Here is a 115,343-nt window from a genome sequence, read left to right on the forward strand (position 1 = left end):
CCGGATATCGACACCGTGCAGTATCTTTTTTCCGGACTGCTGAACACGGATTCCTGGTGGGGGATCCGCGGGGATTCGTTTGAAACGTTCCATGCGATGGAAAAGCTTGGATATACGGAGCTTCTGCCGCTTGGGGATCGTGACCGGGCCACAAATATTGCCCGCGCCGAGTTTTTGCGGCAGGGGATGAGTCTGACGAAGGCAACGGAGAAGATCGCGAAAGGCTATGGGATATCGGCAAAGATCCTGCCTATGTCGGATCAGGAGGTGACGAGTTATGTCGTCTGTGAAGATGGGACCCTGATGCATTATCAGGAGTACTGGGTGAAACTGCGCGGGAATGTGGAGATCACCGGAGTGGTGAGAAAAACCGCCGACAGTGAACCGCTGAAAACGACGCCCGAAGTTCTGGCAGCGATCGAAGCAAGTGACGGGGTGATCATCGGTCCGTCGAATCCGGTGACGAGTATCGGCCCGATCCTTGAGTGTGAAGGGGTCCGCGAGGCTCTGCAGAATACGTTTACGGTGGCCGTTAGTCCGTTTATCGGAAACCGGCCTGTCAGCGGACCTGCCGCCGCCCTGATGAAGGCATGGGGATATGAATCGACGTCCTACGGGACCTGGCAGGTCTACAAGGATGTGGTGGATCTATTTATTCAGGATATCAAAGATTCAGCGATCGAAGTGCCGGGAGCTCACCGTCTGGACACAATGATGACCAATGAGAAGAAGGCTGAGTCCCTGGCGTGGGATCTGCTCTCATACTTCCCGAGAAAATAAGGAGAAAGGGGGAGGCGGATTCGATTCGCAAATTCTGCGGCGCGAATCCTCCTTAAAAAAGAGGGATGTGCTGATATTGGTAAAATCTCAGCTGCATCCGCTCCATCCGCAGTGTTTGCAGATGCCCATATTACAGCCCTCGCCGAAGTCCAGAGGCTCGCCGCACTCGGGGCAGGGCGGGTTTTTCTTTTCTCCCGGCGTCACCGGGGTCAGGGACCAGTTATCGAGTGTCGTGATCGCCTGATTGGTCGCCGCAAGTTCGATGCATTTCCCAACCACATCGGCACAGGACATACCTTCCGAGTTTTTGTTTTTGATCGCGGAAACACAGTTCACTTTCGCAAACTGTTTTACGAACTTCTCATACGGCACCCCGTTCTGGAGACCCGTGCTGATACTCCGGCCGAGCGCATTGCTGCTCGCTTCGCATCCGGCTCCGACGGTCCGGATGAACACTTCCATGGGCTTTCCGTCCATCGTGTTCACCGTGATATACAGGCGGCAGCATCCCGACTGAGCAAGGAAGGTCCTTCCGACCAGTTCACGCGGGCGGGTGAAGAGTAACTGCGGGACGGTGCCGGGAGCCGGCTTCTCCGGGACGTCGGCAGGCTTTGCGGACTCCTGCTTCTCGAGAGCGAGAACAACATCCTCTCGGGACCCGGTTCGGTAGAGGGTCATGCCTTTGATCCCCTCCTTCCATGCAAGAAGGACTGCCTGTTCAACATCCTCTTTCGATGCGGAGACCGGCATGTTGATCGTCTTCGAGATCGAGGCATGGACATGTTTCTGGAATGCCGCCTGCATTAAGACATGATCCTTCCAGCCAATATCCAGAGCGGTCTTGAAAACCGCTTTGAATGAATCCGGCAGCCACTCGACATCCTGGACCGATCCGGTCTCATGGACATGGTTAATAACTTCATCGCGTTTTGCTTCCGCTTTGGCGCCGTCAAAGCCGAGCGAGGCGATGACGCGTCTGAGTTCCGCTTCGAAGTAGGGGTGGACCATCACGAATGTTTTGCCGACCGTGTTTCTCCGGGTGTAGGCAAACGAGAAGACCGGTTCGATACCGGACGAGCAGCCTGCGAGAAGTGAGATCGTTCCGGTCGGGGCGATGGTGGTGAGGGCGGCGTTTCGCATAATGACTCCCTGCTTATCCCAGACACTTCCTTCATATGCGGGGAACGTGCCCTTTTCTTTCCCGAGAATGACAGACTCTTCGACGGCGACATTGTTGACCCGCTCCATCACTTCGGTGCAGAAGTTTCTGCCTGCTTCTGAATCATACGGGATCCGAAGCATGAGCATCGCATCATGGACGCCCATCAGACCAAGACCGACCTTTCGTGTCCGGTTGGTCGCCGAACGGATCTCCGGGATCGGGAAGACGTTTTTGGTGATGACGGCATCGAGGAACCTGACACCCATTCTGGTCATGTTGTCGAGAGCTTCGTAGTTGATCCCGTCGGCTCTGACGAACTTTGCCAGGTTGATACTGCCGAGAACGCAGGATTCGAAGGGAAGAAGCGGCTGTTCGCCGCAGGGGTTGGTGGTGTCGATATCCCCAAGGCTGGGGGTGGGATTTTTCTTATTGATCGTATCGTAGAAGAGGATGCCTGGTTCGCCGTTCTTCCAGACTCCTTCGATGATGCCCTGCCAGATCTCTCCGACGGTTATTTCTGTACCGTCGGCGCCGGTCACCCAGACCTTGTCCGTTTCGCCGTTTACGACCAGGTCCATGAACGCGTCCGAGACCATGACCGAGATATTGAAGTTGCTGAAGTCACCTTCTTTGGCTTTGCTTTTGATGAACTTCATGATGTCGGCATGCCAGACGTTCAAAATACCCATGTTTGCCCCGCGGCGTCTGCCGCCCTGTTTGATGACATCGGTGGCGGCATTGAAGACCCGCATAAACGAGACCGGACCGGATGCTACGCCGTCTGTTGAACGGACCGGGGAGCCTTCGGGACGGAGATGGGAGAAGTTGTAGCCTGTGCCCCCTCCCGACTGATGAATGATCGCTCCCCAGCGGATCGCGTCAAAGATCTCCGGGAGTGAATCGCTCACCGGGAGGGTGAAACATGCCGATAACTGGCCGAGCGGAGTTCCCGCGTTCATCAGTGTCGGAGAGTTTGGAAGAAACGACAAGGTCATCATCGCGTCAAAGTATTCCTTTGTCTCTTCCGGTGTCTCACCTAATGCATCTGCAACCCGCCTGCAGACATCTTCAAACGATGCCTCACCGGTGCGGTAATATCTCGCCGCTAAAATACTGTCAACTACTGAATCCGCCATCAATTACTTCCTCGATTTACTGGTGTTCTGTTCAAAAAGCCGGTTTGGGGCAGTTCATACCCCGGCCGGGTTTTTGTACGTAACAATTAATAGGATATCACCGTATTTTAATCCACTCGCTTCAGGTCTTGGTCCTCTAACACAACCCTTAAGAGCTAGTTAATGAGACCAATTAACTACGATGGTAGTTCCTGCAAAAGTATTCTTTACGAAAGGCCGGGGTGTTCACAAAGATCAGCTCGTTTCGTTCGAGATGGCCCTCAGAAACGCAGGGATCGCCCCATTCAATCTGGTGTACGTTTCTTCGATCATGCCGCCGGACGCGGATATCGTCTCGCGCGAGGAGGGGCTCGCCTGTCTGAGACCCGGGGAGATCGTGTACTGCGTGATGGCGAAAAACGCATCGAACGAGCCGGATCAGACGATAGCGGCAGCTATCGGACTTGCCGTTCCAAAGATCCATGACAGGCAGCACGGGTATCTTTCGGAGCATCACTGTTTCGGGGTCTCGGAAGAGGCGTGCGGAGAATATGCCGAAGAGCTGGCAAGAACGATGCTTGCAACAATTCTTGAAAAAGAGGGCGGGGATATCGTGAAAACCAGCAACATCAGTATTGCAGCCGAGACGGATACAAACGGCAGCTGGACGACCGTTGTCGCGACCGCGGTCTTCGTCTGTTAAACCTATATCTGAATACAGCCAATATTTACACAACATGTGCGGCATCGCGGGCATTACCGATACGGCTGAGGTATCGGGATCATTATACTTGGCATTATATGCACTCCAGCACCGGGGTCAGGAGAGTGCAGGCATCTTCACGTATGATGGTGAGACCGTACATAAATACAAAGGCTACGGACTGGTGGCCGAAGTATTTAGCGGACCTGTGCTCGAACGTCTGACCGGAACGACCGGCATCGGGCATGTGAGATATCCGACGACCGGAGGGTCGAAACCGGAGAACATCCAGCCCTTCCATTTTATGTTCCGGGGGCATTCCCTTTCACTCGTGCACAACGGGAATCTGATCAATACGGATGAACTCAGATACGAATACGAAGGACACGGTCACATCTTTTCCACGACATCGGATACGGAGGTGATCGCGGCGATCCTTGCAAACGAGATCATCCATGATCACACGCCCGACGAAGCGATCAGTTACTGTATGCGCAAGATCAGCGGGTCGTATGCGGTGATTTTTATGCTGGACGGAACGCTGTATGCATTCCGTGATCCGCTCGGGATCAAACCGCTGTGTCTTGGGAAGACGGAGACCGGCGGACACATCCTCGCTTCGGAAAGCGTGGCGCTGGATACGCTCGGGGCAGAGTTCGTCCGGGATATCGCTCCCGGAGAGAGTGTCAGACTGCAGGGAGGGGAAGTATTTTCCCGCAGTATGATGAAATCAAAGTCCTGTGCCCACTGTATGTTTGAGTATGTGTATTTCGCGCGGGCGGATTCGATCATCGACGGCGTGTCGGTGTATGAAGTCCGCAGAAAGACCGGCGCGCTTCTCGCACAGGAAGCTCCGGCAAAAGCGGATCTGATCTCGCCGATCCCGGATTCCGGGACCGCGGCAGCTACCGGCTTTTCCCGTGAATCCGGCATTCCGTTCCGGGAAGCATTGATCAAAAACCGGTATACGGGCCGGACGTTCATTATGCCGACACAGGAAAAACGCGAGATCGCCGTTCGGATGAAGCTGAATCCTGTTCGCGGCCATATCAAAGACAAGTCGGTGGTCCTGGTTGATGACAGTATCGTCCGGGGGACGACTTCGAAAAAGATCCTGTCTCTTGTGCGCGAGTTCGGCGCAAAGGAACTGCATCTCAGGATCGCTTCGCCGCCGATCATTGCGCCCTGTTATCTCGGAACCGATTTTCCGACAAGAAATGAACTGATCGCCTCGAAAAAATCCGTTCCGGAAGTGGAGGCGGAGATCGATGCGACCAGTCTGGCCCATATTTCGCTGGACGGGCTTATTCAGGCGATCGGGATCCCCCGGGAAAACCTCTGCCTGGGATGTCTTACCGGCCGGTATCCGGTGGCGATACCCGGAGAGGAAGAGGATGACCGCGAGATCGGCATGGTGGATTCATACTCCTGTCCGTGAATCTGTCTGACCATCCTGCTTTTTTATTTTAATTCCTGTCCGCTGTTTTGACGAAAACAAAACCGCCCGCTCTGCGGAAAACAAGCGCAAAGAACAGGTCAGTGATCTGAATAGATTTCCCCTTCCGGCAAAGAAGGGAAAAACCTAAAAAAATTGGAGAGGTTTTAAGAGAGAGTGGTACGTGTCATTAACCTGAGTATTTTATGGAACAGACCCGAAAACTGTGGTGGTGTGGTGTTTTTGTGGTGTTTTGTGAGGTGTATATTCTGTGGAAAAGGCAGGTGTGTGTGTGGTGTGTCCTTGTTTCCCATTTTACAGAACTGATTTTGTTCACGGGTCTGTTTGCCGCTTGTGCTCTTCTCACAAGCTGCTACAATACTATTTGTCATTCTTATATTTAAATATATCTACCAATGCACGGCATTGATGATGGGCATAGATGCACTGCATAGTGCAAAGCATTATTATTTCCCGAACCAAATAAAGTGTAATGGCAGAGCAGACTGGCGAATTCTCTGAAATACTCACGCTTTTACGGGAGAATCCCCGGGGGATGTCAGTCACGGAGATCGCCGACGCCACGCATCTGAACCGAAACACCATAGCGCGATACATGGATAATCTTCTGGTGTCCGGCCGGGTCGAGATGCGCACCTTTGGCAAAGCCAAGGTTTTTTTCTTATCAAAACGGGTCCCCGTATCCGCGATGCTCAACCTCTCCTCTGAGATGGTGCTGCTGATCGATGCGGATCTCAGGGTCATTCAGGCAAACGAATCATTACTCTCCTTTGTTGGCGCAGAATCCGACCAGATCATCGGAAAATATGTGTATGAAAGCGCCTGCAAAACATTCTGCAGTGATGTCCTGACCGACCAGATCAGAGCGGCCCTTCAGGGAGAAATGGTCAGAAGCGAACTTCGTCTGCTGAAAAACGGTACCGAAAGTTATCTGGATCAGCGGATCTATCCCATGGTCCTCTCCGACGGACGCCCCGGCGTTACCGTTGTCTGGGACGATATCACCGAAAAAGTCAACTCGGAAGCCGCGCTTGAACAAAGCGAGGCGATGTTTCGCCGTCTCGTCGAAACGATCCATGATGTCATCTGGTCCGTCGATGAAACATTCTGCATCCAGTACATCAGCCCCCAGATAACCAGCGTGACAGGTTATCTGCCGGAGGAGCTGAACGGGCGCAAACTCTCGGCGTTCATGCCCAAAGGAGCGGCGGCCCGTTTCGACTGGGAACTTGCATCAGCGGTCTCCCGGGAAAACGGGTTCACCCTCCCGGAGTTCCCCTTCATCTGCAAAGACGGCAGAAAGATCTACTGCGAATTTTCCGGATCTCCGGTCCTTCTTGAACAGGAAGGATCCATTTTTCTCGGGTACAACGGCGCTCTGCGGGACGTTACCGACCGGAGGGATGCGGAGCTCGGGGCAAAACGGTGGAAGAGATTCCTTGACTCGGTGATGAACAATATTCCGGCGATCATCACGGTGATCGGGATGGAGTCCCGGAAATACTATTATGTGAACAAATCCGCGGAGCTGTTTCTGCAGAAATCACGCGCTGAGCTTTCCCGTATGACTTCAAAGGAGGTCCTGGCGAAGATCGGATCCGTCCGGCTGACCGAAGCACACGACACGGTTGCTTTGACCGGCGATGAAGTCCGGGTATCCGAGGACCGGATCGTCGTCAACGGAGAGACCAGATACATCTCCGCGCGGGTCATTCCGATGAAGCTCTCGGTCGACCGCCGGTATCTGCTGACGATCGTCAACGATATCACCGAAGAGGACGCTGACCGGCAGCGGCAGATGATGAGCCGGGAACTCGCATTTATTCTCGAAGGCGTTTCGACGACCCAGGAGATGTGGGATCCCCTTCTTGAGATGCTCCCGAAGATATCCGGATACGAATCGGTGGCGATCTACCAGCGCAGTATTTTTGATGATTACACCCTGTTCCGGGCAAAAGACGGAAGATTTGCTCCGGCGATCCATACCGATTCGATCATTCACCGGATCATCAGGAAAGGTGAGCCGGTGATATTCGATAAACACCGGATGAAGCTTCTGCCGGAATCAGCAGCATCTCCGATGGATCAGGCGAAATCACTGGTTCTGATGCCGGTGATATTCGACGGAAGGGCAGTCGCCTGCGTGATCCTGGGGTCAAAAACGCCCCTCTCCCCGGATACGGTCAGAAGGACCCTGCTTTTATCGACGGCGTTTCAGATAAGCACGGTCGCCTCACGGTGTCTGGTGCAGGAGAAACTTCAGCGGGAACGCGACCGGACGAGAAGCTATCTTGATGTTGCCGGCGTTGTGCTGGTGATGGTGAACCGGGACGGGAATGTCGAGATGCTGAACAGATACGGCACGAAGATCCTCGGCTATACCGAAGCGGAGCTGATGGGCAGGAACTGGTTTATGACTGCGGTCCCTGAACAGGTCAGAAAACAGCGGATGGACGGATTCCAGAAGATCATTGCCGGAAAGGTCCGTGACGATGATTATGCGTATGTGGGAGCTGTCTTATGTAAAGACGGGGCCGAGAAGACGCTCCGGTGGAGAAATGCCCCGCTTTATGAAGAGTGCGGGAGCATCTCCGGTGTCGTTTCCTCCGGGGAACTAATTTAGATCTTTTTCTCGAGAGCTTTTTCCACGATCTTTATCGCGCAAAGGTCCCCGCACATCGAACAGGTCTCACATGCCCCGTCCCGGTCATGGATCTTTTTTGCATGTTCGCCAAACAGCGAAAGATCATACTGCGCCTGCCAGTCGAGATTTTTGCGTGCCTCGGCCATTTTTGCCTGGCGGGGAAGCTCGCCCTCTCTCCGGCGGGAAAGGTCTCCGACATGGGCTGCGACTTTGCAGACCCGGGTACCCTCGATGATGTCATCGACATCGGGAAGAGCGAGATGCTCTGAAGGCGAGACCATACACAGGAAATCCGCTCCGGCACAGGCTGCAGCTGCCCCGCCGATCGCCCCCGTGATATGGTCATACCCCGGAGCGATGTCCGTGACCAGCGGACCTAAAAGATACAGCGGCGCGAAGTCCGTGATTTCCTTGATCATTTTTACATTGTAGGAGATCTCGTTGTAGTCCATGTGCCCCGGCCCTTCGATCATCCGCTGGATCCCTTTGTCTTTGGCGCGTCTGGCAAGTTTTCCAAGCGTCAGATACTCCTGGGATTTGGCAAGTTTCGTTGAATCGACGTAAGCTCCGGGCCGCATCCCGTCGCCAAGCGACAGGGAAATTTCGTATTCGTCCAGGATCTCGAGAAGATAATCATACTCTTTATAGAGCGGATTCTCCTCGCCGCTTGAAATCATCATCGCCGTATGGAACGATCCTCCCCGGGAAACGACTCCCATCACCCGCGGATCAAGGGTCAGGGCGTCGAGAACCTCCAGATTCACACCGCAGTGAAGCGTCATGAAATCCACGCCCTGTTTTGCCTGATCAAGGATCACGGAAAACAGGATGTCGGACGTCAGGTCAACGACGTTGCCCGCCCGGCGGACCGCTTCATAAATCGGAACGGTCCCGACCGGGATGCTGAGTTTGAGGATCTCTTTTCTCATCGCCGCAAGATCGCCGCCTGTGGAAAGATCCATTATCGCATCGGCGCCGTTATCGATTGCAGCCTGAGCTTTTTTCATCTCTTTTGCCGGATCGCAGGTGACGCCGGATGTCCCGATATTCACATTGATCTTGACGGTCGCTCCTTCCCCGATCACACACGGCTTATATTCACGTGCCTCATTTTTCAGAAGAATGGTCCGGCCGGCGATGATATTTCTGGAAAGGGCCTCCGGCGTCATTCCCTCGGATTTTGCAGCCTCGACAACTCCGGATAAATCTCCGTGAAGGCAGCTCTGGATTATAGAGTGCATAGGTACGTACCTATTTGGTTTCCTTTCGCATTATAGGTTATACAAAGAAAGTTAAACCAGGGAAGCAGAAGATATCAGAAGTATGAACGAGTCAATAATCTGGCTTTCGGGCACCGGGTGGCGGGCGAACTCTTATGTTGCCGGCAATATATTAGTTGACGCGGCTGTATCGGCGGACGCCGTATATCCTTACAGAGAGCAGATCGATACGATCGTTTTGACACACGGACACTTTGATCACACGGCAAATCTTTTGGAGCTTGCAGAACTCTGCAGTGCAGAGGTCATGATCGGGGAGTATGATCTGCCGTTTTTATCCGATCCGCGGATCAGCCTCTCGCATCAGTTTGGTCAAAGACCGACGGCGTATCCGGCAAAGATCTTAAAAGACGGCGATACGGTCGGCGGGTTCAGGGTGTACCACACGCCGGGACATACCCGCGGAAGCATCAGCCTGTTTCGGGAATCAGACGGAGCGCTCATCGCCGGGGACACGATCTTTCCGGAAGGGTCGTTTGGTCGGTTCGATCTGCCGACCGGCAGCCGGGGGGATCTGGTCGGTTCGATCTCCAAACTCGCGGAACTTCCGGTCAACTCGCTTTGGCCCGGACATGACATGCCGGTCGTAACTGACGCAAAACGCCATGTCCTTTTGTCGAAACAGTTTCTGGAACGATATGGATAAAGGCATTTACTGTCTGATCCTTTCCTGCGCTGAGCAGTGCACGATAACGATCGGCGCACTCGGGCCGACAGCGTTCAAAAAAGGCTGGTATCTGTATGCAGGCTCGGCTCTTGGTTCGGGAGGACTCTCAAGGGTCAGCCGGCACATCAGATTCTTTCATGAACAGTACAGAAAACCAAAATGGCACATCGACTACCTGATGGCAGCCGGTGAAATCACGCTTAAGGGCGTCTTCTGTGCAAAAACACCAGAGCGGCTGGAGTGCGTGCTTGCACAGAATATCGGAGGGGACAGAGTGGAAAAGTTCGGCTGCTCCGACTGTTTTTGCGACTCGCACCTTTTCTACCGAAAAGATTCGCCGGAGACGGAGGTCGTCCGCGCTTTTGAAAAGACCGGCCTTTCACCCGTATATCATCTGATCCGGTAAGGCGAAAGGAGACTTATTTTTAAAATGATCCTGGCGATCTCTTCGGGAGACTCGCGTTCATGATCCGTTTTCTGGATCCAGGTCAGAAACACATTGAAATGCGATGCGTTGACGTAGGCAAGAAGATACTCGAGCGGGACGGCAAAACTGTCCTGCAATGCCACGGTAACCAGTTTTTCCGCAAAAACATCATGCCAGAGACGTTCTTTGAGCCGTGTCTGAAACGAGCAGGATCCCTTCTCGCCGAAAAGCGCCCGCATAACCCGGATGTTTTCTTCAAAATAGGCAAACAGCGCCACAACGGTTTTGGTCAGCGTCCGGCCCTCCGTCAGGGGAAACACCTCTCCTCTGATGATCTCCCGGAGATCGTTGCCGATCTGGGTCTCAAATGACTCCAGAAGATCATACTTGTCTTTGTAATGCAGATAAAAGGTCCCCCGGCCGATATCAGCGGCATCGACGATATCCTTCACCGACAGTTCATCGAATCCTTTCTCCGCGACGAGATCGATGAAAGCGCAGCGGATGGCCCGTTCCGTTTTCAAAAACCTCCGGTCTCTCGGGCCGGAATCCGGTGTAAGGATATCGTTTTGCAGATTTTGCGTCATGTTCGGATCGGTTCTGCCGGATGGCCGGGCGGTATCGGCCCGGTTCTCCGGCGGGGAAATCATCGTTACTTAAAGTATACGCCGACGTCTTTGAGCCCGTTTCTCATGGCAAGGGTAATGACAAGAGGCGTGATGCTTTCGATCGTCGCCGCACAGGCAAGCGGACCGGCATCCAGGGGGACGAGTTTTGAAACGCTCGCGACAAGATCCATCACGATCCGTTTTGCCTCCTCGTCATCTCCGCAGACACAGACCGAGTAGTCAAGCTCCTCATCAAGCTCCATCCATTTGCCGGAGGCAACATTGTTGAAGGCAGTGGTGAGTTTTGCAGATGCAGGAAGCATCTTTTTGATCGCGAGAGCTGCCGAGCCTTCCGCCGGACGGTCAGGCAGGAAGTACTTCTCTTTTGGGAAGCGGAGCATCGGATTGATCAGCGAGACCACGATCTTGTTTTCGAACGCGGACTTTCCGATCGTCTCGATCGTCGACTCGACCTTGTCGAACGGCACTGACAAGATAATAATGTCGGCATCACAGACGCTCGCATTCGATCCGCCGCTGCATGTCGCCCCGATCTCGCATTTGCGCTCGGCAAGACAGCAGGTCACTCCGTCAGCCGCGGTTTCGGCTTTTGCCGGGTCGCGTGATCCAAGTGAGACATCATACTTCCCGCCGATACATATACGGCGGGCAAGACCCTCACCGATATTACCGGTTCCGCCGATTATTCCAACTCTGTACCGGATCGTTTTTTGTACCGTTTCACTCATAAATATCACCACACAAATTTCGCGCCAGTCATTCTGACATGATGTTCATTAGTCTCACATGGATATATTAGCTTTCCGGCATGAACGCCGGACGGCATTTCAAAACCCGCTAAAGCGCGAAAGAGGATTTTTTTGGAAATAACGAAGTATTATTCTGAAAAATCCCTATCCACTGACAGATGAGAAAAAGACATGGAAACTATTTATCCCCCCGCCCACAATTTATTAAGAACAAAAATAGCTAAAGGTCTTTCATGAACAGAAATAATCTTCGACGTATACTTATCGCAGCATGCATCGTCTGCGCTTTGATCCTCTCCGGCACAGGGGCAGTATCGGCTGCAAACCAGTCAACCTTTGTCATTACCGATTTCTCCATGTATCCGCAGTCCCTGATGCCCGGCGACTCGGGAATCATTACCGTAACGCTTAGAAACACCGGCAGCACGTTCGTTCCGGTCAATCAGATCTTTATCAAAGACTCTGACGGAATCAAATCGACCGTGACCCCGTATCAGAACCCGATCGGGGGAGTCGGCGCGGGAGATACGTTCACGTTATCCCTGCCGGTCATCTCGACGGGAAAAACCGGGACCTTCTATCCGGTCCTGTACGTCGATTTTGACGGAAACAGCGGCAATTATCTGAAATACCCCTTCGCAGTCATCGTTGATGATAAGAGCATCGTGATCTCGGTCACGGGACGCCCGGATGTCTTCGAGCCTGACACTACGCAAACTGTCGCTCTCACGATCGGAAACCTCAGAATGAACGCGATCGAGGCAGTTGAGATCAGCGCTTCGGGAACCGGTGTCACCTCCAAACAGACCTCCCTTTTCCTTGGAACGATCGACGCGAACAAAGCGGCAAACGGGACCCTGAGCGTCTCCACCGCTGAAGAAACAAAAGAGGTCACTTTTGATGTCAGATATAGAAACGGGCCTGCCTGGCATACCGAGAGCATCACCATCCCTCTTGAGTCCGGCGTCTCCAAAACCGGTGCCGAACTCATCGTCAACAACATCGAAGTGAAAAACACCGGCAGCTCCTACACGGTCATCGGCGATGTGAACAATGCAGGCCTTACGACCGCAAAGGCGTTGGTCGTCACCACCGAAGGCGTCACGAAAACCGGTCTTTACCCCTCCTATGTCGTCGGATCACTGGATGAAGACGGACTTTCCGAGTTCGAAGTGACCTTCAGCAACCCGGCCGACAACAAAGTGACCCTGGTCTTTACCTATAAAGATGTGAACGGAAACACCTACACGCAAAAGCAGGAAGTGCCGACCACTTCAGCAGTCACGGAATCACAAACCAGCGGCGGATCGAACCCGGTCGCGGCCGTTCTGATCGTTATTGTGATCCTGGTCATTCTTGCCGGCGGATTTGCCGCCTGGAAGAAAGGGAAAATATTTGCGCGGAAGTAAGCCATGAATCCGATCCCGGTGGTCGAACTGCATGACGTCTCCAAAATATATCCGATGCCGGCCGGCGACGTCCATGCATTAAACCACGTAGACTTCTCCATTCAGAAAGGGGAATTTGTGGCCATCATGGGACCGTCAGGTTCAGGCAAATCCACACTGATGAACATGATCGGATGCCTGGATGTGCCTACATCCGGGGAGATAAAGATCAACGGAAAGTCGACGTCTGAGATGACGGACGATGAGCTGACCCTGCACCGGAGAGAGACGATCGGATTCATCTTTCAGAAGTTCAACCTGATCAGCCTCTTGACCGCATATGAAAACGTGGAGTATCCGCTGATCTTAAAATACGGACACAAGGACACGACGACGCGGACCAGAGATCTTCTTACGATGGTCGGACTGACCGAAGGCCAGATGCAGCATACGCCGTATGAACTTTCCGGCGGTCAGCAGCAGAGAGTATCCATTGCCCGCGCTCTTGCAAACGATCCGACGTTTCTTCTGTGCGATGAACCGACCGGAAATCTCGATTCGAAGATGAGTACGCAGATCATGGAGATCCTCACAGATCTGCATGCCCAGGGAAGAACGGTCGTCATGGTCACCCATGATCCGAAAACGGCTGAATATGCCGAGCGCATAGTGATCATTAAGGATGGTGAGATCGTCAATGAGTGAAGAGAATAAATCGATCTGGCAGAAGATCTACTCGCCGATGATCCTTTCACTGGCGGTCAGGAATCTGAAACTGAATAAGTTTCGGACGATCCTTTCGATGATCGGTATCGTGATCGGCGTGTTTGCCATCTGCGGGATGGGAATGATCAGCGCCGGTTTTACCGAGGAGATGAACTCGATGATCTCCGATACGGCAGATACCTTGACGATCTCGCCGGTCGGTGAAAAGGTGATCGACGGAACGACGACGACAGGTTTCTCCGCTAAAGATCTCAGAGACATCGAGTCGGCGGTAAAATCCGTAACCAAAGAGTATGAGTTCATTCCGATGTACTCGTCGACGAAGTACGTCTATATCGGGAAAGAAACGGCGATGGCCTCGGTATCCGGTATGGATGCAAATGATCTCGAGAAGATCGCCACCCTTATCCAGGGAACCCTTCCGCGCGGTTCGACCAATGTGGTCGTGGGCGAGACCTTTGCCGAGGACAATGATCTCCGGATCGGAAGCCGGATGATCATGCTGAACTCGGGCGGCCAGGAGGTCACGTCCAGGGTCGTCGGGATCTTAGAGGATACCGGGATGATGACCCTTGGATTCTCCACAAGCAGCGCGGTCGTCGGCTCGATCGAGTGGTACACCGGACTTGTCGGCGATAATCACGGGCTGTATGACAAGGTCATCGTCAAGGCCTATGACCCGACAGAGCTGACCCCGATCGATGACGCGATCGAGAAGAAGATGAACGGCAAGGAGGATAAAGACTCGGATGATACGGTCTATATCCTGAACTCCTATGAGATCATGGAGGTCTTCGATGAGATCATGTCCATGTCCAGCATCTTTACGACGATCATCAGCGGTATCTCGCTTCTGGTGGCAGCAGTGGCCATCACAAATGTGATGCTGATGAGCGTGAAGGAGCGGACGAGGGAAGTCGGTATTCTCCGGAGTATCGGGACCTATCGGAGTCAGATCCTGCAGATGTTCCTGTACGAAGCAGGACTGATCGGACTGATCGGCGCCGTTGCCGGAACGCTGCTCGCGCTGATCGCAGCGCCGGTGATGCTGCTTGGGATGATCGGCTCGGTCGAAGCGATGCTGAGTCCGGCCGTTCTTGTGTATGTGCCGATCGGTATTCTTATCGGGCTGATCGTCTGCCTGATTTCAGGTCTCTATCCTGCATGGAAAGCAGCGAACCTCAACCCGGTCGAAGCGATGTCGACCGACTGAGCACCCCCTTCTCTTTTTTAATAGGACTTACGCGGTGTTAATCACAATCCAATTCGGGAAGGGTAAGGCCTGGTCTATATGTATGAGAATTCCACCGCGAATAAGCCCAAGCGGGCAAAGCCCGCTTGAGGCGGCACGCAAGCCTTCGGCTTGCACGCAATCGCGAATCTGCGCGAATCGCACACCGTCTGGAAAAATTCTATTGGAAAAACCGGCGTGCCGGTTTTTCTCTCCGTAACCTTCTCATTTGATGTAATCGAAAAAGAATGAATCAACAGAAAAACCCGCACGCGGGTTTTTCCTCAGCATTTTTCAAGAGAGGGTGCGATTCCTGCGGAGGCGATCAGCCGAAGCAGAGCACCCGAACGTAAGGAAAATGCGATTCGCGTTAATTCGCGGAGATTCGCGGTTGGTTTTATCTCATGCATCCACCCCTGACCATACACGAAATCGAAGTACGTCCCAAACGACTTCAGTTGTTTTTTCATTTGAGATCGCCCCGCGTAACGCCTTGTTTAATCTCCAAAAAAAGAGCAGGATCAGAGCCGGTCGCCGACGTTCAGATAATGCCCGTTCACGATCTCAAAGCCCGGCATCTCGCGTTTTCCTTCCGGTTTTGCAGAAAGAATGCACACAGCGCCGTCTCCCGTCATCACGACAGGTCCCTTCTTTTTTATCAGACCGACGATCTCTCCCGGCTCTCCGGCATACTCTCCGGAGACCTTTTCTGAGCGGTAGATCTTCAGGAGTTTTCCATCCGGAAGCCTGGTGTTTGCTCCCGGGATCGGGGAAAGCCCGCGGATCCTGTTATGCACCGTGGCCGCCGGAAGGGTCCAGTCGATCACACACTCCTCTTTCGAGATGGAGGGGGCAAAGGTCACCTTCGCTTCATCCTGGGGAGTCCGGGTGACCTCTCCCGACACGATCAGGGTCAGCGCCTCGGTCAGCGCCTGTGCCCCGAGATCGGCCAGAAGGTCATGTACCTCGCCGTAGGTTTCGTTTTCCCCCAGGGGAACCGATTTGGAAAGGATCACATCACCGGCATCCAGACGCGAAGCCACGTACATGATCGAGACCCCGGTCTCACAATCCCCGTTCAGCACAGAATACTGCATCGGAGCTGCTCCCCGGTACTTCGGCAGAAGCGAGCCGTGCAGATTGATCGTGTTGTATTTCGGGAGATCGATGATCGCATCCGGGATCATCATCCCGAATGCCACAACGACCGAAATATCCGGGGAAAGAGCCTTTAACTGCTCAAAGAGAGCCGGATCCTTCATATCCTCCGGCTGAAAAACCGGGATCCCGTGTTCGAGAGCGAACACCTTCACCGGCGAAAACTCGACCTTGTTTCCCCGCCGGTTTGGTTTATCGGCCCGGGTCAGGATCCCCACGATCTCGTGCTCTGCAGAAACCGCACGAAGAGAGGAAAGGGCATACTCCGGCGTTCCCATGAAAAGGACACGCACGTTACGCCTCCTTTCGGGTCAGATCCTCGAGCTGCTTTGCGATCATCTTTTTTGCGATCGGCGATACCTTATCGACAAATAAGATCCCCTCGAGGTGATCATACTCGTGCATGAAAACCCGGGCAGGATAATCCTTCAGCTCCTCTTCGATCAGCTCACCCGCTTCATTCGTGTATCTGACCGTGATGCGCCGTGGACGGCGGACTTTTTTATGGATGCCGGGAACAGAAAGACAGCCCTCCTCCATCTCGGCAAAGGCGCTGCCGGTTTTCAGGATCTCCGGGTTGATGACTTTTCTGAGTTTGTCTCCCGGATCCATCACAAAGAATCGTTTCCCGATCCCGATCTGCGGAGCTGCAAGACCGACTCCGCGGTGTTCTTTGAGCATCGGGACCATCTCATCAAGAATGGCTAAAAGTTCAGGGGTTATCGTATCAACCGGTTCGGCGCGTCTGGCCAACACCGCTTTTCCGTATATCTGAATCTCCATTATTTATCATGTTGGATTTTTTGACAGATGAATCTGACTGATGAAGGGACAAAGCGGGCAAAGGATACAAAAAGCTGCCAAAAGAACAGACTAAAAAAATGATGTGTTTAGACAGAGTGTCTAAACAGTATTAGAACCGGTTCCGTGGGGTCCGGTGTTTTGGAAGGCATTCCTGACAGTAGACTGGTCTGCCTTCTGTTGGCTTGAACGGTACCTCACATTCTTTTCCACAGTCTGAGCAGACTGTTTTGGTCATTTCGCGTGGGCCGTCATTAAACTGGCGTGGTGCGCCAAAATTATTTCTTCTTTCCATGATAGGATTTCCTTGGAGCATAAATGCTCACGAAAAAAACAATGAGACAAAAAAGTCTTACTGATATTTCCCACAGATAACTGCGACTCTTTATACGTCTCCCTGGGATATATAGTTGTGTATACCAGCAGAGAACGCCGCCGGACGGTTTGACGGAAGATCCGGAGTGATTTTTAAATCCGGGCCGGGGAACGGATCCGGGGAATACAGAGGAGAGATACCGTGATCACGTTTCGGCAAAGAGACACCTTACCCGCCGGCTGCCGGAGGGAACAGGGCGATCAGGTCGCCTTCGTCGAGAGGGGTGTCAAGACCGGCAATAAAATGGATGTTCCGGCCGTTTTTGAGGATATTGACAAAGTCACGCAGCGTATCCGGCGCAGCAAACATCAGCGCATCCAATCCAGCGTATCGCGCGGTCAGGTCAGAAAGAAGCGTGCGGACGGTCCCGCCTGCCGGAACCTCAAGCTCGAGCTGTATATCCATGACCTCGCGAAACATGGCAAACGCCTTTATGGTGATCTTCATGATACGATCCTCCGGCCATCCGGCTCCCTCTCTGAAAAACCGCAGTCAGTGCAGTCGGGAGAGCTGGCGATCTCGATCGACTCAGCCTCGCCCAAAAGCCCGTCCCAGAGCAGGAGCCGGTTTTGCAGAAGCTTCCCGGTCCCGGTGAGATATTTGACCGCTTCGTTTGCCTCGATGGAGCCGATCACTCCGCAGGTCACCCCGATGATCACCTTCTTTTCCCAGGTTGGCGTTGTTGGTACAAGACAGCGCAGACACGGCGTGATTCCGGGGATCAGCGTTGTCACCTGCCCGTAGAACCCGTTCACGGCTCCATGAATGAACGGGATCTTTTCATCGAGGCCGGCACGATTTAAAACGTAGCGGGCAGCAAAGTTGTCCATCCCGTCGATGATCAGATCCATCCCGCGAACGATATCTCCCGCCGACTTCTCATCGATATGCCGGCAGACCGCCTCCACTTCGATCCCGCTGTTGAGGGAATGGATCGTTTTTTTTGCTGCTTCTACCTTGCATGCGCCGATGTCGGTTTCATGATACAGGATCTGCCGGTTGAGATTGGACCGTTCGACAACATCCTCATCGGCGATCCGGATAAACCCGACCCCGGCTGAGGCGAGGTACAAAGCGATCGCTGAACCAAGACCCCCTGCCCCGGCCAGGAGGACACGGGCGTCCTTAAGTTTCTTCTGCCCCTCTTTCCCGAAAAGAGGAATCTGTCTCAAAAACCGGGAGTCAGGAGACGCTGTAGACATATCAGATGGTCCGGGAAGATCCGACTGCTCACATCAGCCCCAGTTCTCTGAGCTTTTCCTTTGTAGGAGTCCCTTCCGGATCCCAGCCTCTAAGAGTATAATACTCGTCGAGCATTTCATGGATCCGGGAAACCTGACCGGCAGGGGCGCCTTCTTTCAGCGGCTCGGTCAGGAGCCTGGCCGGCAGAGTATCGTCTTTGCGGGAAAACCCGCGTTTGATATTATAGAGCTTCTGGAGATTCCATATCCGTTCGCCGATCTTCAAAAGTTCGCCGGCGTCGACCTTCATTCCGGTTGCTGCCGAAAGGAGATCCGCGTAATCCTCAGCTCCGAGAGCAAAGGACGTAAAGAGGCACATACCCGTTGCATCTATGGCGGCGGTCAGATCCTGGAAGGTCTTGACCCACTGGGGTTTTCCCTCGATCAGATACGGATCGATCTTTTCCGGCGATCCGAGGATCTCCGGAGAGATCATATACGCATAGACATGGTCTCCTCCGCGGACCGAGGTCGCTGCTGCAAGCCCGTATCCCTGGATGCCCCGGGGATCATACGCCGGCAGTTCCTGCATTTTCGAGCTCATGGAGTATTCCGGATGGCCGTATTTCGTCGCAAACCGGAAGGATCCTTCTGAAAGTTCATCGCCGATTCCTTCGCGCAAGGCGATCTGCTCCACGAGTTTCAGCATGCCTTTTGCATCGCCGAACCGGATCGGGTGGCTGACATACCCTTTCTCGGCCATCTCCATCAAACAGGCGATCGTTGCCGGCGCCGAGATTGCATCAAGCCCGTACTCGTTGCAGAGATTATTTGCCCGGGCGATCATTTTGAGATCGTCGACCCCGCAGTCAGCACCAAACGCCCAGTCGGGTTCATACTCCGGCCCCTCACCTGTCTCGCCGTCGAACTCATGGACCCTTCCGCACTGAACGATACAGGCATAACACCCTTTGGGTTTTTTGAGGATCGTTTTTGCCATCGTCTCGCCGGAGATCTTCTCCGCCTCCGGGAAGTGGGCGGTCTGGAAGTTCCGGGTGGGCATAAGATAGTTCTCGTTCACGATGTTGACGAGAACAGCCGTTCCGTAATCATGCAGACCTTTGGCGATACCGTTTGCCTCGATCTTCTTTTTCACGCGGTCTTTAACCGCTTTCAGTCCTGCTTCATCTGCCGTTTTGATTGCGAGATCACCTCTGGCTGCGACCGCTTTCAGATTCTTCGACCCCATCACTGCGCCGACCCCGCCGCGGCCGGCTGCCCGGGTTTTTTCATTGATGATACAGGAGATCAGCACAAGTTTTTCGCCTGCCGGGCCGATACAGGAAACGCGAACGCTTGGATCCTTCAGCTCATCCATGATCGCGTCGGTAGTCTGTCCGGTGGTCATTCCCCACAGATGTGCAGCATCCCGAAGTTCGGCCTTCCCGTTGTCGAGGAAGAGATAGACCGGTTTTGCCGATTTGCCGGAGATGACGGCCGCATCGAATCCGGCTTTTTTCAGCTTCCAGCCAAACACTCCTCCGCTGTTTGCGCTCATGGCAAGTCCCGTCAAAGGAGCGATCGTCGAGACCTCATACCTGCTCCCAAGGGGGATCCCGGTTCCGGTCAGCGGTCCTGCCGCAAAGACAAGAATGTTCTTATCGCTCAACGGCTCGATATTCGGATCAACCATGTCGGTCAGGATACGTATGCCAAAACCCCGGCCGCCAAGATAGTTCAACTTCAGTTCCGGGGGCGTTGGTTTGATCGTTACCACCCCTGCCGAGAGATCGGCATAGACCATGTTCCCTGCGTATCCGTCCATGATGATTACCAAACAGGAGTATCGTGTTTAGGGATAATAAAGATGTGTCTGCTTTCGAAACAATAAAACGCGGGCAATAACATTGCCGGCAAAAATCATCCGGAGCACAAAACCCCTTATGTATAACGACGACCAATAGTTACCCACATATTGAGTGAGGGAAAACTCGTGAAAGAAATACAAGAAAGCTATGTACCCGCCGTTGTCGAAAACGACGTCCGGGAGTACTGGAAAACAAACAATACCTATCGTGAAACACGCAAACTTCACGAATCGGGCCAGCCGTGGTTCTTTGTCGACGGCCCGCCCTATACCACAGGTTACATCCATCTCGGAACCGCCTGGAACAAGATCCTCAAAGACGCAATCATACGATACCACTCAATGACCGGCCAGCATATCATCGAACGTGCCGGTTACGATATGCACGGACTGCCGATCGAGGTCAAAGTCGAGGAGAAGCTCGGGTTCAAAAACAAGGCCGACATCGAGAAATACGGTGTCGCAAAGTTCATCGAAGAGTGCCGCGAGTTCGCTCTCACCCACAAAGATCTGATGAGCGAACAGTTCAAGGAACTCGGTACCTGGATGGACTTCGACGACCCCTATCAGACGGTCGATAAAGGATACATCGAAGCTGCGTGGTACACCCTCAAACGCTGCGAAGAAGAAAAAATGCTCGAACGCGGATCCAGGGTCGTCAACTGGTGTCCACGCTGCGGAACGGCGATCGCTGACGCAGAAGTCGAGTACTGGGACGAGACCGACCCCTCGATCTTCGTTAAGTTCCCGATCCGGGGAGCCGAGAACGAGTCCCTCGTGATCTGGACCACGACCCCCTGGACCCTTCCGGCCAACGTGGCAGTGGCCGTAGGAAAGGATTTCGTCTACGCAAAATGCCGGGCAGTAAAAGACGGAAAGACCGAAGATCTCTGGATCGCAAAAGACCTCGCTGAACAGATCCTCAAATACGGAAAATATCAGGACTACTCCGTCATTGAAACAAAGACCGGAGCTGAACTCGCCGGAACAAAATATATTTCTCCCCTCGCTTCCGCAGTTCCCATCCAGGAAAAAATCGAGCACCGTGTCGTCATCGCCGATTACGTGGCGATGGAAAACACCGGAATGGTCCATATCGCTCCGGGTCACGGCTGGGACGATTACCTTGTCGGTCTGAAAGAGGATCTCGCGATCGTCTGTCCCGTTGACGGAAACGGAAACTTCACCGAAGAAGCCGGCGTCTTTGCAGGAAAATACGTCAAGGCTCCCGAGACCAATCAGGAGGTCATCGACGTCTTAGGTGACGCCATGCTCGCTGTCCGGAAGATCACTCACCGGTACGGACACTGCTGGAGATGCAAGACCCCGATCATCTACCGGGCAACCTCCCAGTGGTTCCTGAAAGCAAAGGATGTCCGGGAGAAAATGCTCGAAGAGATCTCGAAAGAAGTCACCTGGTATCCGGAGTGGGCAGGGTCCGCCAGATTCCATGACTGGATCGAAGAGGCACGCGACTGGTGTATCTCCCGGCAGAGATACTGGGGTATCCCGATCCCGGTCTGGGTCTGCCCGGTCTGTAATAAATATCATGTCGTCGGCAGATACGCAGAGCTCGAACAGCTATCCGGTCAGAAGATGACCGACCCCCACCGGCCGTACGTCGATGACATCACGATCCCCTGCGAATGCGGCGGAACGATGAAACGTATCCCGGACATCTTCGATGTCTGGTATGATTCCGGTATCGCCTCCTGGGCGACCCTCCGGTTCCCGGAGAAGACCGAAGACTTCGGCAAGTACTGGCCGGCGGATTTCATTCTCGAAGGACAGGATCAGACCCGCGGATGGTTCTATTCGCAGCTCGCCCTCTCGACGATCGCCTTTGGCAGATCCCCGTACAAATCTGTACTCATGCACGGATTCGCGCTTGATGCGAACGGCAAAAAGATGAGTAAAAGTCTTGGAAACGTCATCGCACCCGAAGACGTCATCAAACAGTTCGGTGTGGATGTTATGCGCCAGTACATCCTTTCGGCAAATGCCCCCTGGGATGATATGCGCTTCTCTCTTGAAGGAGTCAAGACGAACCACCGGATGTTCAACGTTCTCTGGAACGTCTACAAATTCCCCCTGCCGTACATGGCGCTCGACGGCTACAAGCCGGCGGAAAAAGACGGCGTCTGGGATCCGTCCGCAGTCGAAGATCACATCAAAGAGTTCTGCAGAGAAGACCGCTGGCTGATCTCCCGCGTGAACTCTCTTGCAGAGCAGGTCACGAAAGAGATGGAGGTCTGCAGCCTTCACCGGGCGACCCGCCCGATCAGCACGTTCATTCTCGATGAACTCTCCCGCTGGTACGTCCAGCTGGTCAGACCGAGAATGTGGCTCGAAGAAGAGTCGGTCTCGAAGATGCAGGCATACGACACCATGTATTATGTTCTGCGCAGACTCGTCACCATCTTTGCTCCGTTTGCTCCCCACATCACCGAATGCATGTATCAGAACCTGAAGTGTGTTGGCGATCCGAAATCAGTCCACATGGCCGACTGGTTCAGCGGAAACGATTCACTCCGCGACCCGGTCCTCGAAGAGGAGATGGAGATCGTTCAGGAGTTCGACGAAGCGGTCTCGAACGCCCGCCAGAACGGAAAACGCAAAGGACGCTGGCCGGTTGGACAGATCGTTGTCGCGACCGATTCAGAGAAGATCGCGGCCGCCATCTCGGCAATGAACGATATGTGCTGTGACCGGGCAAATGCCCGTTCCGTTACGGTCGTAAAAGGCATCTGGGACAGACTCGACTGGACCGCAGTCCCGGTCATGAAAGTGATCGGCAAACAGTTCGGCAGAGACGGACCCAAAGTCAAGGCGTTCATCGAAGAGTCGAACGGGACCGAACTCAAAGCTCTGCTGACAGCAAACGGAAAGGTCATGATGGAAAAGGATGGCTTCGCCGCCGAACTTACCGAAGAGCACATAACCTTCGAAGAAAAGATGCCGGAAAACATCTTCTCCTCGCCGATCGAAAACGGTATGATCTATGTTGACGTGACCCTCACGCCGGAACTCGAAGCCGAAGGATACTCCCGCGAGGTCATCCGAAGGATCCAGGAGATGAGAAAACAGGCAGGTCTTGCCGTCGATGCAAAGATCAAAGCCGAAGTCGTCATCGATGATGCACGGGTAATGCCTCTTGTGGATTCTCAGCATGACGTCATCGAAAACGAGGTCAGAGCAAACTGCCTCAAGATCAGAGTGCCGGAAGGGAAATCCTGCGGATGCGGTGTTGCTGAAAAGGCAGACCTCGCAATGGACTGGGAGATCGATGATCTCAAGGTCAGGGTAAGCATCGCTAAATCAGAATAATATACACTCCTTTTTTTCGCCCGTGCGATACTAAAACACTTATCTCATCACGACCTATTCTGAATAGAGAAGGGATATTTTGTGAGTACAGTAGTCGTTTATAAATCGAAATACGGATCAGCGAAACAGTATGCCGAATGGATCGCAAAAGAGCTGGGCGCCGACCTGAAAAATGCCGACGAAACCAAGGTCGAAGACCTCCTCCCCTATGACACGGTCATTTACGGTGCAGGCATCTATATCGGCTGTATCGCAGGCATCGCCCTGATAGCGAATAACTTCAGGCAGCTGAAGGACAAATCGGTGATCGTTTTCACCGTCGGCGTCACCGATCCTGAGGAAAAACGGCGGACAGAGGATCTCCTGCTCAAAAACTTCACTCCCGAGATGATGAAAAAGGTGCGGGTCTTCCATCTCCGGGGAGCGCTCGATTACGACAAGGTCGGGCTGGTCTACAAACTGATGTTGAAAAAGGAGAAGATCGAGGAGGTGGACGGGGTAAAAAAAGAGGAGATCCTTCCCCTGCTTGCCTATCTGGCGTCGCCGAAAACAAAGTCTGCCGCTCCGGCAGAAAGCTGCACGAAGATCTACGACACCCCAAGACTCACCATCGAAACACGGCATGTCCATCTCCCGAACGGGAAGGACAGAAACTATCTCTTCGTCCAGCCGGTCCCGGCGGTCTGTATCCTCCCGACCGATGAGGAGCATGTATATCTGATCAGACAGTACCGAGCCGTGATCAATGAATACATCCTGGAAGTTCCCGCAGGCGGGATGGATCATGCCGGTGAAACCCCTCTGCAGTGTGCAAAACGCGAACTTGCAGAAGAAGCGCGATTCTCGGCAAACGAATTTGTGCCAAGAGGATATGTCTACTCGACGCCCGGATTCTGCACGGAAAAACTCTGGCTTTTTGAGGCGCGGGGACTTATCCCTTGCGAAGACTGCGCCAGAGACGAAGATGAGATCATCGACGTGGTCAGGATCAAAAAGAGCGAGATCTTTGCGATGATCGCCCGGGGAGAGATCGTCGATGCTAAAACGATCGCGCTTCTGACGAGATCCCTGGCGAAGGTTAATACTGACTGAATAGAAATATAATCCGACATCTATGGATATGAAAAATGCAATGAAATACCTGCTTTTTGATCAGAAGCAGTTCTTCGAAGAGTGCCCGAAAGGTCTTCTGATCCCTGTACTGATCACGCTTGCCTATACGCTGCTCTCGATCGTTTTCCTCATACCTGCCGATCCGTTTATGGCGGTCATGACCGTGATCGGAGGAGTGATCGGGGTATTCATCTCCTGGGCGGTCGTCGCAGGAATGTTTCTTGCCGGGGTCAAACTCATCGGGTATGCGAAATGCACATATAAACAGATGCTCGCCGTTACCGGCTATGCCTCCGCAATCCTCGCGATAGGGGCGCTTCTGACCGGACTTGTCGGCCTGATCGGGACCGTGGATCTCCTGATGAACCTCGCCGTTCAGGGAGCGCTGATGTTCTGGTGTATCCCGGTCTGGGTCTTTGGGATCGCCTCGATCACCGAACTGCCGCCGAAGAAGGTGTTCACCTGTATCCTTGTCCCGATGATCCTGATGATCGTTATGAGCGTCGTGTCGTATATTATGACTGCATCGCTGACCGAGAGCGCTGCGATCTATGCCGGATCGGAATCCGGATCGGCAGCTGAATACAAGATGAGCCGATTCTGATTCCAATCTTTTTTTTTACAGCATATCCTTCAGACTTTTCTCCTCGCCCGTCTCCGTCAGGATCTCCTGAGCCACCGGATCGAGAGCCAGCAGCAGATTGGGCATCAGCGTATATGCCGGGAACCGGTAGAAGAACTCCTGGACCATCAGTTTGTTCATGATAAACAGCAGGAACTCGCGCTTCAGCCCGGGAAGATCCTCCGGTTCTGACCGGCTCACCCGGGGCAGAAGATCCTCCTTCAAAACCGAAAGATGATGCTCATTGAGCGTATTCATCAGTTTTCTGCTCTCGACGCCCTGGAAATACCGCAGGATCAGACCCTGCGTGATCAGGATCAGAGCGAGAAGGAGCGGATACTGCCCGGGAACAAGCGAGATATCCCGCAGAAACTGACCAAGCGTCATCCCCGGGAAAAACATCGCCCCAACGATGATAAGACAGGTGAATATGCAGAAGATCCCGACATACAGCCAGGCTTTCAGATTTCTGACATCGAATATGTCCGCATCCGGAAGAGGTTTGCCGACAAAAAATCCCGGTGTTCCGGGTTTTGCCGCAGTGACCCGCGAATAAAAAAGCAGGATCACGCCGATCTGGACAACAAGCAGAAAAAACATCATCCAGTCGATGATATCGAAAAGTTTCATAACGACCGCACAGACAAGATCGATCAGATACAGGATCGTGAATCCTTTCACGAGCGGTTTGGTGTTGATGAGAAAGGCGTTCCAGAAAAACTCCACCAGGGTCAGCGGATTTCTCCGAACGGTCCGGAGAATATTGGCGAGCCGGAGAAACTCCATCACATACACCCGGAACTTTTTATCGAAGATGTTTATCTTCGCATCCGAGCCGATGGAGGGGATCATCATCAAAAAGAAGTAGAACATGTAGAGATAGAAGCTTCCTTCGATCCAGAGGATAAGGATCTGCCCGGGATTATTGGAGGATAACCCAAACGCTGCCGCTGCGATCAGAAACATTGCAAGCGGGATCAGGATCAGATACTTTGAACGGGCAAGACGGTTTCTGCCGTCCTCGAGCATCTTTGTGTACTCCTCTTCGACCCGGATCTGGTTTTCGATCCTTTCGACGAACTCATCTTTATCGTACATGGGATTTCTACTCTGTATGTCTGAAAAATTGATAATCCTATTCCTACAATAAGCTTTAACATAAAAGTACGACCAACAGATGTTCATAATGGCAGAGGGGGATGAACCGGTCTACAACGTCAGGGACAGGGTGCCTTTAGGAACGACGGTTCTCACGATCCTTCAGCATTTTTTCGTTCTCGCCGTGTATATGACGTATCCGGTGATCATCAGCAATGCGGTCGGAGGCTCGACGGATCTGACGATGTTTCTGATCAGCGCGACCCTGATCGGTTCCGGGGTCGCGACGATCCTTCAGTCTTTTTCAAAAACAGGGGCAGGATACCTTCTCCCAATGGTCCCAAACTCGTCGTATCTGCCGGCATCCCTTCTTGCGGCAACCGCCGGAGGACTCCCTCTTCTCTATGGAATGCTGATCATCTCGGGATTCTTTGAGATGGTTCTCAGCCGGTTCACGAAGTTTTTCCGGATCGTGTTCCCGGCAGAGGTGACGGGAGTCGTTTTGTTTCTTCTGGGGATCGCCATCGTTCCGTTCGCGTTCCCGCTGTTTTTCGGGAGCGTGGACGCAGGCCCCCTGGATCCGGCTTCTGCCGCGGTCGGCGTGATCACGCTTTCCGCAACGATCCTTTTGAGCGTGATCCCAAGGCGGTTTTTCAAGTTCTATGCAATTTTGATCGGTATCGTGACCGGGATGGCGGCCTCGGTGCTTCTCGGGGTGTTCAGACTTGAGACCCTGCTGGAGATCGCGGACCTTTCGGTGTTTGAGATCCCGAATCCTGTCGGGATCGTGTCGTATTCGTTCGATTTCGCTCTGCTGATCCCATTTCTGATCGCGATGATCTGCGTGATGCTGAAGTCGGTTGGAAACATTTCGCTTCTGAACGCCTACACGAGGGAGGGACGAAACGATACGCTGAAAAACGGGCTTTTGTCGGAAGGAGCAGGTATCGCGATCGCCGGAGCGCTGGGCGGGGTGGGGATCGGGTCATCTTCAGGAGCTACAGGGCTCGTTGTCGGGACCGGAATCGCAGCAAAAAGGGTGGGCCTCGGCCTTGGGGTCTTTCTGATCCTGTGCGGATTTTTGCCGGCGATCGGCTGGGTGTTTCATATTCTCCCAAAGCCGATCCTCGGGGCGACCCTTCTGTATGCGGTGACGTTTGTGATGATCAGCGGTATCCAGAGTATTTCGTCACGGATGCTGGATCCCCGCCGGAAGTTCGTGGTGATCCTGCCGATCCTGATCGGGGTGTCGTCGGCGGTCTGTCCGTATCTGTATGCTGACCTCCCAAAAACGCTGGCGCTGTTTTTCGCGTCGCCGCTGACGTCCGGGTCGATGGCGGTTTTAGTGCTGGGATTAGTGCTGAAAATCGGGATCAGGAAGCGCCGGTCGTTTGATTTTTCGAAGGATGCGAATCTGCAGAGGTTTGTGGCCGAGTGCGGAAGGGAGTGGACGCTTGACCGGAGACAGGCGGCATCGATCGCAGATCATCTGGAGGATCTGGCGAAGGCAGGCGAGCCTGAGAGGCTTGAACTTCGGTTCGAGCCGGTCGGGATGCTTCGAGCAGAGATGGTTTTCAGGGAGGCGGTTGAGGGGGTCCCGAGGATGAAAGGGAACGGGAATATCGAGGCGGAGGGCAGCGTCGTTAAAGCGAGCTATCCGCTGATGTGAGGGGGAAAATGGGAAACCCCGCCACAAATCTGTATGACTGCAAAGCTTTGCTTTGCCCTCCTGTTCGGATCTTCGCCCATCGCCTGAAGTCCAGAAAGAGTATGCTTATTCTTTATTCAGATAACTGTTAAGTTTACTCTGTCCTTTTGCATGTAATGCATGATATCTCTGTTTTCTTGATCCAATATTATCCGGGATCGTGGGGGCAATCAACCCGTTTTCAACCATTTCCCGGAGTATAGGAGTTAACCATTTCCTATTCCGGCGGATAAGGACTGCTATCTGATTTGGAGTAAATGCTTTTCCTGTGTCACATATTTTAAGAATAGCGTCTGTTGCAGATTCCCTATCAACTCTGCCGGGAATGCGTTTAATCTCATGCCGCACATGTTCCGGTAATAATGTCAATAGTTCATTATAATCAAGACTTGACTCCAATATCCTTTCCGGTGAACTCTTATCTAATCGGTTTTCTTCTGATTTCAACGGATTAGATTGGTTTAATCCAATAAATTCATCACCCGGACCTGTCTTAAAAATGTCTTTTAACTTAATATTTGGCTCATTTCCAGATTTTGAGCTGTTTAATCCATTATTTTCACGCAGCGTAATTTGAGGCGTTTTCTCTTTTAATTCATTTTTAAGCTTATTTTCTTTTTTTAACCCGACTAATCCCTTATTTCCACTCCCAAGAAAATCCCCCGTCAAATATTTGGGACTAAGTGTGTAATATGTCCAGCCTCCCCCGCCGTGCACCTCTAAAATATCCAGCTTTCTTAGACGTTGAAGAATACTGCTGACATGAAGGGTATCTAACTGGAGATGCTGACGACAATCGGCATTCTTTATCATTCCATTTTTATGTAAGAGCATTAATATTTGAACTTCAGTGGTTGACAGATTGAACTCTTTAAATTGTGCCAACCACATGATATCCTCTTCCCCTGCGAGATTGTGGACAAATACCGTAACGCTGAACTCATTGTTTTCCCGACTGGATCTGATAATGGGTAAAGATAAATTCACCTTTTGCATCTCTTCCATAATTATTGTAATGCCGATTCCTTTGTTTTCCGCATATTTAGTTTCGTGAAGGACATTTGCAATAATTGGATTTCTGAGAATTGATCCGGGATTTCCCTCTTCAGGATGTGGTTTCAATGAATGACCCGGATTTCTAAATTCGAGCCGGTCTGCATAGCGAATGACTTGTGTTGGTCCATTTACTCTGTAATCACGATGCATGACGGCATTTACCAATGCTTCACGAACTACGAGGGAAGGGATAATTGGATAATCATCTCGTGTCAGTCCTGTTTGCGGCAAACGTATTGTTCGTGGAATATCATCCATTATTGCTCCTTCAGCCCGGGGTAAAAGAGTGAACAATCCTTCATTCATTTCCTGTGTGTAGTAGGATTTGCTGGATCCGGGATTCCAGGTCGTACCCGGCATACGAATATAATCAAAACGAATCATCGGGAATTCTTTTTGGATCACATCTTTGTTGCCAAATAAAATAATGCCGGCAATCGTTGGTCTCAGAACTCCGTTGACTTTTTCAGCGCATTTTAACGATATAAGAAGATCATCATTTTCAAGTTTAAGTTCCACTGCCGTTGGATCCACCAGATTTCTCAGTCGCCTATATTCAGAAATGGCAACGGGGTTCAAATTATCTGTTGATAAGTAATCTAAAACGTGAGAATCATATGATTTCGAATCACGTGCTGCATATATTTTTGCAAAATCAGTGTCCGTGCATTTTTGATCTGTGGGACCAACCCGAACAAAAGAACCTTCATGAAGGCCCAAAGCATCAATATATACCGGTTTTTGGGAAGGGTCTGTTTCCGGAATGTAAACCCCGATTATACACACTCCATTTATTTGTTCAATTTTAATTTCCGGACGAATGGGTACATTAAAATTCGTTCTGCATTGAGTTGCCAAGTCTTTTTGTATTTTCTCAGGATGTTTTACACCGGTAAGTACATATTTATTCTTGCCTCCCTCATTCATCTCAGTTACTCCAAACAGTATTACTCCCCCTCCTAATCCGATGGTATTTGAAAAAGCACTGATCGTCTCTTTAACAGAACGACCTATTTCATTTCCGGGCTTCGCCTCCAATTCATCATGTTCCTCTTTAGTTTGAAGTTGTTCCCATAATTTTTGAATATTCATTTCTCACCTCAAAATGTTTGTATGTCGACATTTCGTAATTCATTGATAGATGCTCATATCATTAATACCCATCGTAGGATTAATAGTTATTATGCGGATATTCGAGAATTACAGTAAAAACAAAAATAGAGTTGCAGATATAGTAAGATAATAGAGGAGTCGGATTTTCAATCTCAGATAACCCTTTGACAAGTCTGCCCAAGAGGTTAGAGATGCGGTTCGAGCCGACGGGGATGCTTCGAGCAGAGATGGTTTTCAGGGAGGCGGTTGAGGGGGTCCCGAGGATGAAAGGGAACGGGAATATCGAGGCGGAAGGGAGAGTCGTTAAAGCGAGCTATCCGCTGATGTGAGGGGTCGTGATGACACCCAAAATCTCATTTTTTTGCATCGAAAAACACCCTTCCCACTCAGTGACCACCCTCTTTTTGCCAAAATCCGGGGCATTATCGCACCGCGCGGTTTGGGGTTTATATAAATCCGGATCGAAGTTTTTGTATGAATACCACGATCCCATCCGCCCTGGACAAAGCTGAATCAGCAGAAAAAATCCGTGCAGAACTCGAACTCCTCTGCGACCCTGAATTTATTCCCGACATACCCGACGATGTGGACCCGGATTACCTGGCCCTTCTTCCCTGGCGTCATCCGGGCATATCTGAATACCGGATCACATCGCTGGATACCACTGACTTCCTGGATCGGGTGGTCCTGCCTCACGGCTGGGAGCTCGTATGTCCGTTTGAGCTCGTCTATGCGAAAACCGAGACCTTTCCCCGCTATTTCGAATCCTTCTGGGCACTCACCCATAACGGATGGGTCTGCCACTCCTTTCCCTCGTTTGACTCAAGCAGAGAAGCGCTGTGGGAAGGCATCAAAGACTTCCTTTCACGGGTGGAAACAGCGGAAGTCTTTGCCGACATAAAATACCTCCTCTCTCCCGAGACGGGGTCCTGGATCGAACCGGATAAAGACGACTACTATTCCCTTGCTCACGGCTATTATCTCGAAAAAACCGCGACCCTCGACAAAGGCGAACGTCTCGAAGGCCTCAAACTTTTCGAAGCTCACGAATGGAGTCTTCGGCACAACGGATCTGAGATCGGCCGATGGGCGAAAGGACGCGACGCGGACCCGGAAGACATCTTCGAAGGCGCCCGGCCCTACATTCCTGCCGACCTCTTTTCCGCGTGCCGTCTTTCCTTCTATCTGACCCAGCCCTCAACGAGAGAACATGCCGCCGAGGTCTATGCCGGACAGATCTGGGAGAAGGGAGAGATGCTTGCCTTTCTGAGAAAGATCTGCGCAAAGATCCATGTCGGCGACACGCAGATCATACGGGCCATGCTTCTTTCCTATGCAGCGACCCGGGTCGAGAACTCGGAAGGCATCCATATCAGCATCTCCGGCAGGACAGGCACCGGAAAAAGTCATGCGGCCGTTGTCGCCTCGTCGTGTCTTCCAAAATCAGTGGTCGTGAATGCCCATCTTTCGGACAAATCACTGTATTATCATCCGATAAAGGACCGTTCGGTTCTTATCCTGGATGATCAGGAGATGTCGCCGGATTTTCAGGAGCTGTTCAAAACGGCGACGTCCGACTGGGATCATCCGGGAGAATACAAGACCGTTGCGAGAAATGCCGGCCTTACGCTTGCTCTTCCACGCCGCTGCGTGTTCTGGGTCTGTAAAGTCGATCTGAACGGGGATGATCAGGTTCTGGACCGTCAGCTGCTTTTCTGGACCGATGAGTCCGATGAACAGAGAAAGAGCGTGCATGCCGCGATCATGAAGCGGGCAGAGATGCCCCGGATGAAAGAGGGGGAGGATACGAATTTTGCGATTGCCCGTGCTCTTTGGGGTCTGGTGGAGCCAAAAGTCGTGTCGGTGCCCTTTGCGAACCGGGTCCGGTGTGATCCGATGATGGATTCACGGAATCTGAAGCTGATGTTTTGTCTGGTGGAGGCACATGCTCTTATGCATTCTCCTGTTCGCAGATCGATGATCGGCGGGGATCTTCTGGCAGAGGAGGAGGATTTTTATGCGGTGATGGAGATTTTGGAGCCGCTGTTTGCCAATCAGAAGGGCAGTCAGCATGATAAGCTGTCGAAATCCGGGGCAAAGATCCTTGCCTGGCTGTGTGAGCAGGAGTCGGGTCTTATTCCGTTTGGGGATATCCGGGTCGCGACAGGTCTTTCCCAGAGCCAGCTTTCCCATGCGTTGTACGGGAAGAATGAGCAGGGTTCGGACGGCCTCTTAGCCCAGACAGCGGCGATAGGTGTGGAGCGGTTGTCGGAGACACGGCCGGATGCCGAGGATCCGGAGCTTCGGCGGTCGGAGAATAAGAAGGTGGTCCGGTGGAACAGGGAGCTTTACCAAAAAGGCGGGATGAAAAGGAACGGGTTCTGGCTTGCCGAAAGGTGAGGGTAGTTGTCAAATGGTCCGTCAAGTGTTTGCGGGTTTATTTCAGCAATCGAAGGTATATTCCGGCTTTGATTTTGGTATTTGTCTATTTTACCAACTTGACGGGAGTGTGATAAGAGGAGAGGAGGGATGGTCAGGTATGCCGGGCGAAGAGGATCTGCGGGCCTTTCTCTCTCTTTTGGGTAAAATAGTAAAATATAATAAAATAAAATAATTATAATTATAATATAAGGTATTTTTCAATTTCAAGGAAGATATGGGGTTTGTTTTGTTGTCAAACGATTCGACAAGTAGCTGACAAGTTGACAAATACCTTTGTGCGGTGAAATCAATTAACCGGATGAAATCTCAGTCAGAGCTTTTCTGAAATATCCTCGTGTATTATGATTTCGTGTATGGTATTCGTGCAGACGGGGGAGAAAATATCCAGTACGGGAAATCGGCGTAGATGTACCCATACGTCAGTTTTTGATGGTGAACACACCGCGTATAGACTGTGAGTAAAAAAAGATGGTGGTTAGCCTCAGAGTGTGAGGTTATACCAGATTGATCGTGCCGGTGTAGATGGTCTGATTACCGTCAGAGAACTGACCTACGATGGAGATTGATCCCTGACCAGCAAGCAGGCTTGCATCCCCGAATTTAATGGGCTTACCTACAGTTGGGGATGTTGCTTCACCGATGGGGGTTGAACCGTTGTATACAGCAATTGTTTGAAGACCAGTGGTGTCGCCGCCGGTGATGGTCACAAGTAAAGATGCATGTGATGATGTGTTATCACCCGCAACTACTTTCACGCCGACTACATGGCTTGTTCCGATCCCGCCGGTCATACCCATGACGACAGCCGAGATGATGGCGACAAGGACGACCGTGATTGCCACAAGGAGGATCGTGCCGATGACCGGGGATACTCCGTCGTTTTTCTTTGTACTTACTTTCATAATATGCATGTAATAAAATGCTATAAAATAGCATAATACTATCGGACAGAGAACAGATTGTCCGACTGAATTAAATGTATTTTTGGATGAATACTCAGATCTGAGTGATAAAAAAGAGGACCCCGGGGGGTTTTGACGCATCATCAGGCGATGTTGATCGTGCCGGTGTAGATCGTCTGATTACCATCAGCAAATGTTCCGACGATTGAAATGGGGGCTGCACTTGCGTTCAAATAATATTGCGTTGGAGTTGCGTCGGAGAGATTAACGAATGTGATCGGCACCCCCACAGACGGCTTTCCGGTCGAAACATTGAAGAGATTGGACCCATTGTAGACTGTGAGTTTGCTCAGACCACTTACATCGCCGCTGGTGATGGTCACAAGTAATGTAGGGTAGCCGTCAGACGAATCGGCCCCCTGAACTACTTTCACGCCGACTACATGGCTTGTTCCGATCCCGCCGGTCATACCCATGACGACAGCCGAGATGATGGCGACAAGCACGACAGTGATTGCCACAAGGAGGATCGTGCCGATGACCGGGGAAACTCCGTCGTTTTTCTTTGTACTTACTTTCATAATATGCATTTGTTTATTGCCGATATAGAATAATAAAGCTATCTTCAAAGGCAAATTTAACTTTTTGAGATGAAATGGACACGACAGACGAGGTCAGCGTAAGGATCAAAAAATAGAGAATTTATTGGGATTCAGCTCTTTTGCAGAATCAAGCGAGGTTGATCGTGCCGGTGTAGATGGTCTGATCACCGTCAGTGAAAGTGCCGACAACGGAGATTGAGGCGGAACCGGCAGTCAGATTATCGCCATCGTAGAATTGTATTGGCACGCCAACTAACGGGGCTGCGGACGTCGATACATTTTCTATCAGCTTCGGCCCGTTGTAAACGGTAAGCTTAGTCAGACCTGTTGTATCTCCGCCGGTGATGGTTACCATTAATGCGCTGGTGTTATCACCCTGAACTACTTTCACGCCAACTACATGGCTTGTTCCGATCCCGCCGGTCATACCCATGACGACAGCCGAGATGATGGCGACAAGGACGACCGTGATTGCCACAAGGAGGATCGTACCGATGACCGGTGATACTCCGTCGTTTTTCTTTTCAGAGAATTTCATGATATATTATCATAGTAACAAGGGAGTAATAAGTGTATCTTTTCCGTCAATATCTTCCGTGCGGAGATAATACAGAAGGAAAAAATGCCGTGAAGCCGCCGGCGTATCCCGGGAAGAAAGAGGCGGCAGACCCCCGCCTCCCCTTATTTGATAGGCCTTACGCGGTGTGATCTTAACCGAAACAACAGACTTACTAATGAGGTATACTTCGATTTCGTGTACGGGGTTCATGTGGGCACATGAGATAAAACCAACCGCGAATCGGCGCGGTTGTTTTCTCTCTTGTTTACACACCCAACAAACTCCCTTCCCGAATTGGATTGACACCAACTCCGCGTAAGTCCTATTTGATAACAACAGTCCCCGAATAGAGGGTCTGATTTCCGTCCTTAAACCTGCCGACGACCGAAATATCGGCCTTCCCGGACGCCAGAGACGCCGGATTTTTAAAACTCAGCGGCGTGCCGACCGAAGAAAAAGGCGCCTCGCCGACGAACCTGGAACCGTTATACACCGTGATCGTCTTAAGATCGTCGGCATCCCCGCAGAAAACAGTAACAAGAAGCTCTCCTTCTTCTCCCGGATCAACACTCACGCCGATGATATGGCTCGTCCGAATCCCGGACGCCATCCCCAGGGCAGAGGCCGAAACGAGGGCAGCCAGCACAACGGTCAGCGCCACAAGAAGAATCGTGCCGATAACAGGAGATACGCCATCATCTGACCTTCTCTGCTGTTTCATGGTATGCAGAATATATTAACACATTCAGACGATAAACGTTTCTGAGGCGATTTGCGTCCGATAAAAAATAGGATATTGCAGATTTATCTATTTTTCCGCGGAAAAACATTCGAAATCCATCAAGAAAATATCAGCATGCACCGAAGCGGCGCCAATATCCGCCGGCGGAAAAATGAGGGGAATATCCTCGCATTTTCCGCCGCCGCGGGAGAATACCGTCAGTCGATGTAATAATAACTCGTACCAGATGGTGTTGGAACAGGATATAACTGATTAACCGAATTCCATACCGCATAATACTGATTTCCAAGACCGTTCGGTAAAGGTGCCGGGGCATCATTATTGGAAATCGACGGCCAGTTGTTTCCAAGGATCGACCCGGTGTTGTATGCACCCCCCCCGTTTCCGGTCTGTGCGATGTTTCTCTGAAGAGTGATGCCAAAGGAGGTAAACGTCCCGGAGTTGTATATGCCGCCTCCGTTTCGTATAGCTGTATTATCGGTGAAGGGTGTCGAGGCAGGGTTTATCGTGCCTGTGTTGTAAAATCCTCCCCCGTCAAGAGTTGCGGTATTGCCGGATATCGAACCGCCGAATAACGGAATGGAACCCTCGTTATAAATACCTCCTCCGTATTGTGCCTGATTACCGGTGACCGTAGATGTCCACGAAAACGTGTATGTACCTGCATTATATACCCCGCCGCCGGAGATGGAAGCAGTATTGCCGGATAGAATACCGCTAAAGTAGGCTATGGTCCCGTCATTATACACGCCGGCGCCGTACTTCGCAGAATTCTGTGTTATCGGCCCTTTGATCGAGACATAACCCGAGCCACCGCTGTAGATCCCGCCGCCTTTTTCCAAGGCGGTGTTATCTGTGATAATATTATCCGAGTAGAAGGTGAGCGAACCCAGATTGTAGATCCCTGCACCGTTCAGTGCAGTATTGCCGGATACGTTCACCGGAGAAGAAGCTGTCAGCTCGCCTTCATTGTAGATCCCGCCGCCGTTTCCGGTCGGGTTGGCACTGTTGACCGCTGTTATGGAATGGACCGCCAGGGATGATCCCTCCTGGATTTCCAGAAGAGGCGCCGAACCATGATCCATTCCGTCCAGTATAAGCTGGGTGCCTGCTTCCCAGTTAACATCCGCTCCGTTTTCGATAACTAGAAGGGGGCCGTTGTAGATCGGAGCACGGGATATGGTGACCACGGATAAACCGCCGTATCCGGTGTTTAATACGAGAACATCCAGATCGGTCGAAATCGTTATCGGCTCACGGCCAACCACGATATCCCCACGCAAGTTCAGCTGATTGCCGCTCAGATGGGCAATATCCGAGCCGTATGTTCCGTCTCCATAGTCATATGTCTTGTTTAATCCGGCCGACCATGCGTTGAGCGAATCTACAAGATCAGTTGGCGAAATATAGCCGTCACCTGAGTTATTACCCAGAATATAATATTCTCCGCCGCCGCTTGGATCCTGCGTCGGTGTCGGTGTGGGAGTCACGGTCGGCGTTGGTGTTATCGTTGGAGTAGGCGTTGTTGTGGGCGTGGTCGTCGGAGTCACGGTTGGAGTAGGCGTTGTCGGGGTCGGCAAAGGTGTCGTTGGTACGCCCGAACCCCGATAGAGCAGCTGCTCCCGGCCCAGATTATCCAGAGCGATGATCGTAAGATTGCTGACAGAATTACTTCCAGGTAACTGGACCGCCTGACCTGTACGCCACTCGACCCAGGCATCATCACCGTCGATACTCGTCAGATCGGTTATATCCACGCCATTGTTATAAAACACCAGCCGGTTTTTGTACAAAATATCCCCGCCGCTGTGATACAGCATCTGGGAACTGGCCGAAGGAGTAAAAATAACATTCGGCGTACTCTCAGCTGCGTTCTGCGTGGCCATTGACAGGGTAACGCCGATCACCGAAGCAGCGAGAACGACCAGAAGCAGCAGAAGAACAACGCCGACGACACTGGAGACACCTGATTCATTTTTCATATCAGGACCCCCTGACATCAACACGATATTCAGGCTCGGTCATGGTAAAATACAGATTCGGAGCGGTCAACTTGGTTATTTCCAGTGAGTATGACGTTGATGTAAGCATATTGACCTCGATAGATACACCTTCGACATTATCCCTTATTTTCATTTCGTTAATTTCGTTGAAAAATGCGCTCCACAATAAAGCATCCCAAGGGTCGTCATAATCAGCTTTATAGGTGATAGTTATCATCTGAATTGCGGATTCTGACCACGGATATGAGGGATTGATAAGAAGGGTATCCACCGGGATCCCTTCGGAACTGCCGACCGCAAATGACCCCTGCATCTTCGGAACGACCAAGTTGACATAGATATCATTCCCTATCTTTTTCAGGGAGAGTGAAGGCGGCGTCACCCAGGCGGCATGCCCGTAATCGTTTCTATACACCCCGCCCGCCTCGTAACCGATACGGGTGTTCGTCGTTCCAAACGTCGCATACAGCCGGCTGATCTGAGTAGTGTTGGGCGGATTATCGTCGATAGCGATACTAAGAGTGCCAACACCCTCTTGCATAAAGAGGGCACCGTCGGCATAGGCGGATGCTGCCGGAATCAGCATGCTGACACTCACCCCTTCCCATGTATTGCCACTTTGATTGAGATTATCAACGGCGATCTTATAATCCAGAAATGCATTCGTCACTTTTACCGCGTGATACTCCTCGGCATCCCTGATCTGCTCAGGAACGCCGACGACCGCCCACATGCCGATGATCATCGCGATGACCAAAAGGATCATCACAAATCCGACGGCGATAGAAAGACCGGAATCACGTTTCTCCATCATACTCACCGAAGCTCCATCCAAAACACACAGAGATGATTCGTATCAGCTGAACCGGGTGCCGGGTGGATGATCTCTTCCAGCCGGTAATTCAGCGTCACAACTCCTGCGCCGGCGACCGACATCTCAGGGACGTTTGTTTTGTTCACCACAACGACATATCTGCCTGATTCAACACCTGAACCGGGAAGAAGGATCCGGCCGTTCTGAAGAAGCGTGCCGCCTGCATAGCTGATCGCGATATCCTCGTCATACATATTGGACGACGTGTAGTTGAGACTGACGGCGGCGTACGGTCCGAATTGTTCGCCGTACGTCAGCGTTACTCTGCCAAATGACGCCGCTGATAACAGATTGGGAAAGACGGTGATCTCGGTCCGGTCGGCGGCGGGCGAGAGCGTGAACACCGCCTGACGGGTGATATTGGTTGAAGTGGACAGCCAGACGGTATCCATATCAGCTTTCATCTGACAAAACTCCAGAAGAACATCCCCGTTGTGCACCCGGTCCGCATTGGTCCCCATGACGGGAAGAGCAATGAGTGCCGTCATCGCGATCGTAATAATCAGGACCGTCAGGATAAGAGCCACGCTGACGACTTCAGAAAGACCTGGATCCGCATTTTTGTTCATTGCAGCCCCCTTACCTCAACATCATACTTAACTACGGTAACCGTACCCTGAAACGTGGCTCCGATTGAGGCATTCCAGAGATCCGCATACTCTGATGAGGAGTTGATCGTTATTGTGGAATTATAATATCGTTTTGTACTGTTCAACTTATATGTTATACTCAGTGGAATATTGCTGAGGATCTGCTGCTCTCCGCCTCCAGAAACCGCAACTATAACGACCTGTGCTTCACTCGTCGAGGGAGGAATAACAACATAGGGAGCCTCAGTTTTCTGTCCTCGAAAAACTGCACCCCCGTCATAAACGATACGTGCATCAGGAGAGTAATAATTCGCAGAATTGTAGGCAATCTTTAACGCATACACATAATTGTTTTCATTGACCGTAAAATTTGTACCCGGGGTCACGGTGACCGTACCTGTGCCAAGGGGCGGAGATAAAAACAGCAGACCGGACAGATCCGTTCCCTGGACCGGGGACGGGGAGATGACCCGGCTTGCGTTTGTACCGGTCTTGCCGTTCATCCACAGCAGATCGATCCCGTATTTGACATCAGCGATCTCTTCTGTAACCAGACGGGCGTGTTCTGTTTCGACCGCCTGCCCCTGGGCCGGGATATAAAAGAGGATCCAGACAGCTGCAACTGACACGACCAAAGCAATGATCAGTACAAAACCGATAACCTCGGCGACTCCGTCGTCAGCTGTCTTCTTCTTCATAATATCCGAAAGAATGGTTATGGTCTATTTTTGCTGTGAAGAGTATAGAATACTTCTGCACATGGAATAAAGAACAGGGACGCAATGCATATATGCAAAAACCGAGTACATAGTATCATGGATAAAACTGGACTTATCACACTGATCGTAGGTATTATTCTTCTCGCTTTAGGTATTCTTGGCATATGGTTCAACCTTGATCTGTTCATTCAGTTCGTACTGGGAGGATTTGGACTCGTTCTCGCACTCTGCGGTCTTGGCGCAGTTCTTCTGGGCATTCTGATGCTCAAAGAATAACTTTTTTTTTATGCAGACATTTGCTCTTGAAGATATCCCTTTTCAGCTGGATCTGACCGTTTCCTGCGGGCAGGCATTTCGCTGGCAAAAGCAGAACGGATTCTGGTATGCGCCGGTCAAAGACAAGGTCTGGAAGGTCCGGCAGGAAGGAGAACAGCTGCAGTACGAAGGACCCGCAGAGGAGGAACTCGTCAGATACTTCGGACTGGATGTCCCCCTGAACACTATTCTGGATGAGATCGATACGGATCCGCTGATCCATGCGGCGATTCATCAGTGCCGCGGTCTTCGCATCATCAGGCAGGATCCCTGGGAGTGTCTGATTTCGTATATTTGTGCGACGTGTGCGAATATTCCCGGGATCACGATGCGTATCGAGAATCTTTCAAAGAGTTACGGGAGAAGAGTCGAGGCGGACGGTTCCGTGTTTTACACGTTTCCAAAAGCGGAACGGCTCGCCGCCGAGGAGATCTGTTCTGTTCGGGCATGTAAAGTCGGGTACCGGGATACCTACATCTGCACTGCGGCAAAGACGGCGGCCGAAAATCCCCGCTGGGCTGAGGAGATCCGAGCGCTGCCCTACCTTTCAGCGAAAGAGAGACTGATGACTCTGCCGGGCGTCGGGCCAAAAGTTGCCGACTGTGTGCTTTTGTTTGCGTTTGAAAAGTATGAGGCGTTTCCGATCGATGTATGGATCGAGAGGATCCTTAGGACGAAGTATCTCGGCGGAGCGCAAAAACTCTCGTATAATAAGGCCGGAACATTTGCAAGAGACCATTTCGGGCAGTATGCCGGTTATGCCCAGGAATATTTATTCGGGATCAGGGAGGAGATAGCCGGAAAAGGGGAGTGATGACGGGAGAGAATAGTGTACTGACCCGGGTGTGTTTAACAAATAAATTTTCCAGGCGGACAATATATCTGGTTTAAGGAGAGATAATCTCCATCAATTGTAAGTAAACACTCATTTTTGGTACAAAAAATGACGCAAAATTTCCTTCTCCGACAGATATAAGATGCGAAAGGGCCCATTAATATAGTCATGAAACTGAGCATACTCACCCTTGCCGTCCTAGCAGCAGTACTCTGTTCGGCAGGATGTGTGATCAGCCCGCACGATATCATCGGGACCTGGACGAGTGAAGACATCTCGGGGCTGCCCGTTCCTTCGCCTGATGTGACACGGATCATCGTGGAGTTCACGCCGGACAGAAAAGGAACAGAGACCTGGGTCTACGCAAACGGGTGCAGATATGTCTCAAATATCTCCTGGATCGAAAATGACGACGGCACATTTTCCTATGCTTATGACTCCTGGCTGACGACGGTGTCAGAAAACGGAACGCTTGCCTCTGATGAAGAAGGACGGGTCTTTGTACGGGAAGGGAGCGATGCCGACAGCGGATATCCCGGAACATGGACGGCCGTCGAAGCGTATGAATATAACGGGATGCTCTATACCATAACCAACGAGATCTATCCAGACAACACCGGTGTTTCGATCTGGACGGATCAAAACGGCGTGACCGAACCGCCGTGGGAGATGGTCTGGTATCCGTACAAAGAGGATATGTATATCAATTATTACAAAGAGGCGCTGATCGGTTTTACTATACTGGATAATGGAACAGGGCTGGACAGTTATAATCTGACCTATACCAAAGCATAATTTTTTTCAATCGGAATTACGCGGTGTTGGTGTGGCTCCAATTCGGGAAGGAATTTGTTGAGTGTGGAAAGCTGAGAAAAACCAACCGCGAATCGGCGCGAATCCGCCCTTCGGGCGATATGAATCGGATTTGCTTTTCCTCACTCTCGCCCGTCGTGTCTAGTCGCAAGGCAAAGCCTTGCTCCGCTAAGGTTGTCCGCTTTCAGCGTCCAACCCGCTATCAACACGACGGCTCGTCCCTTCATCGGGACCGTTCGGGCAAATCCTGTCGGCGCCCCAGCGCCTCCCGTGAGAGGATTCTCTCTCGTCCAATCCCCAATCATTAAAAGAATCTTTGAATAGGACTTACGCGTTGTGGTCTCAAAATGAGGAAGAGATAGATCAGTTGGGAGGCGCTGGGGCGCCGACAGGATTTGCCCGAACGGTCCCGATGAAGGGACGAGCAAGACAGCGAAGCTGGATTGCGAGAGTGAGGATAAGCAAATCCGATTCTTATCGCCCGAAGGGCGGATTCGCGCCGATTCGCGGTTGGTTTTTTCTCTTGTGTCAAAAAGAATGTCGTACACGAAACCGAAGTACATCTAATACGAACTACTGTTTTTTCCAGTTAAGATCGCACCGCGTAACTACTATTCAAAAAAAGATTTTTTACATCGGACCCATAGGTCCCATGCCGCCTTTCTGCATCTGTTTCATCATTTTGCCCATCGCCATCCTGTTTCCTCTGAATCCTTTCAGGGTTTTCTGCATCATCTTATAGTATTTGATAAGATCCCTGACCTCTTCGATCGTTGAACCTGATCCTTTGGCGACCCGCATCATTCTGGACGTGTTGATCAGAGCGGGTTCATCGAGTTCCTCAGGCGTCATGGAGTCCATGATGATCCTAAACTTTTTCATCTTGTCGGCAGTTCCTTCGAGAGCGTCGGACGGCACATTCATGTTGCCCATCGGCAGCATGGATAGAACCTGTTTTAACGGACCCATCTTCTGAACCGCTTCGAGCTGTTTGTACATATCGTTCAGGGTAAACTTACCCCGAAGCATGGCATTGACGTCAACGTCCTCGGCATTGATGGACTCTTCAGCCTTTTCGACGAGGGCTTTCAGATCGCCCATCCCAAGAAGGCGGGAGATGAATCCGTTTGCATCGAACCGTTCGAGATCATCGATCGTCTCACCGTTACCGATAAAAACGATCCCCGACTGGGTCTCGGCGACGGCGGACATAGCGCCTCCTCCTTTCGCCGTTCCGTCCATCTTGGTCACGATAACGCCGTCGATCCCGATCGCTTCATGGAACCGTTTGGCCTGATCACGGGCCGCCTGACCAAGAGCCGCGTCGATGACGAGCCAGCGGTGATCGGGTTTGAGGTACGCATTGACCTCTGTGATCTCATCGATCAGATCATCTTCCAGGGCATGACGTCCGGCGGTATCGACGATGACGACATCCATGTCTTTCAGGGCGGCAAGTCCGTCTTTGACGATTTTGACAGCATCCTTCTCTTTAGGATCTCCGTAACTTGGGACATTGATCTTTTTGCAGAGCGTTTCGAGCTGGGCATATGCTCCGGGCCGGAAGTTGTCGGCGCCGATCGCCCCGACTTTCAGACCTTTTCTCTGGAAGTAGCGGCAGAGTTTTCCGGTCGTGGTGGTCTTACCCGAACCCTGCAGACCGGCCATCAGGATCTTCTGCGGTTTTAAGGAGAACTCGGCTTCTTTCCCGACGAGGTTGACCAGCTCCTGATAAACGATCCTGAGAACATGTTCGCGGGCGTTGATGCCTTTGGGGAGATTTTCGTCCAGAGAGCGGGCTTTTATCTGTTTGGACAGCTCCATCACGAGCTTAACGTTGACGTCAGAAGAGAGCAGGGCTCTCTGGAGATCGCGGACGAGTTCATCGACGGCGGCACGGTCGATGACCGTTTTGCCGGCGAGTTTCTTCATCGCGTCTTTGAGTGAGTTGGAAAGTGTGTCGAGTCCCATGTTAGTCATCTCCGAATATTTCATCAATGATCAGTGAAGGGGTGAACGGTTTCATATCATCATACCCCTGCCCGACTCCGAGAAAAACGAGCGGTTTGCCGATCGTGTAGGCGATCGAGATGGCAGCACCGCCTTTTGGATCCATGTCGACTTTGGTGAGAATGACGCCGTCTGTCGAGACGGTCTTTTCAAACTCTTCGGCACGTATAACTGCGTCGTTTCCGGCTACGGCCTCGTCCACGTAGAAGACGAGATCGGGTTTCATCACCCGTTTGATCTTTTCCAGCTGGTTCATGAGATTGACCCGGTTGTGGAACCGGCCTGCCGAATCGGCGAGGACAACATCCGTCTTGTGGGCTTTGGCATACTCAACGGTGTCGTAGAGAACGGCCGAGGGATCGGCTCCTTCCTGATGGGCGATGAGTTTGATGCCAAGTCTTTCACAGTGGACACGGATCTGTTCGATTGCCCCGGCACGGAACGTGTCGCCGGCTCCGACCACGACGGAGAGTCCCTGACTCTGAAGATAGTGGGCGATCTTGGCGACCGAAGTTGTTTTCCCGGTCCCGTTTACCCCGGTGAAGAGGATCTTGACCGGCTTTTCATGGTTTTTAATATAGGAAACCAGATCGAACCCTTCGCCGAGCACCTTTTCGATCGCATGTCTGAGAGCGTCCGTGACGACATCGTCAGCCGACTCGCGGAGTTTTCTGTGCGTGCCGACGAGCTCTTTTTTCATGTGCTCTGTGATTGCCTCGGCGACGGGATAAGCTACGTCGGACTCCAGGAGGACCATCTGGAGTTCGAAGAGCGATTCCTCGATATCTTTTTCGGAGAGGACAAACTCATGTTCTACGACAAGGGTTTTGATTTTATTGAGGAAGCCCGGGGCTTTTTTCTCCTCCGGCTCGGGCTTTGCTATGGTATGGGCGGCGGGAGCGGGCACTTCCGTCTCAGGCGCCGGGGTTTTTTTCTTCCCAAGGCCGAGTTTATTTTTCAGTCCTTCAAACATTATCTATTCATTCGGTCCTGTGAATATAAATTCCTCTCTGTTAGTTCCGCAAAGGAATACGCTCATATACTTAGACCGTAGAGTGAAGTACAAATGACAGCGGGCGGCGTGTTTCAAAAAACGCTGATCCTTGGAGGAATTATCGTGCTTATCCTTTCTGCGATGATCCTGCCGGTTTCAGCATCGAATGAGAATTATCTTGTTTTCTATATGGTCGGTTCCGATCTGGAATCGCAGGATCATTACGGATCAAAGAATTTACAGGACCTTGCAGGCAGCTGGGATCCGGATATTGGCGATATTATCGTTATTTACGGGGGGGCTGACAAAACCGGATGGGACAACGGTCTTGCCGTTACCAATCTGGAACTTCTGAAAAAGGATCTTCTTGACGGCGAGGTAGGGTCCGACGGGAATCCGGCCACGCCGACAGAGTTTGTTCTGACCCGCATTCCGGATCTGGATATCTCCTCGCCGGGTGCGCTGGCCAAGGGTCTGGCGTATGCAGACGCCTATGCTGCCGATGAGGGACTCACCTCAGCCAACAGATACCTGATCTTCTGGAATCACGGCGGAGGGTATGAGGGATTTGGCGCGAACGAACTGCTGGATACCTGGATGAGCGTGGAGGATCTGCAGAAAGGTCTTGCTGCCGCTAAAAAGTATGACATGATCATATTTGACGCCTGTCTGATGGCGTCTCTTGAGGTGGCGGACGCCTTGCATCCGTATGCGGATTATCTGGCGGCGTCAGAGGAGAATGTGCCGGGTGACGGACTCAATTATGCCGGGATCGGCAAAGCGCTTTCCAGTGATCCTTCAATGACCCCGGAGGATTTTGGAAAAACGATCATCACGTCGTTTATTTCGGTTCAGGACGGGGATGCAAAAACATTCTCTCTTGTCCGTCTCGATAAAACACCGTCTGTTGTTTCTTCTCTGGACACGCTCGGGCATTCCCTTCGGGAGGTTCTTGACGATGCCGATTCGCTTGCGGCGCTTGGCGATATCTACACAAATATCCAGGGATATGGAAGGAGTGATGACGGCTCAACGGTGACCTCGGTGGATCTCTATGCATTTGCAGACCTGATCCGCGCCAACACCGAAGAGGGGAGTTCCCTGCACACATCAGCCGGAGATCTTCAGACTGCCCTGCGGGATTATGTTCTTATGACAAAAGACTCAGGCCATTTCAGCGCTGCACACGGCGTGTCGATCGCGGCGCCGCGGGAGGAGTTTGTCAGCGAGTTTCCACGAAGCATAACATTTGGAAGAAACGGCTGGTACGAGTATTTTTCAACATATATGAACACAGCCGGCAGTCCTGCAAAGCCTGGCGCCCAATACAGGAGCAGCAGTGCAGACAGCCGGACGATCGTGGTGAACGATCCAACCAAGATGACGATCGTGTTTGCCGATTATCTGTATCTGAAGGACGGACTGTATCTCATCATCGGTCAGACGCCTCTTGAAGAGACCTATGTTCCCTCGGGCGGCGGGCTCTGGATCTCTGTTCCAAGCGGGGAGTATGATGATCCGGACTGGGACGGGACATGGTTTGTTCTCGGCGGCGAGGGGAAAAGCTCTGATGTGTTTGTTACGATGAAGTATGCGTATTCGTTCGTTGAGCAGGATTCTCTCAGCAACGTCTATCTGATCTACGGCAGTATGACTCGAACGGTCAGCGGAAAGGAGACAACTGTCCCGTCGGTGATCACTGCCGTTGTCGATATGGACGCGATGAAGACGACAGATATGTTTGTTGAATCCGTATCCGAAGACGGCTGGTATTCGCGTACGAATCTCTGGGGAGATACGAAAATTTTACCGGGCGATGTGTTTACCCCGCTTCTTGAGATCTACAACGAAGAGGAGGAGTCGGTCGAAACGGTATATTCCGCGGATCGTTTTACCTTCGGCGAGGATCCGGCGGCGGAACTTGTCAGAACAGCATTGGATGAGGAAAACTGCTACTGGGTCGCTGAACTGGACGATTATCTTGACGATGACGCGTTTTATCTTGAAGAACCTGATCTCCCGGACACCGGAAGCGCGAAGTCACCGATCCTGCCGGCCGGGCTGCTTTTTGGTCTCGCGGTCGCTTTCCTGCTGATCAGAAGAAGATAACGATCCCTTTTTTTGAGCGGGGCGTTTTTCGTGATGATGAACAGAAAGGGAAAAAAGAGAAGTTCAGCGGTGCTGAGTCTGAGAATAGATTTCCTGCATTCTCTGCTCAACGGCCCGCATCTGTTCCTGAAGCTTTCCAAGAGATTCGGAAAGCCGTTTTGCGGATGCATCCATCTCAGTGACCCGGTCGCGAAGGAATGTGATCGCGTCTTCGACCGGTTTTTCGACAGTGATGCCTGCGCCGATTCCCACCATGATGTTTTTGGTGTCGGTAACGGTTGCGTGAACCGATACGCCTCCTCCAAGATTGAGAAGCGTGGGGACATCTCCTTCCAGACCGCGGAAAGCTTCAAGCGACTCGATAGACGCCAGCGCTTCCCCGCGTGCCGATTCGATGAACCGGAGCTGCTGGGTCAGAAGTTCAAACTGCTGGGAATATTCATTGGCATATGCCTGGAGGGAGCGGACCTCCTGCTCCAGGGATGCCTGATCAGTATTACTCGCCATTAATAGCCTTTGCAGAGTCAATGGTAATATACTTGCGTTCGAGTCTGTGCTTGCTTCCAATCGTTGCAAGAGTAAACTCTCCTGCAAGCTTCTCGGAAGGTGCATCGACTGTTTTTGTGAAGGGCTTCATCTTTCCATCGTTTTTGAATGTGCCCTTTACCTCGAATTTCGGCATTTATTTCACCTCACAGAAATCGCATACTTCTTGCAAAGCATGCTCAACTCGTGAAAAAATAATTTTTTCACAAGAATCCAAATACATCTTCGATTCTACCAAGTTCATAGCCCGTGGTAGCGTTACCTGCCAGATATCCTTTGCTGTTGATCAGAAGACCGGTGCCGATCAGACCCGAACCCATGTTTACGGATCCGGTTCCGATTGCCAAATCAGCATTATCGATGCTGCGTTCCAGTTTTTCGATCTCTTCGGGGCTGCTTCTTGCCGGCAGAAGGATGCCTGCGTTTGTGCAGGCACACGTCATGCCGACCGTTCCAACTCCGGCAAAGGACATCGGGATGATCTTGACTTTCAGAAAATCCGCCACCATTTCGCGCATCGCAGACGACATGTCAGGATGTACAACAGCAAACGAATCATTGGTCAGAATTACGTTCCCTGCCGCATTCATCTCTTCTCCAAGAAGCAGGCAGTCGCCGTACTCCTGAAGGATTTCGAGTTCTGAATCCTGAATGAGACCGGAAACGACAAATCCGCGGGAGTTGCCTGTGAGGAGGAGACCTATGACAGAGGAACCCTGGATGAAGGTTTCGATAACCTCGACATCCAAAGCTTCCGCTATTTTGTCCCGGAACTCTTTTGGAGCTTCGACCGGGACTACGGCAAGATCTTCAAAGACACGGGCATACACGCCGATGTTCGGGTCACCATTCAATGACAGGGTCGGGTCCATTTATTCCTCAGCAAGTTCTGCCTGGACCTGACCGTCTTCGAACTTCATTGCCCGAACACGAATACGTCTTGGCGGTTTCTGGGATCCGCGCGCCCATACGAGTTCGTTAATGCTCTTGTCGAGTTTAACGTCATCACTCTTCATGTGATGCTCAAGGTAGCCGCGGATGTCTTTGATAGCTGCGTTTGCACGCTTGTAGCACGGAACACGCTTTACATCGCGAAGCGGGATCACGTATACCTGTTCTTTTTGCACTTCTACCATTTTTTTACACCTTCAGAGTGCTGCGTCTCCAGTTGCGTCTCTTTGGATGCGACACAACAGTGCGCTTGGTTTTGATCATGACCCAGGCAGGAACACGGCGGTTCTGCTGGGTTGCCTTTGCAAGACGAATCTTACGGCTTTTGGTAAGTTTGCTCATGGTTCATTCACCATTTTTTTCTTGATGATCAGAGACTGTTCATGATTTTTCGGAAAGAGAGACGTAAAGTCTATTCCTCTCCGGGTCATTTCAGATCTGATCTCGTTTTCGAAGTCACCGTTGGGGATCGTTCCGGTTTCGCCGTAGGCGATCTCAAAGAACTTCTCCGCCAGCCGGATGATCTCTGTTTTTCCGATGCCAAGCAAAGGGCGGATATAACTCACCCCGTACTTCATCTCAAGACTCTGCACTTCAGACTGTGTCCGCATCGGAACCCGGTCATCTCGTCGGGTTCCGTCGGCGACCACCTCATATTCCTGCGCTGCAGCACAGAGGGACCGTCGGTGGATTTCGTTGATAGCATTTGCAGGATGTCCGTCGTGAACGATTTGGTCCACGACTTCATCAAGGAAACCTGGCGCAAAGACCAGTTTCTTCCAGGGAAAACCGGTTTCCTTTGCCGCCGCCTCGATAGAAGGCACAACGCGGGTCTCATTAAAGACAAAGGTCAACAACTCCACATCATAATCTCTTGATAAGAGAACCGCGGCAAGACTGCTGTCTTTACCGCCGCTGTAGAGCACCCCTGCTTTCATCCGACCCTGCGGATATTGAATTCCTTCTTCTGCGGAACTATCTGAGTTAACAGCTGTCTGAGCTGTTCATCGGTAATCTTATTACGCAGGCGTCCAGACTGGGCGAGAGATACAATCTGCTGCTCGACGGAAGAGGCAAACTCAGGCTTTGTCAGCCGGATAGTGTTCAACCTTTCCCGAGCTTCAGGCTCCATAACCTGCATGAGTACAGACTGAATCTGTGCCTGCATCTGCTGCTGACGCTGGATCTGATCTTGTTCCACCATCTGCTGCTGCTGCATCTGCATCATACGCTGACGGCGGATCTCTGCGAGTTCATCGTCTCCCATTCTTGAATCACCTCGAATTGATCAATATGTAATTTTAATACTTTGCAAGTCCGGGCGCAGTCTCGACTGCCTGATCCTTTAAGGAATAAGCAACGCCGTCGAGGAATTTGCGGCCTTTTGCAGAGACATTTCTGCCGCCAGTCACCTTTTCGAGGTAGCCGGCTGCTTCGAGCTGCTGCATGACTTTTCTGGCAATGCTTCCACTGCCTTTTCTAAAGTGGGACGGCTTGGAACCGCGGTCCTGCACACCGCCGTAAACGGAGCGCATGCGCTCAACTCCAATCGGGCCGTCAACGTAAATTCTGCGCAGCACTGCTGCGGAACGAACATACCACCAGTCTGGATTTTCCGGTGGCATCTCCTTGTGTACTCCCGTCTTGACGAACTCTGCCCACTCGGGTGCTTTGATGACTGACTCATTCTTGAGTTCGTCTGCTACCTTTGCGAGGAGTAAGTCTGCCGGAATATCAAACACTGTAGTCATTGACAATCCTCACTGTATGCCGCATGTTGGAGACATGCTTCACTGCGGAACTTTTCCGCAATAGATGACATTAACAGTCTGTATAAATTAGAGTCGTAAGATAATATATGTTCGCTAGAAAAAAGTGAGATTTTATTTCCTTCCCATGAAGGAAGACTTGATCTTGTCACGGGCTGAGAGGTTTTTCGGCGGCGTTCTTCTCGCAGGTCCGGCTTCTAAGACCTTTCCGCGGTTTTTCGCGCCAAGGACCACCATTCTTCCGCGCGCGGCGATGACCTCTGCTGAGACGGAACTGGCAAGATCCTGCACTTCCTCGGTCTTCATGTCCGAACTCTGCAGCCATTTGATTTTGATAACTTTGCGTGTTTCGAGCTGGCGGCGTATCTCTGCAAGGAGATCATCGGTGTAGCCGTTTTTACCGACCCAGATGGTTGGTTTCAGGGTCTGGATATAGGATTCTGTAATATCTGAGATTGTTTTTCACCTTGATTCGGTTTTTTTATTGAGGGGGATACGGGTAACTGCTCCGCAGACACCGCACGTATAGATGATCTTCCCGTGCTGGATCCTGACCCGGAGATTCTTGCCGGGAACAAAGAAGGCATGACATGACGGACAGAAGGAACGCCGGTGACCTTTCGTCAGACGGACACGCTGCTTCATCGCCATCTCGCGTGCAAGAGAGACATACCTGGATGAAAATTCAGGCTGGTTCTCTGCCTCTTTTGCACGCTCAAATAAAATATCGATCCGTTCCAGAGCGATTTTTTTTGGTGAGATGCCTTTCTCTGCTTTTGCCATAGGGAATATGCCTTATACAATACTACCTGAGACCTATTGATTGTTTGCCTCGGGAAGAATTTTTACCCGGCGGCCGGAAACGTGCAGACGGTCAGCACAAAACAAAGCAACAGCCTCCGGATACGCAATGTGTTCCTGTTCTAAGATGCGTTCCGACAAAGAATCCTCATCATCGTCATCCAGGACCTCGACCGCTTTTTGTAAAATGATCGGGCCGGAGTCGAGCCCTTCATCAACGAAATGCACAGTACATCCGGCTATTTTTACGCCGTACTCCAAAGCCTGTCTTTGCCCGTGCAGACCGGAAAAGGCCGGAAGAAGCGCCGGATGGATATTGATCATTTTCCCGGAAAACTCCCGGGCGATCTCCGGACCGATGATACGCATATACCCTGCACAAACATAAAGATCAGCCCCAACATCCTGCATGGCAGTAAGAAGGTCACGTTCATACTCTGCTTTTGAGGTATAATCCTTGTAATTCAGAACAATTGCAGGAATACCGGCAGTATCTGCACGTTCGATCGCATAGGCTTCCCTATTGTCGGTCAAAAGAGCAACGATTTCCCCATTGATTTTGCCTGCTGCAAGGGCATCCTGAATCGCCTGGAAATTCGATCCGCGGCCTGACGCAAGTACTGCGATACGCTTCATGATAGTTATGTGTGAGGTAGAGGGATAATTAATCTTCTCTTATAAAAGATACGGCATAACCAACGGGATAACGATCAGCAGGACGAGAACATAGGAAACCGACCGGCAAATGGTGAATGCCGTTTTCTCATCCTTTCCCCGGCTGACAAACCAGGATCGCAGACTTTCACGCAGCATCTGACCGCCGTCAAACGGACCAAGCGGGAGAGCATTGAATATGCCGAGAAGGATATTGATCCAGGCACACCAGGAGAGGATATGGATGATCTCCCAGAAACCTGCAAAAGGAGCTGCAAGGATCGCAGGATCCGGACTGTCGACCATAAGGAAACTCAGCGCGTCCGTTCCGGCGATCGAGGAGAAGGGTAAGACCACAAAGGTCAGCAGGGAACCGGCAGCCTGAAGCGGCGAGTGCGGATACATGAGTTTGTCCAGAGCATTCGTTATGGCAGACGGTTCGGAGAACGAAACACCGATAAACCCGGTGTTTTCTCCCGGAGATAAAAGACGATCAGAAAGATCCTTCGGGATCGAGGTGAGCGTAATGTCATATGTCTGAGGAGTTCCGCGATATTCTCCACGCAGGGTGATCGTCTGGTTGACCTTTGTCGCTGCAAGAACTGCGGAGATGTCGGCGAGGCTGAAAACGGATGTGTTGTCAATCGAATAAACGATCATTCCCGGCATTACGCCTGCCTCGTCGGCCGGATAGCCTTCGTACACCCCATACACGTAGGGGGACGACCCGGGGACGACGAGACCAAGAAGAAGCACGAGACCAAGGAGACAGATTCCCCCAACAACCAGATTGTTCGTGATGCCGGCCGCATAGAGTCTGAGTTTTGTTCCAAGCGAAGAGTTTGCGATGTCCTCTTCATCCGGTTCGACAAAAGCACCCACCGGGATGACGAAGGCAAGGATCCCCGTGGATCTGACTCTGATGTTTTCCGCACGTGAAAGGATCCCGTGTCCGAACTCGTGGATGATCATCGCAAAAATGAGACCAAACCAAACGGCGAAGGTCGAGGGAACATACTCATTTATTCCCGGGATCAGGAGAAGATTCTGGGGAGCTATCGGCTCTGTATCGATGAAAAGGCTCATGAATGCCGTGAAGACAAAAAGCAGCGTAACAACGATGCCGCAGAGAATGGTCAAAATAACCCCGACATTTCCATAGATGAGAAGAAGGCGCTTCCATCCGGAAAGTTTGTCAAAAATACCGGTACGGGTCGTTTTGATCATCAGGAACGGACCCGTGAAGGAGAAGGTGTTTGGGAGAATATTGTATTTTACGATGGCGTAGCATATGCAGGCATACATCATCACTGCGATTAATACCGGAATAAGCCAGCCCAGATCCATTCTCTATGTATTGGAGGTGAAAGATTAAGAGGTTGCTTAGATGAAATCATCCAGGCCGGTCTGTGAAGATCGGTTGATGATATCCTTTACCGTCTGCCAGGATCGGCGGGCGCAGGCCGGAGCTTCGCCGTGATCACGGATATATCCGGTAAGAAAAGCGATCGTAAGGGGATCTGACGGATATCCGCTTCCGATCTCGCCGTACTCGTTTTTTAGTTCGGCAATACACCGGTCACGGGTGACTTTTGCCACAATACTTGCCGCTCCGACAACAGGAAATTTTGCGTCTGCTTTGTGTTCGGAACAGACCCCGGCGGAGATGCCGCTCAACCGAAGAACATTTTCTCCAAAACGCAAGGCATTCACATCGCATGCGTCAAGATAGATGAGATCAGGACAAAGAGCACGGACAACTTCCGCATGGCATGAAGCGGTGAATGCATTCATTGTCCCTTCGCGTGAATCGATATCAAAAGGAGTTCGCACGACCGTATATGTCTGCCATGAAGCAATGATCTCTTCAAACAGGCTTTCGCGTTTTTTCAGGCTGAGTTTTTTGGAGTCTCTGATGTCCAGCGCCGCAAGTTCGGCCAGATCCGAAACAACAACGCCTGCGGTGACCATCGGACCAAGAACCGGCCCCTTGCCCGCTTCATCGACGCCGCAGATTTTCATCAGATACGTATATTTCAGGGAATAGATATAATACCACCAGACATCATACGTTTTTTCATGTATCTCATCATCGTGGGTCTGGGCGGTATCGGAAGAAGTCTTGCCGGGATTGCGTCGGAGAATGGACACAGTGTTGTGGTTATCGATAAGGATGAGGAGAAGTGTGCAGACATCCTTTCTCTCCACGATCTTCTGGCAATCGCCGGAAATGCAACAGATAAGGCCATTCTCGAGGATGCCGGCATTGACCGGGCCGATGCACTTGTCGCGACCACCAGCGATGATGCGCTGAATCTGATGGCCTGCTGGCTTGCGAAGAAGTATGCGGTGAAAACCCTCGTTTCGATCGTGAATCAGAAAGAACATGCTGATCTGTTCAAAGAAGTCGGCGTCAGGATCAGTGAAAATCCGGATGAGATCGTGGCACGCAGCCTGTATCTCTGGTCGGAAAATCCTGACACCCAGCTTTTGGCATCGATCGAAGGAGGAAGTATTTTTGAGGTGACGGCTAGTGAAGGGGCAAAAGGCGTGAACAGGACGGTGAAAGATGTTTCGGATATGAAGGATATGCTCTACATTGCCATTCGAAGGGGGGGCAAACTGATCATCCCGAGCGGGAACGTCACGTTTATGCCGGGCGATGTGATCACGGTTTTTACAAAGAAGGAGTCGGAAGGAAGATCTGTAGAGTATATGGACGAACTCTTTCACTAAATCAAATCACTGTTTTTCAAAAAAAGGTGTCAAAGAGGAGAGAAGACTCCTCAAAAATTAGGTTTTATCCAAGCTCGTCCCAGCCGCCTCTGCGTCTTCGAATGAAAATGATCGCGCCGACGACAACCAGGACGGAAACCACGATAACGATGACGATCGGAAGGACACTGCCGACAGCGGCAAGAGGCGAAGCAGAAGCACTTTCCTGATACGCGGTTCCGTCAGCTAATGCCTGCTCCGAGGCTTTCAGGGTCTCGTCAACATTTGGCGAACCGCCGGTGTTATAGGAGATGGCTGCGACATCATAGGTATTTTTGACACCCTGATTGGTAATTCCAAGCAGTTTTGCTTCGGTATCCCAGCCTTTGCCGTACAATTCAGTGATGATGAGATCGACGGCGTCCGTATTTGCTTTAATAGCAGTCAGACCGGCAAGAGACAGGGCTTTTTCAGCTGCAGTCAAAGACGTGGTTGCGGCTTCCAGTTTTTTGCTGGCGACCGAAATATCTGCAGTTCCCGCGGATTTTGCCGCAGCAAGAGAGGTTTTTGCTGACTCCAGATTTGTAACTACGGACGAGACATCGACCCCGTACGATGTATACGTAGCAACACGAGACTCAAGAGAGGTGATCTGTTCCTGTGTCTCCGCGAGCATGCCAGAAAAGTCATCTGGATTATAGACCTTCTGTGCCGGGGAGGAATAGGTAGAGTAACCGCTCGCAGTTGCCGATCCAGAATCCTGATCGATTTTCAGAACAGTAATGGACTGACCTTTCAAACTATCAGGAACAAGACCGCTCAGAGCGATATACAGAGTGACCGGCTGATCGTAATCCAGAACGAATCCTGAGATAGTGTAGGCGAAACTCGTGGAGGTGAAGGTCGTGATAAGAGAATCACTACTGGTTTGATTATTGACGACCGTGCCTTTGTATACATATACGGTCCAATGCGTCGAGTCTCTAAGGGCAGTCGTCAATTTGAGAGATCCCGACGTGCTGATACTGTCCTTTGGAAGAGATATGGTCATAGATGCAGTGACCGCTTCACCAGGACTCAAAGACCCGGACGGGTCGATCGTTGCTCCGTTCGTATACGTAAATGCCGATCCGGTGCCGATAAACATTGCACAGACCAGGAGTGCCAATAATATATATGTTATTTTCTTCATTGTGTCCTCATTCAAACAGGGGATCGATACCATCCTCAAACATCGATGAAGTGGCCCGTTCACGGGATCTCACGACCTCTTCCTTTGCTTCCTTTGCAAGCTCCATCAGCTCGCGTATGCGGGGAGCATTCCCGATCGTTGCAAGCAGGACCACTGCCGCAACATAGCCGCTGTCGACCGGATAATCGCCGCCGCGAACCTCGACGCCGGCAATATTTTCCTCGACCCAGCTCTTGGACTTCTCCACGCCTTTGCGGTCAAGTTCCGTCGGCGGGCCGGCAACCAGAACGAGAGCACGTTCGGCTGTCGAGTAATCACAGGGGAGAGTCAGCCGTCCAAGCATCGCACGGCGGACAAGGCCGATGATCTTTGCGGATTTATCCTCGCTCGAAGTTATATCGATGTGGGGCTCCTGACGTTTGTCCTTCTTGCCAAGAAGACCGCCGAGAAGGCCGCCGCCCGACTTCGATGAAGACCGGCCGCCTTTGGGGATAGCCTCGCTGATCGCATAGCCGACCGAAGAGATACCTCCGCCCCGCAGTGTATTGATGATCTCACTCGAGTCGACGACCATCTCTCCGACACCGAACTTATTCACCTCGCCGGCACGGAAAAGAACACCGAATCTGCGGACGATCTCCTCATTGAGCCGGTCGAACGCACTCTTCACACTCTCGCCGTCGTTCTTCCAGGCACTGTTGTCAAAGACGATGACATTGTCAGCCTCATTTACCAGCGTGGATAAACTTCGGGCGGCATTGAGAGAATAAAGACGCCCCTCTTCCGGAGCAGGGATGATTCCGAGAGCATAGACCGGTTCACGATAGATACGTTTTAAATGACGGCAGAGAACCGGAGCTCCGCCGGAACCCGTACCTCCGCCCAATCCGGCACAAACAACGAATGCATCGACATCATGGGTCCCGCGTTTGTCGATCGCATTGATGATCGTGTCGATCTCATCAGCCGCCACCTTGGCGCCGGTTACGTTATCGGTTCCGACCCCGTGGCCTTTGACCATTGTCTGGCCGATCAGAAGGCGATCCTCCATAGGGATGTATTTTACCCCCATCAGATCGGTCCGGGCAGTATTGATAACAATACCGCGGAAGCTCGTGGATCCTAACTTTTTGTCCTGTGCCAGGAACATATCCACGATCTTTCCTCCTGCTTGTCCAAATCCTATAAAAAACACTCGCATTTACTGTAGACACCTTTAATTGTGATATATATGTAAGTCATCGAATATATATGACTTCCATACTATACGACGACGTCTGCCAAAAACTTTCTTATCATACAAAGCTATCTTATACTACAATGAAGATAGGGATTCTCGGTTCAGGACTTGCGGGATTGTCAGCCGGCTTGCAGCTTGCTGATGATCATGAGGTCGTTATTTTTGAAAAAAATACAGTTCCCGGCGGCTGTATGTCCTCTCAGACCTACAACGACACCTATACTCTCGAAACCCTCTATCACCACTGTTTTTCCGGCGACAAAAATCTGTTTTCCCTTCTGGATGAACTCGGTCTGAGATCCGATCTCATCTGGCTGAAAGGTTCGACCGGATATTACATGAACGGAAAACTCCACCCGCTCACAACGCCTCTGGAGATCCTGAAGTATCCCTGCCTGACATTTTTCCAGAAATGCAGGCTCGGACTCTTTGTGATCAGTTCACGAAAGATCGATCTTGCTCCGCTTGACAAAATCACGGCAAAAGAGTATCTGTATGAGAAAGTAGGAGAGGATATCTATAATGCGTTCTTCGCCCCCCTGCTCACCAGTAAATTCGGATCGATGAAAAATGACGTCTCGGCCGCCTGGCTTATGAGCAGGATCGCTATCCGCTCCGACAGGGGATCTGAAGGGGAGAGGCTCGGCTATCTGAAAGGAGGATGGCACAGGCTGATCGATGCGATGACAGAAAAACTCCGGGAGAAAGGAGCGGAGATCAGACTCGGCACCCCGGCGACCTCGCTTGCGAGGATAAATGAAAAATGGCAGATCAACGGCGAAAAGTTTGATGCCGTAATTTCCACGCTCCCGCCTCAGGTGACAAACGCGTTAATGGGAAAAACATCAGACAAACTCCCAAATCTCATGTATCAGGGAGCAGCATGCATGACCTTGGGTCTTGCCCGTGATCCGGCAAACGGCATCTACTGGACCAATATGGGAGATCCGGCCCCCTACGGTGCCGTGGTCACGCACACGAATTTCGTCCCGTTCGAATGGTATGGGGAACATGTGGTGTATCTTGCCTCCTACTTTAAAGATGAACCGGACGGGGGACTGAAAGACCGGATGATTGATGACTTCTGCAGACGTTTTTCTATAGATAAAAGCGAGATCCGTCACGCAGACCTGTACATCGACAGATTTGCCGGCCCCGTATATGTTACGGGATATAAAGATGCGATCCCTCCGGCAGATCTTGGAAACGATCTGTTCATCGCAGGAATGTTTTCCCCGGAAAACTATCCGGAAAGAAGTATGGAGGGATCGATTCTGGCGGGTCTCAATGCTGCAAAAATATTAGAGGAGAAAAATCTTTGAACCGCGTATCCGTCACCGCAGTCCTTCCTGTCTTCAATGATGTGGAAGCTTTGAAGACAGCCATTCCAAAATCCATTGAGACGCTCGAAGCGTACGGAAAATCCTTCGAGCTGATCATCGCAGAGGACGGCAGTACCGACGGAAGCCGCGAGTGCGTGGAGGAGTGGGAGAAAAAAGATCCGCGGGTCCGGCTGCTCCACTCAGACGAACGGCAGGGGAGAGGCAGGGCATTGAACCGGGCGCTTGCAGAATCATGCGGCGAGATTTTCTGTTATTATGATGTCGATCTGGCAACTGACATCAGCCATCTTGCAGAACTTCTCGATCACATAGAAGACGGAGCTGACGTCGCGACCGGATCACGCCTGATGAAAGACAGCAGCATCGTTCGAAGCGGCGACCGTGAGATCGCGAGCCGAGGCTATAATTTTCTGGTCAGGCTGTTCCTCGGCAGCAAACTCAATGATCATCAGTGCGGATTCAAAGCCTATAGATCCGCAGTTCTTTTGGAACTCGTGCAAAAGATCCAGGCCCCTCACTGGTTCTGGGATACGGAATCACTCGTCCTTGCACAAAAAGCCGGACTTCGGGTCGATGAGTTCCCGGTGATCTGGCGGCAGGGACCGGGAACGACCGTCAGATTCAAAGATGTGAGCAATATGGGAAAAGACATCCTGAAGATGTGGTGGAGACTGCATGTGGAAAAAAGTTAGTGCCGTTGTCATTCCAACGGTGATCGCGGCTTCTCTGCTCGGGTACATGCTTTTTCGCGTCTGGGATGAACTCCAGGGAAATCTCGAAAATATTCTTGAATCCCTGGTCCCTACCTGGCTGATCGCAGCGGTAGGCATCTGTGTTCTTGCGTGGTTTCTCCGGGGTTTTCGATACAAATACATTGTCAAACGCCTCGGAACAGAGATAGGCGTCATCTTTTCCACTGCATCCATCTATGTTTCCCAGACGGCAAACCTGATCATCCCGGCACGCCTCGGCGACTTTGTCCGGATGTTCATCCTCAAACACGAGAAAGGGATGCCCTATACGAAGGGATTCACATCGCTCATCGCTGAACGGGTGTATGATATTCTCGTACTGGCAGTTCTCGGATTGTGTTCCCTGCCGGTTTTGATCAGTCTGATCCCAAAAGAGTATGCATGGTTTATCTGGCTGATCATCTTTGTCCTGATCGCCGGCATCGCAGGAATCGTCATTCTTCTGCTCGCCAGATGGATGCATGCCAAAAACCGGATCCTGCAAAAGATCCTGGAGATCTTTGCACAGTTCAGACAGGTCTCCTCCACACCGGCATCCCTTGGGATCCTCTCGGGAACATCTGCTGTTATCTGGATGATGGATGTTCTCACCTGTTATCTGGTATGTATGATGTTGTCCGTTGAAGTTCCGTTCATGCTGGTCCTTCTGGCGATCGTGATCGGCAATCTCATAAAAGCCGTGCCGATAACCCCGGGAGGAATAGGAACGTACGAAGCAGCCCTTGCCGTAGTTTTTGAGATGGGGGGCGTTGTGCCGTTCACAGCCTTTTTGATCGCAGTGATCGACCATCTGATCAAAAATCTGGTCACGCTTGCCGGAGGTCTGATCTCACTCTATTACTTCGGCGGCTGGTCGGTGACGCTTATGAAAAAACTCTTCAAAGGCAGCACAGAACAACTCAAGGAAGAGAATGGCAGCCGTTGAATCCCAGATACTTACCGTTATCCTCTGGCTGATCATTATCAAATTCAGCCAGATCACTGTTTATCCCTATCTGAAACCTGCGCTCGGATCGATTTCCTACGGACTTGCATACCCGGTCGGGATCCTTTTACTGACGCTCGGGTCATGGTATCTTGGTCTGGCAGGCCTTCCGGTCCAGCTTGTTTTGCTGATGTTTGCCGTACTTGGGGGATTTGCGTTCTACAAAAAACAGTATGAGCTGGCCGACCTGAAATGCATGGTCCGCTGGGACATTGTTTTTCTTGCTGCATTCGCGCTTCTGCTGACCGTCCGCTGGTTCTCGCCCGGGATCATTCCGTCCGGCGAGCGGTTTATGGATGCGGCATTTCTTGGAAGCATCATGCTTGATCCGACCGTGACGCCGGCCGATCCCTGGTTTGCCGGAGAGAGCCTGAGCATCTATTATTATCTCGGACACTGGATGATGGGGGTGTTAGGGATCCTGGCGATGGGATCGAACACCGTTGTCTTTAATCTGATGATTCCAACTGTGTTTGCCCTCGCGGCAGTTTCAGCCTACGCGATCGGCGTTCTGCTTCTGAAACGTCATCAGTGGTTCCCGATCCTGGTCCTCATCATCCCGAATGCTGCCCTGATATGGCACGCATTCACCGGAAAAGGAGTGATCGATGCATGGTGGGCATCCACACGGGTTATCGGAGAGGGGGCAACCATCAATGAGTACCCCCTCTTCTCGTTTTTATGGGGGGATCCCCATGCACATCTTCTCGCATGTTTCAATCAGCTGGTGTTCATCTGCCTGCTGGCCGTGATGATAACCAGATGGCAGGATCTGAAAGGCTGGGGAAAGTATCTGCTGATTATCCTTCTTTCCCTCTCACTTGGGACGATGCCTGCCATGAACTCCTGGGACGTCCTGATCTATGCAGCGGTGTATCTCGTTACAGCATGTCTGGTCTGGTGGAGGGTCGACCGGCATCAGGTCAGAAAACTTCCGCCGTTTTTGCTTGTTCCGGTCCTTTCGCTTCTCTCCTACGCGCCGTTTTTATATCAGATGCTCACGGCCGGTGAGTCAAGCGTTCAGGGATTTTATCTTGTGACGACCACATCGCCGGTGATCGAGTTTCTCGGCGTGTATCTGTTCTTCTTCGTGATCTTTGGGATCTACGGATATTCTGTTCTGAAAAAATATCCCTGGGTGATCGCACTTCCGATCCTATTCTGGCTGTCCGGCTATGCATCGCTTGGACTTGCGGTCTTTTTGATCATCCTTCTCCTGGGGAAAAAATCCTGGCGGCCTGAGATCATCTTTGGGGTGGTCGGACTTTCCATCCTGGTTTTTCTGGAGATATTCTATCTCAGGGACTTTATGGGTGATACCTACTATCGGATGAACACCGTCTTCAAATTCGGATTCTGCGCATGGTTCTTCCTTGGTATCTCCTCACTGCTGATCCTTGGAAACTGGTTCAAAAACCTCTTTGCATCGGTGGATACGAAAAAGATCTGGGCGGCAGGATGTGCGGGAGTCATCTGTTTAGCGGTGATTTTTGCCGTTGGAGGAATCAATCTTGGCTATCCCGGCGGAACGCTGGACGGAGCAGCCTGGCTTTCCGTATCCCATCCGGCGGATTATGAGGGGATCGGATTTCTGCAGAAGACGGCGGACCCTTCGTCTGTCGTGGTCGAAGCAGCCGGGACTTCGTATACGTACGGATCCAGGGTCTCGGCGGTGACCGGTTTGTCTACGATCATCGGATGGACGGGTCATGAGGTCGGGTGGCGGAGCGGTATCGGGGATATTTCTGCAAGGATAGCGGACGTGCGTGCGATCTACGAAGACCCGACCAAAACGATCAGTCTGATGGAAAAATACGGAGCAACATACCTGTTTGTCGGCGAAACGGAACAGGAGATGTACACGATCGATCTCCCTCCGGAGGATCTCGAGAATGTATTCTCAGCAGAAGGTGTGGATATCTACCGGATCAGATAATGAGGCCCCTTCCTGATCACCGGAATTTTCAGCGCGGTAGAGAGGATGGAAAATGACGGAGCTTTTTCTTTCAAAAACCAGAAGACCGGTTTTTTTAAACCAGGCACCGGCGTTTTACGGAATAAAATAGCCAATCCCCTCCCCTAAGCGGGATTTATCCCGGGAAAAAGATGGGATATAACGTCGTTGCTTAAGGGGAGAAGAGCATATCTCTCTGGCATGGAGGAGCATTCTTTCGTGACGTTCATCCATATCTTTATCTCAAATTCAGACCCATAAATATAGTTACGCCAGCAACGGTTACCCCGTACGGGGGGAACAAATCGGGATATCTCCTGAGACTGTTTTGTACCTACCAGTATGACCGCTGATGAGCGATGACAGAGGGTAAAACCTCTCGAGTGAAGTGAGTAATTATGGCAAAGATTTACCAGAAGTTTGAAGTCCCAGAAGAACTTCAGAACAAAGCACTTGAAGCTCTTGAGCTTGCACGTGACACCGGAAAGATTAAGAAAGGCGCAAACGAGGCAACCAAGGCCGTCGAGCGTGGAATTGCAGCTCTCGTCTTAATCGGCGCAGACGTTGCACCCGAAGAGATCGTCATGCACATCCCCGGACTTGCAGACGAGAAGGAGATTCCGTTCGTTTTCATCAACAAGCAGGCAGACATCGGAGCCGCATGCGGCCTTGACGTCGGATGCACTGCAGTAGCAATCGTTAAAGTCGGCAAAGGCAAAGAGCTCGTAGGAGATCTTGCCGGTCAGATCAAGGCACTGAGAGGATAATTCCATGCCTGATGATGCAACGCCAGCAGAAGTAATCGAGGTCATCGGCCTTACCGGAATGCACGGAGAGGCATCCCAGATCAAATGCCGTGTCCTTGATGGCTCAAACAAGGGGCGTATCATTACCCGTAACACTTTCGGACCTATCCGTGAGGGTGACATTCTGATGCTCCTTGAAACGGAACGCGAAGCAAAGAAACTTTCCAGACGGTGACGAAAATGGTGGATACATATACCTGCAGCTACTGCGGAAAGCAGCTTGAACCCGGAACCGGGAAGCTCTTTGTGAGAAAAGACGGAGCAGTCTTCTATTTCTGCTCATCGAAATGCCAGAGCAACTATAAGCTCGGCAGAATCCCCAGACGTGTAGCCTGGACCGCAGCAGGTCGCAAGGCACGCGGTAAGGAGTGATTTAATTTATGGAACGCACCTTTGTGATGATCAAACCCGACGGTGTCCAGCGCGGACTTGTCGGCGAGATCCTGTCACGCTTTGAAAACAAGGGATTCAAACTCGTAGCCGGAAAATTCGGCGTTCTTGCTGAATCAATTGTTGACAAGCATTATGAGGAACACCTCGCAAAACCCTTCTACCCGGGTATGAAAGCATACATCACGAGTGGACCGGTCTTCCGTTTTGTCCTCGAAGGTGAGAATGTAGTTGCAACGGTTCGTAAAATGAACGGTGCAACCAACCCGACAGAAGCTAACCCCGGCACGATCCGCGGCGATTATGCTCTGTCGATCGGCAAAAATGTCATTCACGCAGCAGACTCTCCCGAGAGTGCGGCCCGCGAGATCGGCATCCACTTTACTCCGGCCGAACTTGTCTCTTACACTAAGATCGACGAGTCCGAGCTTTACGAGTAAGGCCGTATATCTGAGATATAATCTCAGCCAATCTTTTTTGCGCTGCTTTTGCCGATGAGTTTTTTGAATGAAGAGGGGACCCGCTTCAGAGAAAAAAAGCTGTATCAGCTTTTTTGAAAAAAAGAGAGAGTTATCTTCGCAGATAGTCATAGGCCGACAGAAGAGCTTTGACTCCTTCGCCGACGGATGCTGCGATCTGTTTTGCTTTGATGGAGGTCGCATCGCCGGCAGCAAAAAATCCCGGGATGTTTGTTGTGCAGTCGATATCGATGAGGATCTCTTTATTTGGATTCATGGCTGCAAAGCCTTCGAAGACCGAGGTGTTCGGGTCAAGACCGATCCCAAGGAATACGCCGTCGACGGGAAGTTTTTGTTCAGCTTTTCCCAGAAGGGCAGATACCCCGCCGGTTTTTTGCAATATGACATACTCAAGAAACTGACCGCCGCCAAACTCCGATATGGTATATCCCTTATGCAGGACCACGTTCTTCTTTGTTTTGAGCCGGTCGATGAGCACTTTGTCCGCTTTGAGCTGACTGCGAACGATCAGGTGGATCGTTGACGCGATGTCGCTTAGTTCGATTGCCATGTCGACGGCAGTATTCCCGCCGCCAAGGATGCCGACGACTTTGTCTTTGTACAGCGGACCGTCGCAGACAGTACAGATCGCAACACCTTTGCCGAGATACTCGGTCTCGCCTTTCGCTCCCGAGAGACGCGGAGACCTTCCAGTGGCCGCTATGACCGCCTTTGCAGTGTAGCGTCCTCCGGCCAGTGTTTCGATAAAGAAGTTCTCCCCGGTTTTGGAAATGCCGGTGACCACATCGTCAACAAAAATCCCTCCGGATTTTACCGTATGATCATAGATCTTTTTCATCAGCTCTTCGCCGGAGACATCCGGAACGCCGGGATAGTTTTCCACGACATAGCTTTGATTGACCATGCCGCCAATAGATCCGGCGAGCACGATCATGTCCATCCCTTTTCGGGCGCCGTACATCGCGGCCGAAAGACCTGCTGCCCCTGCACCGATCACTACCAGATCATGATATACTGCAGATACAACCGGACTTTTCTTTTCCGGTTCCTCTCCTTTGAGAATTTCCATGATCTTTCTGGTGTCGTCACCGACCACGATCTTGTCGCCGTCGATAATTGTGACCGGGACCCCCCGCTGCCCGGTTATTCTGATCATTTCGGCAGCGGCGTTTTGATCGGCGCCCACATCGATATTGGTGTAAGCTATATGCTGATTATCAAGGTAGGTTTTCAGTGCTTTACAGTGTGGACAGCCTGAGAGCGAGTACACAACCACTTCATGAGACATAAGCAAACATTCTGATTTTAAAGGATTAATACTATTGGTTCCAGACACCCGGAGATGAAAAAAGAGGGGAAGAGTTAATGATATTTTTTGATTTTACGTGTCTCTGATGAGACGAGGGCCTCATCCATCTCCAGCGGGGTCAGGGTGTCGATTTTTTTCACTCCTATTGCGTGAACGACATAATCTCCTGCAAAGGCAAATCGTCTGACGATCATCCCGACGACCTGCACATTGTCCCCGACCCTGACATTGATATCAAGAGGGGTGGACCGCTGGGCAGTGATGGTTCCCGACCCGTCAAAGATCTTATATCCCGGGCGGTTGAGGAGCGTACCTTTCACACTCTGGACGACACCTTCGATGCGGACGGGTTTGCCTGCCATGGAAGGGCCGAGCTGTTTTATCCTGCAGGGTTTTGATTCAGCTTCGTATTCCGGGAGAAGTCTGAGATACTGACTTCCCACACTGTAACTGTTCACCAGAGGAATGATCAACAAACACAGAGAGAGCGGGATACCCCAGTAGAGGAACATACCGTCGCCAGTTGCAAAAAATGACCAGACAAAGAGTGCGAGGAAAAATATCACTACAATATAGTGCATTGGAGCCAAGCTGATTTTTACGCCTTTTATTTTCATAAGATACACCAGTCTTTAGTGATAGTGCTATTTCTTAGGTTAAATAGATGCATGTCTTGTATGATGCAGGAAAAGAAAAAGAGATGGTTTGGATAAGATGCGTGGAATCACGCTGAACTTATCTTATTTTGCTTCGCAGAGTGCACAGATTTCTGACTTGTAGCAGTAGTAGTAGATGATTGCCATGAAGATGACAGCACCAACGATGTTACCAAGGGTAGACCAGATGATGTTGTTCGTCCACATACCGACCCAGTTCAGGTTCTCAACTGTGTTTCCGGTAAATCCGTTTGTCAGGATTGCGGCCGGGATGAAGTACATGTTTGCAACACAGTGTTCAAATCCGGAGGCAACGAAGGCCATGATCGGGAACCAGATTGCAAAGATCTTGGATATGACTTCATCAGCTGCGAGGGCGAGGAAGATAGCAAGGCAAACGAGCCAGTTACAAAGGATACCCTTGAAGAAGACAGAGAGAATGCCCATTGCTCCGGTGTAGGAAACCTTGGCAGCTCCGATAGCGATAGCACGGGTACCAAATGCGGTGACCGTGGCAACGCCTGCTGCGTCCCATGCGGTGTACGGACCATAGGTGACAAGGAATGCCATGAAGACGGATCCGATAAGGTTACCGATGTAGACAACAACCCAGAGATAAACAAGCTTGCCGATACCGATCTGTCCCTGAAGAAGTGACATCGGGGCAAACATTGCGTCACCGGTAAAGAGTTCTGCTCCGGTTAAAACAACGATAATTAAACCAACTGGGAAAAGAGCACCAGTTACGAACTGTCCTAAACCTGCGCCCCAGACTGCTGCGACACCGGTCGATCCAACTGTTGCAAGGGCAGCACCCATTGCAATATACACACCTGCAAGAAATGCGCGAACCAGCATGTTGAATGCTGGAAGGTTGCATTTACCTTTGCCGGCCGTTCCAATTTTGACGCATACCTGCGCCGGACTGAATGTGACCATAAATAAACACCTCACAACCCTGCCGGGAAAATACCTGACCGGGTTGCGTTATTTTCAGATTGGAGTAGTTCCTATTTAAATCATACCAAATGATATGAAGAATCATGATAAACTGAGAGGACATAAATTTTATCAGGTTAACTACATTAAACAAAATAACTGTTTAAGTAAATTTAAATATATTGACTCATTGGATTTTCCCGAATGCGCGGAAAACACAGTGAGAAAATAAGCGCCGGGAAACTGACGAAACAAAAACCTTATTTACATTCCATCATATCCGGCAAAATCCGCCCGAGATCCGCATCGCTCAAACGAAAAAAATACTGTCTGTCGAAGATGAACAAGGGCCGATAGAAAAGGAGGTATTGTGAAAGTACTCCTGGAAAAGTATCCAGGCACATCTATTTCTCAGGTAATTTATCATGATCCCAAGCGTTTGAATGCAAAGACGCTTCGCGCGCGAAGAAAAAAGAGGAACGATCCCGTTTTCGCTCCTCCTCTTTTCTGAAAAAGCCGGCGCATTCCACCGTTGACAAGACAAAAGAAAAATGAGAGTGAAGAGAGAAAAAGCGGCTATGCTTTGCCCCTCGTGGTTTCTGCACATAACGTGCAGATCTCCGACTTGTAACAGTAGTAATAGACGATCGCCATGAAAACCACTGCTCCAACGATGTTGCCAAGCGTTGTCCAGATGACGTTGTTCGTCCACATCCCGACCCAATTCAAATTATCTACGGTGTTTCTGGTAAAACCGTTCGTGATGATCGCTGCAGGGATGAAAAACATGTTTGCAACACAGTGTTCGAATCCCGAGGCCGCAAAGGCCATGATCGGAAACCAGAGAGCGGCGATCTTCGATATCACATCATCCGCGGCAAAACCGAGGAACAACGCAAGACACACAAGCCAGTTACAAAGAATCCCTTTGAAGAAACAGGAGAGAAGGCCCATCGTTCCGGTGTAGGCGACTTTGGCCGACCCTATCTGGATCGCACGAAGACCAAAACTCGTCACCGTTGCGGCGCCGAGCGCATCCCACGAAGAATATGGCCCGTAACTGACCAGAAACGCCATGAACACGGATCCGATAAGATTGCCGACATAAACGACAACCCACAGATAAATGAGTTTGCTCATTCCTATATGACCCTGAAGGATCGCCATCGGAGCAAACATCGCATCGCCGGTAAAAAGTTCTGCGCCGGTGAATACGACCAGCATCAGCCCAACCGGGAAGACCGCACCTACGATGAATTGAGCGATCCCCGGGCCGAAAATGTTTGCAACACCGGTCGAACTTACTGTTGCAAGCGTAGCGCCCATTGCCACATAGGCGCCGGCAAGAAATGCACGAACCAGCATATTCAATGCCGGAAGACTGGTTTTTGTAACACCAGCGGTTCCAATTTTTACGCAAACCTGCGCAGGACTGAATGTAACCATAATTTTACCCCATTCACAATTCAGTCATAAAACCCGATGTGATGTGTTTATACCCGGTATGAATGAGCAGATATATCAATCATTCTTTTTGACATGATTAATCATGATAAATGCAGGTTCCGGAATTTTCCATTCGTTTGGCCCGTCCGTACAGCCATATGCGGGGCCCCTTACGCTAACATTAAGCGTTTGGAAAAACCACTCCATATGAATGAAGAGTGGATACAACACAATAAGCACAACCGGATCCGGGGGACGCGCATGAGATTTCTGAAACTCATATCCGTTGAAGAGGCGGAAAAAATCCTTCTCTCGCTGGGAAAACTCCTGCCCGCCGAGTACGTTCCTCTGGAAGACGCCTGCGGACGGATCCTCGCAGAACCAATAACATCTCCTGAAGATATCCCCGGATTTGACCGCTCCATCAAAGACGGATACGCCGTTCGGTCCCAAGACACGCTTGGAGCAGGAGAAAACAAACCAAAGCTTCTGAACATGACCGGCAGGATCGCGATGGGGGAGAACACCGCCGGACCTATCGGAGAAAAAGAAGCAAAATATATCCCGACCGGCGGCGTCATGCCCAAAGGAGCCGACGCCGTAATAATGCAGGAACACACAGAACTCGCCGGCGACGTGCTTCTTATCAAAACAGCAGCCAGCCCGGGTCTGGATGTCCTGAAATACAATGAGGACTTTTCGAAAGGAGAAAAGGTATTCCCGGCCGGCCACAAAATAACCGCACAAACAGCCGGCGTTCTTGCAGCCTTCGGATGCGACCCGGTCCTGGTCAGAAAACGTCCGGCAGTCGGGATCATATCGACCGGAAATGAACTGGTATTGCCCGCGGATACGCCAAAATTCGGGCAGATACGCGACACGAACACCACACTCATCAGATCGTACATGACGGAACACGGAGCAACCCCCGTCTTTTACGGCATCATCAGGGATGATGCAGAAGCATTGACACCAATCGCGGCCAAAGCAGCCGCCGAGTGTGATCTCGTCATTCTTTCCGGCGGCAGTTCGAAGGATGAAAAGGACGTCACTTCACGCGTCATCGAGACCCTGGGAAAAGTCCATGTCCACGGCGTATCCGTCGCTCCCGGCAAACCCACGATCATTGGAAGCATAAACGACGTCCCGATCCTGGGTCTGCCGGGTCATCCCGCTTCGACCTATATGATCACTACACTCTTTGCCGGCCCTCTTCTCGCAAAAATGACGGGAGCAGTGGAAAAACCGCGAAAAATCAGCGCACCCCTTGCCATGAGTTTTCCCTCCGAAAAAGGAAGAGAGGATCTCGTCAGAGTCAGAGTCACAGAAAACGGCGAAGCAGCACCTGTCCTTGGAAAATCCGGCCTTTTGCATACGCTTGTTCAAAGCGACGGGTATATCCGGGTCCCGGCAGGCCGTGACGGATGTGAAAAAGGGGACATTGTGGAGGTATTATTATGGTAAAACGTTATCTTGATGAGATCAGTCTGAAAGATGCAGTCGATATTGTCAGAAAAACGCCGGCAGTCGTCGGATCACGGGAGATGAACCTCCTTGACGCCTGCGGACATATCCTCGCACAATCCATATACGCGAAGTACTCGGTTCCGGAAGTTCCCACAGCAGCAATGGACGGGTTTGCGGTCCTCGCAAAGGAAACGGAATCGGCATCAGACCAGAACCCGGTCACCCTCACAAACTTTGACCGGGTGAACACCGGAAACGTCGTCAAAAAAGGATTCGATGCGGTCATAAAAATCGAAGACACCTGGTTTGTTGATGACGATTCAAAAGAGATCGTCATCAGGAAAAATGTCAATCCCGGATCATACATCAGACCGCCCGGGGAAGACATCCGCAAAGGTCAGCTCATACTTCCCGCAGGAGCAAAGATCCTTCCGTTCAACATCGGCGCTATCGCCTCGTACGGGATCACCTCGATCAAAGTAAAACGAATCTGCATCGGGATCATTCCGACAGGATCAGAACTGATAACTCCCGGAACGCAGCCGGCTCCGGGACAGGTGGTCGAGAGCAACACACTGATGGCTGAAGCATATCTCCGTCAGTTCGGCGTCGATGTGATCAGATATCCTCCCGTGACCGATAACCGCGTACTCATCCGCGGAGCGCTGGAAAAAGCTGCGGATACGTGTGATATCGTCATCATCTCAGCCGGTTCATCGGCCGGGACAAAGGACTTTACGGCCTCGGTGATCAGCGAATTGGGAAAACTGCTTTTCCACGGCCTGGCCATGAAACCCGCGAGGCCTGCGATGTTTGGGATCGTAAACAAAAAACCGGTGTTCGGAGTCCCGGGCTATCCTCTGGCGGCCCAGAGCGTCCTGAGAATACTGGTCGCCGAACTTTTAGAAAGCTGGGGATGGACCGGGCCGGAAAAAAAGACGATCCCCGTCGTTCTCGGCTCGACAGTCGCCTCTGAAGGAGGTATCGACGAGTTCAGTCTCTACGCCGCCGCGAAAATCGGGGGCCGGTACACGGCGATCCCCCTTTCCCGCGGATCAAGCGTCCAGATGGCCGGGATACGAAGCAACATCATTGTCCACATCCCCCTCGGCGTTGAAGGATACGAAGCAGGAGAAACGGTCGATGCAGTACTCCAGGTCCCGGAAGAGGAGCTGGAGCAGACGGTCCTTATTGCCGGAGTATATGATCCGGCGCTCGACCGCCTTGCCGAGAAGTGTATGCTTGAAGGGATCAAGATCCGGCTTGGACCCGCCAGCGGGGTTGCCGCCCTTATGCTTCTGAGAAAAGGGGCCTGCCATCTTGCATCAGTAGCAGCGGAGGATGACTGCACGTTCTGCGGAGACGAGTACACCGCAAAAACGTTCGGGCAGCTGAACGTAGTAACTAAAAAAGAGATCACCGACAAAAAGGTGGAAAGAGTACTGGCCCTTGCTGCAGAGATCTAGATCTCTTCCAGATATTTTTTCAGAGCCGGCCAGTCACGGATCTTGATCAAAGCTTCCGCTTCTTTTCTCTCCGGAACATTCAGGCATTTGGCTCCAGAAACAGCGTCGGAGAGTTTTGCGATCCTGACCTCTCTGACATCATTGTCACCCTCTTTTACCACCTGGGCCAGCTGCTCAAGGAGCAAAACCGCATCAGCTGCATTTGTTTTTGACATAAATGATACTGGCACCGATGAGAATATAATAGATTCTATCAGGGTAAAAAAGAACAATTCAGGTCAAAGACCTGAAGTTACATACTTTCCAGAGCCTCGATGCCGAGAACACCAAGAGCCTGATAAAGAGTATTTCTGCACGCATCAACAAGGGTGAGCCGTGCATCCCGAACGTTTCCTTCTGCCTTCAGGACCGGAGCAAACCGGTAGAAGGAGTTGAAAAGATCCGCGAGATCGCGAACATAGGTTGCGAGGAGATGCGGGCGGAGTTCCACCACGACTTTTTCGAGAACAAAGGGGAACTGTGCGATGTGTTTTGCCAGAGCAAGTTCATAGGGATCAGAATACGCATAACACTCGGTAAATCCGCCGTCAGCACGCGCCTTTTCCAGGATCGAACAGGCCCTTGCATGGGCATACTGGATGTAGGGGGCACTCTGACGTTCGAAATCGAGGGCCTCCTTCCAGTCAAAGACCGTCGATTTTTCCGCAGAGACCTTCACGATATCATAACGGACCGCGCCGACGGAAACGGCGGCGGCGATTTTTGCCCGTTCTTCTTCGCTGAGTTCCGGCCGGCGGACGGTTACCTCCTCCATCGCACGTTTCGTTGTCTCGGCGATCAGCTCATCCGCGGTGATGAAAACACCGCCCCGGGTCGTCATGGAACCTTCCGGAAGGGAGACGAACTCGAAGTGGACGATCTCCGGCGGCTGTTCGCCGATAAGTTTCAGCGTCGTCTGCAGTTGAGCTCCGATCAGTTTGTGGTCGGCGCCGAGAACATCGATGCTTCTGTCGCACTGAGCGTTTTTCCAGAGATGGAAAGCAAGATCACGCGCTGCATAGACGGATGTCCCGTTGCTCCGGCGAAGCACATATCTGTTTCCAAATCCTTCTCCGGAAAGATCGAGGTACATCATCTGTCCTTCGTGATGAACGGTCGGAAGTTTTTCGATCCGGTTCAGGACATCCTGCATCGAACCGTTCCAGAGGAAGGTGGTCTCCCGAACGAATTTATCATGGACGACATTCATCGAAGAAAGGGTCTCTTTGATCCCGTCAGCGCAGATATCCACTGAGTCATGGAAGAGCTTCACGGTCTCGGGATCACCGGCTTCGATCTTTTCCATCATTGAATCGAACTCAGGTTCGATCTCGGGTTTTGCCTTTGCGATCCTGTTTGCCTCGACGTAATGACGGACGATATACTCGTCGCCTTTTTCTCCGGGAAGACGGTCGTAATGAAGGTTTTTGACTCCCCAGGCAACGATCGCGATCTGACGGCCCATATCATTGAGATAATACTGTGCCTCGACCGGGTAGCCGGCTTTCCGGAACGCACGAACGAGCGTGTCGCCGATCACCGTGTTTCTGATATGCCCCACATGCAGAGGTCCGTTCGGATTTGCGCTGGTATGTTCGATGATGACCTTTTCAGTTCTGGCGTTGAGGGTTCCATAGTCCGGACTGCGGGCCGCACGAACTGATTCAGCGACGTAATCTCCTCCAAAGATGAAGTTGATGTACGGTCCTTTGGCAGATATCTCGATACCTTTTGCCTCGGGTTTTGCTGAGATCGCTGAGACAAGTTCACCGGCGATCTGTGCAGGATTCTTTCTCTGTGTTTTTGCAAGAGCAAATGATACGGTGGAAGCAAGATCGGCGTGATCCCCTCCGTCGGTGATCATAACATCTTCCAGACCTGTGACTTCACGAAGCAGGCCGATTGTTTTCTCAATATATTCACGGTACATATTACATCCCTGTTGGATAGCGGAGAACGGCCGCGATTCCGCCGAATGCGGAGTAAAGCATTGCTCCTTCCTCGAAATCTTCTGAAATGATCTCGACTCTGGTGTTTGATGCATCGGCAAGTTCAGTCAGCTCGTCGATGATATCGGCTTCTTTGCTGAGAGCGAGCGGAGACTGACACTTCGGGCAGTAACCAAACGGCAGATCTTTTGCTTTTTTACCGGCTTCGATCTTCACGGTCTTGACTTCTTCATAGCCGCAGTTTCGGCAATTCAGCGTGAGACGGACTTTTCGCAGTTTTTCAGAAAGAAGCAGGGTGTCGACTGCCCCGGCTTCCAGATTGAGCCGGACACTGTCCTCACCATACGCGGCGGCTCCGTTCTCTTTGATGAGTTCTTTGAAGAACCGGGACATCTCCGCTTTTTCATCCATGATGCCGACGCCGCGAAGAGCTTCCTGGGCATTGTCCACGAGTTCGCGCAGACCGAACTCATTGGTATAGGAGGAGTCGAAGAGACCGATGATCCGTTTCTGGACTTCGTGATGAAGGAAGTTGCCTGCAGCGAACTCCTCTTTGGTCGGCATCGGGCCGCCGATCAGCACACCCTTGAACTTCTCAAAGAAGTTCGGTTCGGCAAGGAAGGCGGCCGATGCGCGTTCACCGACTTTGCTGTAGAAGTCATGGATCGCGATAAGTCTGAGACGCTCGAAACGAACGCTGGACTGACCGCCTTTTCTCTGTTTACCCGGAACTGTGGAGTGGGTGCCGTTGATCGGCTCGATGTGGGTGCCGCGGAGAAAACCCCAGTAAGCCTCACGGCGGTCGAGAACCAAGAGTCCGTAGACGTATTTGTCATCGAGCATCGCCTTGAGCGGCTCCAGTTCAAACGTTGAACTGCACCGGTAACTGTAGGTCTGGATGACCTCCGGCGGTTCGACGATGATGGATTCCAGATCGGTTTTATCCCCGCCCACGTTGATCGCACCGCAGAAAACAGCCATGCCGTTTGGCGGCGGGTTCTTGAAGTATTTCAGCCGTGCGAGGATCGAAGAGAGAGCACTCTGGACGTTTGACCTTGTCTGTTTGCTTTTGATGTTTGCACACTGACCGTATTCATCGCGAAGCTGGGCGGTTACGTCATAGATCTGCTTGTCCGGCGGGATATAGAGAGAGATCAGTTCAGTTCCCGACCCCTCTTTTTCTTCTAACCGTTCCAGTGATTTTTTGAACTCATATCGCTTTCGTGCTTCGTCTTTTTCGATTTCGTGCTGGGAATGTTCCTCTGCCATTGTATATACAACCCTTTACTATCCGGCAGTAAACCGGCGGTAGAATGTGGTGTATTATTGGAGGTGAGAGGTGATTAAATATCGGGTCGGGAAATCAGCCGGATCTCCGACGTGAAAAATAGTAACGCTCATTACACCTTCTGCTCAATAAAATAAGTTATGAAAAAAGGTTATGGGTTAATACTGGGCATCACAGCATTTCTGATTCTGCTGATCGCTCCAATTGATCCTGCCATGTTGCCGGTCCCGGCGCGTCTCGCCGCGGCAGTAACGGTAATGATGGCCATTTTTTGGATTACCCAGCCGATCCCGATCGAGGCGACGGCCCTCATACCCCTGGTCGCGTTTCCGCTTCTCGGGATACTCAAACCCGCTGAGGCGGCAGTTCCCTATGCGGATAAGGTGATTTTCCTCTTCCTCGGCGGTTTTATCATAGCCATGTCGATGCAGAGGTGGGGACTCCATAAAAGGATTGCATTGAAAATAATCAATATTACCGGGACGAGTCCAAAGCGTCTCATTCTCGGATTTATGATTGCTACAGCGTTTCTTTCGATGTGGATGTCAAATACCGCGACCGCGATGATGATGATTCCGATCGCGATCGCAATAATTGCGACGGTCCTGCCGACAAAAGTCTTCGCGGATATGGAAGCTCCCCACAAAGCGTTTGCCGGCTGCCTTGTTCTCGCGGTTGCTTATGCGGCCGGTGTGGGAGGCATCGGGACCCTCATCGGAACGCCGGCTAACGGCATCCTGGCTGCACAGATGGCGCTCATTTTCCCGCAGAGTACGCCGATCGACTTCTTTACCTGGATGGAGTTTGGAGTTCCGTTCGTTATCGCGATGATTTTTGCGATCTGGCTCTGGCTTACAAAAGTCGCATACAGAAAAATGCCGAACGTGCTGGTCAATGCGAAAGAGGCGCTGGATAAAGAGGTCAAAGAACTCGGACCGATGTCGCGCGGAGAAAAAAACACCCTCTTCGTTTTTGTTCTGACGGCACTCTGCTGGATCTTTGCTAAAAGCAAAGATTTCGGCTCGTTCACTCTTCCCGGCCTGGATGTGTTCATCCCCGGAATCGACGACTCGACGATCGCGATCTTCGGTGCGCTTCTTTTGTTCTTCCTGCCGATCAGCTGGAAAAAACAGGAGTACACCATGAACTGGCAGTGGGCAGTCCGCATCCCCTGGGGGATCCTTCTGCTCTTCGGCGGAGGTATGTGTCTTTCGGCTGCTTTTATCAAGAGCGGCCTCGCGCAGACGATCGTGGGATATCTGGATGTGCTCAACGGGGTCCCGATCCTGCTCATCGTTCTCGCCATAGCGATTTTGGTCACGTTCCTGACGGAACTTACCTCTAATACTGCGATAGCTTCGGTGATGATGCCCATCCTCGCAGTTACGGCGATCTCCCTTTCGGTGAATCCGTGGATCCTTATGATGACGGCTGCGGTCTGTTCATCGCTTGCATTCATGCTTCCGGTAGCCACCCCTCCAAACGCGATCGCCTACGGAACAGAGTATGTGGAGATGAAGGACATGGTCACCGCCGGATGGTTCCTCAATCTGATCGGTGTTGTGATATTCACCATCTTCGTCTTCACGATCGTGTTATGGGCATTCGGCATCACGATCGATCTTCCGTCCTGGGCGCTTGTATCGACCGTGAAAATCTGATCTTTTTTTTGGATCTTTCAATAGCCAATTTTTTTTACGCAGAAACAATTCAACGCCGGGGAATCATACCTCAAATACAAAGTGATCCGGCGATTCTTATCCGCATGCAAAAGGGCTGAAGCCGCCTCAGAGCAATGATCACTAAAAAAAGCAAAAAACGAATGGACCCGGCGGGATTTGAACCCGCGGCATCTACGTTGCGAACGTAGCTATCTACCCCTGATATACGAGCCCGGGAAATATCTCTATAATATAGGACAAAGTCCCTTTTAACTTTATGGTCTTGCAGCTTCAGCTGCGGGAAAAAATATTCAGCGAGATCATAAAATGATCTCGATATCCAGCTGTTCTGCCAGTTCTTTGTATCTGTTTCGGATCGTCACTTCCGTCACGCCCGCCACGTCCGCAACTTCGCGCTGGGTCCGGCGTTCTCCGGAAAGGATCGAGGAGATGTAAATCGCAGCGGCGGCAACGCCCGTTGGCCCCCGTCCGCTGGTGAGTTCACGCTCTCCTGCCTGTTTCAGGATCTCCATCGCACGTGACTGGACCTCGCCTTTCAGCCCAAGGCCTGAACAGAACCGCGGAACATAGTCGCCGGGAGAGGTCGGAAGAAGTTTCAATCCAAGCTCACGGGAGATGAACCGGTAGGTCCTGCCGATCTCTTTTCTGGAGACACGGGACACTTCCGCGATCTCGTCGAGCGTTCGCGGAACATTGCACTGACGGCAGGCTGCATATAGCGCAGCTGCTGCCACACCTTCGATACTTCTTCCGCGGATCAGATTCTTATCAACGGCATCACGGTAAACGACCGCAGCCGTCTCACGCACATTTCGCGGAAGACCGAGAGCCGAGGCCATTCGATCGAGTTCGGAAAGTGCGAACGCCAGATTACGCTCGGTCGCGTTCGAAACTCTGATACGGCGCTGCCATTTTCTCAGACGGTACAACTGTGCCCGGTTCTTGGATGAGATCGCTCTTCCGTAACTGTCCCGGTTTCTCCAGTCGATCATCGTGGAAAGACCCTTGTCGTGGATCGTAAAGGTCATCGGCGCACCGACACGTGACCTCTTCATCCGCTGATCATGATCGAACGCCCGCCATTCCGGCCCGCGATCGATAAAATCATCATCCAAAACAAGACCGCAGTGCTGACAGACAAGCTCCGCACGTTCATAATCATGAACGAGCTGCTTGCTCCCGCACTCCGGACAAACGGTCGCGGTCGCATCGTTTCCGCCCTGCTTCTCCTTCTCCTTTGTTACAAGCGTCGTCTCCTGACGCTGTTTCATTTTTTCTCTATCCGCTCGCAGCTGTTTCAGTTTTTCAATTTCAGTTTCCATGATTATAAGGTCCTTTTCGATCTACGGATTAACGCCTGTTTGCACGCATATCGCGGCTATATTTGTGAGATGAATTTTTTCTGGGTTTTTCCGGTCTGGTTTCGGGGATAACATACAGCTTGTCTCCTGCATGTACACCAAAAGCCGAATCCTCCCCGCATAACACGGTCAGGTACGGACGGGAAACACTCCCATAAAGGTCAACAATTTTTCCAACAGATCTGCTTTGTTCATCTGCAACCTCTGTATACAGAGGAGGAAGCTGACCAGCATCACTTTCAACAATCAGTAACCGCCTCCCGAGACGGGATACAACATTCCCTGCAATTTTCACAAATCAAACCTCGATGATCACCAATAAGGCGGTCAGGCAACCCGTGGAGTTCAAACCACAGAGTATTTATGCATAATATAATGCGTAAGAAGTACTATAAATACATTCCCCACAATACTAAAATAGAAATTAGGGAGAAAGGATCTCGGCGGACGTAAGGGAAAGAACCATTTTCGCCTCGTCTTCATTCATCCCCGCCCCCCGGGCGACCAGACCGCGCATTTTTTCGGTAATTATATCATCCGGACCATGGATATCCGACTGGACCACGACGCCGGCCCCCGCGCGGCGCGCAGACGCAAGAACATGACCGTTTGCCCGGTTGTGCCCCCCTCTTGAAGTGATCTCCAGAAACACCCCGTTCTTCGCTGCAAGCAAAGCCTCTTCGTCAGTGATCATTCCCGGGTGAGCGAGGATATCCACATCCGGACAGGTCACCGCCGCCAGATTCGTTCCGGGAGCCACCGGTTCGGTGACCGTTTCCCCATGCACGATCACCACTTCCGCGCCAAGCGATCTGGCATACTTTGCAAGACACGCGATCTCGGACGGGGGAACATGCGTGATCTCGACACCGGTAAACAGCTTCACACCGTACAGTTCCGCAGACCTCTTCACCTTTTTCTGAGCTGCAATCAGATCCTCCACATTCGAATAATCAGCGTGATCGGCGATCCCCATCTCCGTATATCCGGCCGCCGCCATCCGGCGGATCAGCTCCGTCGGGATCAGTTCGCCGTCGCTCATCGTTGTATGACAGTGGAAATCGTACATTTACTTCCCGCCGAGTTTTTGTGCGACTTTCGTCAGAAGGGCCTCTTTGGATCCGGCATACTCCACCTGGATGCGCCCCCCGGACTTATGCCATTGAGCCGGGTGATGGGCATCCCGTTCCTCTGCAAGAACCGATATCCCGCAGACTTTTGCCGCGCGGGAGATCATAGCCATATTCGGGGCGGAAACAGCCAGACTCTTTGCTACGCGCCGGCCGCCGGCACGGGTCAGGGAAGCATCAAAGTAGCACGGATAAAGAAAACGAATTGCCATTAGAAAGTACTGTATGCTGTGAAAGCCAAAATGGCTTTCGTGCCTCCCCGGCCGTACGGCCAAACGGAGGAACAGGCGGACCTGTGTCCACATACTAAATCAGAATATCGTATGACGCAATCACACTTGAAAAGACATGCGTATCTATAAACATAAAAAACCACAATACTATACTATGCATCACGTGGATGTTCACATGGAAGCCGAGATATACGGCGCAAACAACCGTCTGGCCGAGCACAACGCAGAACACTTCAAAGCCCACAATGTCCGTGCATTCGACCTTCTCGGCGCGATCGGATCCGGCAAGACCTCTTTGATCGAAAAACTCGTTCCTGAACTCAAATCCCGGGGAAAAGTCACGGCAGCAATTGCAGGAGATGTGTATGGTGATGATGATTTCCAGCGGATCATCAAAACCGGCATCATCGCATTCAACGCAAACACCGGCAAAGAATGCCATCTTGACGCCCACCTGGTCCACCACGCGCTCGACCACATGGACCTTGACGATGTCGACATCGTCTTCATCGAAAACGTCGGAAACATGGTCTGCCCGACCGATTTCAAACTCGGCGCGGAGAAACGGATCGTCGTCATCTCGACCACCGAAGGCGACGACGTCGTCAACAAACACCCGATGATGTTTCGGGACTGTCAGATCGCGATCATCAACAAAGTCGACTTAGCAGAGGCGGTCGGCTGCAATGTCGAGAGAATGATTCAGGATATCAAACGCTACAATCCTGAGATGCTCATCATCAAAACCAACCTGAAAAAAGGGGAAGGCGTCAAAGAGATCGCCGATGTCATTCTTGCCTAAACGAATTTAAATATCGGTAGAACCAACACATATAGGACTCTGGAAGAGACTGATGTCTGAGATACTCAGACGTTGATCAGAGATACAAATTTAGGAGATATTAAACAAAATGCTTTGGCAAGGTAAATCAGTAAGAAAAGCGACCGGAGGTCGTTATCATGCATCCCGCGGAAAGAAAAGGTTCGAGATCGGCAGATCCCCGGCTGATACCATCATCGGGATCACCCGCGTAAAGACCATTCGCGTGACCGGCGGCAACACCAAGGTCCGCGCACTCCGCTGCGAGTTTGCAAACGTCAGCGACAAGAAGACCGGAAAAGTTCAGAAAGTCAAGATCAACTCTGTTGCAGAAAACGCAGCAAACCCGAACTACGTCCGCCGTAACCTCATGACCAAGGGAGCAATCATCACGACCGAACTTGGTAAAGCCCAGATCGTCAGCCGCCCGGGTCAGGACGGCGTTATCAACGCGATCCTGATCGAATAAAAATATAGAGATCATCTCTTTACCACATTCATTTTTTCGTCAGGCGGTGAAACTGCCGCCAGATTCGGTTTTGAAATTAAAATAGGAGTTACGCGGCGCGATCTTAACCGAAAATACTGATGTCCTTATGAGATGTACTTCGATTTCGTGTATGGCATTCGTTTTTCTCAGGTTCCTACACCCAACAAACTCCTTCCCGAATTGGAGCCGCACCAACACCGCGTAATTCCTATTTTCTTAAGGACAGCTTCATGTATTCGAATGGCGAATACTCTGGTATGCGACGCGTATCATACCTCTTCCCCCACACCTGCGATCTTATGTTTGACGTTCCTTTGCCCTTTTCTGCCTACCTGCAGGGAATGACGAAACTCGCCGACCGGCAGGACAACTTCAGAACCGCAAACGGCCCCGTCAAACGGGAGATCGCCGTCTTCATCGCCCACGACCGGCTCGGATTCGAACGGGTCAGCAAAACCTCGCACCTGGAACGGGAGGTGACGGAAGAAGCTGACATGCAGATAATCCTCACCGACACCATCCTCAAATCCAGCGGTCATGTGCCCTTAAACGAACAAAAATTCCTTGTCAAAGGGATCAGCAAAGGACCGTTCACCGAGGTCTACATAACAAAATCCCCTGCGATCCCCGGCATCTCCTCACCAGAACTGAAAGAAATGCTCCGGGAGCTTTTTACATGAGCGAGCGCGAGATCGCGGTCTGTGCGCCGTTTCGGCACAGAAATGCCGGTCAGCTTCGTCAGGTCGATCTGATCTTCTATTACACCCAGGATAAAAAATGGATGAGCCTGGACAAAGCAAAAAAGCTCATCGCCGTTGCGGAAAAAACCGGCCTCATCAAAAAAGAAGCCTCCGGTGACTACTCACTGCGCGAAGACCTACGGGAACAAAAGATCCCGCTTGGATTTCGCCCCACCGACGAGATCTTTGTCATCGACGAAAGTGAAACGCTCGACATTCTGGAAAAACTTCTGGACGAGATCGCTGACGCAAGCAAGATCGGTAAAAAAGAGCTGGCCGGCGAGATGGAACGGATCAGAAAACAGTTTGACAACCTCATCAGCCCGGAAGCCGCGGTCATCCTTCTGGCAAAAAAATATCACGCGCCTTATGACAACTACAAAGCCGATCTGATCAAACGGATCGGCGAATAAAAAAAATATTGAGATTTATTCTGCTGCTGCAGCAAAAATCTCGGCGACCGGCTTTTCGCCGTAAACAGTAATTTTTGCATTGACCTGAACGAAGTCAGCAGCGATCTCATTGCCGCGCTGGCTCTTTCTTCTTCTCTCACCGTTGTGGGTTGCGTTGAAGCCGAATCCGTCGGAGATCAGGAGACCTCTTCTGCCGTTACCCGGAAGGTCCGGGCGTGCCGGGGTGCCGGTCTTGTCAGATCCGCCGGTGATCGTGATCTTATAGCCGCTCATGCCGAACGGTGCTCCGTCGACCTCAGTACCGATCTTCTTTCCAAGAAGAGCGCCTGCTGCAGCGCCTGCTGCATCTATTTTGTACGAAAGACCGGTTTTCGGGTCTGAAAGTACGAGCTTAAAGTCTACCATTGTATATACACATCTCCTCGATATCTATGATGCCGAAGTACCCATATATTTAGTATCTCCACATTTATACTACTTGCCCCAGAAAGGTTGTGTTTTCCGGAAGATGCTCGTGTACTCCTCGAGCGCCTCGACGGTGCCTGCATTTAAATGGGAGAGCATTTCCGTCTCCAAAACCTTCACATGCCGCTCCGGAATTGCCACGTAAAGGGTCTCGCCGATATCGATCTGTCTGCCGATTGTGACGCCGTCTATCGAAACGGCGACCTCTGCGCCCTCTTTTGCCTCGGTCACACTCTCTTTGTTCAGCTTGATCTGTTTGATCTCGCCGACGATTTTTCCCTCACGCGTGGCAACACTGACCTTGGGACGCAGAATGCCGCCCAGGACGCGCACGCCGACGACCGCCGGCCCGCTCATCCGAAACACACATCCCGGCAGGATGGAAAACTTCGCCGGCAGAACGACCGTCTCGAACTGTTTTGCTTCTTTGGCCCGGATCATCTCATCCTGCCATGCAAGATACTCGTCGATGAGTTTGTAGATGACACGGTTGGAAAAGATCTTCACATCCACCTCACCGTCGCGGACCATGACCTCGGCGTCAGGAAGGAGCGGAACGTTGAAACAGAGAGCTGCTTTGAACAGATCCTCTTTTATCACGCTGATATCGATCAGATCCCGGCGTGACAGGGGACCGACGTTCGCGCGCATGATCGGGATCTTCTTTGCGTTCAGTTCATTGGAGAGAGCTTCCAGCGCGCCGATCGTGTCCGCCCGGACACTTACTCCCACATCCGAGAGGGTGATGTTGATCTCCTGCATCTCCTCGTCGATCTTTGCCAAAACCTCATCGTGATCACCGCGGATCACGCGGATAGGCGATCCCGCAACGATCGATTCAAGATTCGGCGCGGAGATCTTCACACCCGCCGCCGCCACGACGGATTTGACCCGCATAAACTGGTCTTCGACGAGGATCTCTTTCATGGGCCGGGGCTGAAGGAGAGCGCGGACTTTCGTCGATACCGCTCCTTCGCTGCCGGCGATTCCTATCTCATCGCCCACACTGATGATCCCGTCGTAAAGGATTACATCGAGCGTCGTTCCAAGCCCTTTTTCCTCCTTGACCTCAAGAACGGTCCCGACCCCGGGGCCGGTGATCGTCGTCTGGAGACCTTCGGCCAGATACCTCTGGGCAAGCCCGATCATGATCATCAAAAGATCGCCGATGCCTTCGCCGGTCATGCTGCTCACCGGGACGATCACGAGGTTTCGCTGGAAGTCACTGACTCTGTCAAATCTCTCGGAGTTGAATCCCATATCCGAGAGTTTGCCGACCAACTGATACACGCGGTTTTCACACTCGGTCTGGACACGTTCGGTCTGATTCTTGTAAGCGGTCTTGAACGAGGCATTGGGAGTTGGCCGCCAGCCGGGGATCTTGTCGATCTTGGTCGCAGCAATGACAAACGGGGTTTTGCAGTTCCTAAGGATCTGGAGTGCTTCGATCGTCTGCTGTTTGAATCCTTCGTTCACATCGACGACCAGGATCGCGATGTCTGCGAGTGCCCCGCCTCTTGCCCGAAGCGTGGTGAATGCGTGGTGACCCGGCGTGTCGATGAACAATAGTCCGGGGACATTGGTTTTCAGTTTGCCCAGATCCCCGCTCATTTTTGCGATCGAGTCGAAAGGAATGAGGGTCGCTCCGATATGCTGGGTGATTGCGCCCGCTTCTCCTGCGACAACTTTCGATCCGCGGATACGGTCGAGGAGCGATGTTTTTCCATGATCTACGTGCCCCAATACGCAGACGATAGGAGTCCTGATGTGTTCTGCCATGATATTGAATCCCCATTCTCTGATGACTAACCATTCAGAGATAAATAGTGAGTATCTATTGGCAGTGCAGGATTATTAATATAAAGGGGAGAGGGAAAATTCAGGCGGCGGAAAAAAGATATGTTAATATCTGAAAAGACCATATCTATTAGAGTGTTTGAGCCACATCGGCGCAGGCAGAGATCAGGCTAAGGTAGGGTAGCTGGACATCCTTTAGGATTGTGGATCCTTAGACCCGGGTTCGACCCCCGGCCTTGGCCCTCTATTTTCGACGTTTAGCGCCCTTGTTTCCTTAATGCTCTTGTTTGAGAGTGATTCTATATATTCTTTTGCCGCATCTAACGTTCTTTAAGGAAGGGTCTTTTTCAAAGGTATAAACCCTTACCCACTAAGAGAAAGTGTCTTAGAATCGTTCTATGAAGGTCATAATAGACCCTTAGAGACGTGCGCCCGCTTTAATTGAATAACGGGGGCTTCTATCAGTCCTAATCATGAAAAAAGATATGTGCGGCAGTATGTGCCCTGCCTGCCGGTTGTTGAAGAGTCAGTTTTCTAAGATGTATCCAACTATACCGGACCCGGCGCTTTCCTCATCTTCGGGGGTATCCGGTCCGGTATAATCTATGTCTTCGTGCGGGGTGTTATCCCTATTGTATTCCTCTATCCCATCCGGGACATCATCGATAAAGACAATGGATTTATCATCCAAGGTTATTCTATGTGCCTTCTCAAAGGCATGTAATGCCCCTTCAATCGTGTCATAGACGATCCTGTCTGTTACCTCTTCCCCTTCATATACCGGCCGCACAAAGATGATAACGGGGGTTTGAGATGAAGCAGTGATAGCCTCAATCCTCCGCTGAATATCTGAGAGTGTCGGCCTCATTCTTTACCTCCCTGCCGTGCTTCTATCTCGTCCAACCGTTTATTTATCGCTTCTAAATCGGTGTCTCTCAAGGCGGCTAATAGCGGGGTGCTCATCTGAGCAAGGGCCCTCATGTAAGAGAGCCTAGTGCTATCGCTTTCTGCCGCCTGCAGTCGTCCTACCGTGGCTTTTCCGTGGCAAAACTTTACCGCATCCGATAAAAATCTAATGAGCTCTGCCCGGTTAACCTGTGTATAATCGGTATTTTTATCTAACATCGTTATTTACCTCCTCGCATATTGTCCGCGGATTAGTCCATGTTTTACTGGATATATCCCATTCGTATATCTCATGCAGAGCTTTCCTAACATCGCATACCGTGCGAATCTGACTATGAGTAAGTCCTTCCCCTACACGGCCCGGCCATGGCGGCAGACCGGACCCGGGGATACTCGTCTTACAATCCCATTCCCAAATAATCATAGCGATTGACATAAGATAATCCTGTGCGGTATTCTCCTTCGTGAATGTGTGGATCACATCACAGTTTTCATCTAGCATCTGGCAGATATCAGCAACACGGGACCCATAAAAATACTCGGCCCTAATATGTTTGATAATTTTGATACGCCGGACCGATTCAATATCTGTGTGAAGGGTATTACCCGGGGATTTTAACCCGCTTTTATTCATGTCTAATACCTCCTTCAATCCTATTTTCTCTAACCTCGGTCCGGATAGCTGATAAATCTTCATTTATCCCGGTTAACTGTGATACTACTGTTTTCATGTGGATTCTCCTGTATTTTTGTGGTCTGTCTCGGCCCGGTTCTCCTTGTCCTGTGATCTCTGTTCGGCGTGAATCTGGTATGCAATGTGATTGAAGTATCCCAGATTTCTTTTATCGATACCTTCAACAAGTCGATTACGCTTTCTGGTATTCGGATTGCCTGATTTCCTGCTCATGTTATAACTCCTCCTGTTTGTGTAAATTGTGTAAGTGCATAGATAAACACCCATAAAATACCCGATATACTACCCCCTATTGCTAAAAAGACTAAATAATAAAAAATATTAATCAATTTACATGTGCGGTTATCTCTCTCTGAATCGGTCCGCTTCGACTCACTTCGACTCACTTCGACTCGGTCGAAAGTCGAAGTTAAAAACCCTTTACGGGTTTCATTCTCGATTCTACCAACGTTGGAAGTTATTTTTAAAAACTTCGACGCTTCGACTAATACCCCCCTCTTACCATCCTTCTCATTCCCCCCGTTCTTTTTTGTGTGGGGGGGTGCGTCGAAGAGTCGAAGTGTATATATGTATATATATATAGTAGTAGAATAGAGGTATTTTAAAGAAACAACCCATTTACGCGGCTTTTCACTTCGACTACATACATTAGTCGAAGCTCGTCGAAGAGTCGAAGTTAACACCTCATTTTTAAGTGTCGTCATACTCTCCCTTTTTTCATTGCGTTTATGGACTCCCTGATTCTGATATTATCATCAACATCTCCGACCTTTTCGTATATCTCGAAGAAGTAGGCATTCGTCCGACCTTTCCCTTCCTGCCTGACAGTGATACCCCTATCTGATAATAATTCCCAGATATCCCGGCGTGCCGCAGTATTTTTGTGTGCGTATTCAGGAAACTGATCGGATAGTTCTTTCTGTGTTATTGCAAGTTTTGACGTTCCACATAATTCATTTTCGATGTATCCTGCCATCAGATCGGCTAGTTCGATATAATTATCCGGGTATGTTGATTGGTTACGTATCCAACTTTTCACTAGTTTATCTGATTTCTCAACAATCATGAGGGCGTCATTAAGTGCCGCACTCGAAATAACCGGGGATTTGAGATTCTGCTGTGTGTCGGTCCCTAACAATGAGATAATTATTGCTAACCGCTTTGCTTTCTCAAACCGGCGTGTAATTAACGCCTTCGAAGTAGTATCTTTTGTGGCAGCGCGTTCACGTTGATATCTCATATCGATCTCTGTCGTGTCTATCCCGGGTTCAATGCCGCACTTAGTAGCTGCTTCTATACCATCACATCCTTGTATCAATAATTCACCATTGACAGAATTATGAATTCTGAGAATGTCCATCAGTGCCTTGATGACATCTTTAGGGACCGGTTGGTATTCCGGGTTTGGTCTGACTACGTCCCCGGGGATCTCAAAAAACAAGAACCGGCTAAATTCTCCGGACGTAAATGTGTCGGGCGTTAAGTTTTTGGTGATCTCTCTAGGGGTGCCGAAGACCAACAAAGACATGGCGGGGCGTTGGACGGTCTGATACTTTGCGGCAGTTTGCGCGGCTCCTACATCAGCATATCCCTTTGGCGGCAGTGCAGTGTGAGCGGTGGTGAATGCTATCGTCAGTGTTGTCAATGCTGTCTGATTCAATACAGATGAAGACATGGCTTCGAACACCTTACCGAACTCGTCAATCAAGGCGAGGCTTTGAGGTTGCGTCACAATTGCCGCGTGAACGCCTGCGTCTGAAGTAAATGATGCGACATTCATTATCAACTGCATGCATCCTAGAGACTGTGAGAGCTTCGTGGCTGCCGTTCGCAGATCTTCCTTACCGACACCTGTATCAGCGGAGATACAGAAATAACTCGTGGAGTATGATTCTTCAAACGAAAAGAAGCGGGCACATACAACACTCCCAAAGGAAAGAGCGGTTATGTATGCTGATTCTCTGTGCGGCCGTCGGGCACTACCTATAAACCAATGAGCTATCTTTGCGAGTGTGCCATGTAACGGGGGGAATCCTTCAAGTTCAAATGTGGCATCACTCGACATTAGTCCCCCGGCTCATCTCTTCGAGAATCCATCTTCCTTCGAAAATAAATTGTCTTGCGATTATCTGCTCTAAAGGGTCCAGATGATCTAAAACATCATGGGTGATAATCCTTTTATTTTTAATCATTCAGTTCAACTTCTCCAGCTTTACGTAATACATTCTCAATGTAGGCGGACCGGGACACAAGTCCCCGGCGGTAGTCGATCGCATCAACAAGCCCGATTGATAGAGCAATGTTATAACTGGCCTTTTTTCTTGGCATATATACTAATTAGAGTTAGACATAGTTACTAATATAAGTAAAACTAATAAAGTATTAAAAGTGTATCAATATGTCAACTGAAACAAGATTGCTCAAACTTACCAAAAAAGACCAAGAAAAAATGGACTTTGCCTTTAAGGTGGCTCGTGAATGGTATTGTTTACGGCCAGAAGCTGACTGTTTACGTTTTGCTAATACATCGGAATTACAAAAAGAACTTGATACGGAGATGTTCAAACCCCATATATTCTATAATGAAAAATATGTTATGTCAATCAAACCGGACGAGGCCGGAAACATCCCGCTGGAATATGGAATTCTTTTGGATTTTAAGACTGAAACAATTCATTTTTTGATAGAGAGTATTGTGAATCCTGCTCGTGGTGAGGTTATCCAACAATATCGAGTATTAAAAGGAAAGGTAGACGGACATAATATCATTCAGAGATATGAGAATACCTTATACGCCACAATTAACAAGGCAATGAAACAGGGCTATATTGTTACACCTATCGACACGTATTCACCTATTAACCAATGTTTAACCTGCGGGGCAGATTTACCGGACGGCCTGACAACAAGACAAAAAGATAAGAACCCGTTTTGTTCTAAAGAGTGTAAAGATAAGTATAATAGTGTTGATGAAGATCCCCATGAAAAAACAGGATATACGCCAATATTTAACAGATATGATTACGAAAAAGCAAACAAAAGAACTGCCTGCAAATGGTGCGGCTGTAAACTAGGTATTTCAGATAACCCGGGCCGGCCGCAAGAATATTGTTGTAAAGCTCATAAACTGAAATATCAGCGCCTCGAGAAAATCATACAGGAATTACAGGCATCGGGTGACAAGAGATTAACACCCGGGTTATCATTCATGTATAATATTGGTCGCCCCGGAATAGAGATAGAGAGACATTTGCGCCCCCGGTGTCTTATGTGCGGTGGTATTATCGAGGATGATAAACCCATACACGCTCAATTCTGCTCGAAGTGTGCCCCTAAAAAACAGAATTACTATAGGAATAAGAAAAAAGAGAGTTAGCCTTGTAGGGCTTCTAATGCTTCTACCTTCTTTTTCAGGTCTATAAACATCTTGATATATCTTTCATCGGCTCGTATCTCTTCTTTAGCATCTTCAATCTCTAAGGCTGTTTCTTTGTCTAAGATCGCTCCGCAAACCTCACAGAACCGGGCCGTTGGATTATTAGTATGGTGACATCTCGGGCATATCTTACTCTTGAATGAATCTTTCATCTCCATTTCATCAATCGGCAAACCTGCCGCCTTGGCTATGGCTAAATCTATATCATTATTGCATAAATGGCCGTAATTGGCTAACATGTCACTTGTTAAACTTCCCCAACACATCAATTTGATAACCGATTCACTAAACCCGGCTTGTAGCAGCCCCGTAATTCTCGAATGCCGCCATACATGGCAGTTCACACTTTTTTGTATGCCGGCCCTCTTGCCTATGTCCTTGATGTGATTTCTAAGATAGTTATATGTCAGGTTCTTGTATGTAACGGTTCTAACTTCGGTATCCTTGCCTTTATCCTCAATCTTAAAAATGGTTGTAACAAAAACGGGTTTATCCCCCTCGGGTTCTCCATCTGGATAGATAGATCTCCATGCTGCCAAATATCCCCGGGATGTTGTAAGGGGAATATACCGCGGTATTCCTGTTTTGGATGAAACATTCAGTTTAGCAAAGTGAGAATCAAATTTCACATCTGACCATAACAGCCCTGCCAATTCATTGATTCTAAGCCCTGCCTCATAGAGAACCGATAACATGGCCTTGTCTCTAATACCGGTTGATCCCGTGCAGGCGCATATCATCCTTAGAACTTCGTCATTAGTTAGCATCTGCTCGGCTGTCTTAGTTACTCTGTCAGGGCTTGGCGGCCGTATTTTTCTTATCTTCTCGGGCGGCAGGTTACAATATCCTTCTTCAATAGACCACAAATAGAACCTCCTCAAGAAGATGATATAATCCCTTTTTACGTTCTGGGATAAATCGCCCGGGGTTTTTTGATTCTTGGCGTTAATTTTCTTTCCGCTCTTAATCGCATTTACCCCGGCGTATACATCGGCTATCTTGTTCTCCATGAATGGAGTTTTGATAAATCGGCTTATGTTGCTTAATGCGTTGGTGAGTTTGTATGCCCGTGAGTCACTGATATTATTCTGAATCTTTAGAGAATCCACGAACTCTTTAATCAGTTCGGCGTCTGCTTCGGTCATCTGTCCGTTCTGAATCCGGCGAGTTATCCCGCGCTCTGCGTATTTCTCATACTGCTCGCTTGTTCTTGAAAATGAAACGATTTTTGCCATGTTTTGATCCCTTACTACCTTATTGTTTTTGAGTAGTGTTAAGTAGGAAACAAGGATGAATAAAGGCTCAAAAATAGATATGGCCTCGAATGCCGCCCGTTGTGGGCTCGGCCTTGGCCCTTCGTTTTTCAAAAAAAAGTTAGGAGTTTTTTGCCGTCTAGTTGATCAGCCAGATCGTCGCGGTCAAAGCGGTTGCAAAAGTCACCCAGAGGATATACGGGATGAGCAGATATGCTGCGACCGGTTTGATTTTGTAAAAGAGATACATCGTTACACAGATCATTACCCAAAGGACGATGATCTCGATCGTGGCTCCAAGAAGCAGGTGCCAGCCGAAGAACATATACGACCACAGGACATTGAGTCCGAGCTGGATCAGAAATACGACCGTTGCGATCTTAACCTCTTTTTTCTCCCAGCCCTGCGCGAAGATGTAGCCGGCGGCAAGACCCATCAGGATATAGAGTGTGGTCCAGACCGGACCAAACAGGAAGTTCGGCGGCTGCCAGGCGGGTTTGATCAGTTCAACGGCAAACCAGGAGTCAGGGCCGGTGATCGTAACGATCGTGCCGAGAAGTCCTGCAAGAAGAGACAGGATGACGAATCCGATCATCAGATACACAGTTTTGGGCTGTATTTTTGTGTTCATAGATGATACTTCGCATCACAAAGTATTTAATCCTGATTTTAGATGCAATTTTTCTTTTGCGGGGATCTTTAGGTCCCTCAGCCGAGCAAACCGAAACTGAATTGAATGGGACTTACGCGGCGTGATCTCAATCCAATTCTGGAGGGGTATTCCTGGGGGTGGACACAAGAGATTCGCGGTTAAATTATCTCATACACCAACGCTAATGCCATACACAAAATCGAAGTTCATCTCAGACGTACGTCAGTTTTTTTCGGTTAAGAGCAAACCGCGCAACTCCCACTAAAAAAAGATTAGAGCAGGGTCGCTTTTACGATCACGACATTCTCTAAGGGCTTGTCACTGTAATTCGTCTTGACCTTCCCAAGTTTTTCCACAACATCCATACCCTCGACGACTTTACCGAACGCCGGGTGGGCTTTATCGAGATAATTATTGTTTGCAAGATTGATAAAGAACTGACTGCCGCCCGTATTTGGTCCGGCATTTGCCATAGAGATCGTACCTTTGTTGTTTTTATTGTCCGGCATGAACTCATCCGGAATCTTATACCCCGGCCCGCCGCATCCGGTCCCGGTCGGGTCGCCGCCCTGGAGCATGAACCCGTCGATGATCCGGTGGAAAATGACCCCGTCATAAAATCCGTCCTTCACCAGTTTAGCAAAATTCCCGGTCGTCACCGGCATATCCTCACGGAGCTCGAGAACGATATCCCCGTGATTCGTGGAGAGAAGTACTTTTTGTGCTGTCATGTATCTAGTTGTGTGCAGACAAAAATAATAAACATGTATCATGACAAACGTAGTGACACCAATGAAAAATCCGTTCCATGTCATGATCATTCCGACACTCGGCTGCCCCGGGCGCTGCAAATACTGCTGGAGTTCGGATGAAAAATCGCCGCGGATGACGCTTGACACGATCGACGAGATCGTTCGATGGCTCAAACCCCTCCGGGATCAGCGGGTCACCTTCACCTTCCACGGCGGAGAACCGCTCCTTGCCGGCGCAGAGTTCTACCGGACAGCTCTTCGAAAGATCTCAGAAGAGCTTGCCCACCTTACCCCCGAGTTCGCCATCCAGACCAACCTCTGGCTCATGACCGACGAACTTGCAGAGATCTTTGCTGAATACCATGTCCCGATCGGTTCATCCATCGACGGACCAAAAGAGCTGACCAACTACCAGCGGGGCAATGAATACTTTGAACGCTGCCTTGCCGGGTACAAAATCGCCGCTGATCACGGACTCTTAGTCAGATTCATCTGCACGTTCACCAACTCTTCCGTCAAACAAAAGGAGGAGATCGTCAACTTCTTCAAAGAACAGGGCTGGGTCATGAAACTCCATCCGGCTCTCCCCTCCCTCAAAGGAGAAAACCCCAATGCCTGGACCCTCTCTCCCGAAGAGTACGGGGAACTGCTGGTCTATCTTCTCGACGAAGCGGTCGAACATCCGGGCGAGATCGAGATCATGAACATCAACGACCTCTGCCGCTGCGTGTTTACCAGAGCGGGAAGCGTCTGCACCTATGCAGACTGCATGGGAACGACGTTTGCGATCGGACCGGACGGAGAGATCTATCCCTGTTACCGGTTCATCGGGATGCCGGAATGGGTGATGGGCCATGTCAGGGACGCTCCACGAATCGAGAGCCTGATGGAAAGCCATGCAGGCAAACGGATGCTCGCATTCAAGGAGTTTGTCGACACCGCCTGCAAAGACTGCGCTCACATCTCCTACTGCAGAGGAGGATGTCCGTACAACGCGATCGCGCCGACCGGCGGATCCCTTGAGGGCGTCGATCCGCATTGTACCGCCTACAAACGGATCTTTGACGAGATCACCGGCCGTCTGAACGCTGAGATGAACGCTCCGCCTGCGGCGATGCGGGTTTCCCGGGTCAAACGAAAACAGCAGCCGAGCGTGACGGCTCTTATCAAAAAAATCATCGATGAGTAGGAGGAAACCCGGGGCGATGCCCCCATCCCGCAGAGTATATCACTTGCTACGACCCATAATCTACACAATCACTCAAAGGTGCTACCAATAAGATGCGGCTCGTAATGAAATTCGGTGGAACATCGGTCGGCGATGCGGAATGTATCGCAAAAGTCGTTGATCTCATCAAAAAATCCCGTGAGGAAGGCAATGAAATCGCTGTTGTAGTCTCTGCAATGACGAAAGTCACCGACCAGATAATCACGGCGGCGGAAGGGATTATCAGTTGTACTGATAAGAAAAATCTGGATACGTTCATCTCCTTGCTCAGAGAACGGCACCTTACGGCGCTTGGGATAGTTGCGCCGGATTATATCGACGAAGTCACGACCCACATAGACATCCGGCTCGAACGTCTGAGAAATATTCTCATCGCCGTCAATAATCTTCATGAGCTCACGCCGCGGTCCCGGGACTATATCATCTCCTTTGGTGAAAAACTCTCAGCTCCGATCGTCTCGGCTGCGCTTCGCCAGGCAGGGATCCCGTCGTTTCAGATCAGCGGCTGCGATGCAGGCATCCTTACCGACGGTGTTCACGGCGGAGCCACTGCTCTTCCGGAAAGTTATCCGCGGATCATGGAACGTATCGGGTCAAAGCTCGGCGCTCAGGTCCCGGTCATTCAGGGATTCACCGGCTGTTCCGGTGAAGGAGCCGTAACGACGCTTGGACGCAGCGGATCGGACTACTCCGGCGCTATCATCGGGGCGGGCATCGATGCTGAAGAGATCATCATCTGGACCGATGTCGACGGCGTTATGACCACCGACCCGCGACTCATCCCCGAGGCACGCGTGATCGACTCGCTTTCGTTCCTTGAGATGATGGAGATGTCCTACTTCGGGGCAAAAGTCATCCACCCGCGTGCCCTTCTCCCGGCAATGGAGAAGAACATCCCGGTCTATGTGAAAAACACCTTCAACCCGGCGCATCCGGGGACCGTGGTCATCAGGGAAAGCCATGCCGACAAACGTATCGTGAAAGCCGTTTCCCTGATCAAAAACAGCTGTATGATCAGTATCAGCGGATTTGCCGCCGGGAAACCCGGAGTGGCGGGCGATATCTTCACCTCGCTTGCGGCAGCAGGCGTGAATGTGATGCTGATCAGCCAGGGTTCATCCGAGATGAACATCTCGCTGATCATCACCGAAGAGCAGGTGAACGCAGCGAACAAAGCCCTTGTCCAGATCAAAAACAAAGGACTGATCCGCGAGTACACGTTTGCCAAGGATGTGAACGTGGTCTCGGTGGTCGGCGCAGGAATGGCGGGGACTCCCGGCACTCTCTACCGGATCTTCCACGGGCTTGGTCTTGCAAAGATCAATGTGATGATGATCTCCCAGGGATCGGAAGTGAACGTTTCGTTTGTGGTGAAGGAGGCGGACGGGATCCGCGCCGTTCGGGCGATCCATGAAGAGTATGATCTTGATAAAGAGGACGCATGACTAAAAAATATTCGTACAAGGAGGCCGGGGTGGATATCAACCTTGAGGCCGACGGGGTGAAAGCCCTGATCCGTCAGCTGAGTTTCAAACGCAGCGGTGAGCATGGCATGGTCGGCGGAGTGGGACACTTTGCCGGAATGATCGATTTCGGCAGCAAAGTTCTTTCGCTGTGTACCGACGGGGTCGGGACCAAGATGCGGATCGCTGATGATCTGAAGGACTGGACGACGGTCGGGATCGATTGTATGGCGATGAACGTGAACGATATGTATGTGATGAACATCGAGCCGATCGCGTTTGTCGATTACATCGCAACGGAAGGTATCGATACGGAGCAGATGATCCAGATCGGGGTCGGGCTGAATGAGGGGGCACGCCTTTCGAATGTGAATATCGTCGGGGGAGAGACCGCGACGCTGAAGGGTATGATCAACGGGCTGGATCTTGCAGGAACCTGTCTTGGCGTGCAGGAGAAGGAGAAGGTCGTGACCGGCGAAAAGGTGGCTCCGGGAGATGTTATCATCGGGGTGGCAAGCACCGGGGTCCATTCGAACGGGTATACGCTGGCACGCAATGTCGCCGAAGAGAACGGCGGGTATGCGGCGGTCCTTCCGTCGGGCAGGACGGTCGGCGAGGCGCTGCTTGTTCCGACAAGGATCTACTCGGAGGTTCTGGATGTCTGCAGTAAAGCGGTGGTTCACGGGATGTGCCATGTGACGGGCGGGGGCCTTTTGAACTTCCTGAGGATCTCGGGTTACGGTTTTGCGATTGAGGATCCGCTTGATGTTCCGGAGATTTTAGCATGGATCGCGGAGAAGGGAGGGCTTGATACGAATGAGCTTTACCGGACGTTCAATATGGGTATGGGTTTTGCGTTTGTTGTGCCAAAGGAGAGCGTGGAGACGGTCCTTTCGATGGTTGACGGGGCAAAAGTCGTCGGCCGTGTGATCGAAGAGCATAAAGTGACGCTGAAAGGCGTGGAAATCACCTGATCTTTTTCTTTTTTTTTTAGGGCTTGGGCGGCCCGCGGCGGGTATCCTATTTTTGCATTTAGGAGAGGGGATGCTCTTTTTGCGGGAAAGGGGGACAGGGGCGGAAGGATTTGTCGGGTGTGTGTGTGATTCGGGAAGTGTAAGGCTGGGTGTGGACACATGAGAAAGCCCACCGCGTTCGCAAATCAGAGATTTGCTCTCCGACTCGCTTCGCTCGCTTGAATCGGCGCACTCGCAAACCTTCGGTTTGCTCTCCGCTTCAGGTCTTCGACCCTCGCTTGAATCCGCCCTACGGGCGAGGCGAATCGGATTTGCTTTTCCTCACTCTCGCAATCCAGCTTCGCTGTCTTGCTCGTCCCTTCATCGGGAGCGGGTTGGGCGAGGAACGCGGACGACCTTAGCGGAGGCGGACCGACCCGTAGGGGCGGGCTCAGCGGAGGAGGGTTGGATGCGAAGAAGACAACCTTAGCCGAGCAAACCGAAGGTTTGCGACCAAATCGTTAGATTTGCGAGACCGTTCGGGCAAATCCTGTCGGCGCCCCAGCGGCTCCAGTGAGGGAAAAAATGCGTTTTTGGTTATTTTTTAGGTTCAGACCTACAGTCGTTCCGACTTCTTCTATCCGGATTGAATGGGTTTTAGGGATTTTTTCCCCAGTTATTTCCCGACAAACTTTTCCCGCAGCATCATCAGGACCTCCGGCGATTCCAGAGCCTGCAGGATCCGAAACGTCATGTCGTCGACGCCCATCTCCCGACGGGTCACATCCGCGACCACGAGCGAGGTCATATAATCGCTGATCGAGGTGAACGGGGCATCGTCCCCTTCGCACATCTCCTTGATCTTTTGGTAATACTTAGGACTGATCCGAAATCCTATCTGCTCTTTTTTGCTTTCGATGGTGACCATTATTGGACATTAGCATGTCAATTTGATAACATAAAGATTTCCCGCCGTTTTTGGAGCGATAGATCCGGGTCGATCTCATGCTTAACCGACGAAATCACCTCGCAGTATAATGATCGGGTCCTTTTTCGGCAAGATGATCGTATAGTTTTCTCAAAAAAAGTCGACCTTGGAAAAATGAGGGGAATGTATATGTCAGGATCCACGATCGGACAGATATTATGGTGATACTTTTCTCATGACACGGGCGTGCTGTTTGATGATCATTGACGCGAAGAGTGCGATCATACCTGTATAATCTTCATTATCTCCCCTGTTCAGTGCTTCAAGATATTGTTTGCGGAAGTTTTCTGCGAGGAAGAACATTCTGGGAAATTTGTCTCTGATGAGGAGGTAGTTGAAGATCTCCCTCCCGGTCCTTCCGTTTCCGTCATTGAAGGGGTGAATACATTCAAAGTTGTGGTGGAAAAGGACAGCCTGTTCGAATGGGCAGTATCCTTCTGATACTTTTTGGTAGTATTCGTCGATGATTCCCTGGAGGCTTTCTTCTATCATGTCTGCCGGGGGGAGCAGCCCGTCATATCCGACAATGACAATGGCGTTGGATCGGCGGAACACACCTGCCATTTCGATGTCGATGTTGGTCATGATGAACTGGTGGATCTTCCGGATGAATTCTACGGTGACGGGTTTTTTGTAGGAGTCACGGTAATTTTTGACGAGTTTGAAGTTCTGGACTTCGTTGATCTCACGCAGAAGTTTGTTGTCGGGGGCGATGTTATCGCTTAGGAGATGTTTTGTCTGGCGAAGGTCGAGGGTGTTTCCTTCGATGGAGGTGGTTCCGTGGACGTACTGGTATTCGCAGTTCTTTTCGTATTCTTCGAGTTCGTGAGAGGTGAGGGTGTCTTGTGATATTTTATGAATATAGCGGATCTGTTCTATTTCACGACCGATGGATTTGGGGATGTATGCATATTTGAGGGTTTGTGATCTGAGTTCTCCGTATTTTTTCGAGGCATTGATGAGGATCTCTGAGCCATACTTTTGCATTGCATCTGTTTGTTCTTCGGGTGTCGGAGGTGAACCTGTCTTGATGAGGCGGGAGACTTTGGTTCCCCTTTTCCCGACACGTATGTCTTTGACGAGGTAATATTTGTCCCCGGATGCGGAGGGGCGTTTTTCTATTCTTAGATGATGGTCCATAAGTGCTGCAATCTATTAGGTATGTAACTTTGTGGTGATTATGGTATTGTTTACATACCTGATTTTTAGGTATGCAGTTTTGCGTGTTTTATGGTTTGTGTTACATACCTTGATGATGAAGAGTTATATGGAGGTTTTTTCTGAATCTGGGTGATAATTATGGTTTTTCTAAATTCTTCTGCCGGGTTTATGAGGGGGAGGGAGGTGCGGATCTGCATACCCGGAGAGGATCAGGTATGAAAAGATTGGGGGTGTGGATACATGCGAAAGAACGAATCGGGAAACCGGAAAGCTTCGCTTCGCTCTCCGTGCGAAGCGGTGAAAATCCAGGAAAAAAAGAAGCTCCTCCCCCCTGAAAGTAGGGAAGGGGCGGCACCATCCGGGTGATAATTGAGTTCTAATGACAGAGTATTTTCGATCTGAACGGAAAATCGCTAAAACCGCTGCAGATCGATCGGACAGGGGGCCCAACCATATCCCTCCTGCCCTCACTATTCTGATTCGATGCTGAATTATATAAACCCCTGACCGCGCGGTGCGATAATGCCTCCGCTTTTGGCGGAAACACGGTGCTCAGTGAGAAGGGAGGGGTTTTGTGGATGCAAAAAAACGGGTTTTCGATTCTGGATCGAGTCGGGTAATTAGATTCGGGAAGGGTACGGGTGGGTGCAGAAACATGAGAAAAAACCAACCGCGAACCGCAAATCAGAGATTTGCTCTCCGCTTCGGGTCTTCGACCCTCGCTTGAATCCGCCCTAAGGGCGAGATAATCGGATTTGCTTATCCTCACTCTCGCAATCCAACTTCGCTGTCTTGCTCGTCCCTTCATCGGGAGCGGGTTGGGCGCGGAACGCGGACGACCTTAGCGGAGGCGGACCGACCCGTAGGGGCGGGCTCAGCGGAGGAGGGTTGGATGCGAAGAAGACAACCTTAGCCGAGCAAACCGAAGGTTTGCGACCAAGTCGATAGACTTGCGAGCAAATCGTTAGATTTGCGAGACCGTTCGGGCAAATCCTGTCGGCGCCCCAGCGCCTCCCGATGATGGACGGCGGGCATCACACGAAATTCACGAAAAAAATACGAAAACACGAAAAAGAGAAATGTTCGTTGGACGGTCTCCATTTAGTACCCTCCCCCGTCCCTCGCAAGGCAAAGCCTTGCTCGGCTAAGGTCGGCCGCTTTCAGCGTCCAACCCGCCCCCACACGAAAGCCACTAACTCGCAAACCTTCGGTTTGCTTAGCGGAGGTCGTCGACTTCGTCGCCAACCCGCCAACGAAATTCACAAAAAGGGGGACAGGGGCGGAAGACTGGGGAGATCATTACGCGCTGAGAAGGAAGGAGTTGGGTCGGACTTTGATTCCCTGACATGATTGTTTGCAAAGATATTACATACTTCGAGATGATTATTATCTATGGCAGGTCCTATTTCGTCTCAAGAGCAGATAATCCAGATAGTCAATACAGCTCTTCAGAACAGAAAGGACAGTACAGTCAATATTCTGAATGATAAGCTCACTCTCTCCGTTTTTTCCGAACTGGAAAAAAATCTGCAGAATGTCTCGGAAATCAACTTTATTGTCCGTGAAGAACAGAGTGTTCCTGATAAAAAAGAGCTGATCCATGAGTTTGAACTGACGACAAAACCGTCTGATATTCTCTTTAACAGTTATGAAATAGCGGAAAAAAACAAACTCCGGTATTTCCACAAGGCACGCACGATGCATGACTTCATCAAGTCCAACGTGAATGTCAGAAAAACCCTTAATTCGAATATGGTGAAAGGGAACGTTCTCCTGATCGATGATGATGTTCAGATCCAGGGAACATCCTCACTGGAGATCTCGAAGCCAAAAACCATTCACGGTCTTCCTCAGATCAATTTTGACACGTTTATCAACAGTTCCATGGATAAGGAACAGATCACCCGTTCCCTCAAGTTATTCCATACGCTCTGGAATACCAGCGGATATACACAGGATTTCAAAGAAGAGCTTCTTGAGAGTCTGTTGTATATTTACAAAGAGTATTCTCCGGAATTTTTGTATTACTATACGCTGTATGCCCTGTTTGGGAATCAGCTGGATTCGAGTGTGGAGCATTTTGAGAATGACAACACCCGGTTCAAGAAGACAAAGATCTGGAATTCTCTGTATAAGTTCCAGGAAGATGCCGTTGTTACTGCTATTCAGAGGATAAATCAGTATAACGGCTGTATTATTGCGGATAGTGTGGGTCTTGGAAAGACGTATGAGGCATTGGCCGTTATCAAATATTTCGAGATGAGAAACGACAATGTTCTGGTTTTAGCTCCGGCAAAGCTCTATGACAACTGGGATTCATTCAAGAGTCCGTATGTCGACAATCCAGTTGCAAGTGATCGGTTCAATTACAAGATCCTTTCTCACACTGATCTGTCACGAGATACGGGATATTCACGAAGCGGGATCGATCTGTCACGTGTCGACTGGGGGAACTTCGATCTTCTGGTGATCGATGAATCGCATAATTTCCGGAACAGAACCGAAAGTAAAGACCATGTTACAAGGTATCAGAAACTTCTCTCAGACATTATCAAAAAGGGCGGAAACACCAAAGTCCTTCTGCTTTCGGCAACTCCGGTGAATAATTCTCTGGTGGATTTACGTAATCAGATCAGTATCATCACGTCAGACCGCGATTTTGCTTATGAGAATGGAGGTATTCCAAGCATTTCCCAGGTTCTTATCAAAGCTCAGCGTGAGATAAATGACTGGTCCCGAAATTCCAAGAGAAATAAAACCGTTCTTCTGGATAGTCTGCCGTCGGAGTTTTATAAACTTCTTGAGATGGTGACGATCTCACGGAGCCGCAAGCACATTACGAGTTGTTATGGTTCGGAAAATCTGGCGGTATTTCCAAATAAGCGCGCTCCGTTGACGTTTAGACCGGGAATCGATTCTGAAAGCAGGGTGATGAAGTTTGAGGAGGTGAATGAGGAGCTTGAGACGCTGCTTCTTTCGGTATATTCTCCAATGGCTTATATTCTCCCGGAGTATCAGGCGGCATATCGTGAGAAGTATGCGACAAAGATCGATAACCGCGAGGTGTTTTATCACGAGCAGCGGGAGAGTATCAATATCAAACTTCACCGGTTCAATCTGTGTAAGAGGCTTGAGAGTTCAGTATTTTCGTTTGGGAAAACACTTGAGCGGATCCTGGGACGTATTGACGGGTATCTTATTACTTTGGAGAGGGGAGATAAGCTGTCAGTCTCGATTCGTGAGAACGGTGACCAGGATGAGAGTGAGTTTGCAGAGATGGCAGATGCCCCGTATCTGGAATACATATACGAGATAGATGTCCGGCATCTGGATGTGAGGAGTTATATCGAGGATCTGTATGCTGATAAAGAAAAAATCGAGAAGATCCTGACTCAGGTGAATACAGTACTAGGAGAGAAGCGTGATGAGAAACTGGCGGCTGTACAGGAGTTCGTTCTCGATAAAGTAGAGAAGACACCCTATAATCCGGGTAATAAGAAGGTCCTGATCTTTTCGGCATTTGCGGATACGGCAAATTATCTGTATGATAATTTATCTCCTCTGCTGCAGGCAAAGGGTATTCATACGGGGATCGTGACCGGCGGAAATAAACCCCGGACGACGATAAAGAAGGTCAATCTGCAATATAATGAGGTCCTGTCGCATTTTTCCCCGAGATCAAAGGAGCGGCCTGATACACGTAATTTCGGGGATATCGAGGTTCTTATCGGGACTGATTGTATTTCCGAGGGTCAGAATCTGCAGGATTGTGATTGTGTGGTGAATTATGATATTCAGTGGAATCCGGTTGTTCTGATCCAGCGGTTCGGGAGGGTCGATCGTCTGGGCAGTTTGAATAAGCAGATCCAGATGGTGAATTTCTTCCCGGATATGGAGCTGAATGATTATCTGCAGCTCGAGGAGAGGGTGAAGCGTAAGATGGTGGCGGCAAATCTGGGTTCGACGGGTGATGAGGATCTGCTGAGTCCGGATATGAATGATCTGGAGTTCAGGCGTGTGCAGCTGGAGAGACTGCAGAAAGAGGTGGTGGATCTGGAGGAGATGAGCGATTCGATTTCTCTGACGGATCTGAATATGAACGGGTATCTGAATGAGCTGTATGAGTTTGTGTCGGCACATCCGGAAGTGAAGAAGGTCCCGTCAGGGGTGTTTTCGATCACGAAGAGTGGTGAAAAAGGGTGTCTGTTTTGTTTCCGTCATTTGAATGATATGGCGAAACCGAAGAGCGACAGTTCGCTGTATCCGTATTATCTGATGTATATGAAAAATTCGGGTGAGGTTTTTATCGGGATGCATAATGCCCGTGAGGCTTTGTCGGAGTTCAGGAGGTTGTCGTATGGGCAGGATGTGCCGGATAAGCGGCTTTTCCAGCTGTTTAATGCGAAGACACGGAATGCGTCCGATATGGAGAAGTATTCGAAGCTTATCACAAAGGCGATCTCGGCGATTACGGGAGCGGAGCGAAAACGTTCCGAGGAGAGTATTTTTGATTTCACCGGGTTCAGGGATGATTTTGCTCATGCCGCCGAGGATGATTTCGAGCTGATCTCCTTTTTGATCGTGGAGTGAGTTGGATGTTAGGTATTCCGGATGAGTGTCTGGTTAAGCGAAGTATCGATGTGAAGCGTCTTCCTTTGGGGGATTTGAAGCCCGGAGAACGGAACCGGTTCCGTGGTCTGATTCGGGAACTGAAAGTCGCTGCGGTTTTGACGGATAAGGTCCTTCCTGCGTATTCTGCGGAGGGGTGTTTGGTTCAGGCGGTCCAGGTGTTTGAGGTGCGTGTCGATTCTCTGCGGTCAGCGGCGTTTGTCTGCGGGGTTTTGCAGAAGATGACGAAGACGCTTTGTATCATTTTTGTGAGGGATGATCGTCAGGAGCAGTTTTCGTTTGCATTGAAGCGTCTGAATCTGCAGGATGCGTCTGAGGTGGTCGTTACGGAGGAGTTTTTGAGCGTTCCGCTGACTTCAGGGGTCTCCGGGAGCGGTATGCGGCTGATGGAGAAGTATGCCGGATGGGATTCTGTGGTGAATATGACGAGTCTTTATTCATGGTATCTTGAACTGATGGTGAAGTGTTTTGTGATTACGCACAGGAAGGTGTGGTCGGGGATGGAGGGGCTGCTTGAGTCGAAGGTGTGGTATAATTCCGATGAGGTTTATTCGATGTTTTGCGTTTTGCAGAGACTGACTGCTTTGTCCGAGGAGCGGAGCCGTTCGCTTTCGATGGGCGAGTCTATGCGGCTGAACGGGGAACTGCGAGAGGTGTATGAGAGGCTGAAGGTGTTTGCCTGATGGATGCCGGAGAATTTTTTTTGGTTCTGCTCGTCAGTGTTGCGGGAGGAGTTGTAAGTGTATTTTTGCTGAAGGAGGTATTAACCAATTATATCGTGGCTCAGCTGATCGATAATTTAGAATCTATGGTATTGCAGATAGATTATGAGGTCTCCCCGCTAAGTAATCCGGAATGGGCGGCGATTCGGGAAGATTCACAGAATTTTACGCGGTTTGCATTTGATTCGATTCGTTTTTCAGTCGGTTTTTCCTCTGTTTTCGGATCATATGTATGTATAAAAACGTTCTTTGTTAGATGGTTTTAGAATGTCCAGCCTTCCTCTTTGAAAAACTGAAGGTATGTCATCGTTCGGATCTTATACCAGCTACAAACTGTTGGAATATGTATCCCCTGTATTTTTCTTTGCTCTTCAGAGAGTCGGCAAAATTTATCTGAGGGTACATTTTGCTTTTCATGAGTGATAATTACGTATTCCTGTGGTTCAAAAGTAGTTTGTGTATCTCTGTGGTGAAGGACATATCCTATGAGAAATGGATCGGCTTGTTCTTTTTCTGCGTTTGGGTTGATCAGATTCGGAAATTCTCTGATGACTTTTTTTCCGGCATCTACGACTGATGTGGAGTTTTCTACTATGTATTTTTCATGTTTTTTGATCCAAACTGCCGGCGGATCGTTTGCTTCAATTGAGTATCCTAAATCGGTCAGTTCTTTGTCGACCCATTTCAGTAGTATCAGTCTGCCGTTCGAGAGCAGTGAGATGAGATAATCTTCGAGTTTGATCCAAAAATCAGGATATGTTGAGGGGGGATGTATTTTAAATATTTCTAGTATTGAGGAGGTGTCTATCACATAAATTTGTGTTTTCATTTACAGCCCCACTTTGGCTGCGACTTTTTCAGCAGTTTTTTGTGAGACGTTGAGACTGCGGATTCTGTCAGCTTGGGTTATGTGGCCTTCGTTATAGTTTCTCTCTATGAGTGTGATGTATTTTACACCTTTTTCATGAATGCATTTGTCTTCCGGGGGTACAAATCCACGTGTTTTTTCTTTTTCTGTTTTCTCCGCCTCTGCTTCTTCTTCTTCTTCCGGATTGAGGATGCCGTATCCGTTTTTGTATTGGGTGTTGTTGATTAAGCCGAGTTTATTCAGTCGAACAAGCGCAGCTGTTTTACTGACTTTAAATATTGATGAGATTTTTGCAGCGGCATCTATGGTTTTTCCTGACTGAAGGAGTGTATCTATTTTTGGTATGTTGTGGATGGATTCTTTTGGCATGAGGAAGGCGCCGGCAAATTGGTTGCACCAGTTTTCCACTTCTCTGATCCGGGGATTTTCACTCTCATCGCTGTTTTCCATGCAGACACATTCTTCTCCAATGAGCAGGTGTGCATATTCGTGGAATATGGTGAATATTCTTGAGAAGATGTGGTCTTTTGAGTTGGTTATTATGGCCGCATAATCTCCGATCCTGACAACGAATCCTCTTGCTTCAGTTTGGGGCATACTGTATTGGAATACCGGGATCCCGTTGTCTGTTATGAATTCCCGCCAGTATTTGTATGCTTCATTTTCGTTTTTCCAGTGTAAGTCTGCCGGGATGTTTAACAGTTCACGTTCTTTTTGTGCGGTTTTTTCCGGGTCGTCATCTTTTGAGTATCTGCGGATGGTTTTTAAGTGTTCTTCGTTGAGATTTTCACTCATTTCCCGATAGATTTTGAGGTCGTTGTATGCTTGTCTGAAGTATCTGAATGTTTCTTTTGAGAATGGCTGTGCATCCGGATTTTTTCGAAAGTCGCGGGGTATTATCTCTCCATCAGGTACTTCAGAGAGGAGGAAGGAGGCGAATGGTCTGTGGTATGCGTCTGCTAATGTCTGTATCTGGGATATTGTGAGTTCCGGTGAACGTGATCCATTGAGCCAGGCATCTATTTTTGATTCTAATGTTTTTGGGAGGAGTTTTTTTATTTCTTCGTTTGTACACCCGGAGGTATTGAAGAGCCAGATGAAGACAGCTGATTCAATCTTTATGGTGTCAGTCATTTTTCGTTATGGAAGTATATTGATGTATGAGGTTATGGAATTTTTGGAGGGGTAATCACGCATGTCTTTACCGGGAACCAGATCCAACTCAAACGAATAGATCCGTGATCGGATCGGCATTTTATTTTTTCAATGTAGATATTCGGGCTCGTTTTGCTTCCCTCACCCACTCGTAATCTTTAACCCCGTTCCCCGCCCAATTACACTTATTCTACTGGTGACATCTGCATGGAACAACACAACCCCGCTTTTGAAAAGATCCCATTATCTGTAACGAATCCTTTCTCTGAAAATCTCCGCCGCCTTGCGGCACTCTTTCCGTCGATCGTCAAAGACGGTCAGGTCGATCTGGATGCCCTGAAAGCAGAGCTTGGCGAGTTCGAGGAGGTGGATAAGGAACGCTATGAGCTGACCTGGGCAGGAAAGCAGGAGGCAAAACGGACGGCGGGCGAGCCGGTGATCGGGCGCACGCTGAAGTATGTGCCGGAGGAGAGTAAAGATCCGGAGTCTACGGAGAATCTCTACATCGAGGGGGACAATCTGGAGGTGCTGAAACTTCTGCAGAATGCGTACATCGGCAAGATCAAGATGATCTACATCGATCCGCCGTATAACACGGGAAACGATTTTGTCTACAAGGATCACTTCGCGGTAACGGCAGAGGAGAATGCAAAAGCGGAAGGAGATGTCAGTGCGGAAGGGGAGCGGTATGCGGTAAATCCGAAAACGTCCGGGAAGTATCATGCCAACTGGCTCTCGATGATGTATCCCAGACTTCGTCTCGCGAAGAATCTGCTGCGGGATGATGGGGTCATTTTCATCTCGATCGATGATAATGAAGTGGGGAATCTGCGGGAGATTTGTGATGAGATTTTTGGCGGGGAGAATTTTGTGGCAATCGTACCTTGGAGAAAACGAACTGCAAAATCAGACGTGCCATTTGGCATATCACAGGATTATGAGTGGGTGATAGGTTATGCAAAGCAAAATTTTATAGCTAGTATAGCTGGTAATGAACGTAAATATTTTGAAACCCCAGATCTTCCCAATAGGCCTTGGAGAGTTCATGACTTAACTACTCAACGGAGTGCTGCTGAGCGTCCAAATAGTTATTTTACCATGATCAATCCAAAGAATGGTTTAGAATATCCTGCAAATCCAAAAAGGACATGGGCTGTAACTAAAGATACATTTGAAGAATATTATAATAAAAATATGATTGTTTTTCCAGGGGATTATGATTTTCTCAATATAACTAATCCTGTATTTCGCTATTATAAAGATGAAGATCAGATGAAAGCAGGTGAATTATTTGGTTTCATACCTATGAGTACAAATTTGCCGTCAGAGGTGGGAATGAGTTTAGATGGTACTAAAGATTTTGGGCATTTATTTGAGAATAAATTATTCAGTTTCCCAAAACCTGTTGGATTGATAAAATATCTTATTCAAGCCGCAACTAGTATTCAGAAAGATGTAATGATCCTCGACTTCTTTTCAGGCTCCGCTACAACCGCCCATTCCGTAATGCAGCTCAACGCTGAAGACGGGGGCACCCGGAAATTCATCATGGTTCAGCTGCCTGAAGCCTGCGATGAAAAATCTGAAGCCTTCGGTGCCGGCTACAAAACCATCTGCGACATCGGCAAAGAACGGATCCGCAGAGCCGGGGACAAGATCCAAAAAGAGCATCCGGAAGCTTCGCCCGACACCGGATTCAACGTCTTCCGCCTTGCGGACACCAACATCCGCTGGATCGCTGCCGAAACCGGACAGGTAAGCCTCGAAGACGCCCTCATCACCTCAGGAAAAGACTTACGCGACTTCATGCCCGGATACACCGACAAAGACGTCGTCTATGAAATACTGCTTCGCCAGTATGACATCCCCCTCACTGCAAAAATAGAATCTCTTGGCGAAATCGGAAAACGCACCTACTCCGTCGCCCGTGCCTTGATCGTCTGTCTCGAAGAGAGCATAACAAACGACATCATCGACAAAATCGCCAAAATAGAACCCGTCCCCCACAAGATCATCTTCCGGGACAGCGCATTCGGGGACGACATCTCACTCAAAGAAAACACCATGATGCGGCTCGACGCCCTCATGCAGAAACACAGCTCCGGCGGAAAAACCCCGTACCGGGTAGAATTCCTCTGAGGACTCCATGACCGGCAAAATCACCTTCAAATTCGTCGACCTAGCCTATCAGATAGACGCCGTCAACTCCGTCGTCGACCTCTTTTCGGGACAAAACAAAACCACCGGCGAATCTATCTACAAAACACCCGGACGCTCTGAACTTGTTGAAACACGCCTCGGACGAAACCCCAGACTCGAGATCGGCAGCACCCGGCTCCTCAACAACCTCAGATCCGTCCAGACCCAAAACGACCACCTCCTCCCCGACGACGAACTCCTTGACAACAACTTCTCCGTCGACATGGAAACCGGAACCGGAAAAACCTACGTCTACCTCAGGACCATCCTCGAACTCCACAAACAATACGGATTTACCAAATTCATCATCGTCGTCCCCAGGATCGCCATCCTCCAGGGTGTCAAAAAAAGCATCGAACAACTCACAGAAACCTTCAAAGCACTCTACGACGGACTCGACATAAACGCCCGGTCATTCATCTACAACTCATCAAACATCGGCGAACTCCAGAGCCGGTTCATTGAAGGAACAGACCTTTCCATCGTCATAATGAACAAAGATGCCTTCAACAAAAGCGGCATAAACATCATCCAGAAAGAACGCGAAGGCACAACAAAACTCTGGGACCTGATCAAAGCCGTAAAACCTGTCATCATCATCGACGAACCGCAGCTCATCGAAGGCACCGCCGCCAAAAAAAGCTCCTCACTTCGTGAACTCGAAAACCTCGAACCCCTCTTCACCTTACGCTACTCCGCGACCCACAAAAATCCCTACAACTGTGTCTACCGTCTCACAAGCTACGACGCATACAACCAGAACCTCGTCAAAAAGATCCGGGTCAAAACCGTATACGGCGAAATCCCGACAGACTTCCCCTACATACGATACGCAAACTTCACCACAAATCTCAAGGCAAGGATCGAAATCTTCTCCCGTGACGAAAAACGCGGCATCAGCAAAAAACAGTACGACGTAAGCGACGGCGACTCTCTCCACGAACTCTCCGGCGGCCTCGAACAGTATCAAAACATGTTCATCGCCGGAAACCCCCACAAAATCGACGGACTCACCATCTCACGCGGCAAACTCGGTCAGCTCACCCTCTTCGATGAATCCACCGGATCATCCAACTGGGGCATCACCATAAACCAGGGTGATGACACCCTCACCCTCTTACCCGGAGACTGTACATACAACGAAAAACTCCGTGAAACCGACTCCGCCGTTGTCCGGGTCCAGATAAGGACCGCAATAAAAAGTCACCTCGACACCCAGTTCAACCTCCTCGAACACAAAAAACACATCAAAGCCATCTCCCTCTTCTTTGTCGACGAAGTAAAACGCATCCGTGACGAAACACAAGCTGACGGACGCGGCATCTTCCTCCAGATCTTTGACGAAGAATACAAGGCCGTCATCAGCGAAAAGAAATATCGCGACTACTTCAAAAAATACGAAGCTCTCTTCCGGGAATATAAAAATGTCCTCTCCGTCAGAGAAGGCTACTTCGCCATCGACAGAAACAACAAAGTCGTTGAGCCGGAAAGCTCCAAAAAGGACAGACTCAGCCAGCTCCAAGAGGACGACTACAACAAAAAATCCAAAGAAGACATTGAACGGGGAATCGAACTCATCCTCAAGAAAAAAGAGGAACTCATCTCATTCGAAACCCCTCTCGCCTTCATCTTCTCCCACTCCGCTCTCCGTGAAGGCTGGGACAACCCCAACGTCTTCACCCTCTGCACCCTCAAAGAATCCTCAAATGAAATGGCAAAAAAACAGGAGATCGGCAGAGGACTCCGTCTTCCTGTAGACATACATGGAGAACGCTGCTATGATGAAGATGTAAACAGGCTGACGGTCGTTGCAAACTCCTATTACGATGAATTTGCGGCCCATCTCCAGGCAGACTTCGACGCAGAACAAAACTTCAACAAAGACCTGGCAACCGTCTATGAATTTATCGAAACACTGAAACAAGCCGGACTGCCAAAAGAGAAAATCACCAAAGACCTTGCCAAGACCCTGGAAAAAGAGCTCCGGATGAAAGCCGTCATCAACTCAAACGGGAAACTCAACCCAAAAATCGACATACAGAAAATATCATTCAGTGACGCCACGTTAAGCGAACATGAATCTGCCATCAAAAATGCCTTCATCCGGGTCATGACCGAAAAAGGCACAAAGAGGATCTATATCGAAAATGGCGATGAAAAACCCGAGGAAAACTCGATCCACTCTTACATAAGCGAAGAGTCCTTCAAAAACCTCCTAAATGAACTCACTCTCCGTCTTGAAAAACGGACATTCTATCAGATCAGCATCGACTCCGCTGACTTCATCCGGGAAGCCGGAAAAAGACTCAACCGTCTCTTAACAAGCAAACAGGCGACCGCCCAGACGATCACTACGACTACCGGCGAAGTCCGTATGAAAGCAGACGGAAAAACCTACGTCAATGAACAAAAAGAGGAGTACACAACCGACAAAACACCCCTTGTCTGGTACAAAAAAACCGACTTCCAGATTATTAACTACATCATGCAGCAGACAAGACTCCCGCGTCTTGCCATATATGCAATACTTAATGAACTCAGCGATGAACTCAAAGAGTTTCTCAGGATCCAGGACATATTAGACAATGCAGCACGCGAACTGCAAAAAACTCTCACCGAATTCAAATCCGCTCATGTATCCGGATATCATGTGATCGACAACTACCTCTTTGACAAAAAAGAGATCTTTGTCCCTGACAAAATCGACGCAGAAACACTCGGAAAATTAGACGATGAGGAAGCATTCACCTTTGATGCATACAAATCCAAACCGGAAAAGCGTCATGCAGTCTATAAATACTACAAGACAGACAGCAAAGGTGAAAAAGAGTTCGCTCAGCAGTTGGACGAAGATGAACATGTCCTCCTCTTCACCAAACTCCACAAAGGAGGGTTTGTTATCGACACCCCGGAAGGGAATTACTCTCCGGACTGGGCAGTCATCTATAAACACTCCGACGAACTGACCAGACTCTATTTCATTGTTGAGACAAAAATCGACAAAGAACGTAAAGATCTCAGCGACGTTGAAAAGGTCAAGATCAGATGTGGTGAAATGCACTTCGATGCGGTGTCTAAAGCAATCGGAAAAGATGTTGAGTATCTTTATGCCAAAAACTATCGGCATTTCACCGAGCAGATCGAACGTTTGGAAGAGAAGAACGACTGATCCTTTCGATTCCACATCACTTTTTTCTGTTACCTTTTTGGGCTGACCCCCTCTCCAGTCGCAAAAATAATCAAAATTGGACTTACGCGGTGTTCGTGTCAACCCAATTTGGAAAGAGTGTGGCTGGGTGCGGAAACATGAAATAAACAACCGCGAATCTCCGCGAATTCTCGCGAATCGCATTTTCCTTGCGCCGTCGTGCTCTGCTCCGGCTGATCGCCTACGCAGGAATCGCACGCCGTCTGGAAAAATGCTGTTGGAAAAACCGGCGTGCCGGTTTTTCTCTCCGTTAACTTCTCTTTTTGTGTAATCAAAAAAATAATGAAACAACAGAAAAACCCGCACGCGGGTTTTTCCTATAGCATTTTTCAAGAGAGGATGCGATTCTGCGCAGGCGATCAGCCGGAGCAGAGCATCCTAACGCAAGAAAAATGCGATTCGTGAAGATTGGCGGAGATTCGCGGTTGGTTATTTCTCTTGTGTCTACACTAAGACCGTGCACGAAATCGAAGTACATCTTAAAGGACTTCAGTTGTTGTTTTTCGGTTGAGATCACACCGCGTAAGTCCTATCAAAAATACTATTTTCTCCTCACAGGAGCCGCTGGGGCGGCGACAGGATTTGCCCGAACGGTCTCGCAAATCTAACGATTTGGTCGCAAACCTTCGGTTTGCTCGGCTAAGGTTGTCTTCTTCGCATCCAACCCTCCTCCACTGAGCCCGCCCCTACGGGTCGGTCCGCAGTCGCAAATCAAAGATTTGCTCGCAAGTCTATCGACTTGCTCGGCTGAGCCCGCCCTTCGGGCAGCCCGCCTCCGCTGAGGCCGCCCCTACGGGACGGCCCGCCTCAGCTAAGGGACCTAAAGGTCCCCGCCTCCGCTGAGCCCGCCCCTACGGGACGGCCCGCAGTCGCAAATCAAAGATTTGCTCGCAAGTCTATCGACTTGCTCGGCTGAGCCCGCCCTTCGGGCAGCCCGCCTCCGCTGAGGCCGCCCCTACGGGACGGCCCGCCTCAGCTAAGGGACCTAAAGGTCCCCGCCATCCATCAGACCCGCCGCATCCAGAATCAGGACAACCAACCCCGCGGTCAACACCACAAACACCGTCGTTAAACAGAAGAGAAACGCAAACAGCCCGGACAGAGATCTGAACAGTCCGGGATCTGACGTAATCATGATTTTATAGGAATACGCTCCCGCGAGGAGAATCACCTGGATCAGGAGGATCCCGAAAACGGCAGTAACGGCTCTGGAAAACCCGATCACATTCACCGGATGCCGCCTGCACCCGTGCATGTTGACCCGACATACCCCGAAACTGCGTTTCCGGCACACATCCCTTCGCCGCATAATACCCGCCCATAAGATCACTCAGCATCTCCGCTGCCTGATACCTCGGCACATCCGGATCACGCAGAGCCACCGAGATCATCGCCCCCTCCTCATAGCACCCCGAAGCATTCGAAACCAGGGTCCCGAAAAGATGCTGCCTCTCCGAAATATGCGTCACCTCCCCGTCCAGGATCACCTTCATAAAGCCCGCATCCCCATACCTGAACCGCTCTTCGCCAACCGGAAACGGCTCGCACCAGTCAAGCCCCATCCAGTTCTGATCCGCCGGCTCGCCTTCGAGCCGCAAAGCAGGAGAAGAAATATTTTGCATCATCCCTGCGAGAACCAGATCCGGCTCCATCTCGATAAAATTACACAGCGGCGAGCGGCCGTTCTTCACCCGCTGCTCCCACAAAAGGGCCGCAAGATGTCCTCTTCGGAGCTTCGCCGCCGCCTTCTTCGTGTAACCTTCGTAAGACGATACCGCACAGGAATACTCAAACTCCACCCCGGTCGCATAACGCAGGGTCCACAAACACGCCGCCGGATTCGTCTTCATCAGCGGCGGACGGGTATGTACAAAATCCATGTGACGATACTGCAGGATCTCGCCAAACGTATTGATCAGCGCCGAATTTGCAAGCGTAAGAGATATGATCAGATCGGTATCGATCGGGCGGATCCGGATGAACCCGCCGCCTTTCGGCAGTTTCGAGCGGCGGGGACGAACATCCTGAAATGCGGTCCATTCGGTCCATTCAAGATCCAGGGAAGGCTCAAATTTCTCCTTATCTTCGCTCATAACGTATCTCCTCCTCACGCACCACCCACTCAGCCACCAGCTCTGCAAGCTCCTCCTCCTTTGGCAGACAAAGCATATACTTCGACGCAAAAACCTGTGACTCTCCTTCAGGGAGGGTATAGCGGACAAGCGTCTCCGACGTATCCGCACACAACACGATCCCTATCGGCGGAACATCCCCCTCGTTCATCATATCCCGCGTATAATAATTCACATACATCTGCATCTGACCAAGATCCTGATGAGTCAGCTTCCCTGTCTTCAGATCGATCAGAACAAAACACTTCAGAATATAATTGTAAAACACCAGATCGATGTAGAAGTTCTCATCATCGAAACTGATACGCTTCTGCCGCGCCACAAACGAAAATCCTCTCCCAAGCTCCAGAAGAAACTTCTGGAGATTCGAGATAAGAGCCGACTCAAGATCCTTCTCGTAAAATCCGGGTTCTGCCGGGAGATTCAGAAACTCCAGAACATACGGATCCTTGATCATGAATCCATACTCCGGCTTTTGCTCTGTCCTGCCGACCTCCATTTTCACCCCGTTCTTGTCTTTACTCACCAAAAGCCGCTCATAAAAAAACGTCGTGATCTGCCGTTCCAGCTGGCGGGTACTCCAGTTTTCCCTCACGCACTCATCCAGATAAAACGCCCGTGCCTTCTCATTCTCCACCCGCATGATAAGCCGGTAATGCGTCCAGCTCAATTCGGAACGCAGTGCGTTCCGCATTGGAAACAGGAGGAAAAACTGCCGCATGTACCGTAGATTCCTCTCAGAGAATGCATTCCCAAATTCAGCACTCAGCCGTTTTGCGAGATACTTCAGCAGCCCCTCGCCGTACTCGGCACGCTCCTTTCCGCCGGAGGCCTCGACTACCTGACGCCCGATCTCCCAGTACGCAAAAACCATCGCCGAATTCACCGCACGACAAACCGATGACCTGGCCGCAAGGATAGTACTTCGAACAGAGCCGTACGTCTCCAAAAGCTGGTCAGTTTCCTGCAGACCGGTCATCGCTTCCCGGCATCATACGCCGCAAATCCCTTGATCAGCAGTGCGTGATAAAAATCATTACAGGTCATATCCGGATCGTAATACACCATATCCGTACGCCCGCCCGCATCCTTTTCACATACAAATCCGAGATCGAGGATCACCCGCAATGCCTCGTCGATCGATGTTCCCGTCTCGCGGCTGAGTGCATACAGCCGGTCTTTATGCTCCATGGTCAGACGGAAATCCAGCACATAGGGCTCCTTTGTGAACGGGTTCAGGCTTCGCCGGATACCGAGTTTTTTCTTCAGATAAAATGGATCATCCATACTCCTATAATTTTTTTTCGACGGTATTTATACCCCTGACCGCGCGGTGCGATAATGCCCCCTCTTTTCGTGAAAACGCCGCTCTCACTGAGAGAGGAGGCGTTTTTTCGATGCAAAAAAATGGTTGAACGGGGTGAAGATCGAGGTCTTCTCTACCCCCTGACGAACTACTTTCAAACGTATGGGGGACTTGGTAAATTGGATATACCCCCGCTCCCCGCCAGTCTTCGCTTCACTCAGCCTTGCTCGCAAGTTTCCTTCGAAAACTTGCTCCGCTGAGCCCGCCCCTAAAGGGACGGCCCGCAGTCGCAAACTTTCAGTTTGCTCCGCTGAGCCCGCCCCTGTGGGGCAGCCCGCATCAGCTGAGGGCCCTAAAGGTCCCCGCTCACTGGAGCCTTCTGCACAGCTCCTTCTGGATCTGTGGATCCTGCAGCATCATAAGCATCTTCGCCTTCTCCGCATCGATCCCCATATCTCTCCGTGCAAGATCCGTCAGAATCGTCGCCGTCAGATAATCACTGATCGACTCAAACTGCGGCTTCTCCCCCTTCGTCAAAGCAACCACCCGGTCATAAACCTCCCAGCTCACCCGTGTGCTCAGCAAAGGCTTCTTACTTTTCACTGCGACCATAACTGTATGTAAACTTATATACGCAGGAGTATATAATACCAATACAAAACAACAGTTATTATATAGCAAAAAAACCTATGTATTCATTAGACCCCAATGGACCAAAAACTCAGCGGGGCAGAATCCTATCTGAAACAGAATAACTACACTACTTACCGGCAGAATCTGACGAAGGGGAGCCACCAACGGCAGTACCCCGACGCACAGCGAGGCATTTTGGCCCAGATAGACTACAGAGATCCATGCATCCGGACCCTGTTTTCACCATTAATTCTTGGATGCATCAAAGAGATCCTGGAAAAAGGACAGGGGAAAACCTGACCCGTATTCAACCTCTTTTACGCGAATCGCGAAGTATTCATCCGCCCAGGTCTTTTTTCTATCCATCTATCTATCCATCTATGCAGATCAAAAAAATGATAACCCGGGCAAAACTACATCCGGACGTAAACAGACAGATAGATGATTATGTACTCATCTATCCATCTATCTGCATAGAGAAAAACCGTCTCTCTCTCTCTCTCTCTCTCTCTCTCGTCTGTACTTCAAATAATATAATATATGGATAAAAAATAAGTGATTGATGAGGAGTTTTTTCTTCCCGTATTTACTTACTTACGGACGGACTTTTTCCTCCCCCAGTCTTTTTTTTTAAACATCTGCACATCTATCTACACATCTGCATATGTGCACAGCACTCCAAAAATATACAAATTTACATACAATTTGATGCAAATAATTAATATTAAATATCTGCAGAACCCATCTTCTCTTGTAAGTCATCCGGCTTACGAACCAATCACCAAAGGACGTGATCAAGATAGCACAGATATTCTCGCTCTATGTCGGAGAAGTCGACAGAAAAACCTTCGAAGCCTTCTCCAGAAAGTATCCAAGACCGCACACATCGAAAATGATCCTCGGTCTCATGAGAAAACACCTAAACGACCACGGAGAAACCGATGCCTGACTACAAAGTCTACATCCCCGAAGCAAAAGCCGGCCTTCTTTACCAGTACAAAGAACAGTTCGGCAAAGACGCCTCCCCCATGATCGTTGGATTCATGGAACAAAGCGTTGTCCAAACGCCGAAGATCCGTGAAAACCCCGAGGAAACGACTCGCTTCATCTACGAAATCTACTTCGGCGACATCGAAAACGAACGCGAATTCTCCGACCTCCTTGGAGGCAGGGAAAACATGAAAGCAGCACTCCTCAACCGGACCGCTGAACTCTGTAAAAAGTACCCGGCTCTCTACCCGGAAGTCATCGCCCAGCTGAACAAAGACCACCCAAACTTAGCAAAAATCACAGGAATCAACCAATGAAACAAACCACAAACAGCGAAACCATTCGCGAAAAACATGCCTGCCCTAAACCAGCGTCTAAACAGTTTCAGGGAACAGGCAAAAACAGATTCGACCCGAAAACACAAAAAACCACCGGGCCGACCGGATCCTCTGGAACCCCTGGTTCCGCAGGCACCAGCGATCCCAAAAACCGAAACACCAAAAACCGGATCTGGAGCCTCGCCGACTACGACGCGACCCCGACGCTTGATCTGATCATCAACACCCTCGATATCCCCAAGACAATTCAATGTGCGGCGATCGTCAACACGATGCACGAACGCTTTGCCCACTTCATCCTCGAGGAGCTTAAGGGATGGGGACTCCCCTATGGGGTCCTGGACGGTCAAACCTTTACCATCAAGATCACGTTCTCGAATGAACGGCCGGAGGACGCGTAATGCAGGACCACAAACCCTGCCCCGGGACCCGGCTGACCGACCGGATCATCCTCTCGAAGATCATCTCCGGAGCATGGAAGGTCGACGGGGAAAAGGGCGAGGTCATCTCGGCAAAAACCGGGA

General features: G+C 50.5%; 114 protein-coding genes and 2 tRNA genes (2 of these 116 cut by a window edge). 49 read left to right on the top strand and 67 right to left on the bottom strand.

Going from position 1 to position 115,343, the window contains the following annotated elements; translation table 11 throughout:
- Positions 1–780 carry the 3' portion of a 2-phospho-L-lactate transferase gene (gene cofD / locus H575_RS03310; protein ID WP_042697918.1) on the top strand. The gene continues 135 nt to the left of window position 1, outside the view, so 780 of the gene's 915 nt are visible here — the last part of the coding sequence; the start codon falls outside the window, past its left edge; its stop codon occupies positions 778–780.
- Positions 781–867: 87 nt separating this feature from the next.
- Here the strand turns inward: cofD and H575_RS03315 are convergent, their stop codons facing one another.
- On the bottom strand, positions 868–3,078 hold the full coding sequence (locus tag H575_RS03315) for an adenosylcobalamin-dependent ribonucleoside-diphosphate reductase (protein WP_042697921.1): 2,211 nt from the start codon (positions 3,076–3,078) through the stop codon (positions 868–870).
- 181 nt (positions 3,079–3,259) lie between these two features.
- Between H575_RS03315 and H575_RS03320 the strand changes: the two genes are divergently transcribed.
- From H575_RS03320 to H575_RS08885, 3 genes are all read left to right on the top strand, one after another.
- On the top strand, positions 3,260–3,760 hold the full coding sequence (locus tag H575_RS03320; protein WP_042697925.1) for a pyruvoyl-dependent arginine decarboxylase: 501 nt from the start codon (positions 3,260–3,262) through the stop codon (positions 3,758–3,760).
- A 34-nt stretch (positions 3,761–3,794) separates the two neighbouring features.
- Positions 3,795–5,198, top strand: coding sequence for an amidophosphoribosyltransferase (gene purF / locus H575_RS03325; RefSeq protein ID WP_042697928.1), 1,404 nt, complete (start codon positions 3,795–3,797; stop codon positions 5,196–5,198).
- Positions 5,199–5,688: 490 nt separating this feature from the next.
- Positions 5,689–7,839, top strand: a complete 2,151-nt coding sequence (locus tag H575_RS08885; protein WP_081406637.1) for a PAS domain S-box protein — start codon at positions 5,689–5,691, stop codon at positions 7,837–7,839.
- Here H575_RS08885 and thiC read toward each other — a convergent pair.
- Positions 7,836–9,101 (bottom strand): phosphomethylpyrimidine synthase ThiC, encoded by a 1,266-nt coding sequence (gene thiC / locus H575_RS03335; protein ID WP_042697931.1) that lies wholly within the window; start codon positions 9,099–9,101, stop codon positions 7,836–7,838. The genes H575_RS08885 and thiC overlap by 4 nt on opposite strands.
- An 82-nt stretch (positions 9,102–9,183) precedes the next feature.
- Between thiC and H575_RS03340 the strand changes: the two genes are divergently transcribed.
- Complete coding sequence (locus H575_RS03340) at positions 9,184–9,786, top strand: MBL fold metallo-hydrolase (protein ID WP_042697934.1); 603 nt, start codon at positions 9,184–9,186, stop codon at positions 9,784–9,786.
- Positions 9,779–10,213, top strand: coding sequence for a GIY-YIG nuclease family protein (locus H575_RS03345; RefSeq protein ID WP_042697936.1), 435 nt, complete (start codon positions 9,779–9,781; stop codon positions 10,211–10,213). Before H575_RS03340 ends, H575_RS03345 begins: the two co-directional genes overlap by 8 nt.
- Here the strand turns inward: H575_RS03345 and H575_RS03350 are convergent.
- Both H575_RS03350 and npdG read right to left on the bottom strand, forming a co-directional pair.
- Entirely contained in the window at positions 10,198–10,884 is a 687-nt protein-coding gene (locus H575_RS03350; RefSeq protein ID WP_052319938.1) for a TetR/AcrR family transcriptional regulator, read from the bottom strand. The two genes, H575_RS03345 and H575_RS03350, sit on opposite strands and share 16 nt — an antisense overlap.
- A gap of 2 nt (positions 10,885–10,886) precedes the next feature.
- A complete protein-coding gene (gene npdG, locus H575_RS03355) occupies positions 10,887–11,591 on the bottom strand; it encodes an NADPH-dependent F420 reductase (RefSeq protein ID WP_042697939.1) in 705 nt (234 codons plus the stop codon).
- 254 nt (positions 11,592–11,845) lie between these two features.
- On the opposite strand from npdG, the gene H575_RS03360 reads away from it, so the two are divergent.
- Genes H575_RS03360 through H575_RS03370 form a run of 3 tightly spaced genes read left to right on the top strand, consistent with a single transcriptional unit; the run spans position 11,846 to position 14,939 of the window.
- The gene (locus H575_RS03360; RefSeq protein WP_042697941.1) at positions 11,846–13,021 is read left to right on the top strand and encodes a COG1361 family protein; all 1,176 of its coding nucleotides are present in this window, start codon (positions 11,846–11,848) and stop codon (positions 13,019–13,021) included.
- A gap of 3 nt (positions 13,022–13,024) precedes the next feature.
- Entirely contained in the window at positions 13,025–13,705 is a 681-nt protein-coding gene (locus H575_RS03365; protein WP_042697944.1) for an ABC transporter ATP-binding protein, read from the top strand.
- Positions 13,698–14,939 carry an ABC transporter permease gene (locus H575_RS03370; RefSeq protein ID WP_042697947.1) on the top strand — a complete coding sequence of 414 codons (1,242 nt, stop codon included), beginning with the start codon at positions 13,698–13,700 and terminating at the stop codon, positions 14,937–14,939. Before H575_RS03365 ends, H575_RS03370 begins: the two co-directional genes overlap by 8 nt.
- 302 nt (positions 14,940–15,241) lie before the next feature.
- On the opposite strand, the gene H575_RS03375 is transcribed toward H575_RS03370, so the two are convergent.
- From H575_RS03375 to H575_RS03400, 7 genes are all read right to left on the bottom strand, one after another.
- The gene (locus H575_RS03375; protein ID WP_042697950.1) at positions 15,242–15,427 is read right to left on the bottom strand and encodes a hypothetical protein; all 186 of its coding nucleotides are present in this window, start codon (positions 15,425–15,427) and stop codon (positions 15,242–15,244) included.
- Between the two features lie 51 nt (positions 15,428–15,478).
- Entirely contained in the window at positions 15,479–16,408 is a 930-nt protein-coding gene (gene fmt / locus H575_RS03380; RefSeq protein WP_042697952.1) for a methionyl-tRNA formyltransferase, read from the bottom strand.
- A 1-nt stretch (position 16,409) separates the two neighbouring features.
- The gene (def, locus tag H575_RS03385) at positions 16,410–16,898 is read right to left on the bottom strand and encodes a peptide deformylase (protein WP_042697955.1); all 489 of its coding nucleotides are present in this window, start codon (positions 16,896–16,898) and stop codon (positions 16,410–16,412) included.
- Positions 16,899–17,028: 130 nt separating this feature from the next.
- The gene (locus tag H575_RS09095) at positions 17,029–17,211 is read right to left on the bottom strand and encodes a CxxC-x17-CxxC domain-containing protein (RefSeq protein ID WP_081406649.1); all 183 of its coding nucleotides are present in this window, start codon (positions 17,209–17,211) and stop codon (positions 17,029–17,031) included.
- Positions 17,212–17,460: 249 nt separating this feature from the next.
- A complete protein-coding gene (locus tag H575_RS03390) occupies positions 17,461–17,739 on the bottom strand; it encodes a ubiquitin-like small modifier protein 1 (protein ID WP_042697958.1) in 279 nt (92 codons plus the stop codon).
- Complete coding sequence (locus H575_RS03395; RefSeq protein WP_042697959.1) at positions 17,736–18,494, bottom strand: HesA/MoeB/ThiF family protein; 759 nt, start codon at positions 18,492–18,494, stop codon at positions 17,736–17,738. Before H575_RS03395 ends, H575_RS03390 begins: the two co-directional genes overlap by 4 nt.
- Before the next feature lie 28 nt (positions 18,495–18,522).
- Positions 18,523–20,298 (bottom strand): aldehyde ferredoxin oxidoreductase family protein, encoded by a 1,776-nt coding sequence (locus H575_RS03400; protein ID WP_042697961.1) that lies wholly within the window; start codon positions 20,296–20,298, stop codon positions 18,523–18,525.
- Between the two features lie 168 nt (positions 20,299–20,466).
- On the opposite strand from H575_RS03400, the gene ileS reads away from it, so the two are divergent.
- The 3 genes from ileS to H575_RS03420 all read left to right on the top strand — a co-directional run bounded on the left by ileS (position 20,467) and on the right by H575_RS03420 (position 25,384).
- Complete coding sequence (gene ileS / locus H575_RS03405; protein ID WP_042697964.1) at positions 20,467–23,667, top strand: isoleucine--tRNA ligase; 3,201 nt, start codon at positions 20,467–20,469, stop codon at positions 23,665–23,667.
- 81 nt (positions 23,668–23,748) lie between these two features.
- Complete coding sequence (locus H575_RS08890; protein WP_052319939.1) at positions 23,749–24,759, top strand: flavodoxin domain-containing protein; 1,011 nt, start codon at positions 23,749–23,751, stop codon at positions 24,757–24,759.
- Positions 24,760–24,799: 40 nt separating this feature from the next.
- Positions 24,800–25,384 carry a Yip1 family protein gene (locus H575_RS03420; RefSeq protein WP_162139391.1) on the top strand — a complete coding sequence of 195 codons (585 nt, stop codon included), beginning with the start codon at positions 24,800–24,802 and terminating at the stop codon, positions 25,382–25,384.
- Positions 25,385–25,399: 15 nt separating this feature from the next.
- Here the strand turns inward: H575_RS03420 and H575_RS03425 are convergent, their stop codons facing one another.
- Positions 25,400–26,500, bottom strand: a complete 1,101-nt coding sequence (locus H575_RS03425; RefSeq protein WP_042697969.1) for a hypothetical protein — start codon at positions 26,498–26,500, stop codon at positions 25,400–25,402.
- Positions 26,501–26,588: 88 nt separating this feature from the next.
- On the opposite strand from H575_RS03425, the gene H575_RS03430 reads away from it, so the two are divergent.
- Positions 26,589–28,169, top strand: coding sequence for a uracil-xanthine permease family protein (locus H575_RS03430; protein WP_042697973.1), 1,581 nt, complete (start codon positions 26,589–26,591; stop codon positions 28,167–28,169).
- Positions 28,170–28,274: 105 nt separating this feature from the next.
- Here H575_RS03430 and H575_RS03435 read toward each other — a convergent pair whose 3' ends face one another.
- Entirely contained in the window at positions 28,275–30,356 is a 2,082-nt protein-coding gene (locus H575_RS03435) for an ATP-binding protein (protein ID WP_052319940.1), read from the bottom strand.
- Positions 30,357–30,568: 212 nt separating this feature from the next.
- Here H575_RS03435 and H575_RS09260 point away from each other — a divergent pair, with 212 nt between their 5' ends.
- Entirely contained in the window at positions 30,569–30,706 is a 138-nt protein-coding gene (locus H575_RS09260) for a hypothetical protein (protein ID WP_162139392.1), read from the top strand.
- A 145-nt stretch (positions 30,707–30,851) separates the two neighbouring features.
- Entirely contained in the window at positions 30,852–32,777 is a 1,926-nt protein-coding gene (locus tag H575_RS03440; RefSeq protein WP_042697976.1) for a hypothetical protein, read from the top strand.
- 536 nt (positions 32,778–33,313) lie between these two features.
- Here H575_RS03440 and H575_RS09520 read toward each other — a convergent pair.
- The 8 genes from H575_RS09520 to H575_RS03485 all read right to left on the bottom strand — a co-directional run bounded on the left by H575_RS09520 (position 33,314) and on the right by H575_RS03485 (position 39,789).
- Positions 33,314–33,721: a type IV pilin gene (locus H575_RS09520; RefSeq protein WP_042697982.1), complete on the bottom strand. Its 408-nt coding sequence runs from the start codon at positions 33,719–33,721 to the stop codon at positions 33,314–33,316.
- A gap of 143 nt (positions 33,722–33,864) precedes the next feature.
- Positions 33,865–34,302 carry a type IV pilin gene (locus tag H575_RS09525; RefSeq protein ID WP_052319941.1) on the bottom strand — a complete coding sequence of 146 codons (438 nt, stop codon included), beginning with the start codon at positions 34,300–34,302 and terminating at the stop codon, positions 33,865–33,867.
- A 148-nt stretch (positions 34,303–34,450) separates the two neighbouring features.
- Positions 34,451–34,861: a type IV pilin gene (locus H575_RS09530; RefSeq protein WP_052319942.1), complete on the bottom strand. Its 411-nt coding sequence runs from the start codon at positions 34,859–34,861 to the stop codon at positions 34,451–34,453.
- Between the two features lie 343 nt (positions 34,862–35,204).
- A complete protein-coding gene (locus H575_RS08905; RefSeq protein ID WP_052319943.1) occupies positions 35,205–35,603 on the bottom strand; it encodes a type IV pilin in 399 nt (132 codons plus the stop codon).
- Positions 35,604–35,821: 218 nt separating this feature from the next.
- Complete coding sequence (locus H575_RS08910) at positions 35,822–37,606, bottom strand: type IV pilin (RefSeq protein ID WP_052319944.1); 1,785 nt, start codon at positions 37,604–37,606, stop codon at positions 35,822–35,824.
- A 1-nt stretch (position 37,607) separates the two neighbouring features.
- Entirely contained in the window at positions 37,608–38,441 is an 834-nt protein-coding gene (locus H575_RS03475) for a DUF7289 family protein (RefSeq protein WP_042697985.1), read from the bottom strand.
- A 2-nt stretch (positions 38,442–38,443) separates the two neighbouring features.
- Positions 38,444–39,070: a hypothetical protein gene (locus tag H575_RS03480; RefSeq protein ID WP_042697987.1), complete on the bottom strand. Its 627-nt coding sequence runs from the start codon at positions 39,068–39,070 to the stop codon at positions 38,444–38,446.
- Entirely contained in the window at positions 39,067–39,789 is a 723-nt protein-coding gene (locus tag H575_RS03485; RefSeq protein WP_042697989.1) for a DUF7289 family protein, read from the bottom strand. Before H575_RS03485 ends, H575_RS03480 begins: the two co-directional genes overlap by 4 nt.
- A gap of 117 nt (positions 39,790–39,906) precedes the next feature.
- Between H575_RS03485 and H575_RS03490 the strand changes: the two genes are divergently transcribed.
- The 3 genes from H575_RS03490 (at position 39,907) to H575_RS03500 (ending at position 41,755) form a co-directional block, all read left to right on the top strand.
- Positions 39,907–40,086: a hypothetical protein gene (locus H575_RS03490; RefSeq protein ID WP_042697992.1), complete on the top strand. Its 180-nt coding sequence runs from the start codon at positions 39,907–39,909 to the stop codon at positions 40,084–40,086.
- 10 nt (positions 40,087–40,096) lie between these two features.
- A complete protein-coding gene (locus H575_RS03495; protein ID WP_042697995.1) occupies positions 40,097–40,939 on the top strand; it encodes a DNA glycosylase in 843 nt (280 codons plus the stop codon).
- Positions 40,940–41,128: 189 nt separating this feature from the next.
- Positions 41,129–41,755, top strand: a complete 627-nt coding sequence (locus tag H575_RS03500) for a hypothetical protein (RefSeq protein ID WP_042697998.1) — start codon at positions 41,129–41,131, stop codon at positions 41,753–41,755.
- Between the two features lie 648 nt (positions 41,756–42,403).
- Here H575_RS03500 and H575_RS03510 read toward each other — a convergent pair.
- Together H575_RS03510 and ftsY are read right to left on the bottom strand one after the other, a co-directional pair.
- Entirely contained in the window at positions 42,404–43,744 is a 1,341-nt protein-coding gene (locus H575_RS03510) for a signal recognition particle protein Srp54 (RefSeq protein ID WP_042698003.1), read from the bottom strand.
- Position 43,745: 1 nt separating this feature from the next.
- Complete coding sequence (ftsY, locus tag H575_RS03515; protein ID WP_042698007.1) at positions 43,746–44,756, bottom strand: signal recognition particle-docking protein FtsY; 1,011 nt, start codon at positions 44,754–44,756, stop codon at positions 43,746–43,748.
- A 93-nt stretch (positions 44,757–44,849) separates the two neighbouring features.
- Here ftsY and H575_RS03520 point away from each other — a divergent pair, with 93 nt between their 5' ends.
- A complete protein-coding gene (locus tag H575_RS03520) occupies positions 44,850–46,886 on the top strand; it encodes a clostripain-related cysteine peptidase (protein ID WP_042698009.1) in 2,037 nt (678 codons plus the stop codon).
- 63 nt (positions 46,887–46,949) lie between these two features.
- Here the strand turns inward: H575_RS03520 and pfdA are convergent, their stop codons facing one another.
- The 13 genes from pfdA to rnhB all read right to left on the bottom strand — a co-directional run bounded on the left by pfdA (position 46,950) and on the right by rnhB (position 53,629).
- On the bottom strand, positions 46,950–47,393 hold the full coding sequence (pfdA, locus tag H575_RS03525) for a prefoldin subunit alpha (RefSeq protein WP_042698012.1): 444 nt from the start codon (positions 47,391–47,393) through the stop codon (positions 46,950–46,952).
- Positions 47,383–47,568 (bottom strand): 50S ribosomal protein L18Ae, encoded by a 186-nt coding sequence (gene rpl18a / locus H575_RS03530; protein WP_042698015.1) that lies wholly within the window; start codon positions 47,566–47,568, stop codon positions 47,383–47,385. Before rpl18a ends, pfdA begins: the two co-directional genes overlap by 11 nt.
- Before the next feature lie 67 nt (positions 47,569–47,635).
- Positions 47,636–48,304, bottom strand: a complete 669-nt coding sequence (locus H575_RS03535; RefSeq protein WP_042698018.1) for a translation initiation factor IF-6 — start codon at positions 48,302–48,304, stop codon at positions 47,636–47,638.
- Complete coding sequence (locus H575_RS03540; protein WP_011833847.1) at positions 48,305–48,568, bottom strand: 50S ribosomal protein L31e; 264 nt, start codon at positions 48,566–48,568, stop codon at positions 48,305–48,307.
- 4 nt (positions 48,569–48,572) lie between these two features.
- Complete coding sequence (locus H575_RS09100) at positions 48,573–48,725, bottom strand: 50S ribosomal protein L39e (RefSeq protein ID WP_011833848.1); 153 nt, start codon at positions 48,723–48,725, stop codon at positions 48,573–48,575.
- On the bottom strand, positions 48,722–49,321 hold the full coding sequence (locus H575_RS03545; RefSeq protein WP_042698023.1) for a DUF7411 family protein: 600 nt from the start codon (positions 49,319–49,321) through the stop codon (positions 48,722–48,724). Before H575_RS03545 ends, H575_RS09100 begins: the two co-directional genes overlap by 4 nt.
- Entirely contained in the window at positions 49,318–49,650 is a 333-nt protein-coding gene (locus tag H575_RS03550; protein WP_042698026.1) for a DNA-binding protein, read from the bottom strand. Before H575_RS03550 ends, H575_RS03545 begins: the two co-directional genes overlap by 4 nt.
- Before the next feature lie 34 nt (positions 49,651–49,684).
- On the bottom strand, positions 49,685–50,134 hold the full coding sequence (locus H575_RS03555; RefSeq protein WP_042698029.1) for a 30S ribosomal protein S19e: 450 nt from the start codon (positions 50,132–50,134) through the stop codon (positions 49,685–49,687).
- A gap of 132 nt (positions 50,135–50,266) precedes the next feature.
- Complete coding sequence (locus tag H575_RS09105) at positions 50,267–50,608, bottom strand: YhbY family RNA-binding protein (protein WP_318261622.1); 342 nt, start codon at positions 50,606–50,608, stop codon at positions 50,267–50,269.
- A gap of 6 nt (positions 50,609–50,614) precedes the next feature.
- Entirely contained in the window at positions 50,615–50,935 is a 321-nt protein-coding gene (locus H575_RS03565; RefSeq protein ID WP_042698034.1) for a ribonuclease P protein component 4, read from the bottom strand.
- 33 nt (positions 50,936–50,968) lie between these two features.
- Positions 50,969–51,589 carry a phosphoribosylglycinamide formyltransferase gene (purN, locus tag H575_RS03570; RefSeq protein WP_042698037.1) on the bottom strand — a complete coding sequence of 207 codons (621 nt, stop codon included), beginning with the start codon at positions 51,587–51,589 and terminating at the stop codon, positions 50,969–50,971.
- A 39-nt stretch (positions 51,590–51,628) separates the two neighbouring features.
- On the bottom strand, positions 51,629–52,954 hold the full coding sequence (locus H575_RS03575; protein WP_052319945.1) for a site-2 protease family protein: 1,326 nt from the start codon (positions 52,952–52,954) through the stop codon (positions 51,629–51,631).
- Positions 52,955–52,990: 36 nt separating this feature from the next.
- On the bottom strand, positions 52,991–53,629 hold the full coding sequence (gene rnhB / locus H575_RS03580; RefSeq protein WP_042698040.1) for a ribonuclease HII: 639 nt from the start codon (positions 53,627–53,629) through the stop codon (positions 52,991–52,993).
- Positions 53,630–53,686: 57 nt separating this feature from the next.
- Between rnhB and H575_RS03585 the strand changes: the two genes are divergently transcribed.
- Positions 53,687–54,343 (top strand): potassium channel family protein, encoded by a 657-nt coding sequence (locus H575_RS03585; RefSeq protein WP_042698043.1) that lies wholly within the window; start codon positions 53,687–53,689, stop codon positions 54,341–54,343.
- Between the two features lie 64 nt (positions 54,344–54,407).
- Here the strand turns inward: H575_RS03585 and H575_RS03590 are convergent, their stop codons facing one another.
- Complete coding sequence (locus H575_RS03590) at positions 54,408–55,514, bottom strand: hypothetical protein (protein WP_211213854.1); 1,107 nt, start codon at positions 55,512–55,514, stop codon at positions 54,408–54,410.
- 7 nt (positions 55,515–55,521) lie between these two features.
- Entirely contained in the window at positions 55,522–56,715 is a 1,194-nt protein-coding gene (locus H575_RS03595; protein WP_042698049.1) for a tubulin/FtsZ family protein, read from the bottom strand.
- A gap of 119 nt (positions 56,716–56,834) precedes the next feature.
- On the opposite strand from H575_RS03595, the gene H575_RS03600 reads away from it, so the two are divergent.
- The 8 genes from H575_RS03600 to ndk all read left to right on the top strand — a co-directional run bounded on the left by H575_RS03600 (position 56,835) and on the right by ndk (position 63,424).
- Positions 56,835–58,076, top strand: coding sequence for an NAD(P)/FAD-dependent oxidoreductase (locus H575_RS03600; RefSeq protein WP_042698052.1), 1,242 nt, complete (start codon positions 56,835–56,837; stop codon positions 58,074–58,076).
- Positions 58,073–58,789 carry a glycosyltransferase gene (locus H575_RS03605; RefSeq protein ID WP_042698055.1) on the top strand — a complete coding sequence of 239 codons (717 nt, stop codon included), beginning with the start codon at positions 58,073–58,075 and terminating at the stop codon, positions 58,787–58,789. The genes H575_RS03600 and H575_RS03605 overlap by 4 nt, the downstream gene beginning before the upstream one ends.
- Positions 58,773–59,774 carry a lysylphosphatidylglycerol synthase transmembrane domain-containing protein gene (locus H575_RS03610; protein ID WP_042698057.1) on the top strand — a complete coding sequence of 334 codons (1,002 nt, stop codon included), beginning with the start codon at positions 58,773–58,775 and terminating at the stop codon, positions 59,772–59,774. The genes H575_RS03605 and H575_RS03610 overlap by 17 nt, the downstream gene beginning before the upstream one ends.
- Positions 59,761–61,770 (top strand): DUF2298 domain-containing protein, encoded by a 2,010-nt coding sequence (locus H575_RS03615; protein ID WP_042698060.1) that lies wholly within the window; start codon positions 59,761–59,763, stop codon positions 61,768–61,770. The genes H575_RS03610 and H575_RS03615 overlap by 14 nt, the downstream gene beginning before the upstream one ends.
- A gap of 416 nt (positions 61,771–62,186) precedes the next feature.
- Positions 62,187–62,555 carry a 50S ribosomal protein L7Ae gene (rpl7ae, locus tag H575_RS03620; protein ID WP_011833864.1) on the top strand — a complete coding sequence of 123 codons (369 nt, stop codon included), beginning with the start codon at positions 62,187–62,189 and terminating at the stop codon, positions 62,553–62,555.
- Between the two features lie 4 nt (positions 62,556–62,559).
- Positions 62,560–62,769 (top strand): 30S ribosomal protein S28e, encoded by a 210-nt coding sequence (locus H575_RS03625; protein WP_011833865.1) that lies wholly within the window; start codon positions 62,560–62,562, stop codon positions 62,767–62,769.
- 5 nt (positions 62,770–62,774) lie between these two features.
- Positions 62,775–62,966 carry a 50S ribosomal protein L24e gene (locus tag H575_RS03630; RefSeq protein WP_042698067.1) on the top strand — a complete coding sequence of 64 codons (192 nt, stop codon included), beginning with the start codon at positions 62,775–62,777 and terminating at the stop codon, positions 62,964–62,966.
- A gap of 8 nt (positions 62,967–62,974) precedes the next feature.
- A complete protein-coding gene (ndk, locus tag H575_RS03635) occupies positions 62,975–63,424 on the top strand; it encodes a nucleoside-diphosphate kinase (protein ID WP_042698069.1) in 450 nt (149 codons plus the stop codon).
- Positions 63,425–63,554: 130 nt separating this feature from the next.
- Here the strand turns inward: ndk and H575_RS03640 are convergent, their stop codons facing one another.
- The 4 genes from H575_RS03640 to H575_RS03655 form a co-directional block, all read right to left on the bottom strand.
- Positions 63,555–64,751, bottom strand: coding sequence for an FAD-dependent oxidoreductase (locus H575_RS03640; RefSeq protein WP_042698071.1), 1,197 nt, complete (start codon positions 64,749–64,751; stop codon positions 63,555–63,557).
- A gap of 74 nt (positions 64,752–64,825) precedes the next feature.
- The gene (locus H575_RS03645) at positions 64,826–65,353 is read right to left on the bottom strand and encodes a hypothetical protein (RefSeq protein WP_052319946.1); all 528 of its coding nucleotides are present in this window, start codon (positions 65,351–65,353) and stop codon (positions 64,826–64,828) included.
- Between the two features lie 159 nt (positions 65,354–65,512).
- Positions 65,513–66,367: a formate/nitrite transporter family protein gene (locus H575_RS03650; RefSeq protein ID WP_042698074.1), complete on the bottom strand. Its 855-nt coding sequence runs from the start codon at positions 66,365–66,367 to the stop codon at positions 65,513–65,515.
- A 576-nt stretch (positions 66,368–66,943) separates the two neighbouring features.
- Positions 66,944–67,813, bottom strand: a complete 870-nt coding sequence (locus H575_RS03655; RefSeq protein WP_042698077.1) for a formate/nitrite transporter family protein — start codon at positions 67,811–67,813, stop codon at positions 66,944–66,946.
- 261 nt (positions 67,814–68,074) lie between these two features.
- Between H575_RS03655 and H575_RS03660 the strand changes: the two genes are divergently transcribed.
- Both H575_RS03660 and H575_RS03665 read left to right on the top strand, forming a co-directional pair.
- The gene (locus H575_RS03660; RefSeq protein ID WP_042698080.1) at positions 68,075–69,277 is read left to right on the top strand and encodes a molybdopterin molybdotransferase MoeA; all 1,203 of its coding nucleotides are present in this window, start codon (positions 68,075–68,077) and stop codon (positions 69,275–69,277) included.
- Positions 69,271–70,746: a molybdenum cofactor synthesis domain-containing protein gene (locus H575_RS03665; RefSeq protein WP_052319947.1), complete on the top strand. Its 1,476-nt coding sequence runs from the start codon at positions 69,271–69,273 to the stop codon at positions 70,744–70,746. Before H575_RS03660 ends, H575_RS03665 begins: the two co-directional genes overlap by 7 nt.
- Here the strand turns inward: H575_RS03665 and H575_RS03670 are convergent.
- From H575_RS03670 to prf1, 3 genes are all read right to left on the bottom strand, one after another.
- On the bottom strand, positions 70,743–70,961 hold the full coding sequence (locus H575_RS03670; RefSeq protein WP_042698083.1) for a hypothetical protein: 219 nt from the start codon (positions 70,959–70,961) through the stop codon (positions 70,743–70,745). The two genes, H575_RS03665 and H575_RS03670, sit on opposite strands and share 4 nt — an antisense overlap.
- Positions 70,962–71,038: 77 nt before the next feature.
- A complete protein-coding gene (gene argS, locus H575_RS03675; protein ID WP_042698086.1) occupies positions 71,039–72,715 on the bottom strand; it encodes an arginine--tRNA ligase in 1,677 nt (558 codons plus the stop codon).
- 1 nt (position 72,716) lies between these two features.
- Complete coding sequence (prf1, locus tag H575_RS03680; RefSeq protein ID WP_042698089.1) at positions 72,717–74,003, bottom strand: peptide chain release factor aRF-1; 1,287 nt, start codon at positions 74,001–74,003, stop codon at positions 72,717–72,719.
- Between the two features lie 159 nt (positions 74,004–74,162).
- Between prf1 and H575_RS03685 the strand changes: the two genes are divergently transcribed.
- Positions 74,163–75,683 (top strand): SLC13 family permease, encoded by a 1,521-nt coding sequence (locus tag H575_RS03685; RefSeq protein ID WP_042698092.1) that lies wholly within the window; start codon positions 74,163–74,165, stop codon positions 75,681–75,683.
- Between the two features lie 162 nt (positions 75,684–75,845).
- Here the strand turns inward: H575_RS03685 and H575_RS03690 are convergent.
- The 5 genes from H575_RS03690 to H575_RS09280 form a co-directional block, all read right to left on the bottom strand.
- Positions 75,846–75,917, bottom strand: a tRNA-Ala gene (locus H575_RS03690).
- 86 nt (positions 75,918–76,003) lie between these two features.
- On the bottom strand, positions 76,004–77,026 hold the full coding sequence (locus H575_RS03695; protein ID WP_042698094.1) for a transcription initiation factor IIB: 1,023 nt from the start codon (positions 77,024–77,026) through the stop codon (positions 76,004–76,006).
- Between the two features lie 28 nt (positions 77,027–77,054).
- Complete coding sequence (locus tag H575_RS09485) at positions 77,055–77,360, bottom strand: H/ACA ribonucleoprotein complex subunit GAR1 (protein ID WP_211213855.1); 306 nt, start codon at positions 77,358–77,360, stop codon at positions 77,055–77,057.
- A gap of 129 nt (positions 77,361–77,489) precedes the next feature.
- On the bottom strand, positions 77,490–78,134 hold the full coding sequence (locus H575_RS03700; RefSeq protein ID WP_042698096.1) for a histidinol phosphate phosphatase domain-containing protein: 645 nt from the start codon (positions 78,132–78,134) through the stop codon (positions 77,490–77,492).
- Entirely contained in the window at positions 78,135–78,407 is a 273-nt protein-coding gene (locus H575_RS09280) for a signal recognition particle subunit SRP19/SEC65 family protein (RefSeq protein ID WP_042698099.1), read from the bottom strand.
- A 175-nt stretch (positions 78,408–78,582) separates the two neighbouring features.
- On the opposite strand from H575_RS09280, the gene hypB reads away from it, so the two are divergent.
- From hypB to H575_RS03725, 4 genes are all read left to right on the top strand, one after another.
- A complete protein-coding gene (hypB, locus tag H575_RS03710; protein WP_042698102.1) occupies positions 78,583–79,230 on the top strand; it encodes a hydrogenase nickel incorporation protein HypB in 648 nt (215 codons plus the stop codon).
- A 109-nt stretch (positions 79,231–79,339) separates the two neighbouring features.
- Positions 79,340–79,717: a 30S ribosomal protein S8e gene (locus H575_RS03715; RefSeq protein WP_042698105.1), complete on the top strand. Its 378-nt coding sequence runs from the start codon at positions 79,340–79,342 to the stop codon at positions 79,715–79,717.
- 278 nt (positions 79,718–79,995) lie between these two features.
- Positions 79,996–80,418, top strand: coding sequence for a hypothetical protein (locus tag H575_RS03720; RefSeq protein ID WP_143744993.1), 423 nt, complete (start codon positions 79,996–79,998; stop codon positions 80,416–80,418).
- Positions 80,415–80,891, top strand: coding sequence for a DUF2240 family protein (locus H575_RS03725; RefSeq protein ID WP_042698111.1), 477 nt, complete (start codon positions 80,415–80,417; stop codon positions 80,889–80,891). The genes H575_RS03720 and H575_RS03725 overlap by 4 nt, the downstream gene beginning before the upstream one ends.
- Before the next feature lie 15 nt (positions 80,892–80,906).
- Here H575_RS03725 and H575_RS03730 read toward each other — a convergent pair whose 3' ends face one another.
- Both H575_RS03730 and infB read right to left on the bottom strand, forming a co-directional pair.
- Positions 80,907–81,296, bottom strand: coding sequence for a 30S ribosomal protein S6e (locus H575_RS03730; protein WP_042698113.1), 390 nt, complete (start codon positions 81,294–81,296; stop codon positions 80,907–80,909).
- A gap of 69 nt (positions 81,297–81,365) precedes the next feature.
- The gene (gene infB, locus H575_RS03735; protein ID WP_042698117.1) at positions 81,366–83,135 is read right to left on the bottom strand and encodes a translation initiation factor IF-2; all 1,770 of its coding nucleotides are present in this window, start codon (positions 83,133–83,135) and stop codon (positions 81,366–81,368) included.
- A gap of 187 nt (positions 83,136–83,322) precedes the next feature.
- Here infB and H575_RS03740 point away from each other — a divergent pair.
- Positions 83,323–83,395 (top strand) — tRNA-His (locus H575_RS03740).
- A 284-nt stretch (positions 83,396–83,679) separates the two neighbouring features.
- On the opposite strand, the gene H575_RS03745 is transcribed toward H575_RS03740, so the two are convergent.
- The 3 genes from H575_RS03745 to H575_RS03765 all read right to left on the bottom strand — a co-directional run bounded on the left by H575_RS03745 (position 83,680) and on the right by H575_RS03765 (position 86,818).
- Positions 83,680–84,021, bottom strand: coding sequence for a hypothetical protein (locus H575_RS03745; protein WP_042698118.1), 342 nt, complete (start codon positions 84,019–84,021; stop codon positions 83,680–83,682).
- Positions 84,018–84,278, bottom strand: a complete 261-nt coding sequence (locus H575_RS03750; protein ID WP_042698121.1) for a hypothetical protein — start codon at positions 84,276–84,278, stop codon at positions 84,018–84,020. The genes H575_RS03745 and H575_RS03750 overlap by 4 nt, the downstream gene beginning before the upstream one ends.
- A 1,175-nt stretch (positions 84,279–85,453) precedes the next feature.
- Positions 85,454–86,818: a hypothetical protein gene (locus tag H575_RS03765; RefSeq protein WP_042698129.1), complete on the bottom strand. Its 1,365-nt coding sequence runs from the start codon at positions 86,816–86,818 to the stop codon at positions 85,454–85,456.
- A 333-nt stretch (positions 86,819–87,151) separates the two neighbouring features.
- Between H575_RS03765 and H575_RS03770 the strand changes: the two genes are divergently transcribed.
- Positions 87,152–88,129, top strand: coding sequence for a hypothetical protein (locus tag H575_RS03770; RefSeq protein WP_042698131.1), 978 nt, complete (start codon positions 87,152–87,154; stop codon positions 88,127–88,129).
- Here the strand turns inward: H575_RS03770 and H575_RS03775 are convergent.
- The 3 genes from H575_RS03775 to H575_RS03785 all read right to left on the bottom strand — a co-directional run bounded on the left by H575_RS03775 (position 88,126) and on the right by H575_RS03785 (position 90,825).
- Complete coding sequence (locus H575_RS03775) at positions 88,126–89,556, bottom strand: site-specific integrase (RefSeq protein ID WP_155897843.1); 1,431 nt, start codon at positions 89,554–89,556, stop codon at positions 88,126–88,128. The genes H575_RS03770 and H575_RS03775 overlap by 4 nt on opposite strands.
- Positions 89,557–89,581: 25 nt before the next feature.
- On the bottom strand, positions 89,582–90,073 hold the full coding sequence (locus H575_RS03780) for a TspO/MBR family protein (protein WP_042698138.1): 492 nt from the start codon (positions 90,071–90,073) through the stop codon (positions 89,582–89,584).
- Positions 90,074–90,366: 293 nt separating this feature from the next.
- Positions 90,367–90,825, bottom strand: coding sequence for a peptidylprolyl isomerase (locus tag H575_RS03785; protein WP_042698141.1), 459 nt, complete (start codon positions 90,823–90,825; stop codon positions 90,367–90,369).
- 61 nt (positions 90,826–90,886) lie between these two features.
- Between H575_RS03785 and H575_RS03790 the strand changes: the two genes are divergently transcribed.
- From H575_RS03790 to purM, 3 genes are all read left to right on the top strand, one after another.
- Complete coding sequence (locus tag H575_RS03790) at positions 90,887–92,035, top strand: TIGR04083 family peptide-modifying radical SAM enzyme (RefSeq protein ID WP_042698144.1); 1,149 nt, start codon at positions 90,887–90,889, stop codon at positions 92,033–92,035.
- Between the two features lie 104 nt (positions 92,036–92,139).
- The gene (locus H575_RS03795; RefSeq protein WP_042698147.1) at positions 92,140–93,519 is read left to right on the top strand and encodes an aspartate kinase; all 1,380 of its coding nucleotides are present in this window, start codon (positions 92,140–92,142) and stop codon (positions 93,517–93,519) included.
- Entirely contained in the window at positions 93,516–94,511 is a 996-nt protein-coding gene (gene purM, locus H575_RS03800; protein ID WP_042698150.1) for a phosphoribosylformylglycinamidine cyclo-ligase, read from the top strand. Before H575_RS03795 ends, purM begins: the two co-directional genes overlap by 4 nt.
- Before the next feature lie 655 nt (positions 94,512–95,166).
- On the opposite strand, the gene H575_RS03805 is transcribed toward purM, so the two are convergent.
- Both H575_RS03805 and H575_RS03810 read right to left on the bottom strand, forming a co-directional pair.
- Positions 95,167–95,418, bottom strand: coding sequence for a hypothetical protein (locus H575_RS03805; RefSeq protein WP_042698152.1), 252 nt, complete (start codon positions 95,416–95,418; stop codon positions 95,167–95,169).
- 216 nt (positions 95,419–95,634) lie between these two features.
- Positions 95,635–96,618, bottom strand: a complete 984-nt coding sequence (locus H575_RS03810; protein ID WP_042698155.1) for a Fic family protein — start codon at positions 96,616–96,618, stop codon at positions 95,635–95,637.
- 1,413 nt (positions 96,619–98,031) lie between these two features.
- Here H575_RS03810 and H575_RS03815 point away from each other — a divergent pair.
- The 3 genes from H575_RS03815 to H575_RS03825 are packed head-to-tail and all read left to right on the top strand — an operon-like array spanning position 98,032 to position 102,256.
- Complete coding sequence (locus H575_RS03815; RefSeq protein WP_042698158.1) at positions 98,032–101,229, top strand: helicase-related protein; 3,198 nt, start codon at positions 98,032–98,034, stop codon at positions 101,227–101,229.
- Positions 101,230–101,234: 5 nt separating this feature from the next.
- A complete protein-coding gene (locus tag H575_RS03820) occupies positions 101,235–101,951 on the top strand; it encodes a DUF4391 domain-containing protein (RefSeq protein ID WP_081406647.1) in 717 nt (238 codons plus the stop codon).
- The gene (locus H575_RS03825) at positions 101,951–102,256 is read left to right on the top strand and encodes a hypothetical protein (RefSeq protein ID WP_042698162.1); all 306 of its coding nucleotides are present in this window, start codon (positions 101,951–101,953) and stop codon (positions 102,254–102,256) included. The genes H575_RS03820 and H575_RS03825 overlap by 1 nt, the downstream gene beginning before the upstream one ends.
- Here the strand turns inward: H575_RS03825 and H575_RS03830 are convergent.
- Complete coding sequence (locus tag H575_RS03830; RefSeq protein WP_042698163.1) at positions 102,253–102,819, bottom strand: DUF4411 family protein; 567 nt, start codon at positions 102,817–102,819, stop codon at positions 102,253–102,255. The two genes, H575_RS03825 and H575_RS03830, sit on opposite strands and share 4 nt — an antisense overlap.
- Positions 102,820–103,992 carry an ImmA/IrrE family metallo-endopeptidase gene (locus tag H575_RS03835; protein WP_042698167.1) on the bottom strand — a complete coding sequence of 391 codons (1,173 nt, stop codon included), beginning with the start codon at positions 103,990–103,992 and terminating at the stop codon, positions 102,820–102,822.
- A 228-nt stretch (positions 103,993–104,220) separates the two neighbouring features.
- On the opposite strand from H575_RS03835, the gene H575_RS03840 reads away from it, so the two are divergent.
- On the top strand, positions 104,221–106,152 hold the full coding sequence (locus H575_RS03840; RefSeq protein WP_042698170.1) for a site-specific DNA-methyltransferase: 1,932 nt from the start codon (positions 104,221–104,223) through the stop codon (positions 106,150–106,152).
- Between the two features lie 7 nt (positions 106,153–106,159).
- Entirely contained in the window at positions 106,160–109,381 is a 3,222-nt protein-coding gene (locus H575_RS03845; RefSeq protein ID WP_042698174.1) for a restriction endonuclease, read from the top strand.
- Between the two features lie 1,024 nt (positions 109,382–110,405).
- Here the strand turns inward: H575_RS03845 and H575_RS09285 are convergent.
- The 5 genes from H575_RS09285 to H575_RS03865 all read right to left on the bottom strand — a co-directional run bounded on the left by H575_RS09285 (position 110,406) and on the right by H575_RS03865 (position 113,428).
- Positions 110,406–110,555 (bottom strand): hypothetical protein, encoded by a 150-nt coding sequence (locus tag H575_RS09285; protein ID WP_155897844.1) that lies wholly within the window; start codon positions 110,553–110,555, stop codon positions 110,406–110,408.
- 4 nt (positions 110,556–110,559) lie between these two features.
- A complete protein-coding gene (locus H575_RS03850) occupies positions 110,560–111,513 on the bottom strand; it encodes a hypothetical protein (RefSeq protein ID WP_042698178.1) in 954 nt (317 codons plus the stop codon).
- Positions 111,500–112,531 (bottom strand): PDDEXK nuclease domain-containing protein, encoded by a 1,032-nt coding sequence (locus tag H575_RS03855; RefSeq protein WP_042698182.1) that lies wholly within the window; start codon positions 112,529–112,531, stop codon positions 111,500–111,502. The genes H575_RS03850 and H575_RS03855 overlap by 14 nt, the downstream gene beginning before the upstream one ends.
- On the bottom strand, positions 112,528–112,839 hold the full coding sequence (locus tag H575_RS03860) for a hypothetical protein (RefSeq protein WP_042698184.1): 312 nt from the start codon (positions 112,837–112,839) through the stop codon (positions 112,528–112,530). The genes H575_RS03855 and H575_RS03860 overlap by 4 nt, the downstream gene beginning before the upstream one ends.
- A gap of 385 nt (positions 112,840–113,224) precedes the next feature.
- The gene (locus tag H575_RS03865; RefSeq protein ID WP_211213856.1) at positions 113,225–113,428 is read right to left on the bottom strand and encodes a hypothetical protein; all 204 of its coding nucleotides are present in this window, start codon (positions 113,426–113,428) and stop codon (positions 113,225–113,227) included.
- Between the two features lie 138 nt (positions 113,429–113,566).
- Here H575_RS03865 and H575_RS09290 point away from each other — a divergent pair, with 138 nt between their 5' ends.
- The 4 genes from H575_RS09290 to H575_RS03880 form a co-directional block, all read left to right on the top strand.
- Positions 113,567–113,791 (top strand): hypothetical protein, encoded by a 225-nt coding sequence (locus H575_RS09290; protein WP_155897846.1) that lies wholly within the window; start codon positions 113,567–113,569, stop codon positions 113,789–113,791.
- Between the two features lie 641 nt (positions 113,792–114,432).
- Complete coding sequence (locus H575_RS03870) at positions 114,433–114,798, top strand: hypothetical protein (protein WP_042698190.1); 366 nt, start codon at positions 114,433–114,435, stop codon at positions 114,796–114,798.
- Positions 114,795–115,220, top strand: coding sequence for a hypothetical protein (locus H575_RS03875; RefSeq protein WP_042698192.1), 426 nt, complete (start codon positions 114,795–114,797; stop codon positions 115,218–115,220). Before H575_RS03870 ends, H575_RS03875 begins: the two co-directional genes overlap by 4 nt.
- Positions 115,220–115,343, top strand: partial view of an HNH endonuclease gene (locus tag H575_RS03880; RefSeq protein WP_042698194.1) — the start only. The gene runs 401 nt beyond the window's last position; only the first 124 of its 525 coding nucleotides appear in the window; its start codon is at positions 115,220–115,222; its stop codon lies off the right edge, out of view. The genes H575_RS03875 and H575_RS03880 overlap by 1 nt, the downstream gene beginning before the upstream one ends.

The organism is Methanocorpusculum bavaricum DSM 4179, from assembly GCF_000430905.1.
GTDB classification, from domain to species: domain Archaea; phylum Halobacteriota; class Methanomicrobia; order Methanomicrobiales; family Methanocorpusculaceae; genus Methanocorpusculum; species Methanocorpusculum parvum.

Excerpts from the sequence above, each read along its gene's own strand:
- H575_RS03315 (WP_042697921.1), bottom strand. The coding sequence starts at position 3,078 with ATGGCGGATTCAGTAGTTGACAGTATTTTAGCGGCGAGATATTACCGC.
- H575_RS03320 (WP_042697925.1), top strand. The coding sequence starts at position 3,260 with ATGGTAGTTCCTGCAAAAGTATTCTTTACGAAAGGCCGGGGTGTTCAC.
- purF (WP_042697928.1), top strand. The coding sequence starts at position 3,795 with ATGTGCGGCATCGCGGGCATTACCGATACGGCTGAGGTATCGGGATCA.
- H575_RS08885 (WP_081406637.1), top strand. The coding sequence starts at position 5,689 with ATGGCAGAGCAGACTGGCGAATTCTCTGAAATACTCACGCTTTTACGG.
- thiC (WP_042697931.1), bottom strand. The coding sequence starts at position 9,101 with ATGCACTCTATAATCCAGAGCTGCCTTCACGGAGATTTATCCGGAGTT.
- H575_RS03340 (WP_042697934.1), top strand. The coding sequence starts at position 9,184 with ATGAACGAGTCAATAATCTGGCTTTCGGGCACCGGGTGGCGGGCGAAC.
- H575_RS03345 (WP_042697936.1), top strand. The coding sequence starts at position 9,779 with ATGGATAAAGGCATTTACTGTCTGATCCTTTCCTGCGCTGAGCAGTGC.
- H575_RS03350 (WP_052319938.1), bottom strand. The coding sequence starts at position 10,884 with ATGATTTCCCCGCCGGAGAACCGGGCCGATACCGCCCGGCCATCCGGC.
- npdG (WP_042697939.1), bottom strand. The coding sequence starts at position 11,591 with ATGAGTGAAACGGTACAAAAAACGATCCGGTACAGAGTTGGAATAATC.
- H575_RS03360 (WP_042697941.1), top strand. The coding sequence starts at position 11,846 with ATGAACAGAAATAATCTTCGACGTATACTTATCGCAGCATGCATCGTC.
- H575_RS03365 (WP_042697944.1), top strand. The coding sequence starts at position 13,025 with ATGAATCCGATCCCGGTGGTCGAACTGCATGACGTCTCCAAAATATAT.
- H575_RS03370 (WP_042697947.1), top strand. The coding sequence starts at position 13,698 with ATGAGTGAAGAGAATAAATCGATCTGGCAGAAGATCTACTCGCCGATG.
- H575_RS03375 (WP_042697950.1), bottom strand. The coding sequence starts at position 15,427 with ATGAAAAAACAACTGAAGTCGTTTGGGACGTACTTCGATTTCGTGTAT.
- def (WP_042697955.1), bottom strand. The coding sequence starts at position 16,898 with ATGGAGATTCAGATATACGGAAAAGCGGTGTTGGCCAGACGCGCCGAA.
- H575_RS09095 (WP_081406649.1), bottom strand. The coding sequence starts at position 17,211 with ATGGAAAGAAGAAATAATTTTGGCGCACCACGCCAGTTTAATGACGGC.
- H575_RS03390 (WP_042697958.1), bottom strand. The coding sequence starts at position 17,739 with ATGAAGATCACCATAAAGGCGTTTGCCATGTTTCGCGAGGTCATGGAT.
- H575_RS03395 (WP_042697959.1), bottom strand. The coding sequence starts at position 18,494 with ATGTCTACAGCGTCTCCTGACTCCCGGTTTTTGAGACAGATTCCTCTT.
- H575_RS03400 (WP_042697961.1), bottom strand. The coding sequence starts at position 20,298 with ATGGACGGATACGCAGGGAACATGGTCTATGCCGATCTCTCGGCAGGG.
- H575_RS03420 (WP_162139391.1), top strand. The coding sequence starts at position 24,800 with ATGAAATACCTGCTTTTTGATCAGAAGCAGTTCTTCGAAGAGTGCCCG.
- H575_RS03425 (WP_042697969.1), bottom strand. The coding sequence starts at position 26,500 with ATGTACGATAAAGATGAGTTCGTCGAAAGGATCGAAAACCAGATCCGG.
- H575_RS03430 (WP_042697973.1), top strand. The coding sequence starts at position 26,589 with ATGGCAGAGGGGGATGAACCGGTCTACAACGTCAGGGACAGGGTGCCT.
- H575_RS03435 (WP_052319940.1), bottom strand. The coding sequence starts at position 30,356 with ATGAATATTCAAAAATTATGGGAACAACTTCAAACTAAAGAGGAACAT.
- H575_RS09260 (WP_162139392.1), top strand. The coding sequence starts at position 30,569 with ATGCGGTTCGAGCCGACGGGGATGCTTCGAGCAGAGATGGTTTTCAGG.
- H575_RS03440 (WP_042697976.1), top strand. The coding sequence starts at position 30,852 with ATGAATACCACGATCCCATCCGCCCTGGACAAAGCTGAATCAGCAGAA.
- H575_RS09520 (WP_042697982.1), bottom strand. The coding sequence starts at position 33,721 with ATGAAAGTAAGTACAAAGAAAAACGACGGAGTATCCCCGGTCATCGGC.
- H575_RS09525 (WP_052319941.1), bottom strand. The coding sequence starts at position 34,302 with ATGAAAGTAAGTACAAAGAAAAACGACGGAGTTTCCCCGGTCATCGGC.
- H575_RS09530 (WP_052319942.1), bottom strand. The coding sequence starts at position 34,861 with ATGAAATTCTCTGAAAAGAAAAACGACGGAGTATCACCGGTCATCGGT.
- H575_RS08905 (WP_052319943.1), bottom strand. The coding sequence starts at position 35,603 with ATGAAACAGCAGAGAAGGTCAGATGATGGCGTATCTCCTGTTATCGGC.
- H575_RS08910 (WP_052319944.1), bottom strand. The coding sequence starts at position 37,606 with ATGAAAAATGAATCAGGTGTCTCCAGTGTCGTCGGCGTTGTTCTTCTG.
- H575_RS03475 (WP_042697985.1), bottom strand. The coding sequence starts at position 38,441 with ATGATGGAGAAACGTGATTCCGGTCTTTCTATCGCCGTCGGATTTGTG.
- H575_RS03480 (WP_042697987.1), bottom strand. The coding sequence starts at position 39,070 with ATGAACAAAAATGCGGATCCAGGTCTTTCTGAAGTCGTCAGCGTGGCT.
- H575_RS03485 (WP_042697989.1), bottom strand. The coding sequence starts at position 39,789 with ATGAAGAAGAAGACAGCTGACGACGGAGTCGCCGAGGTTATCGGTTTT.
- H575_RS03490 (WP_042697992.1), top strand. The coding sequence starts at position 39,907 with ATGGATAAAACTGGACTTATCACACTGATCGTAGGTATTATTCTTCTC.
- H575_RS03495 (WP_042697995.1), top strand. The coding sequence starts at position 40,097 with ATGCAGACATTTGCTCTTGAAGATATCCCTTTTCAGCTGGATCTGACC.
- H575_RS03500 (WP_042697998.1), top strand. The coding sequence starts at position 41,129 with ATGAAACTGAGCATACTCACCCTTGCCGTCCTAGCAGCAGTACTCTGT.
- H575_RS03510 (WP_042698003.1), bottom strand. The coding sequence starts at position 43,744 with ATGGGACTCGACACACTTTCCAACTCACTCAAAGACGCGATGAAGAAA.
- ftsY (WP_042698007.1), bottom strand. The coding sequence starts at position 44,756 with ATGTTTGAAGGACTGAAAAATAAACTCGGCCTTGGGAAGAAAAAAACC.
- H575_RS03520 (WP_042698009.1), top strand. The coding sequence starts at position 44,850 with ATGACAGCGGGCGGCGTGTTTCAAAAAACGCTGATCCTTGGAGGAATT.
- pfdA (WP_042698012.1), bottom strand. The coding sequence starts at position 47,393 with ATGGCGAGTAATACTGATCAGGCATCCCTGGAGCAGGAGGTCCGCTCC.
- rpl18a (WP_042698015.1), bottom strand. The coding sequence starts at position 47,568 with ATGCCGAAATTCGAGGTAAAGGGCACATTCAAAAACGATGGAAAGATG.
- H575_RS03535 (WP_042698018.1), bottom strand. The coding sequence starts at position 48,304 with ATGGACCCGACCCTGTCATTGAATGGTGACCCGAACATCGGCGTGTAT.
- H575_RS03540 (WP_011833847.1), bottom strand. The coding sequence starts at position 48,568 with ATGGTAGAAGTGCAAAAAGAACAGGTATACGTGATCCCGCTTCGCGAT.
- H575_RS09100 (WP_011833848.1), bottom strand. The coding sequence starts at position 48,725 with ATGAGCAAACTTACCAAAAGCCGTAAGATTCGTCTTGCAAAGGCAACC.
- H575_RS03545 (WP_042698023.1), bottom strand. The coding sequence starts at position 49,321 with ATGAAAGCAGGGGTGCTCTACAGCGGCGGTAAAGACAGCAGTCTTGCC.
- H575_RS03550 (WP_042698026.1), bottom strand. The coding sequence starts at position 49,650 with ATGGGAGACGATGAACTCGCAGAGATCCGCCGTCAGCGTATGATGCAG.
- H575_RS03555 (WP_042698029.1), bottom strand. The coding sequence starts at position 50,134 with ATGACTACAGTGTTTGATATTCCGGCAGACTTACTCCTCGCAAAGGTA.
- H575_RS03565 (WP_042698034.1), bottom strand. The coding sequence starts at position 50,935 with ATGGCAAAAGCAGAGAAAGGCATCTCACCAAAAAAAATCGCTCTGGAA.
- purN (WP_042698037.1), bottom strand. The coding sequence starts at position 51,589 with ATGAAGCGTATCGCAGTACTTGCGTCAGGCCGCGGATCGAATTTCCAG.
- H575_RS03575 (WP_052319945.1), bottom strand. The coding sequence starts at position 52,954 with ATGGATCTGGGCTGGCTTATTCCGGTATTAATCGCAGTGATGATGTAT.
- rnhB (WP_042698040.1), bottom strand. The coding sequence starts at position 53,629 with ATGAAAATCTGCGGCGTCGATGAAGCGGGCAAGGGGCCGGTTCTTGGT.
- H575_RS03585 (WP_042698043.1), top strand. The coding sequence starts at position 53,687 with ATGTATCTCATCATCGTGGGTCTGGGCGGTATCGGAAGAAGTCTTGCC.
- H575_RS03590 (WP_211213854.1), bottom strand. The coding sequence starts at position 55,514 with ATGAAGAAAATAACATATATATTATTGGCACTCCTGGTCTGTGCAATG.
- H575_RS03595 (WP_042698049.1), bottom strand. The coding sequence starts at position 56,715 with ATGCGAGTGTTTTTTATAGGATTTGGACAAGCAGGAGGAAAGATCGTG.
- H575_RS03600 (WP_042698052.1), top strand. The coding sequence starts at position 56,835 with ATGAAGATAGGGATTCTCGGTTCAGGACTTGCGGGATTGTCAGCCGGC.
- H575_RS03610 (WP_042698057.1), top strand. The coding sequence starts at position 58,773 with ATGTGGAAAAAAGTTAGTGCCGTTGTCATTCCAACGGTGATCGCGGCT.
- H575_RS03615 (WP_042698060.1), top strand. The coding sequence starts at position 59,761 with ATGGCAGCCGTTGAATCCCAGATACTTACCGTTATCCTCTGGCTGATC.
- rpl7ae (WP_011833864.1), top strand. The coding sequence starts at position 62,187 with ATGGCAAAGATTTACCAGAAGTTTGAAGTCCCAGAAGAACTTCAGAAC.
- H575_RS03625 (WP_011833865.1), top strand. The coding sequence starts at position 62,560 with ATGCCTGATGATGCAACGCCAGCAGAAGTAATCGAGGTCATCGGCCTT.
- H575_RS03630 (WP_042698067.1), top strand. The coding sequence starts at position 62,775 with ATGGTGGATACATATACCTGCAGCTACTGCGGAAAGCAGCTTGAACCC.
- ndk (WP_042698069.1), top strand. The coding sequence starts at position 62,975 with ATGGAACGCACCTTTGTGATGATCAAACCCGACGGTGTCCAGCGCGGA.
- H575_RS03640 (WP_042698071.1), bottom strand. The coding sequence starts at position 64,751 with ATGTCTCATGAAGTGGTTGTGTACTCGCTCTCAGGCTGTCCACACTGT.
- H575_RS03645 (WP_052319946.1), bottom strand. The coding sequence starts at position 65,353 with ATGCACTATATTGTAGTGATATTTTTCCTCGCACTCTTTGTCTGGTCA.
- H575_RS03650 (WP_042698074.1), bottom strand. The coding sequence starts at position 66,367 with ATGGTCACATTCAGTCCGGCGCAGGTATGCGTCAAAATTGGAACGGCC.
- H575_RS03655 (WP_042698077.1), bottom strand. The coding sequence starts at position 67,813 with ATGGTTACATTCAGTCCTGCGCAGGTTTGCGTAAAAATTGGAACCGCT.
- H575_RS03660 (WP_042698080.1), top strand. The coding sequence starts at position 68,075 with ATGAGATTTCTGAAACTCATATCCGTTGAAGAGGCGGAAAAAATCCTT.
- H575_RS03665 (WP_052319947.1), top strand. The coding sequence starts at position 69,271 with ATGGTAAAACGTTATCTTGATGAGATCAGTCTGAAAGATGCAGTCGAT.
- H575_RS03670 (WP_042698083.1), bottom strand. The coding sequence starts at position 70,961 with ATGTCAAAAACAAATGCAGCTGATGCGGTTTTGCTCCTTGAGCAGCTG.
- argS (WP_042698086.1), bottom strand. The coding sequence starts at position 72,715 with ATGTACCGTGAATATATTGAGAAAACAATCGGCCTGCTTCGTGAAGTC.
- prf1 (WP_042698089.1), bottom strand. The coding sequence starts at position 74,003 with ATGGCAGAGGAACATTCCCAGCACGAAATCGAAAAAGACGAAGCACGA.
- H575_RS03685 (WP_042698092.1), top strand. The coding sequence starts at position 74,163 with ATGAAAAAAGGTTATGGGTTAATACTGGGCATCACAGCATTTCTGATT.
- H575_RS03695 (WP_042698094.1), bottom strand. The coding sequence starts at position 77,026 with ATGGAAACTGAAATTGAAAAACTGAAACAGCTGCGAGCGGATAGAGAA.
- H575_RS03700 (WP_042698096.1), bottom strand. The coding sequence starts at position 78,134 with ATGTACGATTTCCACTGTCATACAACGATGAGCGACGGCGAACTGATC.
- H575_RS09280 (WP_042698099.1), bottom strand. The coding sequence starts at position 78,407 with ATGGCAATTCGTTTTCTTTATCCGTGCTACTTTGATGCTTCCCTGACC.
- hypB (WP_042698102.1), top strand. The coding sequence starts at position 78,583 with ATGCATCACGTGGATGTTCACATGGAAGCCGAGATATACGGCGCAAAC.
- H575_RS03715 (WP_042698105.1), top strand. The coding sequence starts at position 79,340 with ATGCTTTGGCAAGGTAAATCAGTAAGAAAAGCGACCGGAGGTCGTTAT.
- H575_RS03720 (WP_143744993.1), top strand. The coding sequence starts at position 79,996 with ATGCGACGCGTATCATACCTCTTCCCCCACACCTGCGATCTTATGTTT.
- H575_RS03725 (WP_042698111.1), top strand. The coding sequence starts at position 80,415 with ATGAGCGAGCGCGAGATCGCGGTCTGTGCGCCGTTTCGGCACAGAAAT.
- H575_RS03730 (WP_042698113.1), bottom strand. The coding sequence starts at position 81,296 with ATGGTAGACTTTAAGCTCGTACTTTCAGACCCGAAAACCGGTCTTTCG.
- infB (WP_042698117.1), bottom strand. The coding sequence starts at position 83,135 with ATGGCAGAACACATCAGGACTCCTATCGTCTGCGTATTGGGGCACGTA.
- H575_RS03745 (WP_042698118.1), bottom strand. The coding sequence starts at position 84,021 with ATGAGGCCGACACTCTCAGATATTCAGCGGAGGATTGAGGCTATCACT.
- H575_RS03750 (WP_042698121.1), bottom strand. The coding sequence starts at position 84,278 with ATGTTAGATAAAAATACCGATTATACACAGGTTAACCGGGCAGAGCTC.
- H575_RS03765 (WP_042698129.1), bottom strand. The coding sequence starts at position 86,818 with ATGTCGAGTGATGCCACATTTGAACTTGAAGGATTCCCCCCGTTACAT.
- H575_RS03770 (WP_042698131.1), top strand. The coding sequence starts at position 87,152 with ATGTCAACTGAAACAAGATTGCTCAAACTTACCAAAAAAGACCAAGAA.
- H575_RS03780 (WP_042698138.1), bottom strand. The coding sequence starts at position 90,073 with ATGAACACAAAAATACAGCCCAAAACTGTGTATCTGATGATCGGATTC.
- H575_RS03785 (WP_042698141.1), bottom strand. The coding sequence starts at position 90,825 with ATGACAGCACAAAAAGTACTTCTCTCCACGAATCACGGGGATATCGTT.
- H575_RS03790 (WP_042698144.1), top strand. The coding sequence starts at position 90,887 with ATGAAAAATCCGTTCCATGTCATGATCATTCCGACACTCGGCTGCCCC.
- H575_RS03795 (WP_042698147.1), top strand. The coding sequence starts at position 92,140 with ATGAAATTCGGTGGAACATCGGTCGGCGATGCGGAATGTATCGCAAAA.
- purM (WP_042698150.1), top strand. The coding sequence starts at position 93,516 with ATGACTAAAAAATATTCGTACAAGGAGGCCGGGGTGGATATCAACCTT.
- H575_RS03805 (WP_042698152.1), bottom strand. The coding sequence starts at position 95,418 with ATGGTCACCATCGAAAGCAAAAAAGAGCAGATAGGATTTCGGATCAGT.
- H575_RS03810 (WP_042698155.1), bottom strand. The coding sequence starts at position 96,618 with ATGGACCATCATCTAAGAATAGAAAAACGCCCCTCCGCATCCGGGGAC.
- H575_RS03815 (WP_042698158.1), top strand. The coding sequence starts at position 98,032 with ATGGCAGGTCCTATTTCGTCTCAAGAGCAGATAATCCAGATAGTCAAT.
- H575_RS03820 (WP_081406647.1), top strand. The coding sequence starts at position 101,235 with ATGTTAGGTATTCCGGATGAGTGTCTGGTTAAGCGAAGTATCGATGTG.
- H575_RS03825 (WP_042698162.1), top strand. The coding sequence starts at position 101,951 with ATGGATGCCGGAGAATTTTTTTTGGTTCTGCTCGTCAGTGTTGCGGGA.
- H575_RS03830 (WP_042698163.1), bottom strand. The coding sequence starts at position 102,819 with ATGAAAACACAAATTTATGTGATAGACACCTCCTCAATACTAGAAATA.
- H575_RS03835 (WP_042698167.1), bottom strand. The coding sequence starts at position 103,992 with ATGACTGACACCATAAAGATTGAATCAGCTGTCTTCATCTGGCTCTTC.
- H575_RS03840 (WP_042698170.1), top strand. The coding sequence starts at position 104,221 with ATGGAACAACACAACCCCGCTTTTGAAAAGATCCCATTATCTGTAACG.
- H575_RS03845 (WP_042698174.1), top strand. The coding sequence starts at position 106,160 with ATGACCGGCAAAATCACCTTCAAATTCGTCGACCTAGCCTATCAGATA.
- H575_RS09285 (WP_155897844.1), bottom strand. The coding sequence starts at position 110,555 with ATGATTACGTCAGATCCCGGACTGTTCAGATCTCTGTCCGGGCTGTTT.
- H575_RS03850 (WP_042698178.1), bottom strand. The coding sequence starts at position 111,513 with ATGAGCGAAGATAAGGAGAAATTTGAGCCTTCCCTGGATCTTGAATGG.
- H575_RS03855 (WP_042698182.1), bottom strand. The coding sequence starts at position 112,531 with ATGACCGGTCTGCAGGAAACTGACCAGCTTTTGGAGACGTACGGCTCT.
- H575_RS03860 (WP_042698184.1), bottom strand. The coding sequence starts at position 112,839 with ATGGATGATCCATTTTATCTGAAGAAAAAACTCGGTATCCGGCGAAGC.
- H575_RS09290 (WP_155897846.1), top strand. The coding sequence starts at position 113,567 with ATGGACCAAAAACTCAGCGGGGCAGAATCCTATCTGAAACAGAATAAC.
- H575_RS03870 (WP_042698190.1), top strand. The coding sequence starts at position 114,433 with ATGCCTGACTACAAAGTCTACATCCCCGAAGCAAAAGCCGGCCTTCTT.
- H575_RS03875 (WP_042698192.1), top strand. The coding sequence starts at position 114,795 with ATGAAACAAACCACAAACAGCGAAACCATTCGCGAAAAACATGCCTGC.